At 33.5% G+C, this 115,343-nt stretch carries 102 protein-coding genes and 1 tRNA gene (2 of these 103 cut by a window edge); 38 read left to right on the top strand and 65 right to left on the bottom strand.

The window, feature by feature from the left end:
- Window positions 1–221 carry the beginning of an L-threonine 3-dehydrogenase gene (locus BSF42_RS14070; RefSeq protein ID WP_095953719.1) on the bottom strand. It extends 718 nt beyond the left edge of the window, so the window shows 221 of its 939 coding nt (coding positions 1–221); the start codon lies at window positions 219–221; the stop codon falls past the left edge of the window.
- 657 nt (window positions 222–878) lie between these two features.
- On the opposite strand from BSF42_RS14070, the gene BSF42_RS14060 reads away from it, so the two are divergent.
- From BSF42_RS14060 to BSF42_RS14050, 3 genes are all read left to right on the top strand, one after another.
- The gene (locus tag BSF42_RS14060; RefSeq protein WP_095953717.1) at window positions 879–1,487 is read left to right on the top strand and encodes a hypothetical protein; all 609 of its coding nucleotides are present in this window, start codon (window positions 879–881) and stop codon (window positions 1,485–1,487) included.
- Complete coding sequence (mfd, locus tag BSF42_RS14055) at window positions 1,480–4,845, top strand: transcription-repair coupling factor (protein ID WP_095953716.1); 3,366 nt, start codon at window positions 1,480–1,482, stop codon at window positions 4,843–4,845. The genes BSF42_RS14060 and mfd overlap by 8 nt, the downstream gene beginning before the upstream one ends.
- A 266-nt stretch (window positions 4,846–5,111) precedes the next feature.
- The gene (locus BSF42_RS14050) at window positions 5,112–5,666 is read left to right on the top strand and encodes a DUF5683 domain-containing protein (protein ID WP_095953715.1); all 555 of its coding nucleotides are present in this window, start codon (window positions 5,112–5,114) and stop codon (window positions 5,664–5,666) included.
- A gap of 65 nt (window positions 5,667–5,731) precedes the next feature.
- Here the strand turns inward: BSF42_RS14050 and BSF42_RS14045 are convergent, their stop codons facing one another.
- The 11 genes from BSF42_RS14045 to BSF42_RS13995 all read right to left on the bottom strand — a co-directional run bounded on the left by BSF42_RS14045 (window position 5,732) and on the right by BSF42_RS13995 (window position 21,628).
- Window positions 5,732–7,912, bottom strand: coding sequence for a glycoside hydrolase family 97 protein (locus BSF42_RS14045; protein WP_253251065.1), 2,181 nt, complete (start codon window positions 7,910–7,912; stop codon window positions 5,732–5,734).
- A gap of 45 nt (window positions 7,913–7,957) precedes the next feature.
- Window positions 7,958–9,343 carry an alpha-amylase family glycosyl hydrolase gene (locus BSF42_RS14040; protein WP_095953714.1) on the bottom strand — a complete coding sequence of 462 codons (1,386 nt, stop codon included), beginning with the start codon at window positions 9,341–9,343 and terminating at the stop codon, window positions 7,958–7,960.
- A gap of 97 nt (window positions 9,344–9,440) precedes the next feature.
- Window positions 9,441–10,523 carry a SusE domain-containing protein gene (locus BSF42_RS14035; RefSeq protein ID WP_095953713.1) on the bottom strand — a complete coding sequence of 361 codons (1,083 nt, stop codon included), beginning with the start codon at window positions 10,521–10,523 and terminating at the stop codon, window positions 9,441–9,443.
- Window positions 10,524–10,537: 14 nt separating this feature from the next.
- Window positions 10,538–12,046: a RagB/SusD family nutrient uptake outer membrane protein gene (locus tag BSF42_RS14030; RefSeq protein WP_095953712.1), complete on the bottom strand. Its 1,509-nt coding sequence runs from the start codon at window positions 12,044–12,046 to the stop codon at window positions 10,538–10,540.
- 9 nt (window positions 12,047–12,055) lie between these two features.
- The gene (locus BSF42_RS14025) at window positions 12,056–15,259 is read right to left on the bottom strand and encodes a TonB-dependent receptor (RefSeq protein ID WP_253251064.1); all 3,204 of its coding nucleotides are present in this window, start codon (window positions 15,257–15,259) and stop codon (window positions 12,056–12,058) included.
- A gap of 191 nt (window positions 15,260–15,450) precedes the next feature.
- Complete coding sequence (locus BSF42_RS14020) at window positions 15,451–16,629, bottom strand: FecR family protein (RefSeq protein WP_095953805.1); 1,179 nt, start codon at window positions 16,627–16,629, stop codon at window positions 15,451–15,453.
- Between the two features lie 399 nt (window positions 16,630–17,028).
- A complete protein-coding gene (locus tag BSF42_RS14015) occupies window positions 17,029–17,592 on the bottom strand; it encodes an RNA polymerase sigma factor (protein WP_095953710.1) in 564 nt (187 codons plus the stop codon).
- A gap of 614 nt (window positions 17,593–18,206) precedes the next feature.
- Window positions 18,207–18,863 (bottom strand): aspartate kinase, encoded by a 657-nt coding sequence (locus BSF42_RS14010; protein WP_095953709.1) that lies wholly within the window; start codon window positions 18,861–18,863, stop codon window positions 18,207–18,209.
- Window positions 18,864–18,981: 118 nt separating this feature from the next.
- Complete coding sequence (locus BSF42_RS14005; protein ID WP_095953708.1) at window positions 18,982–19,353, bottom strand: YraN family protein; 372 nt, start codon at window positions 19,351–19,353, stop codon at window positions 18,982–18,984.
- A gap of 145 nt (window positions 19,354–19,498) precedes the next feature.
- Window positions 19,499–20,398 (bottom strand): LD-carboxypeptidase, encoded by a 900-nt coding sequence (locus BSF42_RS14000; RefSeq protein WP_095953707.1) that lies wholly within the window; start codon window positions 20,396–20,398, stop codon window positions 19,499–19,501.
- A gap of 141 nt (window positions 20,399–20,539) precedes the next feature.
- The gene (locus BSF42_RS13995) at window positions 20,540–21,628 is read right to left on the bottom strand and encodes a serine hydrolase (RefSeq protein WP_095953706.1); all 1,089 of its coding nucleotides are present in this window, start codon (window positions 21,626–21,628) and stop codon (window positions 20,540–20,542) included.
- A gap of 135 nt (window positions 21,629–21,763) precedes the next feature.
- On the opposite strand from BSF42_RS13995, the gene BSF42_RS13990 reads away from it, so the two are divergent.
- The 3 genes from BSF42_RS13990 (at window position 21,764) to BSF42_RS13980 (ending at window position 23,955) form a co-directional block, all read left to right on the top strand.
- Window positions 21,764–22,861, top strand: a complete 1,098-nt coding sequence (locus BSF42_RS13990; RefSeq protein ID WP_095953705.1) for an endonuclease — start codon at window positions 21,764–21,766, stop codon at window positions 22,859–22,861.
- Window positions 22,862–22,975: 114 nt separating this feature from the next.
- Window positions 22,976–23,515 (top strand): 3-hydroxyanthranilate 3,4-dioxygenase, encoded by a 540-nt coding sequence (locus tag BSF42_RS13985; RefSeq protein WP_095953704.1) that lies wholly within the window; start codon window positions 22,976–22,978, stop codon window positions 23,513–23,515.
- A gap of 128 nt (window positions 23,516–23,643) precedes the next feature.
- Window positions 23,644–23,955: a hypothetical protein gene (locus BSF42_RS13980; protein WP_095953703.1), complete on the top strand. Its 312-nt coding sequence runs from the start codon at window positions 23,644–23,646 to the stop codon at window positions 23,953–23,955.
- Here the strand turns inward: BSF42_RS13980 and BSF42_RS22635 are convergent.
- Window positions 23,952–24,242, bottom strand: coding sequence for a hypothetical protein (locus tag BSF42_RS22635; protein WP_095953702.1), 291 nt, complete (start codon window positions 24,240–24,242; stop codon window positions 23,952–23,954). The two genes, BSF42_RS13980 and BSF42_RS22635, sit on opposite strands and share 4 nt — an antisense overlap.
- A 52-nt stretch (window positions 24,243–24,294) precedes the next feature.
- On the bottom strand, window positions 24,295–25,281 hold the full coding sequence (locus BSF42_RS13970; protein WP_371615841.1) for an MBL fold metallo-hydrolase: 987 nt from the start codon (window positions 25,279–25,281) through the stop codon (window positions 24,295–24,297).
- 152 nt (window positions 25,282–25,433) lie between these two features.
- On the opposite strand from BSF42_RS13970, the gene BSF42_RS13965 reads away from it, so the two are divergent.
- The 5 genes from BSF42_RS13965 to BSF42_RS13945 all read left to right on the top strand — a co-directional run bounded on the left by BSF42_RS13965 (window position 25,434) and on the right by BSF42_RS13945 (window position 29,963).
- A complete protein-coding gene (locus BSF42_RS13965; RefSeq protein ID WP_095953700.1) occupies window positions 25,434–26,987 on the top strand; it encodes an aldehyde dehydrogenase family protein in 1,554 nt (517 codons plus the stop codon).
- A 137-nt stretch (window positions 26,988–27,124) separates the two neighbouring features.
- Window positions 27,125–27,937, top strand: coding sequence for a leucine-rich repeat domain-containing protein (locus BSF42_RS13960; RefSeq protein WP_095953699.1), 813 nt, complete (start codon window positions 27,125–27,127; stop codon window positions 27,935–27,937).
- A 28-nt stretch (window positions 27,938–27,965) separates the two neighbouring features.
- Window positions 27,966–29,009, top strand: coding sequence for a hypothetical protein (locus BSF42_RS13955; protein ID WP_095953698.1), 1,044 nt, complete (start codon window positions 27,966–27,968; stop codon window positions 29,007–29,009).
- A gap of 5 nt (window positions 29,010–29,014) precedes the next feature.
- Window positions 29,015–29,578 (top strand): LemA family protein, encoded by a 564-nt coding sequence (locus tag BSF42_RS13950; protein ID WP_095953697.1) that lies wholly within the window; start codon window positions 29,015–29,017, stop codon window positions 29,576–29,578.
- Window positions 29,562–29,963: a hypothetical protein gene (locus tag BSF42_RS13945; protein WP_095953696.1), complete on the top strand. Its 402-nt coding sequence runs from the start codon at window positions 29,562–29,564 to the stop codon at window positions 29,961–29,963. Before BSF42_RS13950 ends, BSF42_RS13945 begins: the two co-directional genes overlap by 17 nt.
- A gap of 63 nt (window positions 29,964–30,026) precedes the next feature.
- Here BSF42_RS13945 and BSF42_RS13940 read toward each other — a convergent pair whose 3' ends face one another.
- From BSF42_RS13940 to aspS, 18 genes are all read right to left on the bottom strand, one after another.
- On the bottom strand, window positions 30,027–32,873 hold the full coding sequence (locus BSF42_RS13940) for a T9SS type A sorting domain-containing protein (protein WP_095953695.1): 2,847 nt from the start codon (window positions 32,871–32,873) through the stop codon (window positions 30,027–30,029).
- A gap of 485 nt (window positions 32,874–33,358) precedes the next feature.
- Window positions 33,359–34,129: a Bax inhibitor-1/YccA family protein gene (locus tag BSF42_RS13935; protein WP_095953694.1), complete on the bottom strand. Its 771-nt coding sequence runs from the start codon at window positions 34,127–34,129 to the stop codon at window positions 33,359–33,361.
- A gap of 166 nt (window positions 34,130–34,295) precedes the next feature.
- Window positions 34,296–35,687: an NADH-quinone oxidoreductase subunit N gene (locus tag BSF42_RS13930; RefSeq protein ID WP_095953693.1), complete on the bottom strand. Its 1,392-nt coding sequence runs from the start codon at window positions 35,685–35,687 to the stop codon at window positions 34,296–34,298.
- Window positions 35,688–35,752: 65 nt separating this feature from the next.
- Window positions 35,753–37,192 carry a NuoM family protein gene (locus BSF42_RS13925; protein WP_095953692.1) on the bottom strand — a complete coding sequence of 480 codons (1,440 nt, stop codon included), beginning with the start codon at window positions 37,190–37,192 and terminating at the stop codon, window positions 35,753–35,755.
- Between the two features lie 10 nt (window positions 37,193–37,202).
- Window positions 37,203–39,086, bottom strand: coding sequence for an NADH-quinone oxidoreductase subunit L (gene nuoL / locus BSF42_RS13920; protein ID WP_095953691.1), 1,884 nt, complete (start codon window positions 39,084–39,086; stop codon window positions 37,203–37,205).
- A 6-nt stretch (window positions 39,087–39,092) separates the two neighbouring features.
- A complete protein-coding gene (nuoK, locus tag BSF42_RS13915) occupies window positions 39,093–39,413 on the bottom strand; it encodes an NADH-quinone oxidoreductase subunit NuoK (RefSeq protein ID WP_008466103.1) in 321 nt (106 codons plus the stop codon).
- Window positions 39,413–39,952: an NADH-quinone oxidoreductase subunit J gene (locus tag BSF42_RS13910; protein ID WP_095953690.1), complete on the bottom strand. Its 540-nt coding sequence runs from the start codon at window positions 39,950–39,952 to the stop codon at window positions 39,413–39,415. Before BSF42_RS13910 ends, nuoK begins: the two co-directional genes overlap by 1 nt.
- A gap of 2 nt (window positions 39,953–39,954) precedes the next feature.
- Entirely contained in the window at window positions 39,955–40,500 is a 546-nt protein-coding gene (locus BSF42_RS13905) for an NADH-quinone oxidoreductase subunit I (RefSeq protein WP_113677152.1), read from the bottom strand.
- 164 nt (window positions 40,501–40,664) lie between these two features.
- A complete protein-coding gene (nuoH, locus tag BSF42_RS13900; RefSeq protein WP_172426691.1) occupies window positions 40,665–41,723 on the bottom strand; it encodes an NADH-quinone oxidoreductase subunit NuoH in 1,059 nt (352 codons plus the stop codon).
- Complete coding sequence (locus BSF42_RS13895; RefSeq protein ID WP_095953688.1) at window positions 41,723–42,754, bottom strand: 2Fe-2S iron-sulfur cluster-binding protein; 1,032 nt, start codon at window positions 42,752–42,754, stop codon at window positions 41,723–41,725. The genes nuoH and BSF42_RS13895 overlap by 1 nt, the downstream gene beginning before the upstream one ends.
- 89 nt (window positions 42,755–42,843) lie before the next feature.
- Window positions 42,844–44,214, bottom strand: a complete 1,371-nt coding sequence (gene nuoF / locus BSF42_RS13890) for an NADH-quinone oxidoreductase subunit NuoF (protein ID WP_095953687.1) — start codon at window positions 44,212–44,214, stop codon at window positions 42,844–42,846.
- A gap of 1 nt (window position 44,215) precedes the next feature.
- Window positions 44,216–44,746: an NAD(P)H-dependent oxidoreductase subunit E gene (nuoE, locus tag BSF42_RS13885; RefSeq protein WP_095953686.1), complete on the bottom strand. Its 531-nt coding sequence runs from the start codon at window positions 44,744–44,746 to the stop codon at window positions 44,216–44,218.
- A 252-nt stretch (window positions 44,747–44,998) separates the two neighbouring features.
- Window positions 44,999–46,237 carry an NADH-quinone oxidoreductase subunit D gene (locus BSF42_RS13880; protein ID WP_095953685.1) on the bottom strand — a complete coding sequence of 413 codons (1,239 nt, stop codon included), beginning with the start codon at window positions 46,235–46,237 and terminating at the stop codon, window positions 44,999–45,001.
- A gap of 102 nt (window positions 46,238–46,339) precedes the next feature.
- Window positions 46,340–46,861: an NADH-quinone oxidoreductase subunit C gene (locus tag BSF42_RS13875; protein ID WP_095953684.1), complete on the bottom strand. Its 522-nt coding sequence runs from the start codon at window positions 46,859–46,861 to the stop codon at window positions 46,340–46,342.
- A 1-nt stretch (window position 46,862) separates the two neighbouring features.
- Window positions 46,863–47,411 (bottom strand): NADH-quinone oxidoreductase subunit B, encoded by a 549-nt coding sequence (locus BSF42_RS13870; RefSeq protein ID WP_035646217.1) that lies wholly within the window; start codon window positions 47,409–47,411, stop codon window positions 46,863–46,865.
- Between the two features lie 156 nt (window positions 47,412–47,567).
- Complete coding sequence (locus BSF42_RS13865) at window positions 47,568–47,933, bottom strand: NADH-quinone oxidoreductase subunit A (protein ID WP_095953683.1); 366 nt, start codon at window positions 47,931–47,933, stop codon at window positions 47,568–47,570.
- A 242-nt stretch (window positions 47,934–48,175) separates the two neighbouring features.
- Window positions 48,176–48,370, bottom strand: a complete 195-nt coding sequence (locus tag BSF42_RS13860) for a cold-shock protein (RefSeq protein WP_007137066.1) — start codon at window positions 48,368–48,370, stop codon at window positions 48,176–48,178.
- A 303-nt stretch (window positions 48,371–48,673) separates the two neighbouring features.
- Complete coding sequence (aspS, locus tag BSF42_RS13855) at window positions 48,674–50,425, bottom strand: aspartate--tRNA ligase (protein WP_095953682.1); 1,752 nt, start codon at window positions 50,423–50,425, stop codon at window positions 48,674–48,676.
- 156 nt (window positions 50,426–50,581) lie between these two features.
- Between aspS and BSF42_RS13850 the strand changes: the two genes are divergently transcribed.
- Both BSF42_RS13850 and BSF42_RS13845 read left to right on the top strand, forming a co-directional pair.
- A complete protein-coding gene (locus BSF42_RS13850; RefSeq protein WP_095953681.1) occupies window positions 50,582–51,577 on the top strand; it encodes a TlpA disulfide reductase family protein in 996 nt (331 codons plus the stop codon).
- A gap of 212 nt (window positions 51,578–51,789) precedes the next feature.
- Window positions 51,790–52,137, top strand: a complete 348-nt coding sequence (locus tag BSF42_RS13845; RefSeq protein ID WP_095953680.1) for a toxin-antitoxin system YwqK family antitoxin — start codon at window positions 51,790–51,792, stop codon at window positions 52,135–52,137.
- Between the two features lie 50 nt (window positions 52,138–52,187).
- On the opposite strand, the gene BSF42_RS13840 is transcribed toward BSF42_RS13845, so the two are convergent.
- The 7 genes from BSF42_RS13840 to BSF42_RS13810 form a co-directional block, all read right to left on the bottom strand.
- Window positions 52,188–53,300 (bottom strand): PepSY domain-containing protein, encoded by a 1,113-nt coding sequence (locus BSF42_RS13840; RefSeq protein WP_095953679.1) that lies wholly within the window; start codon window positions 53,298–53,300, stop codon window positions 52,188–52,190.
- Window positions 53,301–53,577: 277 nt separating this feature from the next.
- Window positions 53,578–55,128 carry a PepSY domain-containing protein gene (locus BSF42_RS13835; RefSeq protein WP_095953678.1) on the bottom strand — a complete coding sequence of 517 codons (1,551 nt, stop codon included), beginning with the start codon at window positions 55,126–55,128 and terminating at the stop codon, window positions 53,578–53,580.
- A gap of 5 nt (window positions 55,129–55,133) precedes the next feature.
- Window positions 55,134–55,436: a hypothetical protein gene (locus BSF42_RS13830; RefSeq protein ID WP_095953677.1), complete on the bottom strand. Its 303-nt coding sequence runs from the start codon at window positions 55,434–55,436 to the stop codon at window positions 55,134–55,136.
- A 14-nt stretch (window positions 55,437–55,450) separates the two neighbouring features.
- Window positions 55,451–55,783 (bottom strand): hypothetical protein, encoded by a 333-nt coding sequence (locus BSF42_RS13825; protein ID WP_095953676.1) that lies wholly within the window; start codon window positions 55,781–55,783, stop codon window positions 55,451–55,453.
- 59 nt (window positions 55,784–55,842) lie between these two features.
- Complete coding sequence (locus tag BSF42_RS13820; RefSeq protein ID WP_095953675.1) at window positions 55,843–58,326, bottom strand: TonB-dependent receptor; 2,484 nt, start codon at window positions 58,324–58,326, stop codon at window positions 55,843–55,845.
- 199 nt (window positions 58,327–58,525) lie between these two features.
- Complete coding sequence (gene odhB, locus BSF42_RS13815) at window positions 58,526–59,788, bottom strand: 2-oxoglutarate dehydrogenase complex dihydrolipoyllysine-residue succinyltransferase (protein WP_095953674.1); 1,263 nt, start codon at window positions 59,786–59,788, stop codon at window positions 58,526–58,528.
- A 73-nt stretch (window positions 59,789–59,861) separates the two neighbouring features.
- A complete protein-coding gene (locus BSF42_RS13810; RefSeq protein WP_095953673.1) occupies window positions 59,862–62,636 on the bottom strand; it encodes a 2-oxoglutarate dehydrogenase E1 component in 2,775 nt (924 codons plus the stop codon).
- A 116-nt stretch (window positions 62,637–62,752) separates the two neighbouring features.
- Here BSF42_RS13810 and BSF42_RS13805 point away from each other — a divergent pair, with 116 nt between their 5' ends.
- Entirely contained in the window at window positions 62,753–63,304 is a 552-nt protein-coding gene (locus tag BSF42_RS13805) for a hypothetical protein (RefSeq protein ID WP_095953672.1), read from the top strand.
- A 131-nt stretch (window positions 63,305–63,435) separates the two neighbouring features.
- Here BSF42_RS13805 and BSF42_RS13800 read toward each other — a convergent pair whose 3' ends face one another.
- From BSF42_RS13800 to BSF42_RS13790, 3 genes are all read right to left on the bottom strand, one after another.
- A complete protein-coding gene (locus BSF42_RS13800; RefSeq protein ID WP_095953671.1) occupies window positions 63,436–64,560 on the bottom strand; it encodes a SprB repeat-containing protein in 1,125 nt (374 codons plus the stop codon).
- A gap of 75 nt (window positions 64,561–64,635) precedes the next feature.
- On the bottom strand, window positions 64,636–64,989 hold the full coding sequence (locus BSF42_RS13795) for a hypothetical protein (RefSeq protein ID WP_095953670.1): 354 nt from the start codon (window positions 64,987–64,989) through the stop codon (window positions 64,636–64,638).
- 64 nt (window positions 64,990–65,053) lie between these two features.
- Window positions 65,054–66,028 (bottom strand): polyprenyl synthetase family protein, encoded by a 975-nt coding sequence (locus tag BSF42_RS13790; protein WP_095953669.1) that lies wholly within the window; start codon window positions 66,026–66,028, stop codon window positions 65,054–65,056.
- Between the two features lie 268 nt (window positions 66,029–66,296).
- Here BSF42_RS13790 and BSF42_RS13785 point away from each other — a divergent pair, with 268 nt between their 5' ends.
- The 6 genes from BSF42_RS13785 (at window position 66,297) to BSF42_RS13760 (ending at window position 74,872) form a co-directional block, all read left to right on the top strand.
- Entirely contained in the window at window positions 66,297–66,818 is a 522-nt protein-coding gene (locus BSF42_RS13785; RefSeq protein ID WP_095953668.1) for a YceI family protein, read from the top strand.
- Window positions 66,819–66,927: 109 nt separating this feature from the next.
- On the top strand, window positions 66,928–67,527 hold the full coding sequence (locus tag BSF42_RS13780) for a TetR/AcrR family transcriptional regulator (RefSeq protein ID WP_095953667.1): 600 nt from the start codon (window positions 66,928–66,930) through the stop codon (window positions 67,525–67,527).
- Between the two features lie 58 nt (window positions 67,528–67,585).
- Entirely contained in the window at window positions 67,586–68,920 is a 1,335-nt protein-coding gene (locus tag BSF42_RS13775; protein ID WP_095953666.1) for a TolC family protein, read from the top strand.
- A gap of 9 nt (window positions 68,921–68,929) precedes the next feature.
- Complete coding sequence (locus BSF42_RS13770; RefSeq protein ID WP_095953665.1) at window positions 68,930–69,997, top strand: efflux RND transporter periplasmic adaptor subunit; 1,068 nt, start codon at window positions 68,930–68,932, stop codon at window positions 69,995–69,997.
- 127 nt (window positions 69,998–70,124) lie between these two features.
- Complete coding sequence (locus BSF42_RS13765; RefSeq protein WP_095953664.1) at window positions 70,125–73,301, top strand: efflux RND transporter permease subunit; 3,177 nt, start codon at window positions 70,125–70,127, stop codon at window positions 73,299–73,301.
- Window positions 73,302–73,621: 320 nt separating this feature from the next.
- Window positions 73,622–74,872 carry a TCR/Tet family MFS transporter gene (locus tag BSF42_RS13760; protein WP_095953663.1) on the top strand — a complete coding sequence of 417 codons (1,251 nt, stop codon included), beginning with the start codon at window positions 73,622–73,624 and terminating at the stop codon, window positions 74,870–74,872.
- A gap of 60 nt (window positions 74,873–74,932) precedes the next feature.
- Here BSF42_RS13760 and BSF42_RS13755 read toward each other — a convergent pair whose 3' ends face one another.
- On the bottom strand, window positions 74,933–75,370 hold the full coding sequence (locus BSF42_RS13755) for a retropepsin-like aspartic protease (protein ID WP_095953662.1): 438 nt from the start codon (window positions 75,368–75,370) through the stop codon (window positions 74,933–74,935).
- A gap of 232 nt (window positions 75,371–75,602) precedes the next feature.
- On the opposite strand from BSF42_RS13755, the gene BSF42_RS13750 reads away from it, so the two are divergent.
- The 4 genes from BSF42_RS13750 (at window position 75,603) to BSF42_RS13735 (ending at window position 80,485) form a co-directional block, all read left to right on the top strand.
- Window positions 75,603–77,237: a S41 family peptidase gene (locus BSF42_RS13750; protein WP_095953803.1), complete on the top strand. Its 1,635-nt coding sequence runs from the start codon at window positions 75,603–75,605 to the stop codon at window positions 77,235–77,237.
- 249 nt (window positions 77,238–77,486) lie between these two features.
- Complete coding sequence (locus BSF42_RS13745; protein ID WP_095953661.1) at window positions 77,487–78,266, top strand: TatD family hydrolase; 780 nt, start codon at window positions 77,487–77,489, stop codon at window positions 78,264–78,266.
- Between the two features lie 64 nt (window positions 78,267–78,330).
- The gene (locus tag BSF42_RS13740; protein ID WP_095953660.1) at window positions 78,331–79,467 is read left to right on the top strand and encodes a 1-acyl-sn-glycerol-3-phosphate acyltransferase; all 1,137 of its coding nucleotides are present in this window, start codon (window positions 78,331–78,333) and stop codon (window positions 79,465–79,467) included.
- Window positions 79,457–80,485, top strand: coding sequence for an asparaginase (locus tag BSF42_RS13735; RefSeq protein WP_095953659.1), 1,029 nt, complete (start codon window positions 79,457–79,459; stop codon window positions 80,483–80,485). Before BSF42_RS13740 ends, BSF42_RS13735 begins: the two co-directional genes overlap by 11 nt.
- Before the next feature lie 260 nt (window positions 80,486–80,745).
- Here BSF42_RS13735 and BSF42_RS13730 read toward each other — a convergent pair whose 3' ends face one another.
- On the bottom strand, window positions 80,746–81,987 hold the full coding sequence (locus tag BSF42_RS13730) for an MFS transporter (protein WP_095953658.1): 1,242 nt from the start codon (window positions 81,985–81,987) through the stop codon (window positions 80,746–80,748).
- 90 nt (window positions 81,988–82,077) lie between these two features.
- Between BSF42_RS13730 and BSF42_RS13725 the strand changes: the two genes are divergently transcribed.
- Both BSF42_RS13725 and BSF42_RS13720 read left to right on the top strand, forming a co-directional pair.
- Complete coding sequence (locus BSF42_RS13725) at window positions 82,078–82,953, top strand: LysR substrate-binding domain-containing protein (protein WP_095953657.1); 876 nt, start codon at window positions 82,078–82,080, stop codon at window positions 82,951–82,953.
- A gap of 143 nt (window positions 82,954–83,096) precedes the next feature.
- A tRNA-Ser gene (locus tag BSF42_RS13720) sits at window positions 83,097–83,183 on the top strand.
- A gap of 51 nt (window positions 83,184–83,234) precedes the next feature.
- Here BSF42_RS13720 and BSF42_RS13715 read toward each other — a convergent pair.
- Window positions 83,235–83,945: a hypothetical protein gene (locus BSF42_RS13715; RefSeq protein WP_095953656.1), complete on the bottom strand. Its 711-nt coding sequence runs from the start codon at window positions 83,943–83,945 to the stop codon at window positions 83,235–83,237.
- Between the two features lie 208 nt (window positions 83,946–84,153).
- Here BSF42_RS13715 and BSF42_RS13710 point away from each other — a divergent pair, with 208 nt between their 5' ends.
- From BSF42_RS13710 to BSF42_RS13700, 3 genes are all read left to right on the top strand, one after another.
- On the top strand, window positions 84,154–84,735 hold the full coding sequence (locus tag BSF42_RS13710; protein WP_141248456.1) for a hypothetical protein: 582 nt from the start codon (window positions 84,154–84,156) through the stop codon (window positions 84,733–84,735).
- Window positions 84,735–85,076: a hypothetical protein gene (locus tag BSF42_RS13705; protein WP_095953654.1), complete on the top strand. Its 342-nt coding sequence runs from the start codon at window positions 84,735–84,737 to the stop codon at window positions 85,074–85,076. Before BSF42_RS13710 ends, BSF42_RS13705 begins: the two co-directional genes overlap by 1 nt.
- A 249-nt stretch (window positions 85,077–85,325) precedes the next feature.
- The gene (locus BSF42_RS13700; protein ID WP_095953653.1) at window positions 85,326–85,688 is read left to right on the top strand and encodes an S-adenosylmethionine decarboxylase; all 363 of its coding nucleotides are present in this window, start codon (window positions 85,326–85,328) and stop codon (window positions 85,686–85,688) included.
- Window positions 85,689–85,715: 27 nt separating this feature from the next.
- Here the strand turns inward: BSF42_RS13700 and BSF42_RS13695 are convergent, their stop codons facing one another.
- The 4 genes from BSF42_RS13695 to BSF42_RS13680 form a co-directional block, all read right to left on the bottom strand.
- On the bottom strand, window positions 85,716–86,222 hold the full coding sequence (locus BSF42_RS13695; protein ID WP_095953652.1) for a GNAT family N-acetyltransferase: 507 nt from the start codon (window positions 86,220–86,222) through the stop codon (window positions 85,716–85,718).
- A gap of 122 nt (window positions 86,223–86,344) precedes the next feature.
- Window positions 86,345–87,106, bottom strand: a complete 762-nt coding sequence (locus BSF42_RS13690; protein ID WP_095953651.1) for an SGNH/GDSL hydrolase family protein — start codon at window positions 87,104–87,106, stop codon at window positions 86,345–86,347.
- Between the two features lie 68 nt (window positions 87,107–87,174).
- Window positions 87,175–87,957, bottom strand: coding sequence for a DUF3050 domain-containing protein (locus tag BSF42_RS13685; RefSeq protein WP_095953650.1), 783 nt, complete (start codon window positions 87,955–87,957; stop codon window positions 87,175–87,177).
- Window positions 87,958–88,050: 93 nt separating this feature from the next.
- Window positions 88,051–89,229 (bottom strand): acyl-CoA dehydrogenase family protein, encoded by a 1,179-nt coding sequence (locus BSF42_RS13680; protein WP_095953649.1) that lies wholly within the window; start codon window positions 89,227–89,229, stop codon window positions 88,051–88,053.
- A 165-nt stretch (window positions 89,230–89,394) separates the two neighbouring features.
- On the opposite strand from BSF42_RS13680, the gene BSF42_RS13675 reads away from it, so the two are divergent.
- Window positions 89,395–91,170 carry an AraC family transcriptional regulator gene (locus BSF42_RS13675; RefSeq protein WP_095953648.1) on the top strand — a complete coding sequence of 592 codons (1,776 nt, stop codon included), beginning with the start codon at window positions 89,395–89,397 and terminating at the stop codon, window positions 91,168–91,170.
- Between the two features lie 10 nt (window positions 91,171–91,180).
- Here the strand turns inward: BSF42_RS13675 and BSF42_RS22450 are convergent, their stop codons facing one another.
- The 5 genes from BSF42_RS22450 to BSF42_RS22440 are packed head-to-tail and all read right to left on the bottom strand — an operon-like array spanning window position 91,181 to window position 92,108.
- The gene (locus BSF42_RS22450) at window positions 91,181–91,330 is read right to left on the bottom strand and encodes a hypothetical protein (RefSeq protein ID WP_172426690.1); all 150 of its coding nucleotides are present in this window, start codon (window positions 91,328–91,330) and stop codon (window positions 91,181–91,183) included.
- A 45-nt stretch (window positions 91,331–91,375) separates the two neighbouring features.
- A complete protein-coding gene (locus BSF42_RS13670) occupies window positions 91,376–91,528 on the bottom strand; it encodes an rSAM-modified peptide (RefSeq protein WP_095953647.1) in 153 nt (50 codons plus the stop codon).
- 36 nt (window positions 91,529–91,564) lie between these two features.
- On the bottom strand, window positions 91,565–91,714 hold the full coding sequence (locus tag BSF42_RS22445; protein ID WP_172426689.1) for a hypothetical protein: 150 nt from the start codon (window positions 91,712–91,714) through the stop codon (window positions 91,565–91,567).
- Between the two features lie 43 nt (window positions 91,715–91,757).
- A complete protein-coding gene (locus tag BSF42_RS22335) occupies window positions 91,758–91,904 on the bottom strand; it encodes an rSAM-modified peptide (protein WP_141248455.1) in 147 nt (48 codons plus the stop codon).
- A gap of 57 nt (window positions 91,905–91,961) precedes the next feature.
- Window positions 91,962–92,108 (bottom strand): hypothetical protein, encoded by a 147-nt coding sequence (locus BSF42_RS22440; protein ID WP_172426688.1) that lies wholly within the window; start codon window positions 92,106–92,108, stop codon window positions 91,962–91,964.
- A gap of 659 nt (window positions 92,109–92,767) precedes the next feature.
- Between BSF42_RS22440 and BSF42_RS13665 the strand changes: the two genes are divergently transcribed.
- From BSF42_RS13665 to BSF42_RS13640, 5 genes are all read left to right on the top strand, one after another.
- Window positions 92,768–94,249, top strand: coding sequence for a vitamin K epoxide reductase family protein (locus BSF42_RS13665; protein ID WP_253251063.1), 1,482 nt, complete (start codon window positions 92,768–92,770; stop codon window positions 94,247–94,249).
- Window positions 94,250–94,536: 287 nt separating this feature from the next.
- A complete protein-coding gene (locus tag BSF42_RS22760) occupies window positions 94,537–94,668 on the top strand; it encodes a hypothetical protein (RefSeq protein WP_256385378.1) in 132 nt (43 codons plus the stop codon).
- Window positions 94,669–95,236: 568 nt separating this feature from the next.
- A complete protein-coding gene (locus BSF42_RS13650) occupies window positions 95,237–97,429 on the top strand; it encodes a peptidase domain-containing ABC transporter (protein WP_095953643.1) in 2,193 nt (730 codons plus the stop codon).
- Window positions 97,430–97,431: 2 nt separating this feature from the next.
- On the top strand, window positions 97,432–98,721 hold the full coding sequence (locus BSF42_RS13645; protein WP_095953642.1) for an HlyD family secretion protein: 1,290 nt from the start codon (window positions 97,432–97,434) through the stop codon (window positions 98,719–98,721).
- A gap of 43 nt (window positions 98,722–98,764) precedes the next feature.
- A complete protein-coding gene (locus BSF42_RS13640) occupies window positions 98,765–100,417 on the top strand; it encodes a S41 family peptidase (protein ID WP_095953641.1) in 1,653 nt (550 codons plus the stop codon).
- A 48-nt stretch (window positions 100,418–100,465) separates the two neighbouring features.
- Here BSF42_RS13640 and BSF42_RS13635 read toward each other — a convergent pair whose 3' ends face one another.
- From BSF42_RS13635 to BSF42_RS13620, 4 genes are all read right to left on the bottom strand, one after another.
- Window positions 100,466–101,173, bottom strand: coding sequence for a tRNA1(Val) (adenine(37)-N6)-methyltransferase (locus BSF42_RS13635; protein WP_095953802.1), 708 nt, complete (start codon window positions 101,171–101,173; stop codon window positions 100,466–100,468).
- A gap of 134 nt (window positions 101,174–101,307) precedes the next feature.
- Entirely contained in the window at window positions 101,308–101,622 is a 315-nt protein-coding gene (locus tag BSF42_RS13630; RefSeq protein WP_253251061.1) for a four helix bundle protein, read from the bottom strand.
- Window positions 101,623–101,902: 280 nt separating this feature from the next.
- Window positions 101,903–102,427 (bottom strand): ribosome maturation factor RimM, encoded by a 525-nt coding sequence (rimM, locus tag BSF42_RS13625; RefSeq protein ID WP_095953639.1) that lies wholly within the window; start codon window positions 102,425–102,427, stop codon window positions 101,903–101,905.
- Between the two features lie 15 nt (window positions 102,428–102,442).
- On the bottom strand, window positions 102,443–103,015 hold the full coding sequence (locus tag BSF42_RS13620; protein WP_095953638.1) for a 30S ribosomal protein S16: 573 nt from the start codon (window positions 103,013–103,015) through the stop codon (window positions 102,443–102,445).
- A 201-nt stretch (window positions 103,016–103,216) separates the two neighbouring features.
- Between BSF42_RS13620 and BSF42_RS13615 the strand changes: the two genes are divergently transcribed.
- Together BSF42_RS13615 and BSF42_RS13610 are read left to right on the top strand one after the other, a co-directional pair.
- Window positions 103,217–103,705 carry a DUF6252 family protein gene (locus BSF42_RS13615; RefSeq protein WP_095953637.1) on the top strand — a complete coding sequence of 163 codons (489 nt, stop codon included), beginning with the start codon at window positions 103,217–103,219 and terminating at the stop codon, window positions 103,703–103,705.
- A 113-nt stretch (window positions 103,706–103,818) separates the two neighbouring features.
- The gene (locus tag BSF42_RS13610) at window positions 103,819–104,166 is read left to right on the top strand and encodes an RNA-binding protein (protein ID WP_095953636.1); all 348 of its coding nucleotides are present in this window, start codon (window positions 103,819–103,821) and stop codon (window positions 104,164–104,166) included.
- A gap of 144 nt (window positions 104,167–104,310) precedes the next feature.
- Here BSF42_RS13610 and leuB read toward each other — a convergent pair whose 3' ends face one another.
- From leuB to BSF42_RS13575, 7 genes are all read right to left on the bottom strand, one after another.
- Complete coding sequence (gene leuB / locus BSF42_RS13605) at window positions 104,311–105,366, bottom strand: 3-isopropylmalate dehydrogenase (RefSeq protein ID WP_095953635.1); 1,056 nt, start codon at window positions 105,364–105,366, stop codon at window positions 104,311–104,313.
- Between the two features lie 115 nt (window positions 105,367–105,481).
- Window positions 105,482–107,002, bottom strand: coding sequence for an alpha-isopropylmalate synthase regulatory domain-containing protein (locus tag BSF42_RS13600; protein WP_095953634.1), 1,521 nt, complete (start codon window positions 107,000–107,002; stop codon window positions 105,482–105,484).
- A 118-nt stretch (window positions 107,003–107,120) separates the two neighbouring features.
- Entirely contained in the window at window positions 107,121–107,717 is a 597-nt protein-coding gene (leuD, locus tag BSF42_RS13595) for a 3-isopropylmalate dehydratase small subunit (RefSeq protein ID WP_095953633.1), read from the bottom strand.
- Window positions 107,718–107,886: 169 nt separating this feature from the next.
- A complete protein-coding gene (leuC, locus tag BSF42_RS13590; RefSeq protein ID WP_095953632.1) occupies window positions 107,887–109,281 on the bottom strand; it encodes a 3-isopropylmalate dehydratase large subunit in 1,395 nt (464 codons plus the stop codon).
- Between the two features lie 492 nt (window positions 109,282–109,773).
- Complete coding sequence (locus BSF42_RS13585) at window positions 109,774–112,392, bottom strand: TonB-dependent receptor (protein ID WP_095953631.1); 2,619 nt, start codon at window positions 112,390–112,392, stop codon at window positions 109,774–109,776.
- A gap of 1 nt (window position 112,393) precedes the next feature.
- Window positions 112,394–113,185: a GLPGLI family protein gene (locus BSF42_RS13580; protein ID WP_095953630.1), complete on the bottom strand. Its 792-nt coding sequence runs from the start codon at window positions 113,183–113,185 to the stop codon at window positions 112,394–112,396.
- 72 nt (window positions 113,186–113,257) lie between these two features.
- On the bottom strand, window positions 113,258–113,512 hold the full coding sequence (locus BSF42_RS13575; RefSeq protein WP_095953629.1) for a hypothetical protein: 255 nt from the start codon (window positions 113,510–113,512) through the stop codon (window positions 113,258–113,260).
- A gap of 414 nt (window positions 113,513–113,926) precedes the next feature.
- On the opposite strand from BSF42_RS13575, the gene dnaE reads away from it, so the two are divergent.
- Window positions 113,927–115,343 carry the 5' end (the start) of a DNA polymerase III subunit alpha gene (dnaE, locus tag BSF42_RS13570; RefSeq protein WP_095953628.1) on the top strand. The gene runs 3,119 nt beyond the window's last position, so only the first 1,417 of its 4,536 coding nucleotides appear in the window; its start codon is at window positions 113,927–113,929; its stop codon lies beyond the right edge, outside the window.

Genomic DNA, 115,343 nt, shown 5'->3' with positions numbered 1-115,343 from the left:
AAATACACATCTGTAATTTTGTGAACTTCTACTAAATGTTCAATTTGATTAAAATCTAAAGCATTGACCACTTCAAAAGGTCCTGAGTTAACAACGTCAGTATTTAATTTTCGAATATCAGAAGCGATTACATTTTCGGTTCCGTATAATTTGCGCAGTTTTTGCGTCAGTTCAGTTCCAATCTGACCGCAGGCGCCAATGATCAATATTTTAGGATTCATTTTTAATGATTTTAGAGACACAAATATAACGTTTTCGCAATTACATGCGTTTTTTAGAAGTAAAATTTATAAATTCAATAATGAAAAAGTTTGTTTGTTGGATTATTCTCGAATTAAAAATTTAACCGCAAAGCACACAAAGTTTTTTAAATTAGGCAGTTTTAGAAAAACACAAAGTTCGCAAAGCTAGATGTTGAATAGATTTTTCGAACTTTGTGTTTTTCTAAACCTAATATAAGATAGATTAGCAGCGTTCCTTGCGGTTAAATTCTGTTGCAAAACTTATCAGAATTTTATACGTTTCCTCAAAAAAAAGACCAACTAGATGTTCAACTAGCTTTTCGAACTTTTTTTCTCGAAACTTTCTGTAAATTAAAATTTTTGCGTGCTTTGCGGTAAAAATTCTCATATATAGATTCCAAAAACTTATCAGAATTTTATATGTTTCCTCAAAAAAAAGACCAATTAGATGTTGAACTAGCTTTGCGAACTTTTTTTTCTAAACTTTCTGTAAATTAAAATTTTTGCGTGCTTTGCGGTAAAAATTCTCATATATAGATTCCAAAAACTTATCAGAATTTTATATGTTTTCTAACAAAAATCAGAATTCGTAATTGTAAATTTACTTTGTAACTTTGCAGCTTAATGTTTTACCAGATGAAATATAAGATATCTCTTTTTCTACTTTTGATTACCGCAATGTATTCCTGCCAAAACGCAGATGAAAAACGTCTTGCAGAAAATGCGAAAGAGGCAAAAAAGAAAGAAGCTATTTTTAATAATATTAATAAAGGCTGGACGTTTCTTGAGGAACCGATCAATGAAATTGCAGAACAAAAATTAAACTCATGGACAGAATGGCGTGATTTCAATAAAGAGATTGGCGATAAACCAAGAAAAACAATTGGCGCATTCCAAAAAAAGTCAAGAGCGATTTCTAAGAAAGCAATGGCTTTAAATAACAATATTCCGCCAGAATTTAATGTGCCTCCAATAAAAAGCCGTATTTCTATTTTAATTACTAAAATAAGAATGCTGGATTTATTTATTCATCTAAACCAAGTTCCAGATGATAAAGTGGTTTTTTTAGTTCAGGAAATCAATAAAGAACTGATTTCTTTGGAGCGACAAATGGATAAAGTTGTCGAAAAAGCCAAAATTCCAAAAGAGGAAGGAGAAGCAGATTTCCTTAAAATGTTAGACACAACGCGCGCGATTCCGAGTTCTGCGCCGCCACTAGATCAAAATACACCAAAAGTTGAGTAAAAACGCTTTATATACGATATACGACAATCTGCCAAAAGCACAGGAGATTGCATCAAATTTACTGGAAGAGAATCAGATAAAAATGCATCTCGGCGGTTTGCTGGGTTCTGCAGTTTCATTTGTAATTCGATCTGTTTTTAAGAAAACAGAACTGCCTTTTTTAATTGTTTTAGACAACAAAGAAGAAGCGGCTTATTACCTAAACGATTTGGAGCAGATGATTGGAGAGCAGGATGTTTTATTTTATCCCGCTTCATTTCGTCGTCCATATCAAGTTGATGAAACAGATAATGCCAATGTTTTGCTTCGCGCTGAGGTTTTAAACAGAATCAATTCCAGAAAAAAACCAGCAATAATTGTTACATATCCTGAAGCACTTTTTGAAAAAGTAGTTACGCGTCAGCAATTAGATAAAAACACTTTAAAAGTTTCTTTAAACGATAAAATTTCGATTGACTTTATCAACGAAGTTTTGTTTGAATATGAATTTAAAAGAGTCGATTTTATTACAGAACCCGGTGAATTTTCGGTTCGTGGAGGAATTGTTGATGTTTTTTCTTTTTCAAACGACCATCCATACAGAATAGAGTTTTTTGGAAATGAAGTAGACAGCATTAGAAGTTTTGATGTTGAAACGCAGTTATCGGTAGAAGCACACAAAAAAATTACGATTATCCCGAATGTTGAAAACAAGATATTTCAGGAAAACAGAGAAAGTTTCTTAGATTATATTGCGGAGAAAACCGTGATTTTTATTCAAAATACCGACGGACTTTTTAGTCAGTTAGACAAACAATTTGCAAGGGCAGAAGAAGCTTTTGAGAAGCTTTCGAAAGAAATAAAACATGCCCAGCCAGAGCAATTATTTCTAAATCAAAGTTCATTTATCAAAAGAGCATTGAACTTTTCGATTGTCGAATTGGCTTCAAAACCTATTTTTAAAACCACTAAAAAATTCGAATTTCATATTCAGCCTCAGCCTTCTTTCAATAAACAATTTGATTTATTATTGAATAATCTGAGCGACAATCATTTTAACGGATATAAAAATTATTTATTCTGTTCGAATGAAACGCAGGCCAAACGTTTTCATGATATTTTTGAATCTTTAGACGAAGCTAATTCAGAAAACATCAGAAAGCAGTATAATACTATTGTACTGCCTTTGTATCAAGGTTTTATTGATGAAGAAAATCAGATAACGGCTTATACCGATCATCAGATTTTTGAGCGTTATCATAAATTCAACATCAAAAACGGCTATTCTAAAAAACAGAATATCACTCTAAAAGAATTGACCGCACTTTCTGTTGGCGATTACGTGACGCACATCGATCATGGAATTGGGAAATTCGGTGGATTGCAGAAAATTCAAGTTGAAGGAAAGACGCAGGAAGCCATAAAATTGGTTTATGCCGATAATGATATTGTGTATGTGAGTATTCACTCGCTTCATAAAATATCCAAATACAACGGAAAAGACGGAACACCTCCAAAAATCTACAAATTAGGATCGAACGCCTGGAAGCTTTTAAAACAAAAAACCAAAGCGCGTGTCAAACATATTGCGTTCAACTTGATTCAGTTGTATGCAAAACGTCGTTTAGAAAAAGGATTTCAGTTCGCGCCAGACAGTTATTTGCAGAATGAACTAGAAAGTTCGTTTATTTATGAAGATACGCCGGATCAAACCAAATCAACGCAAGAAGTAAAAGCCGACATGGAAAGCGATCGTCCAATGGATCGTTTGGTTTGTGGTGATGTTGGTTTCGGAAAAACAGAAGTTGCCATTCGTGCGGCCTTTAAAGCGGTTGATAACAGCAAACAGGTTGCGGTTTTAGTGCCAACCACTATTTTGGCGTACCAGCATTTTAGAACTTTCTCAGAACGTTTAAAAGATATGCCAGTTTCTGTGGGTTATTTAAACCGATTTAGAACGGCAAAACAAAAAGCACAAACGCTAAAAGATTTAGCCGAAGGAAAACTCGATATCGTAATTGGAACGCATCAATTAGTCAATAAAAATGTTGTTTTTAAAGACTTAGGTTTGTTGATTGTTGATGAGGAACAAAAGTTTGGCGTTAACGTAAAAGATAAATTAAAAACGATTGCTGCGAATGTAGATACGCTGACATTAACAGCAACGCCAATTCCGAGAACGCTTCAGTTTTCATTGATGGCAGCGCGAGATTTATCAGTTATTACAACACCTCCGCCAAATCGTTATCCGATTGAAACTAATGTTGTTGGTTTTAATGAAGAAGTAATTCGTGATGCGATTTCGTATGAAATTCAAAGAAACGGGCAGGTTTTCTTCATCAATAACCGCATCGAAAATATAAAAGAAGTTGCCGGAATGATTCAGCGTTTGGTTCCAAATGCAAGAGTGGGAATTGGTCACGGACAAATGGACGGCGCCAAACTCGAGGAATTGATGTTAGGTTTCATGAACGGAGATTTTGATGTTTTGGTTGCAACGACAATTATTGAAAGTGGACTTGACGTTCCAAATGCAAACACGATTTTCATCAACAATGCCAATAATTTCGGATTGTCAGATTTGCATCAAATGCGTGGACGTGTTGGACGAAGCAATAAAAAAGCATTCTGTTATTTCATCTGTCCACCGTATTCATCCATGACCGAAGATGCCAGAAAACGTATTCAGGCTTTGGAACAATTCAGCGAATTGGGAAGCGGTTTCAATATCGCGATGAAAGATCTTGAAATTCGTGGAGCGGGAGATTTATTAGGTGGCGAGCAAAGTGGTTTCATTAATGAAATTGGTTTTGATACGTACCAAAAAATCATGAACGAAGCCATTGAGGAATTGAAAGAAAACGAATTCAAAGATTTATATCCGGAAGAAAATGATATTGAAACGAAGGAATACGTAAAAGATTTACAGATTGATACGGATTTTGAGTTGTTGTTTTCTGATGAATATATCAATAACGTCACCGAGCGTTTGAGTTTATATAACGAATTAGGTTCTGTGAAAAATGAAGAAGAATTAGTTATTTTCCAAAACAAATTAATTGACCGTTTTGGACCAATGCCTCCGCGCGCGAATGCCCTGATGAATAGTATTCGTATCAAGTGGATTGCGACAAACGTAGGTATTGAAAAACTGGTTATGAAGAAAGGGAAAATGATTGGTTATTTCGTTTCCGATCAACAATCTGATTATTACCAATCTTCTAAGTTTAGAAAGGTTTTACAATTTGTACAAAAATATAGTAATCTTTGCCAAATGAAAGAGAAACAAACGCCAAACGGCTTACGTCTTTTATTGACTTTTGAGAACGTAAAATCGACCAAAAGAGCTTTGGAGTTGATGGAATTGTTGGGAGAATAAAGTTTGCTACAGATTAAAAAGATTCTCACAAATAAATCAATTTTTAATCCTTTAATCTGTGGCAAAAAATAATTTTATAAGCTATGTGGAGTTTGTCGCAAATCACACAAATTTGCACTAATTTTTTATATCGCATACTTAAATTTTATTCGTGATAATTTGTGAAATTCGTGGCGAAAAAACATTAAGCTTTTTTTATATTTTATTTAAGAATAATCTTAAAACAAAAAGTTTTCTTTGACCCAAATTTTCAAAGCCAATTTTATATGAAGAGTAAGTTCATTCTTTTACTTTTATTTTTCGGATTAACTTCAATTTTCGCTCAGCAAAAAACTGAAATCATTTCAAAAGATTCTATTCAATCAGTTGAAATTGATCCGCTTCGTCCTTCAAAAGCAGCTTTTTATTCGGCTGTTTTACCAGGTTTAGGACAGATTTATAATAAAAAATATTGGAAAGTTCCTTTAGTTTATGGCGCAATCGGTACAAGTACCTATTTGTATTTTGATAATCAAAAAAAATACAATTTGTACAGAGATGAATATAAAAATAGATTAGGAGGTACTCAAAGTGGTTCTGAATTTTTGGCTGGATTAAGTGAAAGCCAATTGATTTCTGCTCAAAAGCAATTTCAACGAAACAGAGATTTATCTGCCCTGTTTATGGTAGGGTTTTATATTTTAAATATTATTGATGCTAACATCGATGCTTCTTTATCACAATTTAATGTTGACGAAAAATTGGCATTTAAGCCTGCAATCATAAAAAACGAAATTACATCACAAAATGATTTTGGGTTTGCCCTGAATTATTCCTTCTAAAAAATAGAAAAAGGAACTCTTTTTGAAAATAGAGTTCCTTTTTTAATTATTATTTGTTGTGAATTTTACAACTTTTTCAATCCTTTTAATTCTGAAGTATTTCCTTCTTTGATACTAATTGCAGTACCTCCGCCTGGGGCTAAATACTGTTTCAATTTGCTTTTTGAGTTTACAACAACTTTGGTAACCGTATACTTCTGTGGATTTTTATTCCAGTTTGCTTCTTTGGCATCAGCATAAATGGTGGCGATGAAGTTTTTTCCTGCTGGTAAATAATCAAATGAAATGTTTGCAATTCTTGCATTTTCATCTGTAATTCCTCCAATAAACCATTCGTTTTTGCCTTTTGCTTTACGCGCAATTGTAATGTAATCTCCAGGTTCAGCTTCTAAAATATAACTTTTATCCCAATCTACAGCAACGTCTTTAATAAACTGAAATGCATCTGGAAAACGCTCGTAGTTCCCGGGAATATCGGCTGCCATCTGCAACGGACTGTACATCGTAACATAATATGCCAATTGTTTTACCAAAGTAGTATTAACTCGTTGTGAACTTCCTGTTCCGTAATACGAAAGATCAGTTTGGAAAATTCCTGGCGTATAATCCATTGGACCTCCCATTAATCTTGTAAAAGGTAAAATCGTAGTATGATCTGGCGCTAAGCCTCCCATAGATTCGAATTCAGTTCCGCGAGCCGATTCCTGAGCAATCCAGTTTGGGAAAGTTCGGTTTAAACCAGTTGGACGAACCGCTTCATGGCTGTTGACCATAATTTTATAATCGGCTGCACGTTTGGCAACATTAATATAATGATTGACCATCCATTGCCCGTCATGGTGTTCACCACGCGGAATAATCTGTCCAACATAACCCGTTTTTACAGCGTCATAACCGTTGTCATTCATAAATTGAAATGCACGATCTAATCGACGCTCATAATTTGTTGCAGATCCTGAAGTTTCGTGGTGCATGATAATTTTTACACCTTTAGAAGCCGCATAAGCATGAACTGCTTTTACATCAAAATCTGGATAAGCCGTTACATAGTCAAAAACATCTTCTTTCCAATTGCCAATCCAGTCTTCCCAGCCAATGTTCCAGCCTTCGATAAGAATGGCATCAAAACCATTTTTAGAAGCAAAATCAATGTATTCTTTAGCACGTTCTGTTGTAGCACCGTGTTTTCCGTTTGGCGTAAGTTTCGTAAAATCATCCGTCATTTTTACATTGTTTTCTTTTCCAAAGGCCCATGTACTTTTTCCTGCTACGAAATATTCCCACCAAATCCCGATATATTTTACCGGTTTAATCCAAGAAACATCTTTGTAAGTTGTTGGGTCATTAAGATTCAGGATTAATTTTGATGCCAAAATATCGGTTGCTTTATCGCTTACTACAATAGTTCTCCAAGGCGACTGCGCATCTGTCTGCATATAGCCTTTTGCGCCAACTGCATCTGGTGCTAAATGACTAATCATTTTGTTGTTTACAGCATCAACTTCAAGGTACATTGCTGGATAATTAATTAATCCCGCTTCGTGAATGTTGATGTATAAACCATTATCAGATTTCATCATTGACGGCGTTTGTACAGACAATTCTTTGATTGGCTGCTGTGCATTGATTTCAATCGTTGCTTTTTTCATCAATGAAGGAATCTCTGAAATTTTTGAAGTCGTATAGGCGTATTCGTTGGTATCATAATCTCCTGGAATCCAGAAAATTTTGTGATTTCCAGCCAAATTAAATTGAGAACGCTCTTCTTTAATTACGAAATAACTCAAATCATTTTGTTTTGGAAATTCATATCTAAATCCCAATCCGTCGTTGAATAAACGGAAACGAATACGAATAAATCTATTATTGTTTTTTGCCTGAGCTAAAGTGACAACCAATTCGTTGTACTGATTGCGAATTGTTTTTTCTTCACCTAAAACTGGATTCCAATTTTCATCAACAGAAGATTGAGCAGTATTTGTAACGGTAAAACCATCTAAAAACGAAGGCATATTTTGCAATTCTAAACCTAAAGTACTTGGTTTAATAACTGCTTTTTGTTTGTATGATAATTGGTAAGACGGAATACCGCCTTCTTTTAATTCAAATTTTAAAGAAAGATTTTTGTCTGGCGAAGTTATTTCTTGTGCCTGAAGCCAAAAGGTACTTAGGAATACGAAAAATAAAAGCGCTGTTTTTTTGCTCAAACAAATTTGAAGCAAGGATTTTTGATATTGAAAATTCATTTTATATATTTTTGTGCAAATTTAAGTTTTAAAGCTGCATTGACATTAGTTTTTCAATATTAAATATTGATAAGGCTGCAATGTTACATCGGAGCCAACTGTTACTGCTGCTCCTGTAAAAGCATCTTTCCAGCTTCCTTTTAATGTTGAAGGAATTAGATGTTTTACTGTTGAATCTGTTAAATTAGAAAGCACAAAAACTTTTTCAGTATCTTTTATCATGGTAAATGCACTAACGGCATCACTGCTGTAACCTGTAAATTCTCCTGTTTTAACAGCTGCGCTTGTGTTTCTGAAAGCAATGATTTTTTTGTATTCTGCCAGCATTTCATTATCTGCAGTCGACCAGTCAATTGGTGTTCTCGCGAAATAATTTAATCTTTTGTTGTATCCAATTTCCTGTCCGTTGTAAATCATTGGAACCGATTTTAAATAAGCCGCTACAACAAACATGGCAAGCGATCCTTTTTTACCTCCAAAAAGTTCTAAAGGCGTTCCGTCAGAAAGATTCACATCATGGTTGCTGGTATATCGAACAACTCTGTTTTCTGGATTGTAATTGTTAGCATATTCTGTTGCATTTGAATCCTGAAGGGTAGTGGCCGATTTGTTTTCTTTGAAAAGCTGTTCTATAGTATAAAAGAAATTGAAACCAAAAGTATAATCAAAACCAGAGGCGAAATGATTTACTTTAGAACCTTCAGCAAGCATTAAAATAGTTTGGTTCTTCTTGATTTTTCTCAATTTAGTAATTGCATCCGACCAGAAATTGTTTGGGACAAAATCAGCATAATCGCATCTGAAACCGTCTATGTTTGCATTGTAAACCCAATAGGACATAGCATCGATCATGGCATCTTTCATTTCAGTATTATTGAAATTTAACTGCGCGACATCATTATAATTAGTTCCAGGTGGAATTATAATTTTACCATCTGCATCTTTTTGATACCAGTCTGGATGTTGCGTAATCCAAGCGTTATCCCAAGCGGTGTGATTGGCAACCCAGTCTAAAACAACTGCCATATTTTTTTTATGCGCTTCTTCGACTAAAGTTTGAAGATCTTGCAGCGTTCCAAAATCTGGATTTACCGCTTTATAATCTTTAACGGCATAAGGAGATCCTAATTCGCCGGTTGCTCTTTCTTTTCCAACAGGATAAACAGGCATTAAATAAATGACATTTGCACCCAGTTCCTGAATTTGTGCCAATCTATCCTGTACTCCTTTTAGTGTTCCAGCCTGACTAAATGCTCGAATATTAACCTGATAAATAATGGCATCTTCTTTTTTGGGCATTTTATCAAAAGGAGCTCCATATTGTGTATAAGGAGAGTCTGGCTCTGAATTGTTATCGTTATCAGAAGAACTGCACGAAACAAATGCCAATGTGAGCAGGAATGCGTAAACGATTTTTATATTAAATTTCATGATTTTAATTTTTATGTTTTTAAGCGGTTGAGAAGTAACCTGCCTTTCGAAGTAAAAAGACAGGTAAACTCAAACCAAACTTAACTTAAATTTTTATCTATTTTTTTGTTACAGTGTATGCTGCAGTTGCTGGATATCCAAGAGCCGCAGGATCAACATCATTTATTTTGAATGTAATTTCATAAGTGCCGCCTTCGCCCACATAGTAAGAACCTTGATCGTCCAGATAAACCAATCCCTCTGTGGTGTTTTTAGGTCCATAATTGACTGTCCAGCTGTTATTCAATCTGAATTTGACATTCCCAGGAACCAGATCAACAGTAATTTTCCATGTTTTTGTTTGATAATCATAGTTCATTGGTGTGCTGTTGTCCCAGCTTCCAGCTGTTGCATCACCTACAATTCCCCATGAATACGGAGCAGCGGTCCATTTTAAAGTATTGAGATTCACTTTTACTTGGTACGAACCTGTTCCGGGAAGGCTGAAATCGGCAGTGCTCATGTTTTGTAAATCGTTGTTTGTAGCTCCAGCACCGTAGTATTGCTCCCAGTTTCTGCCCTGATTTAATTTAAATACAGTTCCATAACCTGGAAGAACAGTTACATAGCCTTGATAAATACCTTTTGCGATAGCAGGTAAAGCAAGTGCTGTATCTACATTCCATTCTCCCTGATACGCTCCCGGCATATAAATTTCTCCAAAAACAACACTTTTTTCGTAAGGAGTAATGGTCAAAGTAATAGGGTTTGAATACACTTTACGATCCATTGCTGCTTCTACACGGACAACTAATTTTCCTTCAACATCAATTGGAAGTCCTAAATCGACTGCAATTTTATTTAAATCCTGACCAATTAGGGTTTTGCTTAAAACATCTGTTCCAACTTCAATTCTTTTTGCTTTTTGCCAGGCAGCAGCGCCGCTTGTATCTCCCACCAAATCAAATTGAAGTGCATACTTTACAGGAGCTTCAACAGGAAAAGTAACTTCTGGCCATGAAACAAGTAATACCTGATCTTCTGCAATGTTTTCTGTCAATACGATTGAATTGGATGAAACTGTAATTTCTGAAGGGAAACTAACAGCTTTTAATGTTGTTAATTCGGCATCGCTTTCGCAGGATGAACCCAAGAAAAGCAAACTGCCTAATATGAATAATTTATTGATATATTTTTTCATGATAGTTTTTGTTTTTAGTAACCTGGGTTTTGTTTTAATCCGCGATTAGCATCTAAAGCTGCCGTTGGAATTGGGAACAATTTTCTGAAAGCAGGAGATGCAGGTCTGAATTCATTTGCCAATAAAAATTTGTCGAAACGAATCATGTCTTGTCTTCTGTGTCCTTCCCAGTTTAATTCAAATCCTCTCTCATTGTAAATGTCATCAAGAGTTGGGGCATGATCTAATGCATTTAAACCTGCACGTTGTCTAATTTGATCAATAAAAGGTTTTGCCGCTCCAGAATTTCCTAAACGAGCATTACATTCTGCCATCATTAAAATAACATCAGCGTATCTAAAAATTGGAAAATCGTTTGAAGCCCCGCCGCCGGTTCTTGGAGCAACAGGATAAAATTTCACATTACGCACACCCGCCTGCGGATCTGCACCAGGATTATCTAATGAAGCAACATTAAGCGTATAATTATAACCGCCTGGCTGTTCTCCAAATAAAAATTGTTTTCGACGAATATCATTCGCATCATATTTTAAGAAAAATTCTTTCGGAACAATTGTACCATTCCAGCCACTGAAACCAAATAATGCTTGGGCATGCGGACCAAATAAACTGCGAACGGCATAGATGTTACGAGAGACAACATCCAGTGTTGCGTAAATTGGTAAAATCGTTTCATCTTCTGGAAGTACATCTCCAAATAATTCATAATACTTACTTCCTAATGGATTTGCTGTATCCACAGCGCCTGAATGAAGTGAAAATCCGCCTTCGGCTACTTTGTTACAAGCTGCTAAACATTCATTCCATTTTGGAGTTCCTGTGTAAACTTGAGCATTCAAATATACTTTTGCTAATAAAGTATAGCCCGCCCATTTGTTGAATCTTCCGTAGTAGTTTCCGCCTCTTGTTCCAGATAATAATTCAACATTATCAGTTAGTTCTTTTACAATAAAATTGAAAACTTCTGCACGGCTCGATTGCGGTATTTTATCAACGGTAATATTATTATCGGTGAAAAATGGAACATCTCCAAAATCATCAATTAATAAATAATAAAAGAAAGCTCTTAGCACTTTCGCTTCGGCAATTTTAGAAGCCTCGGCATTAGATTTTTCTAATAAACTCACCGCTAAATTGGCATTGAAAATAGATTTGTAAAGCCAGTTCCAAGTATTGTTGATGATAAAATCTGTTGGTAACCATTCGTGTTTATGCAAACGGGCAAAATCCTGCTGCCAGTCTCCTGTATTTCTGTGCGGAATAACCTGTTCGTCTGATGACATACAGTTCATGTCGTACCAGCCGTTATCTGCGCCGGCATAACCAACACCAGAAGCATTATCTCTAATGAAATCACCAGGTACTTGAGCATAAACACTTGCAAGAGCAATGTCTGCTCCTTCTGGTGTTCCGTAAAATTCTTCTGCAGGGTATTTATCGTACACATTTTCGTCTATATCTGTACAGCTAAAAAGTGTCAGGAAACACAAGCTTCCTAATATCAATATATTTTTAATTTTCATGTCTTTTTACTATTTAAATTTTACAGTCAAACCAAACGCCACACTTCTGGTACGAGGATAAATTCCTCTGTCACCTCCAAAGTTATCTCCACCGCCGCTTACATTTAATTCTGGATCAATACCCGAATAATCTGTTATTAGGAATAAGTTGCTTCCTGTAAGTGAAAGTCTAATAGTATCAATATATTTATCTGTAAAACGGAAACTGTATCCCGCAGTAAGATTTTCTAAACGAATGAATGAACCGTCTTCTAACCATAAATCAGAACTATAAGGAGAAGTGTAAATTCCTTGGTCTACAGCACTTGCCAATACATTCGATTTACCAATGTTTTCCATTCTGCTTAAGTTAGAGCGTAAACCGTTGTAGATTTTATTTCCTCCTGAACCTCTTAACAATAAAGAAGCATCAAAGTTTTTATATCTGTAAGATGGATTAAATGCAAAAGTATAAGTTGGTAAAGCTGATCCTGCGTAATAACGATCTGGACTTTTTACACCTTGATCGATTATACCGTTTCCATCACGATCCAAAACGGTTTCAACATTGTTTTCATTTTTCCCAGTATGTTCCAAAATATAAAACGCTCCAATTGGTTTTCCTTGTACTAAATAAGAATTGGCAGCTCCCCATGGAACATAATCAGTATTTAAAGGAACGCCGTTAATGCTTCCATCTAAATTAAGAACTTCATTTTTCATGAACGAAACGTTTCCTCCCAAGGTAAGTGTACTGTTTTGAGATTTAATTACATCGTAGGCAAGTGATACCTCAATACCTTTGTTCGAAATACTACCAACATTTGCTTTAATAGTCGGATAAGGATATGGAGGCTGAGGTACTGTGTAATCAAACAATAAATCTTCTGTTTTAGAAGTATAAATATCTACAGTTCCTCTTAATCTATGATTTAAAAGAGCGAAATCAAGACCTAAATTGGTTTGTTTTTTAGTTTCCCATTTCAAATCGGCATTTGAATTTTGCGTGATTATATAGTTTGTGATTGGAGCTCCTCCAAAATAAGTTGTTCCGGAACTGCCAACTAACGAAATAGATTGCTGCGGAAGTAAGCCTTGCTGGTTACCTGTTTCTCCATAACCTGCGCGAAGTTTTAACTCATCAAATAAGTTTTGTTTCTGCATGAAAGGTTCTTTTTCGATTTGCCACGCAACAGATGCAGAAGGGAAATTCCCCCATTTATTATTTACTCCAAAAACAGAAGAACCGTCACGACGAATACTCGCTGTAACCAAATAACGGTCTAGTAAAGAATAATTTACTCTTCCTAAAAATGAAGCTAATGTTCTGTCGTTTTTATAAGTCTCAATATCGCCGGGACGAATTTTTGTCAAATCTCCTAACTGAAGCGCATTGTAAGTTGCGTTGTCATTGATAAAACCTCTCACTTGTGCAAAACTTCCCTGGTAAGCTTGATTTTGCCATTCGTATAAACCTAATACGTTTATATTGTGGATGCCAAATGTTCTTTTGTAGTTCAAACTAAAGTTGGTTAATTTCTCATTTTGTCTTCTGTTTCTAACATTTCCATAACCATTTTGATCAATTGCATACGCACTTGTTGAGACTACAGGAAGATAATATCCTTCGGTTGTATTGGTTTTTCTCCAGCTTCCAAACCAGTTTGCAGTTAAACCTCTTGCTAAAGTTAAATCGGCTTTTAAACTTGCAAATAAGTTGTCATTTTCAGATTCATTTGAAACCGTTTGTGCAGTTGCATATGGATTTAAATATTGAAATACATTTGGATCTGTAAAATATGTTCCATCCGTATTAAAAACAGGATCTGTTGGTCGAACTAGATAAGCATTTGTTATTAAGTTTGAAGTATAAGCAGCAGTTCCAATACTTTGAATGATGCTCGTCATATTGTTAATTCCTGTGTTTAAATTAAAAGTCAAACTTAATTTGTCATCAAGCGCTAATTGAGTAGCTTGAATACGCCCGATGTATTTTTGGTTGCTCGAATTAATTACAACTCCATCTTGCAAAATAGCCGTTAACGAAGCTCTATAATTAAATTTATCTGTTCCTCCTCCAAAAGAGAGCGTATGTGTTTGTGTAAAACCAGTTTGTGTTAAAAGGCCATACCAATCTGTATTAGAACCGTGGTTTGCAGAGGCAGGAACGCCTACATTTTGCGCAGCAGCCCACCATTCATCAGCATTTAACATGTCAAGTTTTTTAGGAATAAAATCTAAAGACGATGAACCGATATATTCCATTGTAGTTTTACCCGCTTTATTCTTTTTTGTGGTAATGATAAGTACTCCCGGCGCCCCGCGAGAACCGTAAATTGCAGTTGCAGAGGCATCTTTTAGAATATCGTAACTTTCAATTTCACTTGGAGGTATTTGGTTTAATAAATCCATATTTCCTTGGATACCATCTACAACTACCAAAGGATCGCTTCCTCCAATTAAAGAGGAAATTCCACGAATACGTACACTTGGTCCAGAACCGGGCTCGCTTCCTAGCTGCGTGATATTAACTCCAGCAGCTTTTCCAGCAATTAATTGTAACGGATTTACAATTGCACCCTGATTCATGTCTTTTGCAGCAATAGATGAAACTGCACCTGTTACATCTCTTTTTGATGCTGTGCCGTAACCTACCACTACGATTTCCTGTAAATCTGTCGCGTCTGGAAGAAGTTGAATGTTTATTACACTTTGGCTGGCAACAACTTTTTTCTCTTTATATCCAACAAAAGATACAACGATTACAGATTGACTGCTTTCGACTGTAAGTTTGTATTTTCCATCAAAGTCGGTTATTATCCCGTTTTTCGTTCCTTCTTCTGTAACAGAAGCTCCAGGCAGAGGCATACCGTTTTCATCTGTGATAATACCAGAAACGGTTTGCTTTTGAAACTCAATTACCTGTGTTTTAAGTTCTGGTTTTTTTAGGATAATCTGCGTGTCACGAATCTTAAATTCGGTTGGCGTTCCTTTAAAAAGTTTATCTAAAACAACATATATAGATTGATCTTTTACAGAAATTGAAACCGTTCGATCTAAGTCGATATCGTTCAATTTGTAAATAAATCTGAAATCTGTTTTTTGTTCAATGGTCTCAATAACCTTCTCGATTGTTGAATTGTTTAGTTCAAGAGTAACTTTTGTCTTTTGGGCATAAGTATTCCCTCTAATATTAAACATGGCGACCAAAATAAGTAGTGTAGTTAGTTTCAATTTTAGGTCATTTTGGAACAATGAGTATAGAAACCCATTATTCTTAGATTTTTTTTTCATAATTTTGTTAATTGATTGTAGTTAATTCGTTATATTCAATCACTTAGTTAATCGGAAATTGTTCGCAGCTCTTTCCGATTTTTTTATTCTAATACTCCTTTTGTCTCATAAATTTTCATTGGTTTTAGTGGTTATTTAATTAGTATTTGATCGTTTTTTATGGTGTAATTAATGCCATGAATGTCATTAAAATAACTCATCACATTTTCTATAGATTCTTCTTTAAAACTTGCATTGAATTTCTCGTTTGCCAGTTTTTCATTTTTATTAATGATGGTTACATTATAGCGTCTTTCCAGTTTTGTAATGATGTTTTTAAACGCCATGTTTCTAAAAGTCAATCCGCCATCGATCCAGGAAGTGTAGATTTCTGTAATAACAGGCTTGGATAAGATTGACGCGTTTTCTTTGTTGAAGCTTCCTTTATAGCCAGGTTTTAAAATAGTGTTTTTAGCGGCATCAAAGTCTTCGTTAGAACGATACATTCCAACAGAACCTTCCACCAAAACAACATCTGTAACGGCATCTTCTGGATAGTTAGAAACGTTAAAGTGCGTTCCTAAAACACGAACATTCAATTCGTCGGCATTTACGATAAAGGGATGTTTTTTGTCTTTGGCTACATCAAAAAAAGCTTCTCCGTCAAGATATACCTGACGATTTTCGCCAGCAATAAATTTCACAGGATATCTCAAAGTTGTTCCCGAGTTTAAATGAACCATCGTCCCGTCTGACAATTCTAAACGGAATTTTTTACCGTACGGAATTTTAAGAGTGTTGTAGGTTAGTTTCTCATAATCCGCTTCTTTTTCGTAAACCAATTTATCGCCATTTTGATTTCCAATCACATTTCCATTTTTATCATGGACCTGAACTTTCCCGTTTTCTGATATAACCTGAACAGTTCCATCTTCCATTTGTAAAACAATATCAGTGCTTTTAAAATCGAAAGGAACTTCGGCAGGCTTAGTAAAAACATTTTGTTTGTAGAAAAAACCAATTCCAAGCAGCACAATAATCGATGCCGCAATTGAAATATATTTTCTAAGATTTGATTTTCTAGGCTGTAATTCGATTACTGTTTCCTGCTCTTTTGCAGAAGCTAAAATGCTGTTGAAAATAGAATCTGCTTTTTGCTCCTCCATTTTTGGCATTTCGTTTACTAACTTTTGAACATCTTTAACAGTCGGAAAATCATCGGTAAGATTATTATTTCGGCAGTAGGCAATTACTTGCTCCGTTTCTTCGGCAGTGCATTGATTTAAAATAAACTTTTGTAAAAGCGTTTTTATTTCAGAATTAGAATTCATTAAGAATGTTTTTAGGTTCTGTGTTTCTATAATACAGTTGAATTGAAATGAAGTACTACTCAAACGTTGTAAATTTTTAAAATTTAACATTTGTAGTTTTTTATCATGTTGATTTTTAATGAAATAGTAAAATTTATTTTTTAAAAGAAATAGCCATGTAAACTCATTTTTTGTCATTTTGAAGAAAGATTTTCAAAATTATTGGTATACGAATATTAAACTTGGAACGCTTCTGAATTGCCTCCAGCTAAAGCTGGAGACAATTGATTTTAATCTTTTTTCATAGAAAAAAGAATTTTAATATGTGGAAATCCTTTAAACCTGTCTAAAAAACATCAAAAGTTTAATCAAAAAAAAATCACTCCGAAGAGTGATTTAATGGCATTATTGTGGTTTTGGTTAGATAATTTCATCGTGAAGTTGAAAAAAACCGCGCATCGATTCGAGCGCTTTACTCATCTGATTTCGGACTGTACTTATTGAAATTCCGAGTTCCTGACTTATTTCTTCATAGCTCATTCCTTTTTTCCGAGACATCTTAAAAATCTGCCGTCGTTTGGGCGGTAACTGTTTGATGGCTTGCTTTCGGAGTTTTTTGCAATCGGCTTCCCGAACGGTATAATCTCCGTATTCGTGCGTTTTCTGACTTTCATAGAAAACGGCTTCTTTCAATATAATTTCGTTTGCGGCTTTATTCAAAACATTAAAAGCCTGATTACGTGCAATTGTAAAAATATAAGCTTTAAACGATTGTTCTATGTTTAAACTCTCGCGGTTGAGCCAGACTTTCATAAAAACATCCTGCACATTTTCTTCCGCAGCTTCTTTTGATTTAAGAAGACTGATACTGTAACCATAAATATCTTGGTGGTATAAATCAAAAAGTTGGCGAAAAGCTTTTTCGTTTCCGTTTTTGAGTTCACTTACCAATAATTTTTCACTATGGCTGGCAGTTTCTAACAATTTAATTCGCTTTATTTAATTCTAATGGTATTAAACTATCAAAATGTGAGGTCTGAATCTGATTACATCGCAAATATATAAAAATATTATTCTCAACAAATCATATATAAAAAAACTTAATTCTTATTTTTTGTTAGTTTTTTGAAGTAAAGAGGTAAAAAGTGCTGTTAGTAGCTTTCGTACAAGTAAGTGTCAGATTGACGCTTCTTTAAAATAAAATTTCTTTTTTTGATTTGAGCGTTGAGAATATTCTTATTTGCGAAAAATGAAATTTGGGTTTTGAAAAGGAAGGCAGGTCTAAATGCTGTAGGGAAACAATAAAATAGTCCTAAGTGTTTTTACCGCAGAGAACACAAAGGTTTTTCGCAGAGTTCACTAAGAGTTGATTTGTTTTTATACAATCTAAGTGCACAAAGCTTTGTGAACTTTGTGTTTTTTACTAAAATAATTAAAAACTTTGCGTTCTCAGTGGTTTTTTCTTTTTCTCAGGTTTTGTATTACTCATGAAAAAGTTAATTTAATTTCAAAAAAAATCCTTTTATCTTTATAATTGAAAGACAAAAGGATTGTATCAGAAGAATCAAAAAAGTGATTCTTTAAATAGGTATGTTTAATTAGTTTTTCAAATCTTTGATTACTTTAAAAGCTACATCAACTTGATCTTCTCCAACTAAAATGGTAAACTCATTTGAAGTCGAAATTACTTCATTAATAATAATTCCTTCCCAAGCTAAACGCTGGAAGATGAAGTAATAAATACCAGGAACAACAATATTTTCCTTTGGTAATTTTACAGTAATTGAAGCTAAATTATCTAGTTTCTGAATCAATTTTTCTCTCAAAAAGTGTTTCTCCACCAAGTGATTTACACTACTGCTGACAACGATATTGGTTTCATTTACACCACGAGATGAGGTATAGAAAATATCAGATAAAGCATTAATATCAGAAATTAAATCTGCCTGTTTGTTTAAAACAGTTTCAGAAGCAGCAAAAGTGTAATCTGTAAGTTCAGAGCGAACAGTGATTTCACCAATATTTTTAATTACTTTATTGATTTTGTGGTTCAATTTAAAATCTAATTCTTCAGTAAGTCGTTTTAAAGACATTACAACAGCACCTTGTTTTACTTCTTTCCCAAATTCACTTTCTAATTCGGTCATAATATTTCGTGAAAGAGAAGTTAGGTTGATAATTCCCAGCGATAGTGCATTTAATAAAAATGGTTTTGTTTTAATGTAGTTTTCTACAATAGAAGAAACAGTTTTCATAATCTTTTTTTTTTTGTAACAGGTTTGTTGGTTGTTAATTTAACATTGCGATGTTATAAATCTCTGCAAATATAAATAAAAAAACAAATTGTTACAATTATAACAATAAAAAATTATGTTAAAAGTGATAAAAAGCGTCTGTAAGATGTTCAATTGCAAATGATTCGCCGTTTTTATGGATGGCAACGATGTCAAATCTGACTTCTAGATCTTCATTAAAATCCTTTTCCCTATCGTTTATGTAGGCATTTACTGCTTTAATGAGTAATTGAATCTTTTTTGACTTGACAAAATCCTGCGGAGAACCAAAGTCTAAACTCGAACGCGTTTTAACTTCAATAATTGCTAAAACGGAACCTTTTTGTGCAATTATATCTATTTCTGCTTTTTGATTAACGTAGTTTCGTTCAATAATTTCATAACCGTTTTCCTCGAGATGTGATGCTGCTAGATCTTCTCCTAATTTTCCTAAATCATTATGTTCTGCCATGTTCTTTTTTGTTTCAAGTTTCAGGTTTCAGGTTATTTGCACGCAAAGACGCGAAGTCGCTACGAGTATTTAACTTTGCGGCTTCGCGTCTTTGCGAGATTTTTTATGTGGTATTCTTGAGTTTTCTTACTAGGTTTCGGTGGTATTATTTTTTAAAAGTAACAGTACTTCCAGAAGCAGTAACTTCCATAGTAACGGTATTTCCCATAATTAAAGCTCGATTATCTCTAATATGACCGGCTGGGAAATTGAAAATAACTGGAATGTTATATTTTTTTGTTACATCATCAATAATTTCCAAGGCATTTTTTCCCCAAGGAACTTCATTGTCTTTCATGCTTGTCATGCCTCCAATTATAATTCCTTTCAAATTTTCGATACAGCCATTGCGTTTCAAATTCATCATCATGCGATCAATATGATATAAGTATTCATCTAAATCCTCAATAAATAAAATTTTATCACGACAATCAATTGCAGACGGGGATCCTAACAAGCTATATAAAATCGATAAATTCCCACCAACTAATTCTCCCGTTGCGCTTCCTAAACGATTCATTGGAGTTGGACTAACAGAATAGGAAAGCGGCTCGCCAAACAAACTTGATTTTAAAGAACTAACCGCGTCTGGAGTTGCTCTTGGAACCGTTACAGGCATAATGCCATGAATAGATTTGTAGCCCATTGTATTCAAATGGTTGTGCAAAACCGTAACGTCGCTAAAACCAATAACCCATTTTGGATGTTGTTTGAATTTGGTAAAATCTAATAAATCCAACATTCTAACAGTTCCGTATCCGCCGCGGACACACCAAATAGCTTTTATATTCGGATTGTCTAATTGTTTTTGAAAATCGGCCGCTCTTTGCTCGTCAGTTCCTGCCAATTGATGATAATCTAATCCGATTGTACTTCCCACTACGGCTTCTAATCCCCAGCTGTGTAGTAAATCTATAGTCGGTTTTAAATTGTCGTCGATATTTTTTCTGGCTGTTGCCAAAAGAGCTACAGTATCTCCTTTTTGTAAATAAGGTGGTGTTATCATGTTTTGTTGAGATTGACAAGTGAATGATTGAAAAGCAAAAGTAAGAAATGCTATTTTATAAAGAACAAAGTGTTTTTTGAGGTATTGTAAGCTTTTCATCTTCATATTTCTTTTTGCTTAAAATTATAAATTATTTTATTTTTAATTAGACGGCTTTGCTCCATATTTTATTTCTAATTCTTTTAAAATTAAAATTAATCCTTTGTCGGCTTCTTCAGATTGGACATTCGCAAATAGAATAAAAGCTTTATCGATTGTTTTACAAATATACACTTTGGTTAAAAATGTTCCTGGACTTCCGTTGTGAAATGAATACTGAATTTCATCATTTTTGTTTATTTCCGAATTCCATCCAAAAGAAAATTCGGGTAATCCAAAATGCATATAATCGAATTCTTCTGCAGTAAAAAGTTTTGATTCCCCTTTTAAACCTTGAAGCTGCATTTGAATGAACTTGCAATAATCGGGTAAATTTACATTTATATTTCCAGCAGATGAAAGCCAGTTTAATTTGTAATTTAAGACGGGTTTTTCTGGATTCATATTTTCGTCATGGCCCCAAGTTTGATTTTCGTCTTTTAAATTTGGCTGACCAAATTGGAAATCAATATTGAGATTTTTCCCTAATTCTGCTACCAATGTTTCATAACTTTTCCCAGTTGCTTTTTCCAGCATTAGTCCAGCGGCAACATAACTTGGATTGGACCAATAAACATCTTGCTTTTCAGAAATGATGGTATTTTGTTTAAAAAACCACGAAATAAATTCATAACGTTGTTCTTGGATATTTCCTTTAATTTGTTTTTGGGTCGGAGTTGTATTTCCGTACGACCAAATAGGAAGATGAGCTCGCAATGTTATAAAATCTCTTAAAGTAAAATTGTAATAAGCAGGATTGCTTTTGGCTTTTAATTCTGGATACAAAACGAAAAATTTAGTTTCCCATTTTATTTTTCCTTCTTTAACCAATACCGCTGCTAAATAACTTGTGATTGTTTTGGTGAGAGAACCTAAACGGAATCGATCTGATAAAGCAGCTTCTGATTTACTATTGATTTTTTTGTATCCTAAAGCTTTAATTTCTAAAACAAAATCAGAAGAAACTACTGCGTAGGCGATTTCTGGAATATTATGTTTTACTCTAATGCTATCGATAAATTGACGGTTTTGTTGAGAATAACAGAAACTGCTGCATAAAAGCAAAGCAAAGGATATCAGGATTTTTTTCATTTTATAAAATAGCAAATTGAGACAGCAAGGTACAGGAGAATTTGGATATAAAAAAGTAAATTAAAAAAATAATTTAGAAATTTCTTACAAATTAATTTATTTTTATAATTTGGTTTTTTAAAATTATTCAGATTTATGCGTTTCATTATTTTAAATTTTTATTTCCTTTTTTTCTGTTGTACTATTTCAAATGCACAAGCCAAAAAATACAAAATACACACTGTCGCATTTTACAATTTGGAGAATTTATATGACACGGTCGATGATGCTTTTACAAATGACGACGAATGGACACCAACCGGAGCACAGCATTGGACAGTAGAAAAATACCAGCAAAAACTAAAAAATCTGGCAAGGGTAATTGCTGAAATTGGAACTCCCGAAAATTCAAATGGACCGACTTTAATTGGAGGATCTGAAATTGAAAATCGTGGTGTTTTAGAAGATTTAATAAAAGAACCAAAATTGCAGCAGCTGGATTTAGGAATTATTCATTTTGATTCTCCTGATAAGCGGGGTATTGACGTTGCTTTACTTTATCAGAAAAAATATTTTCGACCAACTTCATTTTCAAATATTCCTTTGCTTATTTATAAAAAGAATATCGAAAAGAAAGAAGAAGAGGCGGAAGTTATAGATGATGAAATCGAAGTTAAAAAAGAAAACAACAACCGTATTTTTACGAGAGATCAGCTTTTGGTTTCAGGTTTTTTGGAAGATGAAGAAATCCATATTATTGTGAATCACTGGCCTTCAAGATCTGGCGGAGAAAAAGCAACAAGTTTATTTCGTGAAGCTGCGGGTAAGTTAAACCGTAAAATTATCGACTCGCTGCAACAGATTAATCCGAAGGCAAAAGTTTTGACCATGGGCGATTTGAATGATGGTCCTTTAAACAATAGTATTAAAATAGGTCTGGGAGCAAAAGGTAAAAAGGCTGAAGTTGTAGAATTTGGTGTTTTTAATCCGTTTGAGGAAATGGCAAATAAAGGAATGGGAACAATTGCGTTTCGAGATTCCTGGAATATTTTTGACCAGATTATAATGACCGAATCTCTTCTTAAAACTGATTTTTCGACTTTTAGTTTTTGGAAAGCAGGTATTTTTAACCGGCCTTATTTAGTTCAAACTTCTGGACAATATAAGGGTTATCCGCTTCGAAATACATTAGCAGAAGCTGGTTTCAGCGATCATTTTCCAGTTTATATTTATTTGATAAAAGAGTTTAAATAAGCTTTCAGTTTTCAGTCGCAGTTTTCATCTGTACTGCGACTTAAAACTCTTACGGAATACTAAAGCTGAAAAAGTTTTCACTACCTTAGCTATTCATAATTTAGTACTAAAAAAATGGCTATAGCAAAACCTTTTAACCTGACCCAATGGATTGACGAAAACCGTCATTTACTAAAACCGCCTGTTGGGAATAAAAATCTATATGTTGATTCTGGAGATTATATTGTAATGATTGTTGCAGGACCAAATGCTAGAAAAGATTACCATTATAATGAAACAGAAGAACTTTTTTATCAATTAGAAGGAAGTATAAAAGTAGTAATTCAAGAAGATGGGCAGCGTAAAGAAATGGAATTAAATGCCGGTGATATGTATTTACATCCTGCCAAAGTACCGCATTCTCCCGTTCGTTCAGAGGGTTCTATCGGATTAGTGATTGAGCGTAAACGTGCCGGAAAAGGATATACAGATGGTTTGCTTTGGCATTGTGATAATTGTAACCATAAACTTTATGAAGTGTATTTTGAACTTCATAATATTGAGAAAGATTTTCTTCCTCATTTCGAACATTTCTACAATTCAGAAGAATTGCGAACTTGTGATGAGTGTGGAACCGTAATGGAGACTGATCCTAGGTTTACAGCTAAGAAATAGTTATACTACCTAACAGGTTTCCAAAACCTGTTAGGTATTTTTTTAGGATATTTTGTAAGTAAAAACAATGTTTTTATATCATTTTTGATATATATTTGCATTATAAATGATATAGAAAAAGATCAATTATGATACAAGAAGTTATTGCATATAAGAATATAGTTGATAATATGGAGGATTTAATGGATAAGTCTCCTTATAAAAAAAATTATATTATTGAGAAAGTTGGTATTCCTAGCCCAACATTTTATCGAAAATTAAAGAATCAGACTTTTACTCCTGATGAAGTATTGTCGATAGCGAAAATACTTTCTCCAGAAGAGAATTTTAGATTACAGTTAAAGGCTGAAATAGAAAATGCTAAGCGTGAATATGAAGAAGGAAATTTTATGACTCATGAAGAAATGTTACTTGAGTTAAAAAGCAAAAATATAATCTAAAAATTTAAAATTGTTAGAGGTTTTTGACGATTGTCATAAAATTCAATTAGGTGGATAAAATCCTTATTTAAAATGTAATAAAGAGAAATATATTTTGTGACTAATATTTCATTACATTCTAAGTCATTTCTAAATTTTCCTAAATGAGGATTTATTGAAACTAAATTAACAATATGTAAAACCTCATTTACAAATTTTTGTGCAATTTCATTACTTCGAAATTGTATTAGATAATTTCTAGTTGTATAAAAAGTATAAGTAGCTCTTGAAGACCAAACAATTTCCATAAATAAAATTTATTTGGTAAAAATATAAAAAATAACTTACAAATTAATTTGTTTATAAGTCAAACTTTTTCCCCTGCTTAGGATAAATGATCTTCAATCCTAAGTCATTTTGACTCTTTAATTGTTCCTTGATTTTAGCAATATTCTTTGCTGGAGGTTTTAAATGAGTAATGATAACTTTAAAACTATTTAAAGAACCTTTTCCAGCTAAATCCTCTAGAACGTGAAGTTCTTTCATTAAATAATTTGGAGTTAAATGACCAAATAGAAATTGATCTGGCTGTTCATTCGGGAAAGAAACTTCGATAAAAATTCCCTTTAGTTGTTTGGCTTTTACCAAAGGCGCAATCGCAGTCCATAAATCACGAAGATTATTACTTTTTTCTACTTCGTCAGGTCCCGTATCTCCTAAATAAAGTACATAATCATTTTCATTTTTAATTAAAAAAGCGGTGCTTTCAAACGGATTAACATGACTTAAAGGAAATGCTTTTACGGTCATATTTGTATTGGTAAGCGAAATTTCTTCTGCTAATTTTAAAGTTTGAAAATGATATTTTTTTAAAGGAAATCCAGGTCCTTCATCACCAAAATTGGCCCAAGTCTGATCGTTGAAATAATGGTTTTCCATCATTTCCATACATTTATTAGTAGCGTAAACAGTTTTAGAAGAATCAGCAGGAGAATTGATTATTAAACCCGAAACATGATCTAGATGCGCGTGAGAAATTAAATATCCTTTGATGTATTGTCGCAAAACTTCGCTTGTAGAAACTTTAAAAACTTTATTTTCAATAGCTTTTTCAATTCCTGCATTTACAGTTCCAGCATCTAAACAGATAAAATCTTTTGTGTTAGCTGGCGCTATTAAATAAGCCGAAAGATTTTTTTCATCAATACCGCCTTTTACTCCTAAAGGAACGACTTGAAAAGATTTTTGTTCTTTCTGTGAAAATATATGCGATGAAATTAAAAGGAAACAAAGTAAAAGCCGACTGAAAAGTGTCATATTTTTTATTTTAGATACTGCAAATTTCATTAAATAAATTCAATTAATGCCTTTTCATTTCTGTTAATACTACTAAATAATCTTAAATTTACTGTTATTTATAAATTAACTTCAATCCGAAATTAATTCTAAAACAATATCTTTACATAAAAAATATAACATTTTTAACTAAAAAAGTTACAATGACAACAATAGCATCACAATTTGGTATCAATGAAGCTTTGGAAAAGCTGGGAATAAAACTAGTAAACGAAGGAACTTCAACAGGAATAGAAAGCTTTTCGACAGGTCCAGTTTTAGACAGTTTTTCTCCTGTAGACGGAAAATTAATTGCTTCTGTAAAAACTTCAAGTCTTGAAGATTACGAAAAAGTAATGCGTTCAGCAACCGAAGCTTTTAAAACTTTTAAGTTGATTCCTGCGCCGCAGCGTGGTGAAATTGTACGTCAGTTTGGAGAAAAATTGCGTCAAAATAAAGAAGCGCTTGGTAAATTGGTTTCCTATGAAATGGGAAAATCATTGCAGGAAGGTTATGGAGAGGTTCAGGAAATGATAGATATCTGCGATTTTGCCGTAGGTTTATCGCGCCAGCTGCACGGATTAACCATGCATTCTGAAAGACCTGGACATCGTATGTACGAGCAATATCATCCTCTGGGAATTGTTGGTATTATTTCTGCTTTTAACTTTCCAGTTGCGGTTTGGTCTTGGAATACAGCGCTAGCATGGATTTCTGGAGATGTCTGCGTTTGGAAACCTTCTGAAAAAACACCTCTTTGCGGTATTGCCTGCCAAAATATAATTGCTCAGGTTATTAAAGAAAACAATCTTCCAGAAGGAATTTCGTGTTTAATAAACGGAGATTATACAATTGGAGAGTTGCTGACAAAAGATACACGTATTCCGTTAATTTCTGCGACTGGTTCTACAAGGATGGGAAAAATTGTAGCACAAGCTGTTGCAGGAAGACTTGGTAAATCATTGTTAGAATTAGGCGGGAATAATGCTATAATCGTTACTCCGGATGCAGATATAAAAATGACGGTTATTGGTGCTGTTTTTGGCGCTGTTGGAACTGCTGGACAACGCTGTACTTCAACCCGAAGGTTAATTATTCACGAAAGCATTTATGATAAAGTAAAAGATGCTTTGGTGACAGCGTACAAACAATTGCGAATCGGAAATCCGCTTGACGAAAACAATCATGTTGGTCCTTTAATTGATATACATGCTGTCGAAATGTACGCTACGGCTTTAAATAGAGTAGTAGCCGAAGGCGGAAAAGTTCTTGTAGAAGGAGGAGTACTTTCTGGCGAAGGTTATGAAAGCGGCTGTTATGTAAAACCTGCAATTGCAGAGGCAGAAAATTCATTTGCAATTGTACAGCACGAAACATTCGCTCCGGTTCTGTATTTAATTAAATATTCTGGTGAAGTAGACAATGCGATTGAAATTCAAAATGGTGTTGCTCAAGGATTATCTTCTGCAATTATGACTAATAATCTGCGTGAAGCAGAAAGATTTTTATCTGTCGTTGGTTCTGACTGCGGGATCGCAAATGTCAATATCGGAACTTCTGGAGCTGAAATTGGCGGCGCTTTTGGAGGCGAAAAAGAAACTGGAGGCGGACGCGAATCTGGTTCTGATGCTTGGAAAATTTATATGAGACGCCAGACGAATACGATTAATTATACCACAAATCTTCCTTTAGCGCAGGGAATTAAATTTGATTTGTAATAGAAAGGATTTAAAAAATATAAAACCGCTTTTTTCATTATTTGGAGAAAGCGGTTTTTTTAATGCGGCAATTTGTAGTATTTTTATTTTTATTATCCATACCCCGAAACATCTTTTATAATATTTAAGCAACCAAAATGACTTTATTTTTTTTAGCCGGACTTACTCCTTTTGGATACGCATTTATTGGAGTAATTCTTTTGTCTATTTTACTCGCTTATTTTTGGCTTAAATCTTCTAAAAAAGACGGCAAAATGGGTTGTGCTTCTGTTGGTCTAACTGCTGTAATTATTTGGTTTGTTTTGATGTTTCCTACATTCATAACTTTTTCAGTTATCGAAAACGGAAATGAAACTGCGATAATTGGACTCGTTTTTTTTTGGGTTTTAATTTTGGCTTTGATTGTTTATTTCATGGCTGCAAAAAACACAACAAGAGTCAAGAATATCATTTTTACATTCTTTAAATATATTCTATATCTCATATTTCTGGGTTTATTTTTGGTTTTGTTTTTCGGAATGGTTTACTATGTTTACCTGAGACTTTTTACGACAGAGAAAAATCAAGATCCTGTTTGGGTTTCTTTTTTATGTATCTTTTTTGTGGCGTCACTTATTCTTGCTGGTTTTGGTCTTTTAAGCAAAAATAAAGAAGAAAAGAAAAAGGAAAAATCAACTTTTTACGATTTAGAAGAAGCAAAAATCAAACCCGAATTAGTTGTTGAACTTGATTTATCCCAAACAAATCTGAAGGAGTTTCCGCCAGAGATTTTGAAATTCAAAAACCTCAAATTTCTTACTTTAAGTAAAAATGAGATTGCCGAAATTCCAAATGAAATCAATAAATTGCAATTACTTATTGGAATTGATTTAAGTAATAATCCAATTTCTGACATAGAAAAAAATAGAATTCGAAAACTGCTTTCGAAAGAAGTTGAAATTATATTTTAAAGCCATAATTAGTTTTGCATTTTAAGTTATGAATGAAATTTTAGAATTTTTAAATCAGAATAAAGCAGATGGCGCAGAGGTAATCTTTTTGATGCTTTTTAGTCTCGGAGTTGCCCTATTTCATACTATCATTTTTTCAGGATTATTCAATTTAAAATTTCCAAATTGGTTGTTTTTTGTTTTGTGTCCTGCGATTATTGGCGTGAGTTTTTTAATTGATGACCGGCTTCCGTTTGCAGTTATTCTTCTTTTATTCCCTTCTGTTTTTATTTTTGCCTTTATCGGAATGATTTATTCGGGTATTAAAAGCAGTAAACAAGAAAGAATTGAAAGAGAAAATTTCAATAAAAAACACAATATTCAGAAAACGCCATTATTCGAAAAACTCTTAGGATTATTTGTTTTGGGATGTATAATTGGAGCGATATATTTTCTGGCTGAAACCGAAAATTTAAAACTTCTCTTTTTAATTATTCCAGGATTTATTCTGCTAAAAAATATATTTTTCCCAAGTAGTAAAAGTAAATTTTTAAGATTGCAAGCTATTTTACCAACCTCAAAAACAAATGCAATTGCGATGGGGCAGGTTGAAATAGAAGGCGATTTAGAAGAAATCGAGCCTATTATTTCGCCTTATTTCAGTAAGCCGTGTATTGGATATTTCTATAAAATCGAAAAAGAAAGTCCGCGTGATAAAGATGGAAAAACCACTTACACAACCATTTTTACTGAAACGAAAACGGGTAAATTCAAAATTAAAGATGAGAACGGATCTGTTACAGTTGACGGCGACGGAATGGAATTTTATTTTGATAGAATAGATAATCAGGCTGGTGGTAAAACGAGATACACAGAGACTTATCTGCGTACCAACGATTATATGCTGCTTATAGGTTATGCGGGTTCGGACAATGGAAATGTTTTAATTCAAAAAGGCAGTTCTGATACAGTTTTTGGTGTTGCAGTTCCAAGAAGTATTTCATTTAGAAATAAATATAAACCTTTATTAGATTCTTTTTTAGCGGCTTTGTTTTTCATTTCGCTTATTCTCCTTTATATCATTTTAAATTAAAAAGTATGACTATTCAAAACATTGCATTGATTGCCGGACTAATCCTGATTATTATATTTTTTAATTTCTTTATTAGAATTTACAATAAGCTGGTTATGCTTAAGAATAACTACGAAAAAGCATTTAGAAATATTGATGTCATCTTAATGCAGCGAGCTGATGAAGTTCCCGAATTGGTAAAAGTTGCCTCTAAGTTTATGGAACACGAAACATCGATTCTTACAAATCTAACGAAGTTAAGAACTGATTTTTTGAATGCTAAAACGGTTGAAGAAAAGATTGACAATGCAAACGAATTTTCAAAAACGATGAAAAACTTATTCGCGGTTTCAGAGAATTATCCAACTCTTTCTTCAAACAGTAATTTTCTCGAATTGCAAAAGAGGGTTTCTCAAATGGAAGATAAAATTGCAGACAGAAGAGAGTTTTTTAATGATAGCGTAAATCTGTACAATGTTGGCATACAAGAATTCCCAAATTTTATTTTAGCGAATTTAATAGGATATAAAACGCAGCATTTATTTGATGTAACACCGCAAGATAAAAAATACGATGGGATTCAGTTTTAATACTTTTTTTGGTTACGAAAACGAAATTAACGGACTGAAAGATCAAGTGCTTATTTACGGTTTTGCAGGCATAATTTTTAGTCTTCTGGGCTTGATATTTATTGCTGTATTGCTGAGAAAAACAGGGTTGAATTCGGTTAATAGTTTTTTTATTAATCCGTTGATGCTGGCACTGGGTTTAACACTTTTTATAGCAATACTGCCTACGATTATTTTTTATGTGGCCGATGCTGAAATATCCTCTGTCAAAATTTTGTACAGCTGGATTACCATTTTTCTCGGAATGCTTTTGTTTGTGATGTTCAATCTGGAAACGATAAAAAGCTTTTTTAGAGAATTTGGTAAAATGACCGAACAAGAAGAATTTAGAAATAGAAAACGATGATGGTATAAACAGTGAAAGGCTTCCAAATCAGGAAGCCTTTTACTTTATAAACCTTTTAGATCTTTATTTCTTAATGATAGTCTGGTTAGTAGAACCATCTGTGGTATAAATTTTCGCTAAATAAGTTCCAGATGTAAGTTGACTTAAATCAGTACTTTCATTTCCTTTATTAATGGTTTTTAGAAGTATTCCAGAGATATTATAAATCAATACTTTTTCTACTTTTTGATCTAAATCAGATACAAATAAAGTTCCAGATACAGGATTTGGGTATAAAAAGGGTTTCGGATTAGTGGTTTCAAGACTCATTTCTTGTTGTGCAACCCTGAGTGTAGATGCACTGTATACCGTGCTCATATAGAATAAATTGGCAGTATCTTTTTTGGCAATTGTGTGACTTCCTGCGGGTAAACTTACCGTTACAATTCCTCCAGAGGCGGTTCTGTCTACATTATCTACTTTAATAGTAGCCGCACTTTCAACAAAAACCAGCGTTAATGTACTGCTTTGTGTAGTGGTAAAAGTTATGCTTGTTGATGATTCTATTTTTAAACATTGTGTCAAGGTTAAACCATTGTAGTTCACAGTTCCTTTTGTTGTTGAAAGATTTCCTGTTATCGAATAAAAATCACTTGTTTTTCCTGATGTTGTAAAGTTATGAATTTCGTCTCCAGATGAACTTGTAGAAACACTAATCGTTCCTGATACTGTTACAGGAGATCCAGCTGTTCCTGAAGTGGTAACTGAATAAGAAACATTTGCTGTTGGTGTTCCTGTGATAGTAATTGTTTTTGCAGATGTATTCTTCGTAAAACTTAATCCCGAAGCTGGTAATCCAGTTACAGTCGCATCTGTGGCATTTCCTCCCCATGTAAGTACTATAGAGCTGATTGCAGTTCCAGATGAAACAGTTTGATTACTGTTTCCAGAAGAAGTTAAAGTCTGAGTTCCAGCTGCAGTTACGGTGATCGTCCCAGAACCAGTTGCAGGTGAACCGCTAGTTCCAGAAGTAGCAATTGAATAAGAAACTGTTGCTGTTGGCGTACCTGTAATAGTAATCGTTTTTGCAGTTGTATTTTTTACAAAAGTTAATCCAGAAGCTGGTAATCCTGTTACAGTTGTATCTGTTGCATCACCGCCCCATGTAAACACTATTGAGCTTATCGCTGTGCCACTTGCAACTGTCTGATTATTGTTTGCAGATGAAGTTAGAGTTAAGGTCTGAGCTCCTGCCGGCGGATTTCCTTCTCCTTGTACAGCAACTAAAGTTCCTGAGTAATTTGTAAGTGCCGTTTTCAGTGCAGTAATTACTAAGGAAGATGTATCGTCAGTTGCATTATTAAATGTCCATTGTAAGTCTCCTCCAGAAATACGTCCTGCATATTGTGTCGTTTTAGTTTTAGCTGTTGCGGGCTGATCGATTACTAGATTTTTTACATAAAGAGCTGCGTCTGTATCAAAATTATTATAAGTATTCGCTCCTGATTTTGATTTTACGGAACTGCTGACAACTTCTCCCCTTGTTGAAGCAACGTAGGCATCGAAATCTGTTGTAGAACTAATCTTTCCTGCGATATTGTATAAAGGATTTGGATCATTGTAAGCGACAAAACGCATACTATTTGTTCCGTTTGAGGCATCGAAAGTGTTGTTAAAAGCTTTGATACTTCCTCCGGCTTCACCAGAAAATGTTCCCATTGTTCCAGCGTTATTTACTTGATTCGCTTGGTCCCAAATATCAGTTCCCTGAAGAGAAGTCAGCATTGGATGTTTACTGTTTCTAAAATAATTTCCTTCCACAAATAAAGAAGATCCCAGTGTAGAACCTGAGCCATATTTTGCAACACCATCAAAATAATTATTATAAATGTGTGCCGAATAATAACGAACTCTAGGATGGCGAGAATCTGAATGATCGAACCAATTGTGATGATAAGTAATATACAACCCAGAAGTAGTTCCTTCGCTTAATCCTAAAAGACTTGCTTTTCCATTATCCCAAAAGTGATTGTAAGATAAAGTTATATAGGTTGAAGTTTTATTGTCTAATGCGCCATCTCCTTTTATTTGATCGGCATCGCTTCCTGCATTTCCGTAGAATAAATCACAGTTATGAACCCAAACGTGATCATTGTCCTGCTGCATTCCGATATTGTCTCCTGCAGTACTGTTACAATTCATAAATCCAAGATTGTTTACTTCTATATTGGAAGCCGATTTCAAACGAACTCCCCATCCATTTGCAACAGCATCATTTCCAATACCTTCAAAAGTCACATAACTTGCAGCATTATTAGAATTTTCAATAACTACATCGCCGCCTTCCATAACCGTCATATCAGTAATATTTCCGATTAAACGAAAGATAAAAGGGCGCGTATCTTTTCCTTTTTTAATAGCATACAGAATATTTTGTAATCCGATGCAAGGATTAGAACTTGCGCCGGTAATATTCGTAGAAATGGTGTTTTTAGTATTTTGTGTTATATAAAGAATAACAGCATTATCTTTCGGAGTTCCATCTGCTTTATAACCGCCGGGAACGCGTCCGCCTTCAAAAGCAAATCCATTTCTGTCGTGAGCTGCAACAGTTAAGCTGCTAGTAACAGCACCAGTTCCTTCCGTTCCATTTACTACTGGTTTTACTTTTAGAGTATAGCTTCCTGCCTTAAGGCCTGGAATATCAGCACGGAAATAAGATCCATAACTTCTAATAAGCTGATCGTCTATTTTTTTGTCTGTAAATCCGTTTCCTGTATAGTAAACGTTGTAAGTCTGTGCACCGCTGACCGGCTGCCATTTAACAAATGCTGATTCTAGCCAGCCTGAAGCTTCGTTAATTGTTACTGATTGCGCCCATAACTGAACTGTCATGAGGAAGACAGTCAATAAGAGTAAGTTTTTTTTCATAATTGTTTGGTTTAAGATTGTTAATAATTAGTAAGTGGTTTTACTATCGACACTAGTGGTTAATTGTAATCGATTACACAAAAATATATATTAATTCTTAAATCCATAAATGTTTTGCTTTAAAAAAGAATAAAACAAAATGTAATAACAGTTATGTTGTTAAAAATGTAATAAATTGCATGAATTGTAATTTATTGCACATTTCTATTTTGATGAAAAGGCTTGGTTTTATTAGCTTTTTGTGAATTTGATTTTTAGAAGCATATAAATTTGCTAAAAGCATAATTTTTTTTATTACAAAAATTACAATTTAAATTTTTGTAAGAAATTGGTTTCTTTGATCGTTTTCTATAAAAGAATAAGCTTAAAAAAATATAGAAGATTAAATTTTTTCTTCCGAAGCTAAGTGATTATTTTGATCATAAACATAAAAAAAGCCTTTTTGATTTTACTCAAAAAGGCTTCAATATCGAAATATGTGTATGTTAATCTTTACTAGATAATTTTGCTAGAAGTCTTAAGAATTCGATATACAACCAAACCAATGTAATCATTAGTCCCATTGCACCATACCATTCCATAAACTTTGGCATTCTTTCTTTTGCTCCTTTTTCAATTAAATCAAAATCTAAGAACAGATTAAGAGCTGCAATAATGATTACAAAAACACTGATACCAATACTCATCATTGAATTTCCATGATGAACAGGAGTAAAGCTTGTAAACATGGATACAATCCATGAAATTAAATAATAAGTCGCAATTGCCAATGTAGCTGCAATAACAACAGATTTAAATTGTTCTGTAACTTTAACGATTTTAAATTTATATAAACCAAGGCAAACTAAGAAAGTTACTAAAGTCGCTCCCACGGCATTAATAACAATTCCTGGAAATTTTAGTTCAAATATTGCAGAAATTCCTCCAATAAACAAACCTTCAAATAAAGCATATCCTGGAGCTAAATATGGTGAAGCTTGAGGTTTAAAAGCAGAAACTATTACAAGAATAAAAGCGACAATTGCACCTCCAATAGTTGGCAGCATTGGGTTCATTCCATTAAAAGCCATCCACCAGGTTACCATAGCGGCTCCGCATAAAATTAAAAACAAGATTGCTGTTTTGTTCATTGTTCCAGACACCGTCATTTCTTGATTGTAATCAATAATTTGAGCTTGGTGTACTTCTTCTGCTTTTGAAGTAGCACTAGAAAAACGTTTGCTGTTTAAAAATGGATTTTTAGAATTAAAGTTCATAATTTATATACATTTAATTGAACCCAAATATATGGAGATTTTTTGAAGTGCGATGAAGTGAGAGAATTTTTTAACATGAATTTCTCTTCTGTAATTATCGTATATAAAAAAAATCCACCAAAACTAAATTTGATGGATTTTACTATATTTTAATTAAGTGTATTTCTTATTTCAAAAGGTCTAATACTAATGAAGGGAATAAACCTAATACGATATTTAATGTAATTGATATAACCGCAGCGGCATAAATAAGAAATGGTTTCCCAGTTCTTTCTTGATTTGGCTCTTTAGAATACATGGCAATAATTAGTTTGAAATAGTATCCCACACTAATGATAGAATTGATTACAGCAACAATTACCAAACCAATATATCCTGCTTGAATTGTTTGGTTGAATAAAAATAACTTAGCAAAAAATCCTGAAAAAATCGGAATTCCGGCCATTGATAATAATGAAGCTGTAAGGATAGCGGCTAATAACGGATTTGTTTTTCCTAAACCATGAAAGTTTGTAATGTCTTCATTATCATGATCTCTGCACACATATAAGATTACGCTGAAAGCAGCGATTCCCGCTAATGCATAAGCAGCAGTGTAATATAATAAAACGCCAGCCGAAGCAGAAACCGATAACAATATCATTAACATGAAACCAGCATGAGAAATACCAGAGAACGCAAGCATACGTTTTACATTTACTTGTCTCAATGCCATAATATTACCAACAGACATTGAAGCGATTGAAATAATAACAACAATAACTTCAAACGTATGTAAAAGATCTTGATTTTCTAATGAAGCAATGAAGTTCATACCAGCAATTAGTTTAAATAAAGTAGCGATAGCAACTACTTTTGCCAATGTACTCATTAAAGCTGTTGTTAAAGCTGGGGAACCTTCGTAAACGTCTGGAGCCCAGAAGTGAAAAGGAACTGCAGCAACTTTGAATAACATTCCAACTACCATTAAAATCATTCCGATTGGAAACCAGATTGGCAATTCAGCAGAAAGAGCACTTTCGTGAATTTCGCTGATATCAAAACTTCCCATTGCACCGTAAATCAAACAAATTCCGAATAAGATAATTCCTGATGCGAAAGATCCCATTAAGAAATATTTCATACCTGCTTCGTTACTTTTTAGATTCAATCGGTCGCTGGCCGCTAAAACGTATAATGCAATTGATAAAATTTCAATTCCTAAAAAGAACATTGCTAAGTTTCCAAAAGAAACCATTGCAACAGCTCCAGCTAATAAGAACACTTTAATTGCAATAAAATCAGAGATTTTTGTTGGATGCTTGTGATAAAAATTATGGCTTAATGCTACAAGGAAAATCGTCAAAACGATAAACAATGATGAAAATGCAGTTGAGAACTTACTCACTGCTATCATATTGTTGTAATAACTTTGTTCAGTTCCAAATTCGCAGAAATTAAGTGCCAATACTCCTAGTAAACCTAAAATGGTAAAAGGAATGATGGCTTTTCTTAAATTAAGAATTTCAAACAATAGGCAGAAAATACCCAATCCTGTTATAGCTATTAATGTATTCATTTTTGTCTTTTTGAGTTAGGATTTCAAATTATGATTGTAATCCTAATTTATTTTTGTTTAAAATATTAGTTCTTATTGATAACTTGTAAAATAGTCTCCAAGCTTGGTGTAATCAAATCTGTAATTGGTTTTGGATAAAATCCGAAAAACAATAGAACAGCAATTATTACAGCAAATGAAATGCCTTCGTTTAAAGAAACATCTGCAAAGGTTTTAGCATTGGTTTCACCTAACATTACATGCTGGAACATTCTTAACATATAGTAAGCTCCTAAAATGATTGTTGTTCCTCCAAGAATAGCAAACCAAATATTGATTTGAGATAAACTATATAATACTGTAAATTCTCCAACGAAGTTAAATGTACTTGGCAGCGCAACAGAAGCCAGTACTAAGATTAAAAACATTGATGTGAATTTTGGAGACTGTGTACGAATACCGCCCATTCCGTCAATTTCTCTAGTTTCAAATCTTCTGAAAATTACTTCGGCAGCAAAGAACAATCCAACTACCACAAAACCGTGAGCGATCATTTGCAATACAGCACCTCTTAAACCATCAAGAGTTAAAGTATATGATCCTGCAGCAATTAATCCAACGTGAGCAAGAGAAGAATAAGCTAATAATTTCTTTAAATCTTTTTGTCTCAAAGCAACAATTGAACCGTAAATTACACCAGCAATTCCTAATCCGATAAAGATATACATGTATTCTTTAGCAGCAAGTGGTGTAATTGGCAATTGCCAGCGAATTACACTATACAATCCCATTTTTAGCATAATACCAGATAAAAGCATTGTTCCAACAGTTGGTGCTTTTTGGTATACATTTGCCTGCCATGTGTGAAAAGGAATAATTGGAATTTTGATAGCATAAGCTAAAAAGAAAGCCAAGAATATCCAAAATTGTTCACAAGCAGATAATTCTACTTTATATAAATCTTCAATTAAGAAAGAACCTGCTTTTTGGTATAAATAAATAAATGCAGTTAACATGAATAAAGAACCCGCAAGTGTGTAAATAAAGAATTTAATCACCGCTTTTCTGCGTTCTTCAGCATCACCATTGCCCCAGATTAAAGCAATAAAGTAAATTGGAATAAGAGCCAGCTCCCAGAAAATATAATATAAAAGACCATCAGCAGCTAAGAAAGTTCCTGTCATCGCAAAAGCCATAAACAAGATCAGACCATAAAAAGCTTTAGCATTTTTGTATTCATTTCCGAAAGAAGAGAATATAATAATCGGAGTTAAAGCTGTAGTTAATAGAACCATTGCAAGACCAAGTCCGTCAGCATTTAAAGCAAAAGAAATGTTTGGTTGTGTAATCCAGCTGTTGATAAAGCTGATATTTTCACCTGCAGAAAAATTATTCAATAATACAATTGAACATCCTAAAGCGGCTAGACTAAAAAGTAAAGCAACTTTCGAAGCCAGTTTGTCACCAGAAAAATAAGTGGCAAATGCACCAATTAAAAGTATAATTAATATAGTAGAAACGTTCATAGTAATAATATTATTGAGCTAAAAATATATAGGAAACAATTGCACAAAGTCCTAAAACAAAAGCAAATAGATATAAACCTATACTTCCGGTTTGTAATTTTCTTCCTTGAAAAGCAATTTCATTTGCTATTTTACCTAATCCAAAAACAAGAGCAGATAGTCCTGTCTCGATATAATCTCTAAAAAATTTAGACAAACTATTAACAGGTGCTACAAATACTGTATCGTAGATTTCGTCTACATAATATTTGTTGTATAAAACTTTGCTTAAACCAGTAATGTTTTCATCAGATTCTGGAACATTATCTTGTTTAAAGTATTTCACATAAGCAATTAAAATTCCAATTAATCCGCCTAAAACAGCTACACCCATTAAAGTGTATTCTGTGGCGCCTAAATGATGTTCTTCACCCACTGTCTTTGCTAAAAGAGGCGCTAAATATGCATTTAACCAGCTGTTTCCTGGTAAGCTTATTAATCCTCCGAAAGTTGCCAAAATAGCTAAAATGATAAGTGGAATAGTAATTAGAGAACCGCTCTCGTGTAAATGATGTTTTTGCTCTTCAGTTCCTCTAAATTGTTTGAAGAAAGTTAAAAACATTAATCTAAACATATAAAAAGCTGTCATGATTGAAGCAATAGATCCAATAACATATAATGGAATACTGTGGTGGAAAGCTGTCATTAAAATTTCATCTTTAGAAAAGAATCCAGAGAAAAACGGAACTCCTGAGATTGCCAATGAAGAAATTAACATAGTCCAGAAAGTAATAGGCATTGCTTTACGCAATCCACCCATTTTACGCATATCTTGTTCTCCATGTAATCCGTGAATAACAGATCCAGAACCTAAGAATAAACAAGCTTTAAAGAAAGCGTGTGTGATTACGTGAAAAACAGCTACTTCATAAGCTCCAAATCCTAATGCCAAAAACATTAATCCTAATTGAGAAACTGTAGAATAAGCTAATACTTTTTTAATATCTGTTTGCACTAAACCAATTGTTGCTGCCACTAATGAAGTTACAGCTCCAATAATTGCAATTACAGTTTGTACATCAGTCGCAAGATCGAAAACAAAGTTTAATCTGGTTACCATAAAAATACCAGCTGTTACCATTGTTGCAGCGTGGATTAATGCAGACACAGGAGTTGGTCCAGCCATCGCATCAGGCAGCCAAGTGTATAACGGAATTTGAGCAGATTTACCACAAGCTCCAATAAACAAACATAAGGCAGCTAAAGATAGTAGTGGTAAGTTTAAATTTGAAGCTCCGGCAATTGCAGTTTTTAAAGTTGCATAATCTAATGTAGAAAACATCGAACCGATAATGAACATTCCGATCAAAAGACCTAAATCTCCAATTCTGTTCATGATGAAAGCTTTTTTAGCAGCATCATTGTAATCTTGGTTTTTATGCCAGAATCCAATTAACAGGTAAGAACAAAGTCCAACACCTTCCCATCCGATGAAAAGAACTAATAAGTTACTTCCAATTACAAGTGTAATCATGAAGAAAATGAACAAGTTTAAGTAAGCAAAAAACTTGTGCATGTTTTCGTCATCATGCATGTAACTGATAGAGTATAAGTGAATCAAAGATCCAATTCCCGTTACAAAAAGCAGCCAAAGAACAGATAATTGATCAAGTAAAAATCCAAGATTGATTTTTAAGTTACTAATTTGAATCCAATCAAATAAAGTAACTTGAATTCCCTGTCCTGTTTGGGTAATCTGATTAAATAAGACAAGGGTAACTACGAAAGAAATTGCTACAGCAACAGTTCCGATTGCTCCAGAAGCTGTTTTTCCTAAGCTTTTTCCAAAAAAGACATTTACTAGAAAACCTAGTAAAGGAGTTAAAACTAAAATTAAAGCTAAATTAGTATCCATTTCTGATTATCCTTTTAAATTTTTTAAATTATCGATACTAATTGAGCCGATATTTCTGAAAATAGAAACTAAAATGGCCAATCCTACCGCAACTTCGGCTGCAGCAACCGCCATCGAGAAGAACACAAAAACTTGTCCTTGCGCATCTTGATGATAAGTTGAAAAAGCAACAAATAAAAGGTTTACCGCATTCAACATAATTTCGATAGACATGAAAACGATAATAGCATTTCGTCTGTACAATACACCAAAAATACCAATACAGAAAAGTACAACACTTAAAAAGATGTAGTTTTCAATACCTATTTGATTTAATATATTACCCATTATTTATTTAATTTTTCTTTTTTAGACAATAGAACCGTTCCAATCATTGCAACCAAAAGTAAGATCGAAGCAAATTCAAACGGAACCATGTATTCGTTCAATAATATTTTACCTAAAACTTTAATCGATTGGAAATCTTCTCCTGTAGAATCGTATTCACCAACAATTGGTTTCGAATTGATGAAAATTGTAATCAAAACAATTAGTATCAAACAGAAAGATACAATAGCTCCCAAACGTGTAATTCTAGGGCGGTGTACTTCTCGCTGTTCATTTAAGTTCATCAACATAATGGTAAACAGGAATAAAATCATAATAGCTCCGGAGTAGACTATTATGTGTACAACTGCTAAGAACTGAGAATTTAATAATAAATAATGACCAGCAATCGAGAAGAAACAAATCACCAAGTAAATAGCCGAGTGAATTGGGTTTCTGCTGAAAATTGTCAAGAAAGCTGTAATAACAGTAATAAACGCTAAAAAGCAAAAGATAACTTGAACAGTAGTTGCGTGCGCAAAATCAGGAATATGTATCATTTTTAGTTAGCGTTTTTAAGTTGAGCATTTTTCATAGCCATTTCTAAAGGCATAACTAATTTGTCTTTCCCGAAAATGAAATCTTCTCTTTCGTAACTTGCAGGAACTAAAACTTTAGAAGTAGTTAAGTAAATAGCGTCTTTTGGACAAGCTTCTTCACATAAACCGCAGAAAATACAACGAAGCATATTTATTTCATAAATTTCAGCATATTTCTCTTCTCTATACAAATGTTTTTCATCAGCCTTACGTTCAGCAGCTTTCATAGTAATGGCTTCTGCTGGACATGATAAAGCGCATAACCCGCAGGCAGTACAGTTCTCACGACCTTGCTCATCACGTTTCAACATATGCTGCCCGCGATAAACCGGACTCATTGTACGCACTTGCTCAGGATAGTGAATTGTCACTTTTTTTCTGAATAAATGTTTAAGGGTAATAAACAATCCTTTTACAATCGCCACAAGATACATTCGCTCTAAAAAAGTCATCTCTTTATTAGAGACCATCTTTTTTCTACCCGATAATGATATAGTTTCTATTGACATTTTTATTATTATAGTTTATGATTTACAATTTGAGTGTAATCAAATTCAAAATCTATTTTATTTTTATTTGAAGCTTAATCCCGTTATCCGCTGTATCTTTTATCTCGTTTAAAAATGAGACCATAAAAGGATGCGCTTCTATCAGGGCTAGGGCATTACGGTTCTTAGAATCCTAAAGCTGCTGCGATATCGTGTCTTAAAATAACAGCACCCGTAATCATAATATTAATAATCGAAAGTGGAATCAAAATTCTCCACCCTAAATTCATTAATTGGTCATATCTAAATCTTGGAATTGTCCAACGAACCCACATGTAGAAAAAGATGAAGAAACATATTTTTGCAAACAATACTGCAATTCCTAATAAGTTACCTGCATTAACTCCAACATTTTCAACCATCCACTGCATTCCTGGATAGTTATATCCTCCAAAGAATAATACAGAAATAATAGTTGCAGAAGTAAACATACTCGCATACTCAGCAAACAAATAGAATCCCATTTTCATTGACGAATATTCTGTATGGTAACCTCCAATTAATTCACTCTCACATTCCGCTAAGTCAAAAGGAGTTCTGTTTGTTTCTGCAAATGAACAGATTAAGAAAATTAAAAACGATAAAGGCTGATAGAATACATTCCAGTTCATACCTTGTTGTTGTAATGACATTTCTTTTAAACTCATTGTTCCAGTCATCATCAATAAAGCAATCATTGATAATCCCATTGCAACCTCGTAAGAAACCATTTGAGAAGCTGCACGAACAGCTCCCATTAAGGAGAATTTATTGTTAGAAGCCCATCCACCAATCATGATCCCGTAAACTCCAACTGAAAGAACTCCAAAAATGTATAATAAAGCAATATTAATATCAGTTGCCTGAAGAATTACTTCTCTTCCAAAAACATGAAGTCTATCTCCCCACGGAATAACAGCACTTGTCATTAAGGCTGTACTCATGGCAATTGCAGGACCTACAACAAATAAAAATCTATTTGGCGTGTTTGGGAAAAATTCTTCTTTAGAGAATAATTTCATACCATCAGCAAGCGGCTGTAATAAACCTCCCCATCCAGCACGGTTTGGTCCAACACGGTCTTGTAAGAAAGCTGCAACTTTACGTTCAGCCCAAGTAGAATACATTGCCATAATCATTGTTATAGCAAAAACCACAACAATTACAACACTCTTTTCTATAATAAACGCACCATCTACCATCATTAAGAATTTTTGTTGTTAGTGTTTAATGGAATTTCAGCCATACTAATTTTTTTACGGTCAATATCTCTACCCATAAGAATATTCTTTTCAGTATCGATTTGTACTTTCTCTAATTTTTGAGTGTAGTTATTTTGGTTGATAACAGAATCTTTTTCAAATTCTCTTGGTCCTTCAATAACCCAGTCATTCACATTTTTGTGCTCAAAACGACAGCTGTTGCAAATGAATTCTTCAACTTCATGGTACTCGTCTTTACGACCAGTTACACGTTGAATTTCTCCACCAAACATCCAAACTGTAGTTTTACCGCAGCATCCTGGAGTTGTACACTCTCTGTGTGCGTTATAAGGTTTATTAAACCAAACTCTTGATTTAAAACGGAAAGTTTTGTCTGTTAAAGCTCCAACCGGACAAACGTCAATCATGTTTCCAGAAAACTCATTGTCGATTGCTTTAGAAATTCCAGTTGAAATATTAGCATGATCTCCACGATCTAATACTCCGTGAACTCTGTTGTCTGTCAATTGATCTGCAACTTGTACACATCTTTGGCATAAAATACAACGGTTCATATGCAGTTGAATATTTGGGCCAATATCTTCTGGTTCAAATGTTCTTTTTTCTTCAATAAAACGTGATTTCGGATTTCCGTGCTCAAAACTTAAGTTTTGAAGATCACATTCACCAGCCTGATCGCAAATTGGGCAGTCTAATGGGTGGTTGATCAATAAAAATTCTGTTACAGATTTACGGGCTTCCGTAACTCTGGCAGAAGATTTACTGTTTACTTCCATTCCGTCCATACATCCTGTTACACAAGATGCCATCAATTTTGGCATTGGTCTTGGGTCAGCTTCACTACCTTTAGAAACTTCAACTAAACAACAACGACATTTTCCGCCGCTGCCTTTTAATTTTGAGTAATAGCACATGGCTGGCGGTACCAAATCTCCACCAATCATACGTGCAGCCTGCAGGATCGTTGTTCCTGGCTCTACGTCTATACTTTGACCGTCTATGGTTACTTTCATTTCTTTATGTCTTAATGTCTAAAGTCTAAAGTCTAAAGTCAATTTACATAACTTTTAAACTTTCCAACTTTCGACTTTTTAACTTTTGACTATATTATTACTTTACCGCCCACTAAATGTTTCACTTGTGAGAAAGGCTCGGTAACAAAGTGATCTCTATTTTTTATTTTTTCAGGGAAACGAACGTGATATTCGAATTCATCTCTAAAGTGACGAATTGCAGCTGCTACTGGCCAAGAAGCTGCGTCACCAAGCGGACAAATTGTGTTTCCTTCAATTTTGCTTTGAATGCTCCACAATAATTCGATATCTTCTTCACGGCCTTGACCGTTTTCAATTCTCCATAATATTTTTTCCAACCATCCAGTTCCTTCACGACAAGGTGTACATTGTCCACAAGATTCGTGGTGGTAGAAACGAGCAAAGTTCCAAGTGTTTCTTACCACACAAGCAGTGTCATTGTAAACGATAAATCCTCCAGAACCTAACATAGATCCGGTAGCAAAACCACCATCACTTAAAGATTCGTAAGTCATTAATCTGTCTTCGCCGTTTGCTGTTTTGAAAATCAATTCAGCTGGTAAAATTGGCACAGAAGAACCTCCAGGTACAAATGCTTTTAACGGACGGCTTGAAGACATTCCTCCTAAATATTCATCAGAATTCATGAATTCGTCAACACTTAAACCTAATTCAATTTCGTAAACCCCAGGATTTTTAATGTGTCCAGAAGCAGAAATTAATTTAGTTCCTGTAGAACGACCAATTCCAATTTTAGCATAATCATCACCAGAATTGTTAATGATCCACGGCACCGTTGCAATAGTTTCAACATTGTTTACCACGGTTGGATTTGCCCAAAGTCCTGAAACTGCTGGGAAAGGCGGTTTAATACGAGGATTTCCTCTTTTACCTTCCAATGACTCGATAAGTGCAGTTTCTTCTCCGCAGATATAAGCTCCGGCTCCGCAGTGAACGTGAAGTTCAAGATCGTAACCTGTACCTAATATATTTTTTCCTAACCAGCCTGCAGCTTTTGCCTCGGCGATTGCTCTTTCTAAAATTTTGAAAACCCACATATATTCTCCACGAATGTAGATATATGAAAGGTTAGCGCCTAAAGCGAAACTAGAAGTAATCATTCCTTCAATCAATAAGTGAGGAATGTATTCCATCAAATAACGATCTTTGAAAGTTCCCGGTTCAGATTCGTCGGCGTTGCAAACTAAATGTCTTGGTTTTCCTGATTTTTTATCAATAAAGCTCCATTTCATTCCAGCAGGAAAACCTGCACCACCACGGCCTCTAAGACCTGATTTTTTTACTTCTTCAGTAACTTCGTCTGGTGTTAATGTTTTTAAAGCTTTTTCTACAGAGGCGTAACCACCATTTTGGCGATATACTTCGTAGGTTTTAATTCCAGGAATATTGATTTTATCTAATAATATTTTTTGTGACATCTTATTTATCGTGTAATATTATTTTATCCTCTTTACAATCAGCTATTATCTGATCGATTTTTTCTTCTGTCAATTTTTCTTTGTAGAAATCGCCTAACTGCATCATCGGAGCGTATCCGCATGCACCTAAACACTCTACTCCGGCAATGGTAAACATTCCGTCTGGAGTTGTCTCGCCCATTTTAATGCCTAATTTTTCAGAAGTATAATCCATTAAATTTTCGGCACCGTTTAAACAACAACAAGAAGTCTGGCAAAACTCAAACATGTATTTACCAATTGGCTTTTGGTTGAACATGGTGTAAAAAGTAACTACTTCATAAACCTCGATTGGTTTTATCTGAAGAATTTCAGCAACTTTATCTTGTAGTTCAGTACTAAGCCAGTTGTTATGTGCATCCTGAACTTCATGTAAAACAGGCAGTAAAGCCGATTTTTGTTTGCCTTCCGGATAATGACTGATCAATTCATTGATACGAGCGATCAATGCTTCAGTCATATTTATTTCTTGCGTGTAATGTTTACGTTCCATTTTTATTTTAGATTTTAGATTCTAGATTTTAGATTTTTCAATCTTTGTCCATAATCCATATTCTGCAATCTTATAATTTTAGATTTTAGATTTTTTCAATCTTTGTCTACAATCTATAATTCTTCAAGCATTGTTTAAGTTTTAGATTCTTCAATCTGAATTTCAGTTCCTAATTATAATTTTTAAATCTAAATTCTAAATCTTCATTTTCAATCAGCAATCTAAAATCTACAATCTAAAATCTACAATCTGCTAGGCGTCTAATTCTCCTGCAATTACATTTAAACTTGATAAAATAACAATTGCATCAGAAAGTAAAGCACCTTTAATCATTTCTGGATATGCTTGATAATAAATAAAGCAAGGTCTTCTGAAATGTAATCTATATGGAGTTCTGCTTCCGTCAGTAACTAAATAAAATCCTAATTCTCCATTTCCTCCTTCTACAGGGTGGTAAATTTCTGCAACTGGCACAGGAACTTCTCCCATTACAATCTTAAAGTGGTAAATTAGAGATTCCATGTTGTTATAAACATCTTCTTTAGGAGGCAGATAATAATCTGGAACTTCAGCATGATATTCGTTTCCTGGAGGCATTTTATCTAATGCTTGACGAATAATGCTTAAACTTTCCCAAACTTCAGCATTACGAACACAAAAACGATCATAAGTGTCGCCTGATTTTCCAACAGGAACAATAAAATCAAAATCCTCGTAAGATGAATAAGGCTGTGCAACACGAACGTCGTAATCAACTCCGGCAGCACGTAAGTTTGGACCTGTAAATCCGTATGCCATTGCCTGCTCTGCAGTAATTGCGCCTACGTTTACGGTTCTATCAAGGAAAATTCTATTTCTTTCGAATAAGTTTTCGAATTCTTTCCAAACAGCTGGAAATTCTTCAAGGAAAGCGTCTAGTTTTTTGAAAGCTTCTGGAGACCAGTCTCTTTCAAAACCACCAATTCTTCCCATATTTGTAGTCAAACGAGCTCCACAAATTTCTTCGTAGATTTCGTAGATTTTTTCTCTAAATTGAAATACGTATAAGAAACCAGTATACGCACCAGTATCTACACCTAAAATCGAGTTACAGATTAAGTGATCTGTAATACGAGCAAGCTCCATAATGATAACTCTAAGATATTGCGCTCTTTTTGGAACTTCGATACCTAATAGTTTTTCTAATGTCATCCACCACCCCATATTGTTAATAGGAGAGGAGCAATAGTTCATACGGTCAGTTAGAGGAGTAATTTGATAAAAAGGACGATTTTCGGCGATTTTTTCGAAAGCTCTGTGGATGTAACCAATAGTTGGTTCAGCCTCAAGAATTCTCTCACCATCCATCAACAGTATGTTTTGAAAAATACCGTGTGTTGCAGGGTGTGTCGGACCTAAATTCAGTACCGAAAGTTCGCTTCCGTCTTCGTTTAGTTTCTCCTTAATTATTTTAGCATAACGATGCTCTGGTGGTAATAATAGTTCTGACATTTGTAATTAAAAATTGATAATTGATAATTGATAATTTTCAATTAACCATTAATACTTTTGTTCCTTTTTATATAGTGCTAATTTTCAATTGTAAATTGTTAATTATGCATTAGTCGTTGTTCTTCCAAAGAATCTATCGTCTTTATCAGTTCTTCCACTGTCTTCCATTGGGAATTCTTTTCTCATAGGGAAAGACACCATCTCATCCATATTCAAAATACGTTTCAATTGCGGGTGGCCAATAAAATTGACTCCGAAGAAATCGTATGTCTCTCTTTCCATCCAGTTTGAACTTAAGAAGATATTTGAAATTGATTTGATTTCTGGTTTTTCACCGTTTAGAAAAACTTTGATCTTTATTCTTTTGTTTTCGTACCAGTTGTGCAAATGATATACAACTGCAAACTGACGTTCTGTTTCATTGTCTGGATAATGAATACCGCACAAATCTGTTAAGAAATGAAAACGTAATTCTGGATCGTTTTTAAGAAATAGAATCAATGCAGTAATTTTATCAGCCGAAGCTTCTAAAGAAAAAATATCTCTTTCTTGTTGAAAGTTAAAAACATCGTTGTTAAATGTTTCTGTAAGTTTATCTTGAATCTGGGTATTTTCTAAAGCCATCTTATGAGATATTATATGAAGCTAATAATTCTTGGTATTCTGGTGAACTTCTGCGTCTCACAGATTCGCTTTTTACCAATTCTTGAAGTCTCATAACTCCATCAACGATTTGTTCTGGTCTCGGAGGACATCCTGGTACATAAACATCAACAGGAATTACTTTGTCAATTCCTTGAAGAACAGAGTAAGTATCAAATATTCCTCCTGATGAAGCACATGCTCCAACAGCAATTACCCAGCGAGGTTCTGACATTTGCTCGTATACTTGTCTTAAAATAGGCGCCATTTTTTTTGAAATAGTTCCCATTACTAATAACATATCTGCTTGTCGCGGAGAGAAACTCACACGCTCTGAACCAAATCGAGCTAAATCATAATGAGATGCCATTGTTGCCATAAACTCAATTCCGCAGCAAGATGTTGCAAAAGGTAAAGGCCAAAGAGAATTCGCACGTGCCAAACCTACAACGTCATTTAGTTTTGTAGCGAAGAAACCTTCTCCTACAACCCCTTCAGGTGGCGCAACCATATTTACTTTTGAATCGCTCATTTTTATTTTAGATTTCTGATTTTACATTTTAGATTTTTTGAATCGTAAAAGAAAAATCAATTTTTTAAATCAAATTTTATTCGAGGGATATTAAATCTTAAATCTTAATTTTAAAAGGTTAAATCTAAAATCAGAAATAAAATCTAAAATCTCAATTTATTCCCACTCTAATGCTTTCTTTTTGATGATGTAAAAGAAACCAACTAAAAGCAATGACATGAAAACTAACATTTTCAACATCCCTTCAATTCCTAAGTCTTTAAAGTTTACTGCCCATGGATAAAGGAAAATTACCTCTACGTCAAACAATACAAACAAAATGGCGACTAGGAAATATTTTACAGAAAAAGGAATACGGGCATTACCAACAGATTCTATACCGCATTCGAAGTTTTTATCTTTAACTTCTGAGGTTCTTTTTGGTCCTAATTTTCCAGAAATAATGATTGTTCCTACCACAAAACCAACAGCTAGAATAAACTGCATTAAAATAGGAATGTAACTGTATTGATCAGATTGCATAGCTTCGATTTTTTACTTAAAAAATGAGCCACAAAGATAACTTTCAACTCTGTAAAACACAAGTTAAAAAAGGTTTTAAGTTGGGTGCGAAACGGCGTTTATGCCTAATTTTTATTGATTATAAATAATAAGAGCGTATTTTAATATTATTTTAAGAAATGGGCAAAAAAAAACGTTTCGAAATTAATCGAAACGTTTCTGAGACCATTCAGAGGCAAAAAAAATAAATTGCTATATTTTTCTTAGATTACTGCTACTTTAGCAGCAACTTTCCCTTTTCTTCCTTCTTCTTCTTCGTAGCTTACACGGTCACCTTCGCGTAATTCTTCCGCGTTAATTCCTGAAGCGTGAACGAAGATATCCTTTCCTGTTTCTTCGTCTGTAATGAATCCATAACCTTTAGATTCATTGAAAAATTTTACTGTACCTGTACGCATTGTAATTGTAATAATAATTTATAATAAAGCAAATGTAACATATAAATTCATACAAAAGACACTAAGGTGTTAATTTTTTGTAAAAATTATTGATTTCCAGTGTTTTTACGTAGTTTATTGCATCAAATTTTATATGGAATACCATAATTTAAGAATCATTTATTGTAGGAATATAAAAACAATGCGTTTGTAGGAATTTGATATTTTGAAAAACACTTATTTTAAGTTTATTTCGATGTTTTTTAATGTAAAAAAAGCGTCTGAAAATTTTCAGACGCTTTCGATATTTAATTTCTATAAATTTTAGATAGATGCGATTTTTATATGTAATTCTTTCAATTGTGCATCATCAATTGCAGCAGGTGCATCGATCATTACATCACGTCCAGAATTGTTTTTTGGGAAAGCGATAAAATCTCTAATGGTTTCTTGTCCTCCTAAAATAGCGACCAATCTATCCAATCCGAAAGCTAATCCTCCATGAGGCGGCGCTCCAAATTGGAAAGCGTCCATTAAGAAGCCAAATTGTGCTTTTGCTTCTTCTTCTGTAAATCCTAAATATTTGAACATTAATTGCTGTGTCGCTTTATCGTGAATACGAATAGAGCCGCCGCCAATTTCGTTTCCGTTTAAAACCATATCATACGCATTTGCACGAACTTTTCCTGGTTCTGTTTCTAACAAAGCCATATCTTCTGGTTTTGGAGAGGTAAAAGGATGGTGCATAGCGTGGTAACGACCGCTTTCTTCATCTAATTCTAATAATGGGAAGTCTACAACCCATAAAGGAGCAAATTCTGCTGGATTACGCAATCCTAAACGAGTTGCTAATTCCATACGAAGAGCAGAAAGCTGCGCACGTGTTTTATTTGCTGGACCAGAAAGTACAAAAATCATGTCTCCTGGCTGTGCTTCTGTTGTTTTTGCCCAGTTTGTCAAATCATCTTGATCGTAGAATTTATCTACAGATGATTTAAATGTACCGTCTTCATTACATTTTACATAAACCATTCCAGACGCACCAACTTGTGGACGCTTTACCCAGTCAATTAATCCGTCAATTTCTTTACGAGTATAATTTCCTGCTCCAGGAACAGCAATTCCGACAACCAATTCAGCTGCATTAAATACAGGGAATTCTTTGTGTTGCGCAAATTCGTTTAATTCGCCAAACTTCATTCCGAAACGAATGTCCGGTTTGTCATTTCCGTATGTTTTCATGGCATAGTCGTAGGTAATTCTTGGGAATTTATCTACTTCAATACCTTTAATTTCTTTTAATAAATGTCTTGTCAAGCCTTCAAAAACATTTAAAATGTCTTCTTGTTCTACAAACGCCATTTCGCAGTCGATTTGTGTAAACTCAGGCTGACGGTCTGCACGTAAATCTTCGTCACGGAAACATTTTACAATTTGGAAATATTTATCCATTCCACCAACCATCAATAATTGTTTGAAAGTCTGAGGAGATTGTGGCAAAGCGTAAAATTGTCCTTCGTTCATACGGCTTGGTACGACGAAATCTCTTGCTCCTTCTGGAGTAGATTTGATTAAATACGGAGTTTCAACTTCGCAGAAATCTAAATCAGATAAATATTTACGAACTTCCATTGCCACTTTGTGACGGAATAATAAACTGTTTTTTACTGGATTTCTACGAATATCTAAATAACGATATTTCATTCTGATGTCTTCTCCGCCGTCAGTTTCATCTTCAATTGTAAATGGAGGAGTAAGAGCAGTGTTTAAAATCGTTAATTCAGAAACTAAAATTTCGATTTCACCAGTTGGAATGTTTTTGTTTTTAGCTTCACGCTCAATTACAGTTCCTTTTACTTGAATCACAAATTCTCTTCCTAGAGTTTTAGCCAATTCAAAAACTGTTTTATCGGTACGGCTTTCATCAAAAATAAGTTGTGTAATTCCGTAACGGTCACGTAAGTCAACCCAATTCATAAATCCTTTATCGCGTGACTTTTGTACCCAGCCCGCTAGAGTAACTTCCGTATTAATATTTGAGGCATTTAACTCGCCGCAATTATGACTTCTATACATGATGCAAATTTTAGACTGCAAAAGTAAACACAAAATTCAAATTAATATAGTAAAGTGATAAGTTGATGCAGAATAATTTCAAATATTTTGTTAATTCTTAAATTACGAAGCTTTAAATTCTTTAGATTTGGATCACTAAAAACTAATTTAATACCTATGAAAAAACTTTTTGTTGCAGGTTTGGTAATTTTTAATGCTTTGAATGTTATTGGTCAAAGCAAGAGCTCTATTAAATTCACTGCTAAAATCGCAAATAGAAACAGTGACACTTTAGTAATAAAAGGAAAAGATAATTTCACACAAGTAATTCCGATCAACAAAAAAGAGGTTTTTTCTGCTGCATTTGATGCGCCGCAAGGATTTTATATGTTTTCGGACGGAACAGAATCTTCAAGTCTTTATTTAAAACCAAATTCAGAAGTTAACTTGACTATGAATGCTAAAGAATTTGATGAGACTATAATATATAAAGGTAAAGGTGTAAACGAAAGTAACTTTTTAGCGCAGCAAGCCTTAAAAGATGAAAACTTTCAGAAAGATGCTTTTGCTAAAGAATCAGGAGAATTTACTGCTTTACTTGACGCGAAATTGAAAGCGGATACAGAAAGTCTTGAAAAAGGTGATTTTGATCCAGAATTTAAAACGGCACTAAAGCGTAGTTTTGACGGTTTCCACCAATATGCTGCTGCAGAATATGATAGAGCAGCAAAAGCAAATAAAATGGTTGGAAAAGTTTCTCCAGATTTTGATTACGAAAACTTTAAAGGAGGCAAAACAAAATTGTCTGACTTAAAAGGAAAGTATGTATACATCGATCTTTGGGCAACTTGGTGTGCGCCTTGTAGAGCTGAAATTCCTTATTTACAAAAGATTGAAGAAAAGTACCACGGAAAAAATATTGAGTTTGTGAGTATTTCGATTGATAAGTTGAAAGACAATGAAAAATGGAAAAAGTTTGTAACAGATAAACATCTTGGAGGTGTACAGCTTTTTGCAGATAAAGATTGGGAATCTGAGTTTGTAGTTAACTATGGTGTAACTGGAATTCCGAGATTTATTTTAATTGATCCAAGTGGAAATGTGGTAAAATCAGAAGCTCCTAGACCATCTGATCCTGAGCTTGATAAACAACTAAGTTCGTTATTGAACTAAATTATTTACAGAATTTACAACGTTATCGTAAAACATAGTTTTTTTCTAAAATACCAGTAAAACCAGTGCGTGAGCGCTGGTTTTTTTGTTTTCATAACTTTTCCAATGTTAAGTTTTTATTCAATGTTACCAAATTGTTAACTAAAAGTTTTTTTAATGTAAACAATTAACTATATTTGATTACAATTTGATAACATTTAATACCTAAAGATATGAAAAAGTGTGTGATTTTAGCGGCTGTGTTATTCTCTGGAATTCTAACAGCACAAGAAAGTAAACCTGAATTAGAAACTGTTGGAAATAAAGTAAAAGCTACTTATTATTTTGACAATGGCAGAATACAGCAGGAAGGCTTTTTTAAAGATGGAAAATTGGACGGTGTTTGGGTATCTTATGATGAAAACGGAAATAAAACTGTTGAAGGAGAATATGCTGAAGGATTGAAAACAGGAAAATGGGTATATTTTAATGAAAAAAATATTTCAGAAGTAGCTTATGTAGACAGTAAAGTTAGTTCCGTTAAGAATCTGCAGAAAAACGCTGTAGCCAATAGAAATTAATTAAACGAAGATTTCTTATAGTATTAAACCGTTCTTTTAGGACGGTTTTTTTATGCTTTTGTTTTTTTGCTTTTGTAATTTCTTCCATACCAAATTATAAATCCAGTCACGGGCAGAGCAGCAGCAAATAGACTTACTATGAAAGCAATAATTTTTCCAGGTAAATCTAATATTTGCCCAGTATGAATTCCGTAATTCATTTCGACTACCTGCAGACCGAGAGTTTTATTTTCAAAAGGCTGTTTTCCAATCAATTTTCCATCATTGGGATGAAAGTAGTAATTGCTTTGATGATTGTATCGCAACGTACGCGGATAAGCACCTGTACTTATAATATCTCCTTTTTGCTGTGGAATTGATATGAAAAACATTTCTGCATTTGGCTGCAGCTTTGCAGTTTCCATAAAAGCACGATCAATAGCAGTAATAGAATTTGTTTTGAATTGAGTTGTATCAATCACTGGTAATTTTGTTTCTATTGCTTTGTCACCTCCAAAATTAAATGTCTTATAAATTCCGTCGCCAACCCATTCGTATGTAAAAGTAAGTCCGGTAATGGCTAAAATCAAAGCGATAATCGAAATGTAAAAACCAGAAGTATTATGCCAGTCGTAATTAACACGACGCCATTTGGCAGACCATTTTACAGTAAAGCTTCTTTTAATATCAGATCTTTTCTTTGGCCACCATTGTATAATTCCGGAAATCAATAAAAGAATAAATATAATAGTCGCACCGCCAATAATATGTTTTCCAATATAATCTGGAAGCAGTAAATACAAATGAATATATTCTACAATAATAAAGAAATCAGTTTCTGGATTTTCGGTTTTTAAGTATTTACCTGTATAAGGATTAAAATAGAGATAAAGATTTTCAGTATCAGAAAAAGTATAAACAATTGCCGATCGGTTTTTTCCATAATAAGCAACCATACTTGCGTTATTCTTTGGAACAATTTCTTTCGCTTTAGCTGCTAAAACAGAGGGTGGAATAAATGACTTATTTTGAGGTTCGACCAAACGCCATTCTTTTCGGGTAATGTCTTTTATTTCATCATGAAAACAGAAAATACAACCCGTAATACTGATTATAAAAACAATTAGCCCAGAAATTAATCCGAGCCATTTATGTAGAAAACGTATTTGCGTTTTGAATCCCATTTTTGATTAAAAGCGTAAAAGTATGCTCAAAATTTATATGGGACAAATAATTCTGGGTTATTTTGTTTGTCAGTTATGTGATGCAAAGAGTAAATCTCGCAAAAACGCAAAGTCGCAAAGTTTTTACTCGCATTTTTTTACAGATTTCAGCAGATTTATTTTCAAGTAATAATACTATCTACTATTTCCATTTGAAAAAGTTCTTTCCAATTCTTTTAAGCTGTGGCTTTAAAATAAAACTTTGTGCCTTAGTGCCTTCGCGGCAAAAACAACGTTTTTAAGAAACGACTTTTTTGGGTTTTAAATGATAAGCAACATATAGTGAAATTGAAGCAAGAAAAATCCAGAAAACATCAATAAAGAAAATCTGAATTTTGTTGTGCATAAATGATGTCCAGAACCAATCTCCAGAAACAATTCCGTTAGTAATTGGAATTAAAAACCCTAAAATACTTCCTGAAATCAAACAGAATTTATTGGTAAATGTATCATTCTTTTTAATGATAAAGAAAATGGCAAGTACTAACCAGCCTCCAAAATAAAGCGTAAACAAGTTAGACTGACTTAAAGGGTAGAAAATTTTACTTCCAATAAAAGCGAGCGCTGTAATTGGATACATACTCAAGCAAATGGCCAGATAAATACGAACAACTGCTGCGTTGAAACGTCTTTTCTTTTCAGGCATATTATTTTTCTGTCTCGCAACCAGCCAAATCATAACTCCTGAAATAATTACAAAACAAGTTATGATTCCCAGAATAAAACTTACGATTTTTAGAGCGTATCCGCCGTAATCACCAAAGTGAATTCGGTACAAAACATTTTTGACCACATCTAAATAGCTCGTTTGAGAGATCGGGTCTTTTTTGGCAATTTCTTTTCCGTCAGCAATTCGGTAAACAACCTTTCCAATTCCAGTAAATTTTTTGTGGCTTAAAAGTTCACCTTCAACTAAAACATGCATATTCGCATCACCATAGTTTTGAATAAAGACACGGGTAATTTCAAAATCTGACCAGTTCTTTTTTGTTTTAGCAACGAGATCGTCAATAGTAAAAGGAGCTGCCAGTTTCTTGTTTTCAAATTTAAAATCTGGATCTGTGTATTCTAATTCTTTATATAATTTACTTTGATCGCCATTGTATAAAGCCATTACTGCCGGTGCCACGATTAAAAGCTTAATCATAAAAAAGGCTCCTGTAACTGCATATACAAATTGAAAAGGTAAACCAATCATTCCTAATGCTGTGTGCGCATCGGTCCAAAGTGTTTTTAATTTCTCTTTCGGACGGAAAATATAAAAGTTTGAAACAATTTTTTTCCAGTGAAGTAATACTCCTGTTACGATTGCAAATAAGAAAAACAAAGCTGTAAAACCAGAAAGATAATATCCAACAGGATATGGAATTTGAGCTAAAAAATGTAAACGATATAAAAGTTCACCTAGAGAATACGATTCTTCGTAAGTAAAAGATTTAAAATTTTTGGTGTTTAAATAGAAAAACTGACCTTCTTTTTGTTTGGCTGGAGCCAAAGTATCTTTGGTTCCTTCCATGTAAATGGCAACCCTTTCTTCTGTAGAAGGTTTAGAAATTGTAATGTTTCGGCCATGCAAAATATATTTCTTATCCAAATGCTGCAGGGCTTTATCGTAGTCTAACTGAATTTCTTTTGTGATTGCTGTAGATTCACTTCTTTCCCAATTGATGATTTCATCTCGAAAAAATGAAAAAGATCCAGCAAAGAAAATTACAAAAAGAACTACACTGATAACGATTCCGCTGACAGTGTGTGTATGAAAATAGATATTATAATGACGGTTGTTCATAAAAATTATTTCGCCGGATGATTATAAGTTTGACCCAAATAGATAAAAAGACAAAAAAGCAAAGTCAGCAGAATGTAAATTCCCCAAATTTTCCAGCCGCTTTTGGCTAAGAAAGCAATGACCATTAGTGCAACCCAAAGAATGAAACCGGTAAAAGCCATTGTTATTAAAACATCTGCACGGCTAAACCAAGAAGCTAAAGCCAAATGAAAAGTAACAGAAACAAAGTATCCTCCTAAAATAGCAGCAGTAATTTTGGTAAAACGAGGCCAAAAGGATGGGTTTAAATATTTTGAATTTGCTGGCATTGGTCAAATTTATTTTAATTGTAATAAAGTTCTACTAAGGCAACGATAATCAAAAGAGCCAAAAGTGCTTTGCTGTTTACTTTTTTTAATGGTGTAAGGATGATGATCAAACTTCCAACTGTCATTAGCTGAATAAAAAACATCAAAGTACCGCAGCCTAAAGATTGTGTAAACAACCACATTATATAAGCTGAAACTAAAAGCCCTAATCCGATGATTTTTGTTGGTTTTGGATTTTTCTGCATCCATTTCTCAAAACCTAAATCATACGACAAAACCGCTCTTTTTGAAGTATAGTAAAGCGTATAAAAAGCTAAAAAAACAATAAGACTGGCAATAGTAATCATAATCTTAAATTTAAAAAACACCTTTCTAATGATAGAAAGGTGTTTTAATTATTCTTTTATTAAAATCTATAAGAGAAACTTGCCGAAACAGTTCTCATGTTTCTTGGATGAATTGTAGACCAACCATCGTAAGTATCAACATTAGCAATATTGTCTAATTTTAATGTTAATGTGTATTTTTCTGTTCCGTAGAATAATGATGAATTTAAAACAGCGTAAGATGGCAATGCAAATTGACCAACCACATTTCTGTTCATAATTAAGTTTTTATCAGCATAATTACCTCCAAAACCTAAACCAAAACCTTGTAAATCGCCTTCTGGGAATTTATAACTAGCCCAAAGATTTGCTAAGTTTCTTGGTCCAGAACTTTCTGGTCTGTGTCCTATGAAAGATGGATCTCCAGCATTTAAAACTGCATCAACATAGCTGTAACCTGCTACAATGTTTAATCCTGCAACTGGATTTGCAACAAATTCTGCTTCAAAACCTTTGTTTCTTTGTGCTCCATCTTGGTAAGCAGTTTGAGTTGTTGCACCGTAAACTACGTAAACCTGATCTTTAACTTGAATATCGTAGTAGCTGAATGTAGCGTAAAGTTTATCTTTAAATACATTTAATTTTGTTCCAATTTCAAATTGGTTAGCGTGCTCTGGTCTAAAAGTTCTAGGGCGACTAGTTCCGTCAGCTAAAATTTCTGTCACAGGAGCAGAATTAGCAAAACCATCCATGTAGTTTGCAAAAATCGAAACTTTATCAAGAATTGGCTGGTACACTAAACCAAATTTAGGAGAAAAAGCAGTTTGATTAAAATCGTCTGATTTTACTGCTACATTTCCAGCAGTTATAAAACGATCCACACGTAAACTCGCCATTGCAGACAAAGCAGGAGTAAAGTTAAATACATCAGAAACGTAAGCACTGTAAACTTCTTGTTTTGTTCTGTTCATGCTAATTCCAGCATCAGCTATAAGTGCGTCAGTTCCTGCTTTAGTTAGATTTCCATTATCTCCGTTTGTAATATATTTAGTTGGGTCAGTTATTTGATAAAGGTATTGGTTTACAGTTGCTACATCTAGATTACCAATATAAATAGTACCATTTGTTACATAATTTGAACTGTTGTCAATCAATCCTCTATTAAAGTAATCTAAACCAGCAACGATTCTGTTTCTCATGTTTCCGATTTTGAAATCGCCAATGAAGTTTTGCTGAATGTCAGTTGTAAGCGTTGTTGAATTTTGGTAATTCATGTAACGTGCTAAAACAATCCCTTCAGATATCTCATCTGGAGCAAATTGTGTGCCCTCATATATATAAGAATAGTATCCGTCAGATGAAGATGAGCCTCTTGAAACAACAGTTTGAGAAGACCACTGATCATTAAATTTATAATTCATCTGAGCTTGTAAGTTGTACGAAGGAGTTTCGATTGCCAACTCGTTACTAGTATAAGAACGTTTGTTATCATAACCTAATTCATTAATATTATGAACTCTTAACGGTGCGCCTCTATCTAAAAATAACATAGTAGCATTAGTTTGTCTGTTGTTCATGAATTCCGTATTAATGAAAAACGAAAGTTTGTCATTTACTTGGTAAGATAATGATGGAGCAAAAAAGAATGATTTTTTGAATCCTGCATCTTGAAAACTGTTTTCAGTGTGGTAAGCTGTATTTACACGGAAGTTAATTTTGTGTTCTTCATCTACAGGAGTATTAACATCAGCAGTTACTCTGTTTAAACCGTTACTTCCTGCAATGTAACTCACTTCGCCTCCAAAACGATCGTAAGGTTTTTTTGTAGTTAAGTTAATTAAACCTCCGTAAGAAATAAGGCTGCTTCCAAATAAAGTTCCAGATGGTCCTTTGATTACTTCAATCTTGTCAATATTAGCAGGATCTAAACCTCCGTTTGATAATCCTGGTAATCCGTTGATCATAGTTGGCTGTACTGCAAATCCTCTTAGTGAGAAATAACCTGCTCCATCGCCTCCACGTCCTGTAGAAGCCCAAAGCGGTGTTAATCCTGGAGCATTTTTTAAAGCGTCATCAATATTTGTAACAACTTGCTCTTTTAAAAGTTCGCTTGTAATTGTAGTGTAAACTTGTGGGTTTTCAAGATTCTTAAGAGGTAATCTTGAAACTTGTTGTGTTTCTTTACGTGCAAAAGTATTTTTCTTTGCATTTCCGTTAATTACAATTTCACTTAATTGTTCAGAATTTGAAGAAATAGTAAAATTTTCAATTATTTCGTCTCCACTATTTAGTGTAATACTTTTTTCTTTTGATGTAAATCCAACGGCAGAAACTCTCAGAATATAATTACCTGGTTTAAGATTTTTAATTTCATAGTTTCCATTGGCATCAGTATTTGTACCAATTTTTGTTCCTTTTAAAACTACAGAAACATTATCAACAGTTTCATTTTCATTAGAACTAATTTGACCTTTTACGGCTGCTTTCTGCTGTGCCCAAACAGATGTTCCAGTTAACAGAATAAAGCATAAAGTCAAAAGCGAAATTGTAAATTTAAATTTCATTTTTATTTAGAATTGATTTTAATAGCGCAAATGTAATAGTTGATTGCTAATTATACAAGTTATTCTTATTTATTCTAAATAATTTTTTAAAGAAGAAATTTTTAGTCAGAAAAAGTGGTTTGAAATAATTGCTTGAAGCAAAAAAAACCTGCTCAAATAAATGAACAGGTCTTATTATACTATTGAAAATTATTTTTGATTACAATTCTAAAGCACGTTTAGCATCGCCATTCATTAATAATTCTACTGGATTTTCTAAAGCTTCTTTTACAGCAACCAAGAAACCAACAGACTCACGTCCGTCGATAATTCTGTGGTCATAAGAAAGTGCCACGTACATCATTGGGTGAATTTCAACTTTTCCGTTTACAGCAATTGGACGCTCAATAATATTGTGCATTCCTAAAATCCCTGATTGAGGAGGGTTGATAATTGGAGTAGATAACATAGATCCAAAAACACCACCGTTAGTGATTGTAAAAGTTCCACCAGTCATATCGTCAACAGTGATTTGACCGTCACGAGCTCTTAAAGCCAATCTTTTAATTTCAGCTTCAATACCGCGGAAAGTCAAAAGTTCAGCATTACGAACTACAGGAACCATTAATCCTTTTGGTCCAGAAACAGCGATTGAGATGTCTGCAAAATCATAAGCGATTTTATAATCACCATCCATCATAGAGTTAACATCTGGATATAATTCTAAAGCTCTTGTAACTGCTTTTGTAAAGAATGACATAAAACCTAAACCAAGACCACCATGTTTTGCTTTGAAAGCATCTTTGTATTCGTTACGAATTTGGTTAATTGGTGTCATGTTTACTTCGTTAAAAGTAGTAAGCATAGCAGTTTCATTTTTAGCTGAAACTAGTCTTTCTGCTACTTTACGACGTAGCATAGATAATTTTGTACGCTCAGATCCACGGCTTCCACCAGTTGGAGTTCCCATAGAAGGTACTGCATTTACAGCATCATCTTTAGTAATTCTGCCGCCTTTTCCAGTTCCTGAAACTGTTGCTGGAGCTATATTTTTTTCGTCTAATATTTTTCTTGCTGCTGGAGATGGAGTTCCCGCTGCGTAACTTGTTGCTGCTGGAGCTGCTTTTGGAGCTTCAGCTTTTACTTCTGCCTTTGGAGCTTCTGCTTTCGGAGCCTCTGCTTTCGGAGCCTCTGCTTTCGGAGCTTCAGCTGCTGGAGCTGCTGGTGCATCACCTGCAGGTTTTGCAGCATCTGTATCAATTAAACAAACTACAGCACCTACTGCAACTGTATCACCTTCTTCTGCTTTTAGTGTAATTACACCGCTCATTTCAGCAGGCAATTCAAGAGTAGCTTTGTCTGAATCAACTTCAGCAATAGCCTGATCTTTCTCTACATAATCTCCGTCTTTTACTAACCAAGTTGCAATTTCAACTTCTTTTATTGACTCCCCTGGTGATGGGACTTTCATTTCTAAAATCATCTTTGTTTTTGTTTAAGGTTTTTATGGTTTCAATCCCGATAGTTATCGGGACTGAAACTTGAAACATTTCTTTTTATCTGAATAAATTTTTATCGAATACCATTCTAATTGCATCTGCATGACGACGTTTTGCACGTGTGTAACTTCCTGATGCCGGTGCAGCGTATGCTTTTAATGAAGCCAATCTCCATTTTACAAGATCAAAGTTCATTAACATAAAGCTGTATGCTCCCATATTTTTAGGTTCTTCTTGGGCCCAAACATAATCATCTGCATTTGGATATTGTGAGATAATTGCTTTTAACTGTTCAACTGGTAAAGGGAATAATTGCTCGATACGAACAACCGCAACGTCATTTCTTCCGTTGTTTTCTCTTTCTGCAGTAATGTCATAATAGAATTTACCAGTAACAAATACTAAAGTTTTTACGCCTTTTTTGTCCACTGTATTATCGTCAATTGTTTCTTGGAAACTTCCTGTAGCTAATTCTTCTGCTGTAGAAACACATCTAGGATCTCTTAATAAACTTTTTGGAGAGAAAACTACCAATGGTTTACGGAAATTCGTTTTCATTTGTCTTCTTAACAAGTGGAAAAAGTTGGCTGGCGTTGTACAATCGGCAACATACATGTTTTGTCTTGCACAAAGTTGTAAGTAACGCTCCATTCTTGCAGAAGAGTGTTCTGCACCTTGTCCTTCATATCCGTGAGGTAATAATAAAACAATTCCGTTTTGGTTGTTCCATTTATCTTCACCACATGAAATATATTGGTCAATCATGATTTGAGCTCCGTTAGAGAAATCTCCAAATTGTGCTTCCCAAATTGTTAATGCATTTGGATTTGCCAATGCATATCCATAATCAAAACCAAGAACTCCGTACTCAGATAAAAGAGAATTGAATACGCCGAATTTTCCTTTTTTGTTTTCGATTGCATCTAAAAGAATTACTTCTTCTTCAGAATCTTCAACTTTAACTACTGCATGACGGTGAGAGAATGTACCACGCTCAACATCCTGACCAGAAATACGAACGTCAAATCCTTCTGTTAAAAGTGAACCGTAAGCTAGAGCTTCTGCAGTTCCCCAATCAATAGTGTTATTGTCGTATCCTGTTTTTCTGTCAGTAACAATTTTAGTTATTTTATTGATGAATTTCTTGTCTTCTGGTAACGTCGAGATTGTATTGATGATAGAATCTAATCCTTCTTTATTAAAAGTAGTATCTACTTTTTGAAGCATTTGTGTATCAGTTACCTGAACAAAACCATCCCATTCGTTTTTCATGAATGGAGTTATAATTGTCAAATCTTTTTTACGAGAAGCTTCTAAGTTTTCTTCTAAAGCAGATTTGTATTGTTTTTCCAAAGCATTTACATAAGAAGCATCGATTACGCCGTCAGACAATAATTTTTCAGCGTAAATATCTCTTGGATTTTTATGTTTTGCGATGATTTTATATAAAACCGGCTGTGTAAAACGAGGCTCATCACCTTCGTTATGACCGTATTTTCTGTATCCTAATAAATCGATAAATACGTCACGTCCAAACTGCATTCTATAATCTAATGCAAAAGATACTGCGTGTACAACAGCTTCAGCATCATCAGCATTTACGTGTAAAACTGGTGAAAGCGTTACTTTGGCAACGTCTGTACAATAAGTAGATGAACGAGCGTCTAAATAGTTTGTAGTAAAACCAACTTGATTGTTGATTACAATATGGATTGTTCCTCCAGTTTTGTAACCGTCAAGCTGTGCCATTTGAATGATTTCATACAAGATCCCTTGTCCTGCAATTGCAGCGTCTCCGTGTAAGGCGATAGGTAATACTTTTGAAAAATCTTCTGGGAAATATTTATCTTGTTTTGCTCTTGTAATTCCTTCAATTACAGCTCCAACAGTTTCTAAGTGAGAAGGGTTTGGTGCTAAATTGATGTTGATGCTTTTTCCAGATCTTGTTTTTTTGTCGGCAGTAAGACCTAAGTGGTATTTTACGTCACCGTCAAAATATTCCTGATCGTAATCTTTACCGTCAAACTCACCAAAAATATCCTGAGTAGATTTTCCGAAGATGTTTGCCAAAACGTTCAAACGGCCACGGTGAGCCATTCCCATTACGAATTGTTCAACACCTTGTTCTGCAGCTTTTTCGATTAAAGCATCTAAAGCCGGGATAATAGATTCTCCACCTTCTAATGAGAAACGTTTTTGTCCTACATATTTAGTATGTAAAAAGTTCTCAAAAGAAACAGCTTCGTTTAATTTATTTAAGATCGATTTTTTTTCTTCTGTAGAGAAATTTGGCTGATTAACATTTACAGCCAATTTATCCTGAATCCATTTTACAACGCCAGGATTTCTGATATACATATATTCAATACCGATATGCTGGCAGTAAATCGCTTTAAGACGATTTACAATATCTTGTAAAGAAGATGGTGCAAGTCCGATAGTTTGTGCCGCATCAAAAACAGTTGAAAGATCAGCTGTAGATAATCCGAAGTTTTCGATATCCAATGTTGGAGACGAAGTTCTACGGTCACGAACAGGATTCGTTTTCGTGAATAAATGCCCGCGCGTACGGTATCCGTCAATTAATTTAAGAACGTTGAATTCTTTCTTTAGTTTTTCTGAAATCTGACTGTAATCTGTGTTGTCGTTAGTCACATACTCAACGATAGTCTGCACAGGATTTTCGTCGTTATAAGTAGTCATTCCAAAGTCAAAACCTTGAAAGAAACTTCTCCAGCTAGGCTCAACGCTGTCTGGGTTTACTAAATATTGATCGTATAATTGTGCAAAAAACTCGGTATGCGCTGCGTTTAAAAATGAAAACCTATCCATAATATGAGTGAATATACTTTTTGTTATATAGAAAGGCAAAAGTACAACAATCACATTTATTTAAATCTTTTTTTTACGTACTTTTACGTAAAAATTTGTTAAAATAAACGTTAACTATGAATAAAATTCAAATTTCAATCGATTGCAAATATTATTTTGTGATTTTGACAGTCTTATTCTCAAGTTATTCTATCGCACAACAAAAATATGTCATAGACAACAGTAATCATTTCTGGGAAAAAGTTCAATTTGGCGGCGGATTAGGTTTAGGAATTGGTTCTGGTTACACAGACATTTCTGTTATGCCAAGTGCTATTTACAATGTTAACGAAATTGTTGCCGTTGGTGTTGGTTTACAATTTGGTTACTTAAACTCAAGAGATTATTATGAATCGTATGTTTATGGAGGTAGTTTAATTGGACTTGTAAATCCTATTCCTGAACTTCAATTGTCTGCAGAATTGGAGCAGGTGAGAGTAGATACAAGATACGATTCTAATATTAACAGACCTGCTTTCTCTGATAGTTATTGGAATACTGCTTTGTATCTTGGTGCAGGTTACAGAACTGGAAATGTAACTATTGGTGCTCGTTATGATGTTTTATACAATCCCAATAAAAGCCTTTACGGATCTGGATTTATGCCTTTTGTGAGGGTTTATTTCTAAGTTCCTGAGGTTCTAAGATTCGAAGGTTAAAATTATTTGAAGTTTATATTTACTTATTTAAACAAATGGAATCGAATTGCACAATGAAATAAATAAGTTTTAGGAGTAAATAATTTTCAATTTGTTGGCTATTATTCGTAAGTATAAATTGTTACATACATGCCATCATCAACTTTTATAAGATATCCGTCAGTGTCATAAAAATATTTATACGATTGTGATTTTTGTACTACATCATTATCTATCATAGTTTGATTAATTATATGCAAATATGGATTTGGTAATGTTTGTCCAAGGATAGATGAAAATGTAGTGGCAATTTTATAATATGGTTCGTTATTATAAATTCCAGCTTTTGTACTGTCGTATTTTGTTACGATAATCCTTCCAGTTGGTACTTCTCCAGTGGCAGGAATGACATCAAATCTGGTTTCCTTTACTACCTGATCTGTATATTCGAAAGAGGATGCATTAAGATTCCCTTTTCGGCTAATAACTCTGCCTTGAGCGTCGTAAGTATACAGAGTTAGATAGCCATCCATTAACACACTTGTAATTAATCCGTTTTCATACGTGTAAGGTGTATTTTTATTAACAACATTGCCATCACTATCATATTCATACGAAAATTCTATTCCAGACGAGCCCAGTGAATTTGGTCCTTTTTGGATGTAAATCTGTATTAGTTGACCTGCATCATTATAGGTATAGGTTCTAATATCTCCCTTCGGAGTATTTGTATTAAGCTGGTCTTCAACTGTAGAATATAAATTGTCTGTTAATGAATAATCAGAAGCTTCATCAATTTTATATTTGTCCTTATCAAATTGAATGGATTTAATTACGCGTTTGGCGGTCGCAGTAGTTTTTCCTGTAGTTGAATTTTTATTGATATTTTTTATTGCAGGTCTAAGCAAAGCAGATTGAGGAATTGTTGCTTTTGGTTGTGCGATTTGCGTAGTTATTGTAATAGTTTGTCCTTTACTGTCTGTAATGGTAAATGTATGATCTCCCGCACCTAAAGCAGTTTGGGAAGGTGTTATAGTATATGGAGGTGTTCCTCCTGTTGGAGTTATTGTAACGGCACCATCACTGCTACCATAAATTGTTACGTCAACTTTTGTGGCTGTTACAGTTAGTGGAGGCGTTTCAGTTGGCGTTTCAGGATTTTCTGGAGTTAGAGGTGTTTCTTCTGATGAACAAGCAGATGAAATTAGTAAAATCGTTAAAGAAATAAATAGTAGAATTTTTTTCATAGGATTTGGAGTTTGTCCTACAAATATTATAATTATTTCTGGAATAAATAATAAACTATTTTAAATTTAGAGTCTTTATCTATAATAATTCCGAAACCAAACCTTTTGCCATTCTCTTTTTAAAATTAAAAAGGCAACTTGTTCAGCCAGAATGACTAAATCTGAGCCATCGAGTTTTTTAATGTCATTTTCGGGAACATCAATAATGTAAAGGAGATTCAGGTATTCAGCAAATTTGTACTGAATCATGCGGTAGATTTTTTCGTGAAGCTGAATCTTCAATTCGTCGGGAGAAATGCTTAATGGAAAATCAATTCCTTCATTCGCCAGATTAAAATCTTTATTCATCTGCTCAATCAGGCTTAAATATAAAGTCTCTGCCTGCGCTTGATCTAAAAGTGCTTCTGTACTAATTGGTGCTACAAACATGAGATTTTAGATATTAGATTGTTGATTTTAGATTTTACTGAAAACTGACACTGAAAACTGATTACTAAACCTTACGTCCCATTAAATTTTCGCCGAAAGTTCTTAGGACTTTTTTCTTTTCAGCATTGATTTCCATTTTTTCTAAAGTTTCAAAAGCTCTAAAAGTATACATTTCGATTGCTTCTTGTGTTGCTTTTGAAGCTCCAGATTTGTTAAAAATAGACTTCGCAGTTTCGATTTTTTCTAAATTATCTTCTAATTGTAAACTGAATAATTGTTCTAATGCTGCGGCTTTTTCGTCAGCAGAAAATTCTAAAGCTTTTAGGTATAAATAGGTTTTTTTGTTTTCAATAATATCACCTCCAACTTGTTTTCCGAAGGTTTCAGGATCACCAAAAGCATCTAGATAATCATCTTGTAATTGGAAAGCGAGTCCTAAATTCAATCCGAAATCGTAGATTAAATCGGCTTCTTTTTCAGAAGTTTTAGCAACAATAGCACCCATTTTCATGGCGGCGGCAACTAAAACAGCTGTTTTGTATTCGATCATTTTTAGATATTCGGGAATCGTTACGTCTTTGCGGGTTTCAAAATCTACGTCCCATTGTTGTCCTTCACAGACTTCAAGAGCAGTTTTGCTGAATAACTTGGCTAAATTTCTAAAAATAATGGGTTCATATTGCTCAAAATATTGATAAGCCAAGATCAGCATGGCATCGCCAGAAAGTATTCCAGTGTTTAAATTCCATTTTTCATGCACGGTAATTTGTCCTCTTCGCAAAGGCGCATCATCCATAATGTCGTCATGTACCAATGAAAAGTTATGAAAAACTTCAACGGCCATTGCAGCAGGAAGTGCAGCAGTATAATCAGTATCAAAAACTTCCGCAGCCATCAAAGTTAAAACAGGACGAATGCGTTTTCCGCCAAGCCCTAATATATATTCAATAGGTTCGTAAAGATTTATAGGTTCTTTATGTATGTCTTGTTTCTTTAGATAATCAATAAAAAAATCCTGGTACTGACTTATATCGTGCATAAAATGAAATTCTGATTTATGAGCTTCAAAGATACAATTCCATTATGAATTTTTGCTTTCTAAATTTTAATTGCTGCGAAAACATTAAAAATCAAATTAAAAAAGGCTTAAAATGAATTTGTTAAAATTTTTTAGAAAAAACTTGGAAACTTTTTTGGTATTTACAGTTTCCTGTCTATATTTGCAGCGTTAAGCGGAAACTCAAAACACTATAAAAGTTTCCATTCGAGTTTTGAAAAATTAATAAACTCATTTAAATCAGTTATTTATGAAAACAACATGGACTTTAGATTCTACTCAATCAGATGTTTTAATTAAAATGAGACATTCGATAATCGCTTATTTGGGAGGAACAACAAACAAATTTGGTGGTTATGTGAGTCTTGAAGATAATGAAATAGAAGATGCGTCGGTTGAATTTTCACTGGATATTAATAATAAAACAGAAAGCTTTCAGCAAATTGATACCAATTTACAGCTGCAAGACTTTTTTGATGTAGACGAACATCCAATAATAAGTTTTAAATCAACTTCATTTCAAAAAATAAATAACAACATTAATTTCTTTAAAGGAGATTTAACCATAAAAGATGTGACTCGAGTTGTAGAACTTGATGCAGAGTTTATTGGAGTGAACACTTATAACGGAGAAAGAAAAGTTGCTTTTGAAATTAAAGGTGATATTAAACGTCAGGATTTTGGTTTAGATTATAATTCTTTTCACCACAATGGCGGTTTAGCTCTTGGAAAAGATATTAAGCTAATCGCAAATCTTGAATTTAGCATATAAATCTTACATAAAAAATAATTTAATGTAAAATTATTACAAAAATAATGGAAACTATTTTTTTAGATTTTAGTTTCCGAGTTATATTTGTAAGGCAATTGAGAAAATTAAAATGAAAGAGAAAATTATAGCAAAAGCAAGTGAGCTTTTTTTAAAGCTTGGTTTTAAGAGTGTTACAATGGACGATATTGCAGGTGAAATGTGTATTTCAAAAAAAACGATCTATAAATATTTCTGTAATAAAGAAGTTTTGGTTGAAGAAAGCACTTCGATGGTCCACAGACAAGTTCATGAAATTATGGATACCATTGTAGCTAAAGATTATAATGCGATCCATGAGAATTTTGAAATTAGAGAGATGTTTCGTGATATGTTTAAAAACAATATGGATACATCACCTCTTTACCAGTTGAAAAAACACTACCCTGAAATTTATCAAAACATATTGTCGCACGAAGTAGATCAATGCACACAATGTTTCAGGGATAATATTGAAAAGGGAATCCAAGAAGGACTTTACAGAGCCGATCTGAATATAGAGACTTATGTAAAATTTTATTACACATTGATTTTTCACATTAATGAAAATACAGTCTCTGAAAGTGAAGCACAACGAATAGAATTAGAAGCATTAGAATACCACACTCGTGCAATGGCAACAGAAAAAGGAGTGGAAGAACTAGAGAAACAACTTAAGAAAATTACAGCATAATCATCAATCCATAATAAAGGTGATTTTTAATCATCAATAAATAAATATTTAACTACATATGAAACGAATAGTTCTTATAGTTTTGTGCACAATTGGCTTGTCTGTCAACGCACAAGTAACCACTTTAACCTTAAAAGACGCCGTTAGCTATGCGCTTGTAAACAAAGCCGATGCTAAAAAAGCAAAACTTCAGGTTGAAAACAGCGAATACAAAATTCAGGAAGTGCGTTCGAGAGCGTTACCTCAGATTTCTGCAAATGGAAACCTAACATACAATCCAATTATTCAGACTACTGTTATTGATGGAGCAGGATTTGGTGCGCCGGGAACTACAATTCAGGCGGCATTTGGACAAACATGGACTTCTACTGCAGGACTTTCTTTAACTCAGGCGATTTTTGATCAATCTGTTTTTACAGGTTTAAAAGCGGCAAAATCTACTCGTGAATTTTATCAAATAAACGACCAGTTAACAGAAGAACAGGTTATTGAAAGAGTTGCAAATAACTACTATTCAGTTTATGTACAAAAAGAAAGACTTACTTTATTAGACAGCAATTACGTAAACACAACAAAAGTTCGTGATATCGTACAAGGTCAGTTTGATAATGGTTTGGCTAAAAAAATTGACTTAGATCGTATTATCGTAAAAATGTCAAACATTGATACGGAACGTCAGCAGATTAAAAACCAAATTACATTACAAGAAAATGCTTTGAAGTTTTACATGGGAATGCCTATTGAAACTCAAATCGACATGCCAAAAGAAGAATTTGAAGTTGTTCCAGCTTCTTTAACAGAGGAACCAAATATCGAAAACAGAACAGAATATCTGCTTTTGAAAAAACAAGAAGAGCTTTTGGTATATAACAAGAAAGCGATTGCAGCAGCATATTATCCAACACTTTCATTAACTGCAGGATATAATTATATTGGTCAAGGCCCTGAATTCCCTTGGTTCGCAAAACCTTCTTCGGGAGTTTATTGGTCAGATTACTCAGGAATTGGATTGAATTTACATGTGCCAATTTTTACAGGTTTCGGAACTCGTGCAAGAGTAAGACAGGCTGATGTAGAAATCAGATCACTTCAGGAAGATATTAAAGACACCAAACTTTCTCTTGATTTAGATTACAGAAATGCAATGGCACAAATCGAGAATAACTTGGTGACTATCGAGAACCAAAAAGAAAACATGCGTCTGGCAACTGAAATTCTGAGCAATACCAAAAACAATTACCTTCAAGGTTTAGCATCTTTAACCGATTTATTAGACGCTGAAAACGCATCACTTGAAGCTCAAAACAATTATACAAGAGCAGTTTTAAATTATAAAATTGCCGAAATATCTCTAATTAAATCGAAAGGCCAACTTAAATCTCTTATTAAATAACTAATTACAATGAAGAAAATTATTATAACAATCGTAATCATAGCCGTAGCATTTGCTGGGATTAGCTACATCTTAAATAAAAATAAGGCTGAAAACGAAGGTAAAACTGCTGTCGTAGCCGAAAAAAATGCTGCAATATCTGTAAAAGTGGCAACAGTTAAAACAGAAGATGTAAATCTTGCTTTTACTGCAAATGGAAACTTTGTGCCAATTCAAGAACTTACTTTCTCTGCAGAAAAATCTGGAAAAGTAATTAGTGTTTTAGCTAAAGAAGGAGATTATGTAAGAGTAGGTCAAACATTATTAACAGTAAGAGGAGATGTTATTAATGTAAATGCACAACAAGCTCAGGCAGTTTACCAAAATGCAAAATCTGATTACAGCAGATACGAAAATGCTTTTAAAACCGGCGGTGTTACAAAACAACAATTAGATCAGGCAAAATTAGCTTTGACAAACGCTCAGTCTAGTTTGACTCAAGCCAATATTAATGTTGGAGATACTAAAGTAAAAGCTCCAATTAACGGATATATTAATAAAAAATATATTGAGCCGGGATCTATTTTAGCTGGAATGCCTGCAACTGCTTTGTTTGATATTGTAAATGTTTCTAAATTAAAATTAACAGTTACAGTAAACGAAAGCCAAGTAGCAAGTTTAAAATTAGGAAGTACAGTAGATATTGCTGCAAGTGTTTATCCTGATAAAAATTTCACAGGAAAAATTACGTTCATCGCTGCAAAAGCAGATGCTTCTTTAAACTTCCCAGTTGAAATTGAAATCACAAACAATGCTAACAACGACCTAAAAGCAGGTATGTACGGAACTGCAACTTTTGGTTCAAACAATCAAAAACAAAGTTTAAAAGTTGTTCCTAGAAATGCATTTGTTGGAAGTGTGAGCACTAACGAAATTTTCGTAGTTGAAAATAACGTAGCAAAATTGAAAAAAGTGGTTGCTGGAAGAATCTTAGGGGATAAAGTTGAAATTATCAATGGATTGAATGACGGAGATACTGTAATCATTACAGGACAAATCAACTTACAAGACGGAAATACAGTAGAAATTATTAAGTAAGCTTTAAGCTATAGGCAATAAGCAATAAGCTTTTTAAAAGCCTAAAGCCTAGAGCCTAAAAACAAAATATGAAATTAAACCTTAAAGCTTAAAGCCTACAGCCTAAAGCCTATAGCATTAAAAAAATATGAAATTAGCCGAAATATCCATAAAACGTCCGTCGTTAGTAATTGTATTGTTTACAATTCTGATTCTAGGTGGATTGTTCAGTTACAGCCAGTTAGGTTACGAGCTGATCCCAAAATTTGAAACCAACGTTATTACGGTTTCAACTGTTTATCCAGGAGCTTCTCCAAGTGAGGTTGAAAATACCGTTACAAAGAAAATTGAGGATGCGATTGCATCTTTGGAAAATATCAAGAAAATTGACTCGAAATCTTATGAGAGTTTATCTGTAGTATCGATCACATTACTTTCTACTGCCAATGTAGATATTTCGATGAACGATGCGCAGCGTAAAATCAACGCGATTTTGAGTGATTTGCCAGATGATGCTGATCCGCCGTCTTTGACTAAATTCTCTTTGAGTGATTTACCAATTATGACGCTTGGTGCGAATGGTAGAATGGACGAAGCTGAATTTTACGATTTGATCGATAAAAAGATTGCTCCAGTTTTATCTCGTGTACAAGGTGTGGCACAGGTAAATATTATCGGTGGTCAGGAACGTGAGATTCAGGTAAATCTTGACGCTGTTAAAATGCAGGGTTACGGACTTTCTGTTCCTCAGGTACAACAGACTATTTTGACTTCGAATCTGGATTTCCCAACGGGTAACATCCAAACTCGTAACCAAAAAATATTAATTCGTTTAGCGGGTAAATATAAAAATGTTAATGAATTAAGAAACTTAGTAGTTTCTTCTCAAGACGGAATTCAAGTTCGTTTAGGAGATATTGCTGATGTTCAGGATACACAAAAAATCGCGGAGAAAATTGCGCGTGTTGACCAAAAAAGTGCAATTGTACTTCAAATTGTAAAACAATCAGATGCAAATGCCGTTGCGGTAAGTGAGCAGTTGATTAAAACAATTAAAACATTAGAGAGTGATTACAAATCTTCTCAATTGAAATTAGATGTTGCAAAAGACAGTACCGTATTTACCCTTGAAGCAGCAGATTCTGTTGTACACGATTTATTAATTGCTGTAGTTTTGGTAGCATTTGTAATGTTGTTTTTCTTGCACAGCATTAGAAACTCATTGATCGTAATGGTATCTATTCCTGCCTCTTTGATTGCTACATTTATCGGAATCTATTTATTAGGTTACACGCTTAACTTAATGAGTTTACTTGGTTTATCTCTTGTTGTTGGTATTCTTGTGGATGATGCCATTGTTGTATTGGAGAATATTTACCGACACATGGAGATGGGTAAGAGCAAAATTCGTGCTTCTTATGATGGAACTGCCGAAATTGGTGGTACAGTAACTTCGATTACTTTAGTAATTGTGGTGGTGTTCTTACCGATTGCAATGAGTACCGGATTGGTATCAAACATTATTACACAATTCTGTGTTACGGTAATTATATCAACATTGTTCTCATTATTAGCTTCATTTACTATTATTCCATGGTTGTCTTCACGTTTTGGAAAATTAGAACATCTGGAAGGTAAAAATGCTTTCGAAAAAGTGATCCTTGGATTTGAAAGCTATTTAACTCGTTTCACAGACTGGATTTCAAACTTATTAAACTGGTGTTTAGATCACTATATTAAAACTATTGTAGTTGTATTAGTTATGTTCTTTGGATCGATCTTCTGGTTAATGGGAGGTGGTTATATTGGAGGAGAGTTCTTCGCATCATCTGATAGTGGTGAATTCTTAGTACAAATTGAGATGCCAAAAGATGCTTCATTAGAGCAGACTAACTTTATGACGCAAAAAGCAGAAGCTTTCTTAAAAGGAGAGAAATATGTTTTCAGCCAAATTACAACTGTAGGACAAACGAGTGAAGGTTTAGGTGCGGCGCAGGCAACTGCTTACAAAGCAGAGATCGACGTTAAAATGATCGAACAAAAAGATCGTACAGACGATGCCAACGTTTACGCAGCTAAAACAAAACGTAAACTGGAAAAAATATTAGTTGGTGCAAAAGTTAAAACGGTTCCTGTAGGTATCTTAGGAACAGCAGAAGATGCAACTTTAGGTTTGATTGTAACAGGTCCAAACGTAGAAAGTGCCATGAAATTTGCAAAATTAGCTGAAGCTGAATTACGTACAATTCCTGGAACAACTGAGATTAAATTAACAGTTGAAGACGGAAACCCAGAGATTAACGTTCAAGTTGACAGAGATAAAATGGCTGCTTTAGGATTAACACTTCAAACGGTTGGTTTAACAATGCAGACAGCTTATAGTGGTAATACTGACGGTAAATTTAGAGCTGGTGAATACGAATACGACATCAACATCAAATACAATGAATTTGATAGAAAAAACATTACCGATGTTAGTAATTTGATTTTTGTAAATAACTCAGGTCAGCAAATTAAATTAAATCAATTCGCAACAATTACAGAAGGTTCTGGACCAAGTAAATTAGAGCGTAGAGATAAAACAGCTTCTGTAACTGTGCAAGGTCAGAACGTTGGGGTGCCAGCAGGAACAATTGTTACACAATGGCAGGAAAAATTAGATAAACTACAAAAACCAGTTGGAGTTAACTACATCTGGGGTGGTGACCAAGAAAACCAATCAGAAGGATTTGGTACATTAGGAATCGCATTATTAGCCGCTATTATCTTGGTTTACCTTGTAATGGTAGGTCTATATGACAGTTTCGTTCACCCGTTTGTAGTTTTATTTGCTATTCCGCTTTCGTTCATTGGGGTTTTATTTGCACTAGCATTGACAAACAATACTTTAAACATCTTTACCATTTTAGGGGTCATCATGTTGATTGGTCTGGTGTGTAAGAATGCGATTATGCTTGTCGATTATACGAATCAGCGAAGAGCTGCCGGAGAATCGATCAGAACAGCATTAATTCAGGCAAACCACGCACGTTTACGTCCGATCTTGATGACCACAATTGCGATGGTATTTGGTATGTTCCCAATTGCATTAGCAGCAGGAGCAGGAGCAGAATGGAAAAACGGATTGGCTTGGGTAATTATTGGAGGTTTGATTTCGTCATTATTCCTAACCTTGATCGTAGTTCCTGTAATCTATGATATTATGGAGAAAATTATCCGTAAGTTCTCTAAAGGAGAAAAAATCGATTACGAAGCTGAAATGGTTGCTGATTATGAGCACAAAGAATTAAGCGAAGACGGTTTCAATCCGAAACATAACCACTAAGAGTTTTAATTTTCAATAGTGAAGTTCCAAAGTCCGAATTTGGAATTTCAAAATAAAAAATCCCAGATTCCTTTCAATTGGAATTTGGGATTTTTTTATTGATTCTTTATAATTAAGCAAAAATATTTCACGCAGATTTAGAAGATTAAATTAAAAAAATCTGCGTTTATCTGCTTAAATCTATATTAAATCTGCGTGCAAAAACTTCAGGCAATTTTAATTTTTCAATAAAAAACTCCAGATTCCTTTCAATTCGAATTTGGGATTTTTTTATTGTTAGTTTAAAAATATGTTTATTTGCATCATCTTACTAAACTACTATGCTACAAAAAGATAAATCTGCTGCAATTGGTTTTATTTTCATAACCATGTTAATTGATATAACGGGATGGGGAATTATTATTCCGGTAATTCCGAAATTAATCGAAGAATTAATTCACGGTGATATCAGCGAGGCAGCAAAAATTGGCGGCTGGCTGACTTTCGCGTATGCGATAACCCAGTTTGTTTTTGCTCCTGTAATTGGAAATTTGAGTGATAAATTCGGAAGAAGACCGATAATCTTGATTTCGCTTTTTGGATTTTCATTGGATTATATTTTATTAGCTTTTTCACCAACAATTGTCTGGCTTTTTATAGGAAGAATTATTGCTGGAGTTACCGGTGCTAGTATTACAACTGCTTCTGCTTATATTGCCGATGTAAGTACAGCTGAAAACAGAGCTAAAAACTTCGGATTAATTGGCGCTGCTTTCGGACTAGGATTTATTATCGGACCCGTTATTGGAGGTTTGTTAGGACAATACGGATCTAGAGTTCCTTTCTATGCGGCAGCTGTTTTATGTATGGTAAATTTCCTTTACGGATTTTTTATTTTACCTGAATCCCTTAAAAAAGAAAACAGAAGAGATTTTAACTGGAAACGAGCCAATCCGATTGGAGCAATTATCGGATTAAAAAAATATCCCACTTTGATTGGATTAATTGCTGCTATATTTTTCTTATATGTTGGTTCTCATGCCGTGCAAAGCAATTGGAGTTTTTTCACGATTTACCAATTTAATTGGGACGAAAGAATGATCGGGATTTCGTTAGGAATTATTGGTTTATTAGTTGGAGTTGTACAAGGTGGATTAGTTCGATTCATTAATCCAAAAATAGGAAACGAAAAAAGCATTTATATAGGTCTGGCTTTATACACAATCGGAATGCTCTTGTTTGCTTTTGCAACAGAAAGCTGGATGATGTTTGTGTTTTTAATTCCCTACTGCCTTGGCGGAATAGCCGGCCCAGCCTTACAATCTGTTGTGGCTAGTAAAGTAGAACCAAGCGAGCAGGGAGAAATTCAGGGAACTTTAACCAGTTTAATGAGTGCTTCATCAATTATTGGCCCGCCTATGATGGCAAATACATTTTACTTTTTCACACACAGCGATGCGCCGTTTAAATTTGCTGGAGCACCGTTTGTTTTGGGAGGATTATTAATGTTGTTGAGTACAGTTGTTGCTTATTTTTCGTTGAAAAAACATACGGTTTCAAAAGCAGAAATGGATAAACCAAAAATAGAATAATAAAAAGTCTTCCATATGAAGACTTTTTTGTTGAATTGGAATTTTTAAAAGTGGAATTTTCTATTTAAGATACAAATAGTGATTAAAATAATCAATTATAGCTTTTCCTTCCAACAAAACATCAGCTCCAATAATTCCATGAACAGGCTTTGATTTAAAAGATTCTAAGGCTTCATTCACATGTGAAAGATCAAAAATTACGATGCTGAAATCTTTGTTTTTCCAAGAACCTAACTGCAATTTATTTTGAGACGAAATCTGCGTTTTCATTCCAGTTCCGCCGGCTCCAGATGCTTTGGTTTTTGAGTTTTTCGCCGCCAACTCAAAACGTTCAATACTTTCAAAACCTACACACGTATTGGATGCACCAGTGTCTAAAATAAAATTTCCAGAAATACCGTTTATTTTGGCTTTTATCTGTAAATGCTGCGTTTTAGTGATTTTGAATTTTATTTTTTTGTAATTCTCTGTTTTGAGAATTTCGTGAAGATTTTCCATTCCAAATATGATTGAAAATCAAAAATAAGCCAATTATAACCAAAAAACTAACGATGTAGAAGATATAATTTGTTGCTTTTTTTATCTTTTCAAATGCTTTCAATAATAAATAAAATAAAAAATTCCCTGCTTTTACGGGAAACCACAAGCGAATCCAGATTTTTAATTCTAATTTCGATTTTTCTTTTAAAGAATTAGCCCAAAAACAATCTAACCTAACCGAATGATTTCAATGAAAAAAATTACATTGTTTCTTTTTATCATTTTTTCTCAAACCATTTTTAGTGCTTCCAAGATTACGGAGACAGAAAAACTTACTGCTACTTGTAAAGTCTGGGGATTCTTAAAATATTATCATCCCAAAGCCGCTATTGCAGGAATCAATTGGGATAATCAACTTTTAGAAAAATTACCAAAAATAGAAAAAGCCCAAACCAAAGAAGAGTTTTCCTTAATTCTGGAAAATTGGATTGATAATCTTGGACCAATAAAAGAAATAGCACCAATTCCTGCACCAAAAGATGTAGTGTTTTTTGATAAAAATTTCGATTTAAGCTGGTTCAATAATAAGTTGTTTTCTAAAAAACTTTCGAAGAAATTAAAATTTATTGAAGAGAATAGATTTCAAACTGAAGAAGAATTTGGACAAGGTTTTGATAGTTTTAAAAGCATAAAGAATTATTTTGATCTTGATTACACAAATAAACATTACAGAATCTTAATGTTGTTTGCTTACTGGAATTTGATAGAATATTATTTTCCGTATAAATATGTAATGGATCAGAAATGGGATCTGAGTTTGGAACAGTCATTACCATCTATAGCTGATGCTAAAAATGAAGGCGATTTTTATATTGCATTAAAAAAACTGACTTCTAAACTTAATGATAGTCATGTCGAAAGTCCAATTTATGGTACTAAAGCATCAAATTATTTTCCGGCGACAGGTAAAATAATAGATGATAAATTAGTTATCACAGAGATTTTGGGTGATAGTCTGGCTGTGGCAGATAATATTAAAATCGGTGCAGTAATTACTAAAGTAAATGGTAAAACGATAAAAGAATTTGCAGCAGAAAATCGAGATTTGATTTGTGCTTCAAACGAAGCGAAGTATTTAGATAAATTGGTTTCTCTGATTTTAAGCAGCAATTCTGAAACTGTTACAGTAGAATTTTTAAAAGATGGAAAGTACGAAACAAAATCAATGATCTGGTCTGACTATCATGATTCCCATCGAAATGAATTTAAAAAAGGAGCTATAAAACCTAAGGAAAAGTTTAAACTTTTAAACGATAATATTGGCTATGTCGATATGGGCGCTATAAAACCCAGAAATATTCCAGACATGATTGAAGCTTTAAAATCTACTAAAGCAATTGTTTTTGATATGAGAAATTATCCTAATCAAACCTATAATTTAATTTCAGATTTTTTAAATGCTCATAACGAAAAATTTGCCATTTACACATACCCTTATCCAAATTATCCTGGAAAATATATATGGAAAGAAGGAACATCATCTGGAATTGAAAATAAAGATAATTACAAAGGCAAAGTAATTGTTTTACTCAATGAAGATTCTATGAGTCAGGCAGAATGGACAGCGATGTGTTTTCAAACAGCAGGAAATACAACAATCGTAGGAAGTCAGACAGCAGGAACAGACGGAAATGCAATTGATATTGATTTCAAAAAATTTCATACTAGATATACCGGAATGGGCGTTTATTATCCTGACGGACGAGAAACGCAAAGAATTGGCATCATTCCTGATATTGAAATAAAACCAACCATAAAAGGAATTCAGGAAGGAAAAGATGAGGTATTAGAACGTGCTTTATTATTTGTTGAAACTGGAAAATAAATAAATTATGTCGCCTGAGCGATCCCGAAACTTCGGGAGAACGACACAAAAGCAAATCGAAAAGAATTGGGGGCTTTTCTTTGCTGGACTTCTCCCGAAAACTCGGGATCGCTCAGTCTGACAAAATATAGATTTAGTATAACCTTTGTTAAAGTTTGAAACTTTGACAAAGGTTTTTTTCGTTCTGTTAGAAGCCAATTGCTATTCTTTTAATATTGTCGTAATTTTGACAACTTTAAAATTATAGCCTTGAATTTGAAACCTATTATAACAGATACACACACACATTTATATTCTGAAGAATTTGATCAGGATCGTGACGACATGATACAGCGCGCTATTGATGCCGGAGTAACGCGTTTTTTTATTCCTGCAATCGATGCAGCGGCGACACAGTCAATGTACGATTTAGAAAAAAATTATCCTGAAAATGTATTCCTGATGATGGGGCTGCATCCCACTTACGTGAAAGATAATTATCGGGAAGAGTTGGCGCATGTTGAAACCGAATTATCCAAAAGAAAATTCTACGCTGTCGGCGAAATCGGTATCGATTTATATTGGGATAAAACACATTTAAAAGAACAGCAGATCGCTTTTAAAAGACAAATTCAGCTGGCAAAACAATACAAATTACCAATTGTAATTCATTGTCGTGAAGCTTTTGATGAGATCTTTGCAGTTCTCGAAGAAGAAAAATCTGAAGATTTGTTTGGGATTTTTCATTGTTTTTCCGGAACTTTAATACAAGCACAGCAGGCCATTTCCTATAATATGAAATTAGGAATTGGAGGCGTGGTAACATTTAAGAACGGAAAAATCGATCAGTTTTTAAATCAGATTGATTTAAAACATATTGTTTTGGAGACAGATTCGCCTTATTTAGCGCCAATTCCGTACAGAGGAAAACGAAATGAAAGCAGTTATTTGGTCAATGTAATTTCTAAACTGGCAGGGCTATATGATGTTTCTGAAGAAGAGATCGCAGCAGTCACAACTCAAAACTCCAAAGACGTTTTTGGGATTTAATGTATTCGTTACTTTAATGTAATTTTTTTTTTGTTCTTTTGCCCACTTAAAATCAATATAAATAATGCAGAAATTTGATGCCATTCGACCGTTTTATGATTCCGAAATAAATGAAGCACTTCATGATGTTGTAAATCATCCGATGATGAAAACAATGATGAACTTTACTTTTCCGGAAGTAGAAGATGAGGTTTGGAAGGATCAATTAAGAAAAACACATTCGATTCGTGATTTTCAATGCAACTTTATTTACAATACTATACAAAAGGTTTTGGAGAAAAGCTCTGAAGGTTTAACAACTTCAGGTTTTGAGAAACTAGAAAAAAACACTTCTTATTTGTTTATCTCCAATCATAGAGATATTCTTTTAGATACAACACTATTAAACGTTTGTCTTTTCGAACATGGTTTGGTAATGACAGCATCTGCAATTGGTGATAATTTGGTTAAAAAAGCTTTCTTGGCAACTTTAGCAAAATTGAATAGAAACTTTTTGGTTTTAAGAGGATTAACACCTCGAGAAATGCTTCAAAGTTCAAAATTATTAGCCGAATATATGGGGCAGTTACTGCTTCGCGAAAATCGTTCGGTTTGGATTGCACAAAGAGAAGGAAGGACAAAAGACGGAAACGACGAAACCAATCCAGGAGTTTTAAAAATGATTGGAATGGGATCTGATGAGAAAAATCTAATGGATTATTTTAAGAAATTAAAAATTGTTCCAGTTTCGATTTCGTACGAATATGATCCGACTGATGTTTTGAAAATGCCGCAATTAATGGCAGAAGCAAATAACGAAGTTTACGTAAAAGATAAAAACGAAGATTTCATGACCATTTTAAGTGGTATCATGGGAACTAAAAAAAGAATCCATATTTCTGTTGGAGATGTTTTGGATACAGAAATCGATCAGATTGTGGCTGAAAATGACAATGGGAATAAACAAGTTCTGGCTCTGGCACAAACTATTGACGATGTTATTTTGAAAAACTACCAATTATGGCCGACTAATTTTATTGCGTACGATATTTTGAACGGAACAGATAAATTTGCGCACAAATACAAAGAGAGCGAAAAATCACTTTTTGAGCGTCGTTTAGAAATGCGTATCGGAAGCGATAATCCTGTTACAAGACAAGGGTTTTTAGCGATGTATGCTAATCCAGTTGTGAATAAATTGAAATACCAAGATGTCATCTAAAGCTAAAATACTGTTGATTTATACCGGAGGAACCATCGGTATGAGCAAAGACTTTGAAACTGGAGCGCTTAAAGCATTCAATTTTGGTAAATTAATACAGAAGATTCCAGAAATTAAACAATTGGACTGTGAAATCGAATCTATTTCATTCGAACATCCAATTGATTCTTCTAATATGAATCCCGAAATGTGGACAAAAATTGCCACAATTATCGAGGAAAATTATACTGCTTATGACGGATTTGTAGTGCTTCACGGCTCAGATACGATGTCATATTCAGCTTCCGCATTGAGCTTTATGCTCGAGAATTTGTCTAAACCAGTTGTATTTACAGGTTCTCAGCTTCCAATTGGGGATTTGCGTACCGATGCAAAAGAAAACCTGATTACAGCGATTCAGATTGCTTCACTTCAAGAAAATGGAAAGCCGGTTATTACAGAAGTTTGTTTGTATTTTGAATACAAATTATATCGTGGCAACCGAACATCGAAAGTAAATGCAGAACATTTTAGAGCTTTTACAGCACCAAATTATCCTGAACTTGTAGAATCTGGTGTTCATTTAAAATTAAACAGACATTTATTTCTTCCCATAAATAAAAACGCTGATTTGATCGTTCACAAAAACCTGAACAATCACGTAGCCATAATAAAAATGTTTCCTGGAATGAGTGAAGTGGTATTGGCATCAATTCTTTCTATTCCAGATTTACGAGGCATTGTTTTAGAAACGTACGGTTCTGGAAATGCACCAACTGAGGATTGGTTTTTAAGTTTAATCAAAAAAGCAATTGACTCGGGTTTGTATATTGTAAACGTAACACAATGCTCCGGCGGAAGCGTAAACATGGGACAATACGAAACGAGTACGGCCTTGAAATCTCTTGGAGTTATATCAGGAAAAGACATTACTACAGAAGCAGCTATTACAAAACTAATGTATCTGCTTGGACATAATATTCCACAAAACGAGTTTAAAGCTATTTTTGAGACTGCTTTGCGCGGGGAGATATCTTAAAATTAAATTACAATATTTTAAATTCCAAATTCCAATTTTTGCGCTTTGCTTAGTTTGGAATTTGGAATTTTTATTTTTGAAACTTTCCTTCAAACATTCCCCCATTTTTGTCATTTCGACGTAAGGAGAAATCTCCGCAAGAAACTCGACAAAGATTGGCTCTTTTGAATACGGAATTACTAGTGTGATCCTTCCTTCGTCAGGATGACAAGAATAATTGGAATTTGGAATTTTTAAATTGGAATTTCCATTCCTAAAATTTAATTTTTAGAATTCTGATAAGGAACAGGACAAGTTTCCAAATCTTCTGAAACTTTATGGTTTTTGTAATACACATACACAATTACAGAAATAATACAGATAATTCCTTGAAGGGCAACGGTATGACGAGTTCCGATAAAGTGAGAAACATAACCAATAATCAAACTTCCCACAGGAATCATTCCCTGATACGCCATCATGTAATAGCTGATACTTCTAGAACGCATATTCACTGTGCTTTGAGTCTGAATGTATATGTTTATAGAAGAAGTTTGTCCCATCATTCCAACGCCGCTCAACGTCATACAGATTAAAGCAATGGTTAAATTACTTGAAAGAGCTAAAATTATAATGCTGAAACCAAGAAGTAAACTTGCTGCGATCATCAATTTATTCATATTCTCAGCCGATTTTAAATTAGCCAGATAAATGGCAGAAAGAACAGAGCCAATTCCCGCAGCACTTTCAAACCAGCTGAAAGTCTGCGCGTTTCCGCTGAAAATATCTTTTGCAAAAACCGGCATTAAAGTATTAAAAGAAATTACAAATAAACTACTGCAAGTAAGCATAAGAAGCATTCTTGCCATTTCGGTTTCTTTTTTTACATAATCCAGACCTTCTACAAGATCGTCCAGCATATTTAGTTTGTTTTCGGCTTTAATGTGTGGCGTAATTTTCATCATTAACAATGAAATTAGAACGGGAACGTAACTAACGAAATTTCCAATAAAACAAATGTCTTCTCCATATTGATGCAGAATAATTCCCGCAAGCGCTGGACCTGCAATACGCGCAAAGTTGTTCATTGTAGAATTAAGCGCAACTGCATTTGGAAGATCTTCTCTTTTGTCAACAATATCAATCATCATGGTTTGACGGCAAGTCATATCAAAAGCATTGATAATTCCTTGAATCAGACTCAATGCCAGAATAAAGTTGATATTGTAAATTTTAAGATAAATAAGCAAAGCTAAACTTCCTGCCTGAAGCATTGCAAGAGACTGCAGTACGATCATGGCGCGGTGTCTGTCGTAACGCCCAATAATACTTCCTGCCAAAGGAGCTAAAAACAGGGACGGAATCATACTTAAGAAGGTTGCTAATCCCAAAAGGAAAACAGATCCTGTTATGCTGTAAACCATCCAGCTTACGGCTGTTTTCTGCATCCAGGTCCCAATAACAGATACGGACTGTCCGTAAAAGAATAACTTGAAATTTTTTGATTTTAACGCTTTAAACATAATCTTAAATATTTAATACAAAGGTCGGGATTATGATTTCATTAGAAAAATTAATAATTTTACTGATAATAAGTAGTTAAACTTATCGATATGGAAATTTATCAACTCGAATATTTTATTAAAACAGCTGAAATTTTGCACTTTACAAAAGCTGCCGAATTGTGCTTTGTAACGCAGTCGGGTCTGTCGCAGCAAATAAAAAAATTAGAAGAAGAACTCGGAATGCCTTTGTTTGTGAGACTTGGGAAAAAAGTCCAGCTTACAGAAGCTGGCTCTGTCTTTTTAATCCACGCCAAGCAAGTCATCGAAAATGTGCAAAGCGGTAAACAAGCCATAGATGATTTGAACCAAATGATTGGCGGTGAATTACGAATTGGTGTAACCTATATTTTTGGGCTTTTGGTTTTACCTATCGTTGATTTATTTGCCAAAACGTATCCGCATTTGAAAATTGTTATCGAATATGGAACAACCGAACCTTTAGAACAAAAACTACTGAATAACGAATTAGATCTGGTTTTGGTTATTTCTTCAAACGAAATAGAACACCCTTTTCAAAAGGTGCCTTTATTTACATCAAAGCTAGTTTTGGCAGTTTCAAAAAATCATTCATTAGCGGCCTTAGACAAAATTGCTTTTAAAAAGATAGAAGATATGCCGCTTATTTTGCCCGTTAAAGGATTCAATTCAAGGGAATTTCTGGATGAATTGTTTTTAAAAAACAATATGAAACCCAAAGTTTCGATTGAGTTAAATGCTGTTCACGCCTTATTACGTTTGGTTGGCGACAGCGATTATTGGGCTACAATTGTTACAGGGAAAGCATTAAAGGGCTGGGATAATATTAAAGCAATTGATATTACAGGTGTTACCACCAAACGAGATTCGTTTATGTTAACGATAGAAGGAGCTTACCAAAAAAAGGCTGTAAAATTGTTTATGGAAGAATTTAGAAAAAGTATGTAAAAAGAAGTTTTCTACAATTTGCACGAATTCATTCGAATTGTAGCTAATTTTTTGAGAATAAGAAAATTAGTGAAGATTAGTGAAATTCGTGGCAAAAATATTTTCTAACTCAGTTTTTTTTTGTGTTCTTTGCAGACCAAAATAGAGAGGTGTCCGAGTGGTTGAAGGAGCTAGCCTGGAAAGCTAGTATATGGGTAACTGTATCGAGGGTTCGAATCCCTTCCTCTCTGCAAGAGAAAAAATGCTCCCGTACAAGGGAGCATTTTTGTTTTCTATTTATTTTAATTAAGATACTTTCCCAAAACAGGATCTTTATCTGGAGCATGATATCCCATTATTATTTTGTCTTTGAATGCTTTTTTTGAAATCACAACAAGCTGACTGCTGATGTAATTTCCGGTTGGGGAAAATGTTAATTGATAAATGACATCGTTCTTGTCCCAAATAAAATTCTCGGGATAGGTAAGAGTGTAATCATCCAGAACATCATCTTTTACCTTTTTGGTTTCGTTGGGAAGTTTCTCAAGCAGAAGTTTTTGCGATTTGTCCGTTTCATCATACGGATTATCTTCACTTTTAACTATTTCGGTTGGCGTGCCCAGCTTTTTTTTCAGTACATCTAAAAGTGCTATGCTTTGATCGTTTTTGACATTTATTCTCATAAATGCAATTTTGTTTTCATAAACAGTTAATGCTGTACCCATAACATCATTTATCGGGATTCCGCCATAGTTAAGCTGTGCTGTATTCTTTTCGCCCATAAACACATAACTTGTAGAGAGTTCTCCTTTGTCTACTAATTTCAAACTGGCATCTTCTCCGTTAACTACTGCCTCATAATGCCCTTTTTGTTCTGTTTTGGAAGAAAAAGAAAGGCCGTCAAGATAGGTTTCTGCATTTTGGCTAAAGTCTATAGTAGATAAATCTTGTGATTTTGAAGAACAGCTCATCAGTAGTATTAAATTTAATGAAATTAAAATTTTGTTTTTCATAGTTAAAGTTCTTAATTCAGGATAAAATTTTACTGCTATTGGAAACGTGATTTGTAGGTCTGCGTTTTACACACTAAGCAAGATAAAAAATTGTTTGCAATAAAAAAACTACAAAGTTTAAAACTATAATTGTTGATTCTCTTATTTAAAACACGTAATAATTAAAAAAATAAACTCTAAATTAGTATAACAATCTTATCTAAAGAGTATGAAATCAATATTATGCGCCTTTGTTTTGACTTTATTATTGTCTTCTTGTGCTTCATTTTCGAATAGAATGGTAAACAAAAACAAATCATCATTATCAGAAAATGATTTAGTAAAGCTGGAGGGAACTTATGTGCTTTTTCCTGATGCGAAATATGATAATAAAGGGAATCTGCAAACAATAGATTCAGAAAAGCCTGAAACAACACACAGCCTGAATTATTTTGTAAAATCGGATAGGTTAAGATATGATTATTCAGATTCTTATCGTGTTGAGGTTAAGTTGTTGGATAAAAACCGACTCCAATTTGTTACCAAAAAAGAGGATTCAATAATTGAGAATGTTGAACTGGGAGGAAAATTGAAAAATGGACTCTTTTATCTGGATAATACATACTTGAAACGTCATGGTGTTCCTTATCTTGCTGGCGGCTATGACAATTATAAAACCAGAATTGGACTTTCTAAAGACAATGGACTTTTAGTAAATTATGCTTTTGATAATTCTGGTGCTTTATTATTTATGTTTTGGGCTGGATCTACTTATAATTTAGGCTATCATTATAAACGTATTGAAAAATAATGAGTCAATATAAATACCATTTTCGTCCGGGCTATCAATCGACAGAACTTTTGATAGATATTTTCAGCGGTGCTGAAAGTGAAAATTTCAATTCAGATTTTTTAAATACAATTCGAGAGCTGAAACCTAAAATGATCGATATTTTGGATTTATGGATGAATGATGAAGTTTTGATGACTTATGATTCTGAAATAGGGAAATTTACGCTTTCGAAAGATATCTGGGGTTTTGCTTTTGTAATGGCTGAGAATAATCAAGAAGGTCTGGTTCAGATTAATTCGATTTTAGAAAAAGCAGCGTTGTTTGAGAAAGTTGAGGTTGATTTTGAAAAGTATAAATAAAACGAAAAGTTCTAATCTAGCCCCGATAGAAGCGATATCCTTTTGTGGCGGTCCCGAGACTTCGGGAGCCATAAAAGATATAGCGGATAGCGGGACTAAAGTTGTAATGAAAATCAACACTTCTGCTTCTCAAAACAGAAAAATTATAAATGTATAGTTCTGAAAAGTGGTGTTAAAAATGCTTTTGTTTAGATTATTTTATTACAGAAATTATTATATATTTGGCTCTTGTGTAATACAAATAATTTGATGGATTTACCTCCTTACTCGCCAGGACTGCATAAACTGGTTACTTTACATGTCGACCAAATTTCGAAGCTTACAGATAGCGGCGGTTTTGTTGCGGTTACTAATTCGATTTTAGAAAAATATGGATTGGAGAAGGTTGGCGTTGTAGTGCATGATTTTGAAAATGACAGTTTTACAATTTCATTCTGCCTCAAGGGATCTCATATTTTTATAAACACGCAACCAGAATATAAGCAGCTTACATTGGATATTTATTTGAGTAATTATTTTCAAGATAATTCAGAAAAAATACGCGATGTCATGACTGATTATATTACTTATTTTGATGCCGAAATAATTAAAGATTTTGAAATTAACCGATAAAATTTGATGCATTATCTGCTGGATGGTTTACAGCTTAATCTCAAACAAACTAAACGAACCTTCTTTGTAATGTTCTGGTAATTCATTTGTCCATTCGATAGTACTGATTCCTTTATAAGTAAAACCACAACTGGTGTAATACGTATTTATTCTTTCGTTTCCGCTGTGTGTGTCCAATCGAATGTAATCTTTTCCATTTTCTTTGGCGTATTCTTTAGTCCATTCTATGATTTTTTTGACGTAAGACTGCCCTCTGAATTTTGGGTTTGTAGCAATTCTATGCAGATAAACTGCAGGGTCTTTACTGGCTTCTTTCCAGATAATTAAATCATTAAAAGTAAGTACAAATGTACAAGCGACTTCATCTCCTTCTTTGATTATAAAGTGGCGATCTTCGGCAATTTCTTTTTCAATTAAGGCTCTTTCAAATCCTCTCCAGCTTTTGTTGTTTACTGTTTTTTGATACGATGTTGCTTGGTTGTAAATATCGAAAACAGCATCGATATCTGTATTTGTAGTTTTAAAAAATTCCATTGTAAAAGGTATTCTGTAAATTAATGAACCTACAAAAGTAAGACTTTAAAATCCTAAATTCTTGAAAAACGAAAATTTCTAAAGTTGTTTTGAAAACGAATCTTCTGCTGCAAATGAAAATATTAATTCTGCAAAGCTTTTTTTATCTGAGGCATCATTTTGTCGACAAACATTTTATATGCTGTTTCTGAAGGGTGTAAGCCGTCTGAAGCGACAAGATTGGGACTGTTAAGTCCTTGTCGTGTAATTTCTGTAATGGAGACAAAAGCGATCTGGTTGTTGATGCAGTATTTCTCTGCAAAAGAATTGTATTTATCTATTTCGGCAGAAATTGTGCTGCTTTGATCGCCGGCAAGACTTTTTCCATAAGGAGTATAGGCGTAATCTGGAATCGAAATAACGACAACATTTTTTGGGTCGCCTTTGGCCAGCTTAATTGCTTTGGTTACCAATTCTGGAAATTCGTTTTCGTAAACCGAAAAATTGCGGTGCTGATACTGATTATTAACACCTATTAAAAGTGTTACAAGATCGTAATTGGGTTCTGGATTTTGTGTGTTTATCGCAGAAAGTAAATTGGATGTTGTCCATCCTGTTGTAGCGATTATTTTTAAGGAAACCGTACTGGAAAACATGGCATTTAAACTTGCCTTTAACTGCTCTGGGAAACGACAGGTTGCACAAACGCTTTGACCAATAGTGTAACTATCACCTAATGCTAAATAATTTACAGAACTCGAAATTGGAGGATTTGGTGTTGTGGGCGGCGTTACTACCGGAGGTGTGGTTGTAGTAGGAGGGGATTCTGGTTCTTCTGAAGAGCTGCAGCTCAAAAGAAATACCGAAAGTATAATAGTAACTATTTGTTTAAAATGGGATTTCATAATTTGTTTAAATTAGATTGGAGTCGTTTTAAACAAATAGTTACGCTAAATATGCAGGTTTGGATTTATTAAGCCATTTCGGTTTTCATCGAAATTTCTTCTTCAATAGCATTCCAAAGTCCGATGCGTTTTTCTAGGGCAAGAATCGAAACTTCTTCTACTTCTTTCCACTTTTGAGCATCATTTTCGCATAATTCTGTAATCATCTGCATGGCCATTGGTCCGTGTTCGTCGGCATCCAATTCGATATGTCTTTCAAAATAATAAAGCAATTTTGTTAAATCGACTTCTGGTAGATTCTTTTGAAAGTTTTTCAGGATTTCGGTAAACATACTCGGAATCAAATCTTCTCTTCCAAAAGTAAATGCGGCAGCAATTTCGTGCGGTTTTCCTTCTTCGATTACTCTAAAAGTAAAATCTAGAAATGCTTTTGTATTTGGATGAAGTGAACTTTGTTTGATTGCAACAAATATATTTTGAAGTGAATGTACTTCTGATAAGAAATTTAAAACTCCCGTTGTATCAGCGCCACAAGCTTCCATTGCTTCCAGATACATTTCGTAATGACTTTGTCTTCTTCCGTCAAGTGTTAAATCTGTTTCTTCTGCCAAAACAATTTCATTAATCAAATAACGAGTTTCTGGGTTTTTAGTAGCAAACCAAGGTGTTGTTGTGCAGGTAAGTTTGGCTTGTAATGCTTTTAATAACGACATAAAATCCCAAACAGCAAAAACGTGCGTTTCTAGGAAACGGTGCAAATCGTCAATGTTTTGAATCTTGTTATATAAAGAATGTTTTAAAAGTTGGTCTTTTTGTGGTTGTATGCTTTTGTTTACTGCTTCAATATTCATTTTTGGGAAAAATTTTGATGCAAAGATAAAAAAAGCTTCTTTGTTAGAAGAAGCTTTTTAGATCGATTTTGTATATATATTAATAGTTGTCTGCTATTTAAATGCTGGAATTCCAGTCACATCCATTCCTGTTATTAGTAAATGTATGTCGTGAGTTCCTTCATAAGTAATTACGCTTTCAAGGTTCATCATGTGGCGCATAATGGAGTATTCGCCAGTGATTCCCATACCTCCCAGCATTTGTCTTGCTTCGCGTGCAATGGTAATTGCCATATTTACATTGTTACGTTTTGCCATCGAAATTTGAGCCGTTGTTGCTTTTCCTTCGTTTCTCAAAACGCCTAAACGCCAGGTTAATAATTGTGCTTTTGTGATTTCTGTAATCATTTCGGCTAGCTTTTTTTGCTGTAATTGCGTTCCCCCGATAGGTTTTCCAAACTGAATTCTCTCTTTTGCATATCGCAAGGCAGTATCGTAACAGTCCATTGCCGCGCCGATTGCTCCCCAAGCGATTCCATAACGAGCTGAATCCAAACAACCAAGCGGAGCGCCTAATCCAGATTTATTCGGCAAAAGATTTTCTTTAGGAACTTTTACATTATCAAAAATTAACTCGCCAGTTGCAGAAGCACGAAGCGACCATTTGTTGTGCGTTTCTGGAGTTGTAAAACCTTCCATACCTCGTTCTACAATTAGACCGTGAATTCTTCCTTCTTCATTTTTAGCCCAAACAACTGCAATATCAGCAAAAGGAGCATTTGAAATCCACATTTTGGCACCATTTAAAAGATAATGATCTCCCACATCTTTAAAATTAGTAATCATACTTCCAGGGTCAGAACCGTGATCAGGTTCAGTTAAACCGAAACATCCTATAAATTCACCTGTTGCCAGTTTTGGCAGGTATTTCATTCGTTGTTCTTCGTTTCCATATTTCCAAATAGGATACATCACTAATGAAGATTGAACAGATGAGGTAGATCGTACACCAGAATCGCCTCTTTCAATTTCCTGCATAATCAAGCCGTAAGAGATTTGATCTAATCCAGCGCCGCCATATTCTACAGGAATATAAGGTCCGAAACCACCAATTTCTCCAAGTCCTTTAATAATTTGTTTAGGGAATTCTGCTTTTTGTGCATATTCTTCTATTATAGGAGAAACTTCTCTTTTAACCCACGCACGAGCAGATTCACGAACCAATTTATGTTCCTCGGTCAGTAAATCATCTAAGTTATAGTAATCTGGAGATTGAAATAGGTCTGGTTTCATGTTTTTTAATTTTTATTAAACAAATTTACGTAATAAAAATATAACAAATGACAGCTAAATTGTTATATTTTTTTATCGCAAAAATAAAATTAATAGGAATTTGGCAAATTAATTGTAGTTTATTGATAATTTATAGACTATTTTTGAATACCAAAAACTAATTAAATGAGGCTGATAATCTCTTTTTTATTTTTCTTGATACTTAATACCACTGTGGCTCAGCCTACAAAAGAGTTTACTGAACAAGAGTATTTAGAATTGCAGGATAAAATTCGTTTCAGCATGAATGGTAATTTTGACCAAGGCCTTGCTTATGCGGCTGAACTGCAAAAATCTGACAATAATGAACATTTAGCATTCGCCTATGGATCTGGTTCTTATTTATATCAACTAAAGAATAATAGAGCCAAAAGCGATGAATGGTACAATAAATCATTGTTGTATTACAATAAACTTTCTGAATCTGTTCAAAAAATAAATCTTAGAGCCTACCTATATAATTATAAAGGATTAATAGAGTGGAAACGAAGAAATTTTAGTAACGCCTTGAGCAATTATCAAGAAGGAATTAAACTCTCTATTAAAACTAATGATGTTATTCAAATTGTAAAATTTAAAAGTAACATTGCTTTAGTTAATGAAGAAGTTGGCAACTATGAACTTGCTATTAGAAATCTACGACAAAACAGCGATTTTCTAGATAAGAATGAAAGTCTGTATGAAAAAGACCAATTTCAAAACAGCAAAAGTAATATATATGTCAACTTAGGAAATGTATATGAAGGCTACTTCATGAAGGATCGTGAAAAATTATTTTTATTGGATTCTGCCGAATACTTTTATAAAAGAGCCATTACATATTCTCAAAATTATGTTGATAATAAAATTACATCTACTCTCAGCTTAGGAAACATCTATCTCTACAAAAAAGATTTTACTAATGCAGAACGAACCTATTTTGATATTGCCATGTATGCAAAGCAAAATAATGACGAATATTATTCTAGAATTGCGCATTATAATTTAGGAGATCTTTATTATTCCCTAAAAAAGTATGATAAAGCTTTAGTGTTTTTAAAAAAGGTAGATTCTATATCTAATAAAGAAAAAAAAACAGACAGAATTTCTTTTCAGTCCAATTATCTTCAAGCTAAAATTTACAGTGTAAAAAACGAACCTGAATTAGCTTTCAAATATTCTAAAATGTATCTTGATTCTTATGAAAAATATGAAGGAGATTTGAGAGAAGAAGCTTTAGAAGTTAATTACAAACTTGGTACGGCTAATCTTAGTGATGAGATGGTTTCTATCCAGGAAAAGTATAAGTATGAGGTTTTGTGGAATAAAGCGCTAAAAGTTTTCTACGTTATTTTAGTGGTTGGAATTGTATTTTTCCTAATTAAAAATATTCGCGACAAAAATAAAGCTCAGAAAAAAATGAATGCTTTAATTGAGGAATTTAAAGCTAATCTCGAGAAAAAAGAAATTGAAAAAGCTGAAATCGAAAAAGCATCAATTGAAAAAACTGTTGTAGAAGAAATTCCAGAATTAGAAGATACACTTCTGAAAAAGGAAAATGCCAACCTTAGTATTGATGAGGCAAAAGAAAATAAAATTGTAGAAAAATTATTGGCACTGGAAGAAAAATTAGAATACTTAAATGCTGATTTTACCTTGTCGTATGTTGCCAAGAAAATAAAAACCAATACAACTTATTTATCGTATGTTGTTAATAAAAGGTTTGGTAAATCTTTTGGTGAATATTCTAACGAATTAAAGATTAATTATGTTATTAATCAAATGATTACAAATCATTTGTATCGTAAATATTCTACTCAGGCAATTGCAGAAAGTGTTGGTTTTAAGAATGCGGTTTCATTTGCAAAATCGTTTCGCAAAAGAACTGGAGTGTCTCCAGCTCAATTTGCGAACAATATTTAAAGCCGGATTATTAACCATTTCCATTCCCTCCGCCTTTTACAGGATTGTTTGGAGGAGTAATAGGATCTGGTTCACCGTCACCGCCTCTAATTGCTTTTTGAGCTTGTTTATTAATTTTTTCTAATTCGAAATCTTTGAATGTGAATGTTTTACTTTTCATGTTTTAAATTTTTTAGTTACTTTTTACACTATTTATAAATGAGGATTAACCGTTTCCATTCCCGCCGCCTTTTTCAGGATTGTTTGGTGGCGTAATAGGAGGAGCTGCTTCTCCATCACCGCCTCTAATTGCTTTTTGAGATTGTTTATTAATTGTTTCTAATTCGAAATCTTTGAATGACAATATGTTATTTTTCATGTTTTAATTTTTTTAGTTACTTGTTATAAATGAGGATTAACCGTTTCCATTTCCTCCGCCTTTTTCAGGATTGTTTGGTGGCGTAATAGGAGCTGCTTCACCGTCACCGCCTCGAATTGCTTTTTGAGCTTGTTTATTAATTGTTTCTAATTCGAAATCTTTGAATGACAATATGTTATTTTTCATGTTTTAAATTTTTTTAGTTACTTATTATATTTATAAATGAGGATTAACCGTTTCCGTTTCCTCCGCCTTTTACTGGATTATTAGGTGGTGTAATAGGATCTGGTTCTGCGTCACCGCCTCTAACTGATTTCTGAGCATTTTTGCTTATTTTTTCTATTTCGAAATCTGTGATTTTCAATGAATTTTTCATGACTTTTTTTTTGGATTGCTTTTATATTATTATTTACGTTTTAATTTGAGAAAACAATTAACCGTTTCCGTTTCCTCCGCCTTTCACAGGATTGTTTGTTTCTTCCGGTGGTACTGGCGGATCTCCTCCCATAATAGATTTTTGAGCATTTTTGCTTATTCTTTCTACTTCGAAATCTCTTAATGTGAATGTTTTAGTTTTCATGTTTGTAATTTTAAAATTATTTTTTAGTACTATAAATCTTTCATATTTATTTTTAAGCGATCAGGTAAAATGCGCTAAAAAATGCGTTAAAAAGTTGGTTTATGTTTTGAAATTTTAGATTTGTTTATGATTAAAAAAGCAGTAAAAGTCGATTTTTAATTATGGGTTTAAACCTTCCAATAAGGGCGTGCTTTTTATTTTTTTTCTAGGAGTTTTTTGCTTTCATTAGAGACTTTTTTGATTTTATTGTAATCGTTTTTTATCTCTATTTTTTTGATTTTATTTCTTCAAAATCATTACTTTTTCAGGGCTTGTTTTTCATGTTTTTAGATGTATAGGTTATTACTATTCCAAAACTAGATAAAAAGAGTAGCCGTTAATCGAAAATGAGCTTTCTGCGGTTTTTATTAGAAAAATAATAATATAAATATTTGTTTAACAATAACTTAAGCCCTGTAGTATACTTGGTATAATTTATAAATTGTATGTGGTATAATTAATAAAATGTATGTATACATGCGATTTTAATCAAGAAAAACTTCAATCTTTGCACTGTAATCATGATTTAAAAACGATTGAAGACGATGCTTAAACTGGTCCAAAAATTTCTACAAATTAATCGATACTCAGATATAAAAAATGAGTTCAAGGACCTCTTTTTGTCTCATCCAAATTATCCTAGTTTATTCGCGATCACAGATTCGTTCGATTTGCTTTCTGTAGAGAATGCAGCAGTCAGAGTTTCGAAAGAACAAATAGTAGATCTGCCATCGAATTTTTTGGCCTATTTTAAAGATGAATTAATTTTAGTTGAAAAAATAAAAAACGGTGTTCGAATCGCCACATCAAAAAAAGGAAACCAAAAATTATCTTATGATAAGTTTCTTTTAGATTGGAATGGAGTTATTGTTGCAATTGAGCCAAATAATGTAGTAGCGAGAGATAATTTAAAAGTGGAATATAATTGGCTGAAATATTTTCTGCCTTTAGCACTTGTTATAGGATTATCATTTTTCTATAATGGTTTTAATTTATTTAGCACCACATTTTTAGCAACCTCTATATTAGGTTTAATAGTAAGCATATTTATTGTTCAGGAAAAATGGGGTGTTAAAAATACCGTAATTTCAAAATTTTGTAATTTAAGTTCTAACACATCTTGTCATTCAGTTATTAGTTTCAATGATGATATTGCAAATAGATGGATAAGTTTTTCAGATTTACCATTGTTATTCTTTAGTGCAAGTATTATTGCAATTTTGGTACAGCCATTAAGTTCTGCAGTATTTGTTGGATTTTTAAGTCTGCTGGCAATTCCTATTGTGGTTTGCTCTATTTGGATCCAAAAATTTGAAGTTCAAAAATGGTGCGTAATGTGTTTGGCGGTCTCATTTTTAATTTTGGTTCAAAGCATTGTATGGTTTTCATCAAACCTATTTACACTAAGTTTTAGTTTAAATACTGTTTTTCCTTATGTTTTTTCATTGTTGCTTTTAATTCCAATTTGGGCATCAGTAAAAGTCATGATTAAAAAGATGCTTGATAACGGAAACTCACTTAAAGAGCTTAAAAAATTTAAAAGAAATTATTCGCTGTTGAACTTTTTATCTAAAAAAGTAAAATACACAAAAGGATTTGAAGATTTAAGAGGTTTGAATTTTGGAAATAAAAATGCTGGAGTAAAACTTTCTATTATAATCAGCCCAAGCTGCGGGCATTGTTATAAAACTTTTCAGGAAGCTTTTGATTTGGTTTTGAAATTTCCAGATAAGATATATTTAAATGTTCTTTTTAATATCAATCCAGAAAACAACGATAATCCTTATAAAGCTGTTGTAGAACGTCTTTTAACGATTAATAGAACAACGCCTGGAAAAACAGTTGAAGCAATCTCTGATTGGTACATAAAGAGAATGGTTCATAAAAAATGGCTTAAAAAATGGCATGTTGATTCAGTAAGTATGATGATTAGCCAAGAGATTCAAAAACAATACGATTGGTGTTCGATGAACAATTTTAATTACACACCAGTTAAAATTGTAAACGAAAGACTATTTCCAAATGAATATGAGCTGAATGAACTAAAATATTTCTTGAATGATTTTGTAGATGAAGTTCAAGTTTTAGATAGAACAGCATAAAAAGAAGAAAATAGTAACCCCAAAAACCTGCAGTTATGTTAAAGAGTATTTTGAAGTTGAAAGGTGCAGTGCAGTTAACTGCGAATGAGCAAAAAACAATAAATAGAAGTAGTACGCCTATTTGTGAGGATGGATTTAAGGCTAAAAGATGTACAGAATTTGGAACAGTGCCTGCATATTGGAACTGTATACCAAATAATTATGTTGGAAGCTGTTAGAAAGAATTTTTCAAGCATCAAGTTTTTTACAGATTTGAGGCTTAAAACCAAAAACGTAAATAACCAGTTATGTTAGAAAAGATTTTAAAGAGTGAAGAAACGAAGAAGCTGACAAAAAAAGAGCAGCAAAACATTTTGGGAGGTGATTTTACACAAGAACCAAATTGTGACGGTGAAGCTGAAAAATATTATGCTTGCTAATTTGAATATATAGTAGCAGAGCTGTAAAAAACTCTGTTACTATAAAAAAAGGTATTAAATATGTTAAAGAAAATTTTAAGTCTTAATGGAGCTCAACGATTAAATAAAAATGAGCAGAAAACCATGAGAGGAGGAATTCCAGAATGTTGGATTTATGCCATTGAGGCAGGATGCATTTTAATACCATCGGGCGAAACTTGTCCGCTAAATACCGAATCAGGTATTTGTGATACAAGTCGTCTTTGTTGTTGATTTTTTAACTTTTTAAAGTAATACAATATAGCCTTATTTAGAATTTAGTCATGTTTTTTTTAAATGTTATAGGCGCTCGATCGTGGAACATTGAGCAAATTCTCAGTATTGATGATTGGTACTGGGATTCTTAGGAGTTGGCCGCTGCGTTAATTTTATTTGGTTAGGGTAAACCGCGGCCATGTCCTAAAGAAATTGTGTTACTGCTAATATTGTTTATAAATACCCAAACAGAGAAGATTTATATCTTCTCTGTTTTTTTATGGATTAACAAGAATTTTTTTTCCTAAATTCGTCTGGAATAAATCAAAATAAATTGAAAAAATTCACTCATTATAGACAAGCAGACCATAAAGATTGTGGGCCGACATGTTTAAAGATCATAGCTAAATACTACGGTAAAACAATCAACATTCAAGAGTTGAGAGATTTTAGCGAAACAACTCGCGAGGGAAGTAATTTGCTTTTTTTGAGTGATGCGGCCGAAAAAATCGGATTCAGGACTTTAGGCGTAAAACTTTCTGTACAGCGAATTGAAGAGGCTCCTCTGCCGTGTATTCTTCATTGGAATAAAGATCATTATGTAGTACTTTATAAAATAAAAAAAGGCAGATATTACATCTCAGATCCTGCTTTTGGACTTTTAGACTACAGCAAGGAAGAGTTTACAAAATTCTGGATAGGCAATAATGCTGATGATTTAACCAAAGAAGGAATTGCACTGCTGATAGAGGCAACGCCAAAATTTTTTCAATCTGATTTTGATAAAGAAGAAAATTCAGGATTAGGGTTTAAATTTCTTTTTAAATATTTATTTCAATACAAAGCATTTCTCATTCAGCTTGCCATTGGACTTCTGGCAAGCAGTTTACTCAATTTAATTTTTCCATTTTTAACCCAAAGTATAGTCGACGTCGGGATTCAGAATCAGAATATTCATTTCATCTATTTAATTCTGTTTGCAATGCTTTTTATTTTTGCCGGAAGAACTGGTCTGGAATTAATCAGGAGTTGGATTTTACTTCATTTATCAACCAGAATCAATATTTCGCTTATTTCAGATTTCTTTATTAAATTAATGAATCTGCCTATTTCCTTTTTTGATGTCCGCATGACGGGAGATATTATGCAGCGAATAAATGACCATCGGCGTATCGAAAAAATCCTAACCACATCATCTCTTAACGTACTGTTTTCTGTTATTAACATGTTTGTAATGGGTGCCGTTTTGGCGTATTTTAATCTCCAGATATTTTTGGTATTCTTTTTAGGAAGTCTGCTTTATTTTGGATGGATAACATTGTTTTTAAAAAGAAGAGAAGTTTTAGATTACAAACGTTTTGCCGAGGTTTCAAACGAGCAGAGTAAAGTAATGGAGCTTATAAACGGAATGCAGGAAATAAAGCTTCATAACGCCGAAAAACAAAAACGATGGGGCTGGGAATATGTGCAGGCAAGACTTTTTAGAGTTTCAATAAAAGGTTTGGTTCTGGAACAATCGCAAACAATAGGTTCTTCCGTTATTAACGAACTTAAAAATATTTTTATTATACTTCTTTCGGCCAAATTGGTAATCGAAGGTTCTATTACACTGGGTATGATGCTCGCTATAAGTGCTATCGTTGGAAGTTTAAACGGCCCGATTACACAGCTTATAGAGTTCGTAAGAGAATTACAGGATGCTAAAATTTCACTGGCAAGATTGTCAGAAATTCATGAAAAAGAAGATGAGTTGCAGCAGGAAGTTCACCAGACAAATGAAGTCCCTCAAGATGTGGATATTGAAATTAAAAATCTCTCTTACCGTTATTTAGGTTCAGATATTCCCGTATTAGATACATTAAATTTAATAATTCCAGCCAATAAAGTAACAGCAATTGTCGGCGTCAGCGGAAGCGGGAAAACAACTTTGATGAAACTGCTTCTTAAATTCTATGAACCCGAAAAAGGAGAAATTAATATTGGAAATGCACAGCTTAAAAATATATCGCAGAAGGCATGGCGATCGAATGTTGGAGCAGTAATGCAGGAAGGTTTTATTTTCAGCGATACGATTGCTAATAATATTGCATTTGGAGCTGATAGAATTGATAAAGAAAGATTATTATATGCTGCAGATGTAGGTAATATTAAAGAATATATAAGCGGTCTTCCTTTGGGTTTTAACACTAAGATAGGCGCAGAAGGTTTAGGAATGAGCACAGGGCAAAAACAGCGTCTATTAATTGCAAGGGCCGTTTATAAAAACCCTGAAATTCTGTTTTTTGATGAAGCTACATCTGCATTAGATGCCAATAATGAGAAAGAAATTATGCAGAAACTCGATATTTTTTTCAAAGACAAAACAGTCGTTGTAATTGCACATCGATTAAGTACGGTAATGAATGCAGATCAGATTGTGGTTTTAGACAAGGGAAAAATCATCGAGATTGGAAACCATTCGGCGTTAGTGGCACAAAAAGGAAATTATTTTGAATTGGTTAAAAATCAACTGCAATTAGGAAATTAAGCATGGCTGAAGATAAATTTGAATTAAGAAGCGAAGAAGTTCAGGACATTCTGACCAAAGTGCCGCATTGGATGATACGATGGGGAACCGTTTTGATATTTGCCATTATTATAATGTTGTTTTTCGTTTCCTGGTTTGTAAAATATCCAGATGTTGTAAGAGCCGAAATTGTAATTACGACCAATATTCCGCCGGAGAAAATTGTATCAAAATCATCTGGACGTATTGAGGCTATTTTGGTGAAAAATAAAACCGAAGTTCGTAAAAACGGCGTACTGGCAATTATAGAAAATACAGCCAATTACAAAGATGTTTTTCTGCTGAAAGATATTGTAGACGGTTACGATATCAATAACGCCAAAAAAGCATTTCCATTCGAATTATTAAGAAATACACAGTTAGGAGAAATAGAAAGTGCTTATGCTATTTTCCAAAAAGATTATCAGGCGCAGGAATTAAACAAAGACCTGCATCCTTTTCAGGTAGAAAGAAGAGCACAGCAATCTGAAAAAGTTCAAATAACAGAAAGATTAGAAATTCTGCAGCAGCAAAAAGGAATTAACGAAAGAGAGCTGGAGCTCCAAAAAAATGAAGTTGCCCGTTTTGAAACGTTATTCAATAAAGGAATTATCTCTGCTCAGGAAATGGAAATTAAAAAGCTGAGTTTTCTTCAGGCACAGAAGAATTATAGAAGTCTTCTTTCGTCGATTTCTCAGTTAAGATCTTCATTGATTGACAATACAAAATCGAGTCAGAATTCGCAGATAAACAGTACCAAAGAGGAAGTTAATCTGGGGCGAAGTGTTTCGCAGTCCTTTTATCAATTGAAAAAAGTAATAAGAGACTGGGAACTGGCATATACCTTAAAATCGTCGATTAGCGGAAAAGTGACTTTTTTGCAGGTTTGGAACGAAAATCAAACGATCAATGTTGGAGACAATGTTTTCTCTATAATTCCCGATGCTGAAAATAGTTTTGTTGGAAAAGTGAAAGCCCCGGCTCTGAACTCTGGAAAAATAAAAGTAGGACAGCGTGTAAACATTCGTCTTGCAAATTACCCAGACAGAGAGTTTGGTGTGCTAAAAGGGGAAATAAAAAACATCTCGTTAGTGCCGGACAAAGATGGAAATCTGCTTTTAGATGTCGCACTGCCAAACGGATTAAAAACTTCTTATGATAAGCAAATTCTTTTTCAGCAGGAAATGAAAGGAAGTGCAGAAATAATAACAGAAGATTTAAGATTAATTGAAAGAATTTTATATCAATTTAAAAGTATATTTGAACAAGTTTAAAATTAACCCAAAACCATAAACAAACCTAAAACCACACTGTTAAATGAAAAAAATAGTACTAATTGCCTTTTTTTTATTATTTCAAATCTCATTCTCAAAACCAATAACCGAAACTCAAAAATTTGCGGCAACTTGCAAAATTTGGGGTTTCTTAAAGTATTATCATCCTAATGTTGCGGATGGAAGTAAAAACTGGGATGACCAGTTATTTCAAATTCTTCCAAAAGTTGAAGAAGCTCAAACTCCTGAAGCGTTTTCTTTGGTGCTAGAAAACTGGATTACTTCTTTAGGGGAAATAAAAAAACAGGACGCTTCAAAAACAGTTTTAAAAAAGGAATATTTTGATAAAAATTTCGATTTATCATGGTTCTCTAAAAACGAATTGTTTTCTAAATCGCTTTCAAAAAAGCTCAAATTCATTGAAGAAAATAGAATTCAAGGAAAACAGTTTTATGTTGATTTTGAATTGAATACAGGAAAAGTGCCTTTGCAGTTTAACAACGAAGTAAAGTACGCCGATTTTAAATGGACAGATAAAAATTTACGTCTTCTGGCATTATTTAGATATTGGAATTACATAGAATATTTTTTTCCGTACAAATATCAAATGGATGAAAATTGGGACAAAGTCTTAATTAAGATGCTTCCAAGATTTTATGCTCCAGAATCAGAGAAAGATTTTGTTTTGGCAATGCGTGAGATTTCCATAAAATTGAATGATACGCATGCGTCAACTCAAATGGGGCAGTTGTTTGATTATTTTGGAGATAAATTTATTCCTGCAGAAGTGAGTATCATAGAACAAAAAGCGATTATTGTTGGTCTGAAAAATGATTCGTTGGCAGCAATTAACGACATTAAAATTGGTGATGTAATTATAAAAGTAGAAGGAAAGATAATAGCAGAAATTCTGAAAGAAAACCTAAAATATATAGAAGGATCTAATGAACCTTCTGTTTTAAAAAATGCATATTGGGCAATTTTTAATGGAAAAACACCTTCGTTTGAAATTGAATTTATACGAAATGGGGAAACAAAAGTAAAGTCCATAAATAGATATGAATATCAAAATTTAAAAATTCAGTTTTCAGATAAAGAAAAATGGAAAATTTTAGAAGGCAACATCGGTTATGTTGATTTTGATGCACTGGATCAAGAAGATATTCCGGCGCTGATTTCTGCATTAAATAATACAAATGCAATAATTTTTGATAATAGAACACGACCACATGAAATTATGTATCCAATTTTAGACTGGCTTAATTCTGAGGAAAAAGAATTTGCCAGATTTCTTGATCCTGATGTCAATTATCCAGGACGTTATTATTGGAGAGAAGGAATTCATAAATGCGGAAAAACCAATCCAGATCATTACAAAGGAAAAGTAATTGTTTTGGCAAATGAAAAAGCTATAAGTCATGGTGAATTTACCATAATGAGCCTGCAGACAGTTCCGAATAGTGTAGTTATTGGAAGTCAAACTGGCGGAGCCGATGGAGCAAATTATGGATTTCCACTCATTAAAGGATTTTACACTTCGTTTACTTGTTATGGCGTTTTTTATCCAAATAAAAAAGAAACACAAAGAATCGGTATTGTTCCTGATATTGAAGTTAAGCCAACTATTTTAGGGATTCAGCAAGGAAGGGATGAAGTTCTGGAAAGAGCTGTTCTTTTTGCTAAAAATGGAAAATAATAAATATCTAAATCTTTGTCAAAGTTTCAAACTTTGACAAAGATGTTTTTACATCTTCAAATAAAAATCCTTAGTTAATTCAATATATTCAGTAGTATAAACGTGTCTCTCTATTTCGATAATCAGTTCGTCGATTTCAATTTCAGAAACTTCATTACGGCTGAAAGCTAATAAACTGCGTTTAATTTCTGATTTAGGAGTTCCTTTTACGCGAGTAATTTTTATTGGATACAATTCGAATTCTTTTGCCAAAGTAATAAACTTTTCTTCTTCTTTAAAAGGGATAATTATGGCAAGTATTCCATTTTCCGAAAGTAATAAATCGGCAGCTTCGACAATTTCCTCAAAAGGCATTGCATCTTGAAAACGGGCTAAATCACGTTGTTCATTCTCAGTTTTGTAATCTTCTGCATAAAACGGCGGATTGGAAACAATCAAATCATATTCGTCTTCTGGTTCTTCAATAAATTCATCTAAACCAGCATGAAAACAAAATAATCTATCCCCCCACGGAGAGTTTTCGAAATTTTCAACGGCTTGTTCATAAGCATCTTCGTCAATTTCAAGAGCATCGATTTGTTCAGCATGAGTACGCTGCGCCAGCATCAAAGCGATAATTCCAGTTCCAGCACCAATATCTAAAACACTAAACGGATTATGGTTTGTTGGAGCCCAAGCGCCCAATAAAACACCATCGGTTCCAACTTTCATAGCAGTTTTGTCTTGTTGAATATTAAATTGCTTGAATGAAAACATAAAGAGTAAATTCCAATTTTTTAAATTCCAAATTCCAAACTGAAAGGAGATAATTCCAAAAAATGAAATTCCAAATTCCAAAGGTAAAACGGAGTAATTTTGAATTGCAAAAGTAAGACTAAAATCTTTATTAATTATTTAGATGTTTTAGTAATTATTGCCGATAGAATTTTTCTTAATTCTTCTACCTCGAATAATAAAGAACCCGAAAATGTTTTTTGATCAGGATTTAATTCGTGTAATAAACGCAGCCAGAATTTAGATTCTTTAGCTTCTTTTCTAGCAATTTTAAGTCTGAATAATAAATCTTTGTCGCCCAATTTTTCATTCGCTTCAATATAATTTGCTCCAACGGATCCAGAAGATCTTACAAGTTGTTTGCCGTCTTCGATATTGGATGTTGTTTTAGGTAAAGTTCGAATGTAAATTCTATACTCCTTCGCAAACAAGAAAGTCCTCTCCTCTAAATCATAAGGTTTATTCCTAAATAAAATTCCTGTTTTTCAAATTCAAAGATAGAAATATTTTACAAAAATAAGTTTTTTCTTACTTAAATTAAGCTTGAAATTTTTCCCAAGTTGGAATTTGGAATTTATTTTTTGGAATTTCTTCAGTAAGATTAGAATTTGGAATTTCCCCTAATTGTTTGGAATTTGGAATTTATTTTTTGGAATTTCCTCCAGTAAGGTTGGAATTTGGAATTTAAAAAATTTGGAATTTCTTAAACTTTTAAAGGTACATCTCAATAAGACCTTCAGGAAGATCCATGATAACTTTTTTGTTTTCGCGGTCAATTTTAACCAAGAAATGGTCAATCATGGGAACTAAAATTTCCACTTCACCATTTAAAACTTCAAAAAGCGGTTGAGCAGTCGAGTCATTAATCGAAGATATTTTTCCGAAAACGCCTAAACGTTTGTCTTCTATTTCAAATCCGATAACTTCGTGGAAATAAAATTTGTTGCCAGTAAGTTTTGGCAGCATTGTTAAAGGAAGATAAACAGCATTTCCAAGTAGGGCATCTGCTTCTTCTTCGGTATTTACATCTTCAAAACGAACTCGTAAAAAGTCATTTTTGTGTAAAGAACTTGTTTCAATAAAAAAAGGAACCAAGTGTTTGTTGTGTTCAACAAACACTGATTCCAGATTTTCGTATAACTCAGGTTCATCCGTATCTAAATAGATTAGAACTTCACCTTTGAAACTAAATTTTTTAGCGATTTTACCTAAATAAAAACATTCTTCTTTACGCATTCTCGCTAAATAAAATTATGCTTCAGTTGTTTCGTTATTCTCTTCAGCAGCAGGAGCTTCTTCAGTAGCAGCTTCTGCTTCTACTTCAGCAACTTCTTCTTCAACTGCAGGAGTTGCAGCGGCGATAGCATCAGCTTCAGCCTGAGCTGCAGCAGCTAAACGTTTAGCATTAACTTCTTGTTCAGCTTTTAAAGCTTTAGCTTTAACATCAGCTTGTGCTTTTGATAAACCATCTTTTTTAGCATCAACTTTTCCTGCTTTAGACTCTAACCAAGCCGCTAATTTAGCGTCTGCTTGCTCTTGAGTTAAAGCTCCTTTACGGATACCTCCATCAAGGTGGTGTTTCAATAAAGCACCTTTGTAAGAAAGGATTGCTCTAGCAGTATCAGTTGGTTGTGCACCATTGTGTAACCATTTAACTGCGCTGTCAAGGTTTAACTCAACAGTTGCTGGGTTTGTGTTTGGATTGTAAGTACCGATTTTCTCTAAGTATTTACCATCTCTTTTTGAGCGTGCATCTGCAGCTACAACCCAGTAAAAAGGTTTTCCTTTTTTACCGTGTCTTTGTAATCTAATTTTTACTGACATAATCTTGTGATTAAATTTTGAGGTACTCGACCTCTATTAATTAAGGGCGCAAAGATATAATTTTTTTACAAATAAAGCGTTTGAAAATGGTATTAAATATGTTGGAGATAGATTTTTATCATTTTTTTGGCTGTATTTAGTTTTATTTTAAAACATTTATTACTCTTAATGCGGTATTTTTGCGCAAAATTCATCCTAAACATGAAAAAATACTTTTACTTTTTATCATTTTTACTTTTACTCACATCCTGTACAGAGGATGTAAGATTCAATAATCCAGCTTTCCAAACCTTAAAAGATAATACCTTTTGGAGAGCTCAAATCTATAAGGCTGGAACAGAAACAAGCGGCGTTTTTATTATTGAAGGCTCCTTAGGTTATGAAAAAATCAGTTTTCAGCTTCCTGAGCCATCTCAAAAGACCTATATATTAGGTATTGATGAGGTTGCTAAAGCAGTTTATAAAGATACTTTTTCTGGACAAGAAGTTGAATTTTCAACAGGTGAAGGCAAAGGCAGTGGACAAATTATAGTTACGGAATATAATACAGTAGAAAACACAATTTCGGGAACATTTAAATTTACAGCAATTAATGTTGATCCTGCCGCAGAAAAACAGGCAGCGTATTTTACCGAAGGTGTTTTTCATAAAATCCCAGTTTCTTCAGTGTCTAATTTTAACACAAATTAAGCTGTAGGGTGTTTTTTCATTTGGAAAATCAAAATAAAAACATAAATAAACTAATATATAGTAGATTACAAAATAATAAGACTACATTTGCTTATTATTATAAATAAATATCTATGAATATTTTTGTTGGAAGCCTTCCATTCAGTATTGAGGAAGCAGATTTAAGAGAGTCTTTTGAGGCTTATGGAGCAGTTGACTCTGTTAAAATTATTACTGATAAATTTACTGGAAGAAGTAAAGGATTTGGTTTTGTTGAAATGCCAAATGATAGCGAAGCTCAGAAAGCTATTGACGAATTGAACGGTGCTGTTGTTTCAGGACGTACAATCGTTGTAAACAAGTCTGAGCCGAAACCAGAAGGCGAAAGAAGAAGTTTTAATAACAACCGTGGAGGTGATTCTCGTGGAAGTTATGGAAACAACCGTGGAGGAAATGACCGCGGAAACAGAGGAGGATATTAATATTTTTTTTCTAAAATATAAAAGGGATCAACGAAAGTTGATCCCTTTTTTTATGCGGTGAATTTTGTTTCAGGTTTTATTTGTTTCAGGTTTCAAGTTACAAGTATAACTTGAAACTTGAAACCTGAAACAAATAATGAACTATTACAAATTAGCTGCCAGCCAGTCGCCTACTTCTTTAGTACCGTATGCTTTGCCTCCGTCTGCTAAATCTTCTGTAACTACTCCAGCTTCTAAAGCTTTATTTACAACATCTCTCATTGCTTTTCCTTCTTCCATCAATCCGAAGTTTTCGAACATCATAGCAGCAGATAAAACAGTTGCCATTGGGTTTGCAATATTTAATCCTGTAGCTTGTGGATAAGAACCATGAATAGGTTCGAATAAAGATACTTCAGCTCCCATAGATGCAGAAGGCATTAATCCCATTGAACCAGAAATTACAGAAGCTTCGTCAGTTAAAATATCTCCGAATAAGTTTTCAGTAATTAATACATCATAAGAGTTTGGCCATTGAACCAAACGCATTGCTACGGCGTCAACAAATTCGTAGCTGACTTCAACCTCTGGATAATCTTTTTCCATTGCCTGAACTGTTTCTCTCCATAAACGTGAAGTTTCCAAAACGTTTGCTTTATCAACACAGCATAATTTTTTAGAACGTGTCATTGCTAATTCGAAACCTTTTTTAGCTAAACGCTGCACTTCTGCCCTTGTGTAAACACAGTTGTCAAAAGCAGTATCTCCGTTATCTTTTCTTCCTTTTTCACCAAAGTAAATTCCGCCAGTCAATTCTCTTAAGAAAACTAAATCAGTTCCTTCGATTCTTTCTCTTTTTAAAGGAGATTTGTCTAATAAAGATGGGAATGTAAAAGTTGGTCTTACATTTGCAAACAAACCTAATGCTTTACGCATTTTTAACAAACCTTGTTCTGGGCGAACTGGTGCAGAAGGATCATTATCGTATTTAGGATGGCCAATCGCTCCAAAAAGAACGGCATCAGCATTTTTACAAATTTCATGTGTTGAATCTGGATAAGGTTCACCAACTGCATCAATTGCTGCTGCACCGGTTAAAGCTGGTTTCCAAGTAATTTCATGTCCAAATTTTTGTGCAACAGCATCTGATACTTTTACAGCTTGCTCAATTACTTCTGGTCCGATTCCGTCTCCTGCTAAAAGGGCTATGTTAAATTTCATTTTTTTGTTATTTATTATTTTAAGATTCAAAGTGACAAAGTAGCAAAGGTTCAGAGTTTTAAAAGCAGGTTAAAAACCTTTGTGCCTTTGTATCTCTAAACCTTTGTACCTAATATTAAGTAATTACATTAAGCATTTTCTGTGTTGCAATAATAGCTGCAACGGTTTGATCAGAATCTAATCCTCTTGTTTTAAATTCTTTTCCGTTGTTTACCCAGGTAATAATGGTTTCACACAAAGCATCTGAACTACTTCCTGGCGGGATTCTCACGGCATAATCAATCAATTTTGGAAGCGTTAGTTTTTTGCTTTTGTAAATTTTAGATAAAGCATTCATAAAAGCATCAAACTGACCGTCGCCCTGCGCACTTTCTTCAATAATTTCATCATCAATTTTGAGAAGCAAGGTCGTGGACGGACGCATTCCTTTTGAGTGCATTAGCACATAAGATTCAATGGTAATTTTATCCTGATACGTATGACTGTCCAAAACATCTGAAATAATGTATGGAAGATCTTCTTTTGTAACGGTTTCTTTTTTATCGCCCAATTCAATAATTCTTTGGGTAACCAATTTTAAATCTTCCTGATTTAGTTTTAAACCCAATTCTTGAAGGTTTTTTTCGATATTAGCTTTTCCTGAAGTTTTTCCTAAGGCATATTTTCTTTTTCTTCCAAAACGTTCCGGAAGCAAATCATTAAAATATAAATTATTTTTATTGTCTCCATCCGCATGGATTCCAGCTGTTTGTGTAAAAACATTGTCACCAACAATTGGTTTGTTGGCAGGGATTCTATATCCTGTAAATGTTTCAACTAATTTGCTGACAGTATATAAAGAAGTCTCTTTAATATTGATGCTTACTTCTGGCAGATAATCATTTATTACGGCAACAGTACTTTCAAGCGGTGCGTTTCCAGCGCGTTCTCCCATTCCGTTTACCGTTACGTGAAGTCCGTTTATGCCGGCTTTTATAGCTTCCATCACATTCGCGATACTTAAATCGTAATCGTTGTGAGCGTGAAAATCAAAATGAATGTTTGGATATTTGACTCTGATTTTAGAAATAAATTCAAAAGTTAAAGACGGAATTAAAACGCCTAAAGTATCTGGAAGTAAAATTCTTTTGACAGGCTGGGTTGAAAGGAAATCCAAAAATTGAAAAACATATTCAGGAGAATTTCGCATTCCGTTGCTCCAATCTTCCAAATAAACATTTGTTTCAATATTGTTTTCTTTTGCTAAAGCGATAATTTGTGCAATTTCAGAAAAGTGTTGTTCTGGAGTTTTTTTTAATTGATGCGTTAAGTGGTTCATTGAACCTTTGGTCAACAAATTCTGCACTTTTGCACCAGCTTTTTTCATCCAATCAATAGAAACGCCGCCATCAACAAATGATAATACTTCGATTCTGTCAATATATCCGCGCTCTTCAGCCCAAGAAGTAATGCCTTTTACGGCTTGAAATTCTCCTTCGCTCACGCGTGCCGAAGCAATTTCGATTCTATCAATATTTAGTTCTTCCAGCAATAATTGCGCAATGGTTAGTTTTTCTGCAGCAGAAAAAGACACTCCTGAGGTTTGTTCACCATCACGAAGCGTCGTATCCATTATTTCAATTTTTCTTTTTTCCATATTGATATTCTAAATTTCTTTAGAAGTAAATTTTAGTTGTGTTGTTTTGGTTTAACTTATAAAGACCCGACAGATTTGAAAAAAACCTGTCGGGTCTCATAGGACTGAACCTGATTTTTTAGTAAGGAAGTTTATCGGCGAAAGCCTTAATATCTTCTTTAATATTTTGTAGATAATCAATGTCATCAAAACCATTGATCATGTTGTTCTTTTTGTATCCGTTAATAGCAAAAGATTCAGATTGACCAGTTGCCAATAAAGTAATCGTTTGGTTTGGCAAGTTGATTTCTAATTCTGTTTTAGGATCAGCTTCGATTGCCTTAAAAATAATGTCAGCGAATTCTGGGCTAACCTGAACTGGAAGAACACCAATATTTAAACAGTTTCCTTTGAAGATATCTGCGAAGAAACTAGAAACTACCGCTCTAAAACCATAATCGTAAACTGCCCACGCAGCGTGTTCTCTAGAAGATCCTGAACCGAAGTTTTTTCCTCCTACCAAGATTTTTCCGCTGTAAGTTGAATCGTTTAAAACGAAATCAGCTTTTGGAGTATCATCTCCGTTGTATCTCCAGTCTCTAAAAAGATTGTCTCCAAAACCTTCACGTTTTGTAGCTTTTAAGAAACGAGCTGGAATAATTTGATCTGTATCTACGTTCTCAATTGGCAGTGGCACTGCACTGCTGGTAAGTATATTAAATTTATCGTATGCCATTTTTTTTGCTTTAGGCTGTTTATTTGCTTTAGGCTATAAGCTATATGCTTTAAGCTTTTTGCACAGCGTTTTTATTTTTTTGCTTTAGGCATTAAGCTATAAGAGCTGTACGCCTTTTTAAGAATCTGTTAAAAGCTTAAAGCTTATTGCTTAAAGCTTACAGCGGGAATTAAAATAATTCCCTCGGGTCTGTTAGTTTTCCTGTAACAGCAGCTGCAGCAGCCATAATCGGACTTGCTAATAGTGTTCTTGAACCAGGACCTTGACGACCTTCAAAGTTTCTGTTTGAAGTACTTACCGCATATTTTCCGGCAGGAACTTTATCATCGTTCATTGCTAAACAAGCAGAACAACCCGGCTGACGTAATACAAAACCAGCTTCAGTTAAAATATCTAAAATACCTTCTTCTTTAATCTGCGCTTCAACAACGTGAGAACCCGGAACTAACCAAGCGGTAACATTATCGGCTTTTTGTCTTCCTTTTACAATTTCGGCGAAAGCCCTAAAATCTTCAATACGTCCGTTTGTACAACTTCCTAAGAAAACATAATCAATTGGTTTTCCAATCATAACGTCATCTTCATGGAAGCCCATGTAAGCAAGCGATTTTTTGTAAGTTTCCTCACCGCCTTCAACTTGGTTGGCGTTCGGAATATGTTTTGAAATACCAATTCCCATTCCAGGGTTAGTACCGTAAGTAATCATTGGTTCAATGTCTGACGCTTTGATGTTTAATTCCGCATCAAACACAGCATCAGCATCAGTTTTAAGTGTTTTCCAATATTCAACAGCTTTAGTCCAAGCTTCGCCTTTAGGAGCATATAATCTTCCTTCAAGGAAATCGAAAGTAGTTTGGTCAGGAGCGATCATTCCGCCACGAGCACCCATTTCGATACTTAAATTACAAACTGTCATACGACCTTCCATAGTCATGTTTTCAAAAACATCTCCGGCGTATTCAACAAAATAACCTGTACCTCCAGAAGTAGTTAATTGAGCAATAATATAAAGTGCAACGTCTTTTGGACCAACACCTTTGCTTAATTGACCGTTTACGTTAATACGCATTTTCTTTGGTTTAGGCTGCATAATACATTGAGTAGAAAGCACCATCTCAACCTCAGAAGTTCCGATACCAAAAGCAATAGCTCCAAAAGCACCGTGAGTAGAAGTATGAGAATCTCCACAAACAATAGTAGCACCTGGCAAAGTAATTCCATTTTCAGGACCAACTACGTGTACAATTCCATTTTTAATGTGACCTAATCCCCAGTGAGAAATTCCATATTCATTAGCATTATCTTCAAGAGCTTGAAGCTGATTTGCTGACAAAGGATCCTGAACTGGTAAATGTTGGTTTATGGTTGGTGTATTGTGATCTGCAGTTGCAAAAGTACGTTCTGGATATAATACCGAAACGTTTCTTGATTTTAATCCTAAAAAAGCAACAGGACTCGTAACTTCGTGAATGAAATGACGGTCAATAAAAAACACATCTGGTCCATCTTCAATTTTACGCACTACATGTGAATCCCATACTTTGTCAAATAATGTCTTACTCATTTTTTATTTTTTTTAATTGTATTTCTATAACCACAGCAACTTTCCTGTTCATTATAATAGCAAAACAAAAGTAAAAAAAGATAGAAAAGCGTCAATTTCAATATTTCATTATATACGATACCCAAACTAAAATACAAATTGCCAATAGGCTTTTGCATCTTCAATTTTGACAGAAAAATGATAAAGAAACTGATTTAGTTTTTCTTTTTCGGCTTTAATTTCCCTTGATTGTTTTTTGTTTTAATAGTTTGCAAATTTATCGTAAAATCACTATAAAATACAAGGTTTTATTTGAAAAAATGTAACAAATTGGGTAAAAATAGTAATAATTATTAGTTTTCGATTCTTTGCAAAAAGATTGCTTTTTTGATTTTTGAATGCTTTTAAAAGAGATTTTTAGACGTTATTTAGATTCAATAAAAGGTCCAAATACTACGACATCCAAGAGGTGTATTTTTATGAAATTTTATGAAAGAAAAGAAAAAAGAAGTTTTAAAATCGATACTTTACTGTTGCTAATAAATACCTTGGAACAAGTTTTATAGTTGATTTGTAAGAAGTATAATTGTCTAATGTTACCAGTGTAAATTCATTTTGATTTGAAATATTATTAAATAACAATCTATAAGAGAATCTGCTTTTTAGAGGAGTACAATTAACTATAAGATTAATGAAAGTATAATTTTTTGAATTCATTTCATAAAAAGTACTATTAAATTCAGCCAGCCAGGTTTTTGAAATTTTATAATTGCAATTGATGAAAGCATCTTTAGTTTCATTTGTCGTTATAGCACTGTTAAAATTAGTTTGATAATAGTTATAGTTAAAGCCAAAATCAAAATTGACAGGAATGTTATAATAAGTGGTTGCCGAAAAAGTATATTGACTATTATAATTTTTTAAATTTGAAAATTCCTGACTGTTTACTTTGGTTGGATTGTTGCTCCAATTTTGTCGTGTTTCTAATTTTGTTGCCCATTTTAATTTTCGGAAATAATTGATGATGTTAAAAGTACCGTTATAGCTTTCTCCGCCTGTAGTTATAATATAATTATTGAAACTAAAATTCTCCGTAATCAGATCATCCGTATTTACTATTTTTTTTGAGTTTACGTAGTATAAATTGGCATTAATAGAAAATCTTTTTTCATCATTAAATAAGGAGTAAGTTAATGATGCTGTTTTATTTTTCAGAAAATCTATTACATTACTTCCTTTTACAAATGTTTTGTAATCAGATAATTGAAAATTGGTTGTAAGGTAATTAATTTCGGGAAAGGAATTATTTTCTGAATAAGCGATCCTGAAATTTCCAAGACGGGTTTTCTTTAAATTAAAGGATAAAGTGGGGTTCAATACAGAATAATTTTCCTTAAAATCATTTCGCTTAAAGCTGTTTTGAACGTAACTTAAATTAGCTGTAAAATCTATTTTTGAATTGAAATTATAGCGAATTCCGTTTTCTAATGAAAAGAGAATTTGTTTTAAAGAAGTGTTTCCTTCATACATTGCTTGAGGAGTTTCATCAATTAAAAAATCAGAATTGATAGACTCTTTGCTGTTTTCTAATTGCAACGCTAAAATATATTCAAGTTTGCTGTATCTTGTAATCAATTTGGTTTTAATACCGTAATATTGATTTTTATTAAAGCTGTTTTGCTGTATTTGTGCATCAGGATTTGCTTGTAAAAAGGCATTTAAAAATGGAGATTTTAAATTATTTTTTTCATTTAGATCATCATTTCCAAAATAAATATAATTGTTCAAAATCGTGCGATTTGTTACACTATAACTATGATTAAAATGATTGTAAAAAGTCTGATTATTGATTTTAGAATCCTGATTAATCCTGGAATTATTAAATAATAAATAAGAGTTAATATTGTTTGGATTGTTTTTATAAATGAATAAATTCGTTAGGTAATTATCCTCATTGCCTAAATATTTTAATTCAATTTCGCCAGAAGAAAGTGTTTTTTTTCCGTTGTAATTATTGGCTTCTGTATTTATTATTGGGTTTTCATTTATGTTATAAATGGTTTCCGAAAATGAATTTTGTATCTGATTATCATTTGTAAAATATCCAACGCCTCTAATAGTAAACGATGGTTTTATTTTTGAAGTAAAACTTAAAGAATTGAAAAATGCCTTATTAAAAATACTCTGTGATTTACTGAAAGTGCTGTTCTCGTTACTATTAATATTGTATTGCTTCTTAGTTGCTTTTTCAATTCGGTCTTCGCCAAAAAAGTCTGTGCTTATAGTTGCCTCCTTAATTAAAGAAGAAGCTTTTTCGCCCGTATTATTATAATCAGCTAAGTAAAAAAGTTTGAGCTTCTTTTTCAGAAGCCCCAGATTTATGCCCTCTTTCCATCTGTTTTCAGATACTACTCCGGCACCGGCAGTTATATTACCAAACCATACATCTTGTTTATCTTTTTTTAATTTTAAATTTAGCGCAACCTTCTCTGAATTATTCATTTTTTTCAAAATCGGATTATCCTCAAAAGCATCAATAATTTGAACCGCATCAACTACTTTGGCATCAAGGTTTTTTGAAAGAAGCTTATAATTATTGTCCAATAAATCTTCACCTTCAACAAGTAGTTTGTCAATAGGTTTTCCATGTGCTTTTATTGAACCGTCTTTTTGTACTTCAATTCCGGGCAGTTTTTTTAAAATGTCTTCAACAGTCTGTTCGGTCTGATTTAAAAAAGAAGCCACTTTTATAGTCGTGGTATCTCTGTCAATTTTTATTTTTTGATTGGTTTCAATTACTACTTCATTTAGTGATTCTGTTTGTTCTTCTAGAATAAAATACTGTAAGAGGTTAGTTTGTAATTCTAAATCCAATTTAACTTCTTTTTTTTTATATCCTAAGCTGGAAACAGAAATATTAATTTTAGAATCTGCTGGTTTTTCAAATGTCAAGCTATAATTTCCATTTTCATGGCTGTATGTATATGCCAACGTCTTATTAGCTTCGTCAAAAACAACAACAGAAGTACTTTCGATACCTTTTTTTTGAATGTTTTTGATCGTACCTGATATTTTTATTTCTTGTGAAAAAAGGTAAACGGGAAAAATTAAAAAAAATAAAGTTTTATGCATTTTAATCAAATATCTCTATACTAATATCTTTCATTTCTCCAGATTGTACATTTACGCCATATTCCTTTGCCATAAGTATGGCTTTTGTTTTGCCTTTTTCAACAGTTGCCTTCAATAATTCATTATATTCATTTAGTGATATCCATTTTAAGTCTTTATCGTCTTTAGTTTTAGTAAGTGGATGCAAGCCAATATTTTTTTTCACTGGATATTCCACAGATTTAAAATAGATGTATAATTCTTTATTTGTATCATATGCTTCTAAAATTAGTCCAGGCAAACCTTGAAGTTTCCATGGCCCATAGGGAAGCGGAATTTCTGTTGAATACCAAGCCGTATATTCTCTTCCTCTGAATGTTCCGGTTGCTTTTTTACAAAGTAAATTACCAATTTTTTTTGATTCATTAATTAGTTTCCAAGGAATTTCAGTCCTTTTTTCAACTCCGTAAACTGGTCTCTGGTATTTTTTATTCCACCAAATGCTGTCTTTTTCTCGATTGTAATAAACTTGTTTTCCTTGTTCAAGTGTATGTTTTCCAAGATAGATTTCTGTTATTTGACCATCTATTTTTTTAATTTTTTGGTTTTCAATGTTTGTTTCATTTTCTAAAGAATCTTTGGCTGTTACGTAATAAGATTGGCTTTTATCAAACACTAGGTAGGAATTAAAATCTAACCCTACAGGGCCGCCTTTTCCTGGACTTTCAATGTGACCATAATAAACGATTCCTTTATTTTGAGAGGTACTTGTTAAAAAATTTAGAAGAGCTAGAAAGAATAATATTTTTTTCATTTTTTAGAAAGCTTTATGCTGTTTTTTTTAATTTGTTAACAAACTTTTAGTTTCAAGTTTATTAGAATAGTTTTAGTTACAAAGAGCCCATGCTGCATTAGCTAATTGTTGAGATGAACAACTATCACATGACAAAGTATAGGAAGATCCATCTTCGCAATTCACTGTTATTTTAATCATAAAAACTGCTGTTAATTGTGTATTTAGTTCTTGCTTAACTTCTTTTTTTTCTACTAGGTTAATTTTATTAGCTTTTTCTATATTATTACTTGCGTACATTCCTGTAGCCATAAATCCTAGTACTGATAACATAATTAATTTTTTCATAATTTTGGTTTTAATGATTATTTATTAGATATTTTCTATACAGCATAAAGCGTAGTAAAGAAATCTAAAAAAAATCTTACTTAAAGTTTTTTAACATAAAATTAACAAGTTTTTTTGTTCCTTTTATTACTTGTTTGAACCTTTAATTTACTTTTGAATAGATAGCCTTTATAAATGTAAAAAAGAAAATTAAAAAGACATTATTTATTTTAATAAAAATTTAACAGGTATTCCCTTTGGAAATAATGATATAATAATATAATAATACTTGATTTATCCATTTTCTATCTCCAAAAAAAGCGTAAATTTGAACCTCCTCCATTTTCTATAAAACATTTTTTTATCCTCCATTTAATCAAATGTTTACATTGAAAAAATTGGAATTTGGAGCTTTAATTTTTGTTATTTAACTCTATGTATTTAATATTCGATACCGAAACAACCGGATTACCAAAACGCTGGGATGCCCCAATAACTGATTCTGATAACTGGCCTCGCTGTATTCAGATCGCATGGCAGCTCCATGACGAAATGGGACAGCTTATCGAGCATCAGGATTATTTAGTAAAACCAGACGGATTTAATATTCCGTATGATGCCGAACGTATTCACGGAATCTCAACTGAATTGGCCGAAGCCGATGGAATTTCGCTGGCCGAAGTTCTGGAGAAATTCAACATAGTTTTAAGCAAAACCAAATTTATCGTTGGTCAGAATTTAGGATTCGACGTTAATATTATGGGAGCTGAGTTTCATAGAATGGGAGTGGAATCTCAAATGAGTTCAATGCCAGTTTTAGATACTTGTACCGAAGTTACGGCTTCATTATTGCAACTTCCTGGAGGTCGTGGAGGAAGATTTAAACTTCCAACGTTAACAGAATTACATAGCTATCTTTTCGATAAACCTTTCGCGGAAGCGCACAACGCAACTGCCGACGTTGAGGCAACTACGCGTTGTTTCTTAGAATTGGTTAGAAGAGAAGTTTTTACAAAAGAAGAACTAGACGTTCCGAAGGAATATTTTAAAGAATTTCAAGATAGAAATCCACAGGAATTTCCATTAATCGGATTAAAGCATATCAATTTAAAAGCGGCTTCTGATAAAATCAGAGAACAGCTTAAAGCTTTACAATCAGATGATCAGCAGACTGTAGTTTCAGAATCTGATAAAGCAGATTTTAAAGCAGCTAAATTTGCGCATTTGCACAATCATACGCAGTTTTCGGTTCTGCAATCTACTATTGGAATTGGAAATATTGTCGCAGCAGCGGCCAAAAACGGAATGCCGGCTGTGGCAATGACCGATACTGGAAACATGATGGGGGCTTTTCACTTTGTGAGTGCCGTTATGAATCACAATAAAGCGGCATCTGGAAAAAACAAAGCTTTGGTTGAAGCTGGAGAAGAACCAACAGAAACTGAAGTAAAACCTATTGTAGGCTGCGAATTTAATATTTGTGAAAACCATTTGGATAAAAGCAAAAAAGACAACGGATATCAGGTTGTTTTAATGGCTAAAAACAAAGCAGGTTATCATAATCTGGCTAAAATGGCTTCGATTGCTTACACCGAAGGATTTTATTATGTTCCGAGGATTGACAAAAATATTGTCGAAAAATACAAAGGAGATATAATGGTTTTGTCTGGGAATTTATACGGAGAGATTCCGAGTAAAATTCTGAACATCGGTGAAAACCAAGCCGAAGAAGCTTTGATTTGGTGGAAAGAACAATTTGGCGAAGATTTCTATTTAGAAGTAATGCGCCACAATCAGGAAGATGAAAATCGTGTAAACAAAACCCTGATTGAGTTTTCACAAAAACATAGTG

It is taken from the genome of Flavobacterium sp. ACN6 (assembly GCF_002304005.1).
GTDB lineage: Bacteria > Bacteroidota > Bacteroidia > Flavobacteriales > Flavobacteriaceae > Flavobacterium.
The sequence above is the reverse complement of the archived record's forward strand: the minus strand, read 5'-3'. Positions and strand labels throughout refer to the sequence as shown.

Bases quoted from the DNA above. Each gene is read 5' to 3' on its own strand.
- BSF42_RS14060 (WP_095953717.1), top strand. From the start codon at position 879: ATGAAATATAAGATATCTCTTTTTCTACTTTTGATTACCGCAATGTAT.
- BSF42_RS14050 (WP_095953715.1), top strand. From the start codon at position 5,112: ATGAAGAGTAAGTTCATTCTTTTACTTTTATTTTTCGGATTAACTTCA.
- BSF42_RS14045 (WP_253251065.1), bottom strand. From the start codon at position 7,912: ATGAATTTTCAATATCAAAAATCCTTGCTTCAAATTTGTTTGAGCAAA.
- BSF42_RS14040 (WP_095953714.1), bottom strand. From the start codon at position 9,343: ATGAAATTTAATATAAAAATCGTTTACGCATTCCTGCTCACATTGGCA.
- BSF42_RS14035 (WP_095953713.1), bottom strand. From the start codon at position 10,523: ATGAAAAAATATATCAATAAATTATTCATATTAGGCAGTTTGCTTTTC.
- BSF42_RS14030 (WP_095953712.1), bottom strand. From the start codon at position 12,046: ATGAAAATTAAAAATATATTGATATTAGGAAGCTTGTGTTTCCTGACA.
- BSF42_RS14020 (WP_095953805.1), bottom strand. From the start codon at position 16,629: ATGAATTCTAATTCTGAAATAAAAACGCTTTTACAAAAGTTTATTTTA.
- BSF42_RS14010 (WP_095953709.1), bottom strand. From the start codon at position 18,863: ATGAAAACTGTTTCTTCTATTGTAGAAAACTACATTAAAACAAAACCA.
- BSF42_RS14005 (WP_095953708.1), bottom strand. From the start codon at position 19,353: ATGGCAGAACATAATGATTTAGGAAAATTAGGAGAAGATCTAGCAGCA.
- BSF42_RS14000 (WP_095953707.1), bottom strand. From the start codon at position 20,398: ATGATAACACCACCTTATTTACAAAAAGGAGATACTGTAGCTCTTTTG.
- BSF42_RS13995 (WP_095953706.1), bottom strand. From the start codon at position 21,628: ATGAAAAAAATCCTGATATCCTTTGCTTTGCTTTTATGCAGCAGTTTC.
- BSF42_RS13990 (WP_095953705.1), top strand. From the start codon at position 21,764: ATGCGTTTCATTATTTTAAATTTTTATTTCCTTTTTTTCTGTTGTACT.
- BSF42_RS13985 (WP_095953704.1), top strand. From the start codon at position 22,976: ATGGCTATAGCAAAACCTTTTAACCTGACCCAATGGATTGACGAAAAC.
- BSF42_RS13980 (WP_095953703.1), top strand. From the start codon at position 23,644: ATGATACAAGAAGTTATTGCATATAAGAATATAGTTGATAATATGGAG.
- BSF42_RS22635 (WP_095953702.1), bottom strand. From the start codon at position 24,242: ATGGAAATTGTTTGGTCTTCAAGAGCTACTTATACTTTTTATACAACT.
- BSF42_RS13970 (WP_371615841.1), bottom strand. From the start codon at position 25,281: ATGAAATTTGCAGTATCTAAAATAAAAAATATGACACTTTTCAGTCGG.
- BSF42_RS13965 (WP_095953700.1), top strand. From the start codon at position 25,434: ATGACAACAATAGCATCACAATTTGGTATCAATGAAGCTTTGGAAAAG.
- BSF42_RS13960 (WP_095953699.1), top strand. From the start codon at position 27,125: ATGACTTTATTTTTTTTAGCCGGACTTACTCCTTTTGGATACGCATTT.
- BSF42_RS13955 (WP_095953698.1), top strand. From the start codon at position 27,966: ATGAATGAAATTTTAGAATTTTTAAATCAGAATAAAGCAGATGGCGCA.
- BSF42_RS13950 (WP_095953697.1), top strand. From the start codon at position 29,015: ATGACTATTCAAAACATTGCATTGATTGCCGGACTAATCCTGATTATT.
- BSF42_RS13945 (WP_095953696.1), top strand. From the start codon at position 29,562: ATGGGATTCAGTTTTAATACTTTTTTTGGTTACGAAAACGAAATTAAC.
- BSF42_RS13940 (WP_095953695.1), bottom strand. From the start codon at position 32,873: ATGAAAAAAAACTTACTCTTATTGACTGTCTTCCTCATGACAGTTCAG.
- BSF42_RS13935 (WP_095953694.1), bottom strand. From the start codon at position 34,129: ATGAACTTTAATTCTAAAAATCCATTTTTAAACAGCAAACGTTTTTCT.
- BSF42_RS13930 (WP_095953693.1), bottom strand. From the start codon at position 35,687: ATGAATACATTAATAGCTATAACAGGATTGGGTATTTTCTGCCTATTG.
- BSF42_RS13925 (WP_095953692.1), bottom strand. From the start codon at position 37,192: ATGAACGTTTCTACTATATTAATTATACTTTTAATTGGTGCATTTGCC.
- nuoL (WP_095953691.1), bottom strand. From the start codon at position 39,086: ATGGATACTAATTTAGCTTTAATTTTAGTTTTAACTCCTTTACTAGGT.
- nuoK (WP_008466103.1), bottom strand. From the start codon at position 39,413: ATGGGTAATATATTAAATCAAATAGGTATTGAAAACTACATCTTTTTA.
- BSF42_RS13910 (WP_095953690.1), bottom strand. From the start codon at position 39,952: ATGATACATATTCCTGATTTTGCGCACGCAACTACTGTTCAAGTTATC.
- BSF42_RS13905 (WP_113677152.1), bottom strand. From the start codon at position 40,500: ATGTCAATAGAAACTATATCATTATCGGGTAGAAAAAAGATGGTCTCT.
- nuoH (WP_172426691.1), bottom strand. From the start codon at position 41,723: ATGATGGTAGATGGTGCGTTTATTATAGAAAAGAGTGTTGTAATTGTT.
- BSF42_RS13895 (WP_095953688.1), bottom strand. From the start codon at position 42,754: ATGAAAGTAACCATAGACGGTCAAAGTATAGACGTAGAGCCAGGAACA.
- nuoF (WP_095953687.1), bottom strand. From the start codon at position 44,214: ATGTCACAAAAAATATTATTAGATAAAATCAATATTCCTGGAATTAAA.
- nuoE (WP_095953686.1), bottom strand. From the start codon at position 44,746: ATGGAACGTAAACATTACACGCAAGAAATAAATATGACTGAAGCATTG.
- BSF42_RS13880 (WP_095953685.1), bottom strand. From the start codon at position 46,237: ATGTCAGAACTATTATTACCACCAGAGCATCGTTATGCTAAAATAATT.
- BSF42_RS13875 (WP_095953684.1), bottom strand. From the start codon at position 46,861: ATGGCTTTAGAAAATACCCAGATTCAAGATAAACTTACAGAAACATTT.
- BSF42_RS13870 (WP_035646217.1), bottom strand. From the start codon at position 47,411: ATGAGCGATTCAAAAGTAAATATGGTTGCGCCACCTGAAGGGGTTGTA.
- BSF42_RS13865 (WP_095953683.1), bottom strand. From the start codon at position 47,933: ATGCAATCTGATCAATACAGTTACATTCCTATTTTAATGCAGTTTATT.
- BSF42_RS13860 (WP_007137066.1), bottom strand. From the start codon at position 48,370: ATGCGTACAGGTACAGTAAAATTTTTCAATGAATCTAAAGGTTATGGA.
- aspS (WP_095953682.1), bottom strand. From the start codon at position 50,425: ATGTATAGAAGTCATAATTGCGGCGAGTTAAATGCCTCAAATATTAAT.
- BSF42_RS13850 (WP_095953681.1), top strand. From the start codon at position 50,582: ATGAAAAAACTTTTTGTTGCAGGTTTGGTAATTTTTAATGCTTTGAAT.
- BSF42_RS13845 (WP_095953680.1), top strand. From the start codon at position 51,790: ATGAAAAAGTGTGTGATTTTAGCGGCTGTGTTATTCTCTGGAATTCTA.
- BSF42_RS13840 (WP_095953679.1), bottom strand. From the start codon at position 53,300: ATGGGATTCAAAACGCAAATACGTTTTCTACATAAATGGCTCGGATTA.
- BSF42_RS13835 (WP_095953678.1), bottom strand. From the start codon at position 55,128: ATGAACAACCGTCATTATAATATCTATTTTCATACACACACTGTCAGC.
- BSF42_RS13830 (WP_095953677.1), bottom strand. From the start codon at position 55,436: ATGCCAGCAAATTCAAAATATTTAAACCCATCCTTTTGGCCTCGTTTT.
- BSF42_RS13825 (WP_095953676.1), bottom strand. From the start codon at position 55,783: ATGATTACTATTGCCAGTCTTATTGTTTTTTTAGCTTTTTATACGCTT.
- BSF42_RS13820 (WP_095953675.1), bottom strand. From the start codon at position 58,326: ATGAAATTTAAATTTACAATTTCGCTTTTGACTTTATGCTTTATTCTG.
- odhB (WP_095953674.1), bottom strand. From the start codon at position 59,788: ATGATTTTAGAAATGAAAGTCCCATCACCAGGGGAGTCAATAAAAGAA.
- BSF42_RS13810 (WP_095953673.1), bottom strand. From the start codon at position 62,636: ATGGATAGGTTTTCATTTTTAAACGCAGCGCATACCGAGTTTTTTGCA.
- BSF42_RS13805 (WP_095953672.1), top strand. From the start codon at position 62,753: ATGAATAAAATTCAAATTTCAATCGATTGCAAATATTATTTTGTGATT.
- BSF42_RS13800 (WP_095953671.1), bottom strand. From the start codon at position 64,560: ATGAAAAAAATTCTACTATTTATTTCTTTAACGATTTTACTAATTTCA.
- BSF42_RS13795 (WP_095953670.1), bottom strand. From the start codon at position 64,989: ATGTTTGTAGCACCAATTAGTACAGAAGCACTTTTAGATCAAGCGCAG.
- BSF42_RS13790 (WP_095953669.1), bottom strand. From the start codon at position 66,028: ATGCACGATATAAGTCAGTACCAGGATTTTTTTATTGATTATCTAAAG.
- BSF42_RS13785 (WP_095953668.1), top strand. From the start codon at position 66,297: ATGAAAACAACATGGACTTTAGATTCTACTCAATCAGATGTTTTAATT.
- BSF42_RS13780 (WP_095953667.1), top strand. From the start codon at position 66,928: ATGAAAGAGAAAATTATAGCAAAAGCAAGTGAGCTTTTTTTAAAGCTT.
- BSF42_RS13775 (WP_095953666.1), top strand. From the start codon at position 67,586: ATGAAACGAATAGTTCTTATAGTTTTGTGCACAATTGGCTTGTCTGTC.
- BSF42_RS13770 (WP_095953665.1), top strand. From the start codon at position 68,930: ATGAAGAAAATTATTATAACAATCGTAATCATAGCCGTAGCATTTGCT.
- BSF42_RS13765 (WP_095953664.1), top strand. From the start codon at position 70,125: ATGAAATTAGCCGAAATATCCATAAAACGTCCGTCGTTAGTAATTGTA.
- BSF42_RS13760 (WP_095953663.1), top strand. From the start codon at position 73,622: ATGCTACAAAAAGATAAATCTGCTGCAATTGGTTTTATTTTCATAACC.
- BSF42_RS13755 (WP_095953662.1), bottom strand. From the start codon at position 75,370: ATGGAAAATCTTCACGAAATTCTCAAAACAGAGAATTACAAAAAAATA.
- BSF42_RS13750 (WP_095953803.1), top strand. From the start codon at position 75,603: ATGAAAAAAATTACATTGTTTCTTTTTATCATTTTTTCTCAAACCATT.
- BSF42_RS13740 (WP_095953660.1), top strand. From the start codon at position 78,331: ATGCAGAAATTTGATGCCATTCGACCGTTTTATGATTCCGAAATAAAT.
- BSF42_RS13735 (WP_095953659.1), top strand. From the start codon at position 79,457: ATGTCATCTAAAGCTAAAATACTGTTGATTTATACCGGAGGAACCATC.
- BSF42_RS13730 (WP_095953658.1), bottom strand. From the start codon at position 81,987: ATGTTTAAAGCGTTAAAATCAAAAAATTTCAAGTTATTCTTTTACGGA.
- BSF42_RS13725 (WP_095953657.1), top strand. From the start codon at position 82,078: ATGGAAATTTATCAACTCGAATATTTTATTAAAACAGCTGAAATTTTG.
- BSF42_RS13715 (WP_095953656.1), bottom strand. From the start codon at position 83,945: ATGAAAAACAAAATTTTAATTTCATTAAATTTAATACTACTGATGAGC.
- BSF42_RS13710 (WP_141248456.1), top strand. From the start codon at position 84,154: ATGAAATCAATATTATGCGCCTTTGTTTTGACTTTATTATTGTCTTCT.
- BSF42_RS13705 (WP_095953654.1), top strand. From the start codon at position 84,735: ATGAGTCAATATAAATACCATTTTCGTCCGGGCTATCAATCGACAGAA.
- BSF42_RS13700 (WP_095953653.1), top strand. From the start codon at position 85,326: ATGGATTTACCTCCTTACTCGCCAGGACTGCATAAACTGGTTACTTTA.
- BSF42_RS13695 (WP_095953652.1), bottom strand. From the start codon at position 86,222: ATGGAATTTTTTAAAACTACAAATACAGATATCGATGCTGTTTTCGAT.
- BSF42_RS13690 (WP_095953651.1), bottom strand. From the start codon at position 87,106: ATGAAATCCCATTTTAAACAAATAGTTACTATTATACTTTCGGTATTT.
- BSF42_RS13685 (WP_095953650.1), bottom strand. From the start codon at position 87,957: ATGAATATTGAAGCAGTAAACAAAAGCATACAACCACAAAAAGACCAA.
- BSF42_RS13680 (WP_095953649.1), bottom strand. From the start codon at position 89,229: ATGAAACCAGACCTATTTCAATCTCCAGATTACTATAACTTAGATGAT.
- BSF42_RS13675 (WP_095953648.1), top strand. From the start codon at position 89,395: ATGAGGCTGATAATCTCTTTTTTATTTTTCTTGATACTTAATACCACT.
- BSF42_RS22450 (WP_172426690.1), bottom strand. From the start codon at position 91,330: ATGAAAAGTAAAACATTCACATTCAAAGATTTCGAATTAGAAAAAATT.
- BSF42_RS13670 (WP_095953647.1), bottom strand. From the start codon at position 91,528: ATGAAAAATAACATATTGTCATTCAAAGATTTCGAATTAGAAACAATT.
- BSF42_RS22445 (WP_172426689.1), bottom strand. From the start codon at position 91,714: ATGAAAAATAACATATTGTCATTCAAAGATTTCGAATTAGAAACAATT.
- BSF42_RS22335 (WP_141248455.1), bottom strand. From the start codon at position 91,904: ATGAAAAATTCATTGAAAATCACAGATTTCGAAATAGAAAAAATAAGC.
- BSF42_RS22440 (WP_172426688.1), bottom strand. From the start codon at position 92,108: ATGAAAACTAAAACATTCACATTAAGAGATTTCGAAGTAGAAAGAATA.
- BSF42_RS22760 (WP_256385378.1), top strand. From the start codon at position 94,537: ATGTTAGAAAAGATTTTAAAGAGTGAAGAAACGAAGAAGCTGACAAAA.
- BSF42_RS13645 (WP_095953642.1), top strand. From the start codon at position 97,432: ATGGCTGAAGATAAATTTGAATTAAGAAGCGAAGAAGTTCAGGACATT.
- BSF42_RS13640 (WP_095953641.1), top strand. From the start codon at position 98,765: ATGAAAAAAATAGTACTAATTGCCTTTTTTTTATTATTTCAAATCTCA.
- BSF42_RS13635 (WP_095953802.1), bottom strand. From the start codon at position 101,173: ATGTTTTCATTCAAGCAATTTAATATTCAACAAGACAAAACTGCTATG.
- rimM (WP_095953639.1), bottom strand. From the start codon at position 102,427: ATGCGTAAAGAAGAATGTTTTTATTTAGGTAAAATCGCTAAAAAATTT.
- BSF42_RS13620 (WP_095953638.1), bottom strand. From the start codon at position 103,015: ATGTCAGTAAAAATTAGATTACAAAGACACGGTAAAAAAGGAAAACCT.
- BSF42_RS13615 (WP_095953637.1), top strand. From the start codon at position 103,217: ATGAAAAAATACTTTTACTTTTTATCATTTTTACTTTTACTCACATCC.
- BSF42_RS13610 (WP_095953636.1), top strand. From the start codon at position 103,819: ATGAATATTTTTGTTGGAAGCCTTCCATTCAGTATTGAGGAAGCAGAT.
- leuB (WP_095953635.1), bottom strand. From the start codon at position 105,366: ATGAAATTTAACATAGCCCTTTTAGCAGGAGACGGAATCGGACCAGAA.
- BSF42_RS13600 (WP_095953634.1), bottom strand. From the start codon at position 107,002: ATGGAAAAAAGAAAAATTGAAATAATGGATACGACGCTTCGTGATGGT.
- leuD (WP_095953633.1), bottom strand. From the start codon at position 107,717: ATGGCATACGATAAATTTAATATACTTACCAGCAGTGCAGTGCCACTG.
- leuC (WP_095953632.1), bottom strand. From the start codon at position 109,281: ATGAGTAAGACATTATTTGACAAAGTATGGGATTCACATGTAGTGCGT.
- BSF42_RS13585 (WP_095953631.1), bottom strand. From the start codon at position 112,392: ATGCATAAAACTTTATTTTTTTTAATTTTTCCCGTTTACCTTTTTTCA.
- BSF42_RS13580 (WP_095953630.1), bottom strand. From the start codon at position 113,185: ATGAAAAAAATATTATTCTTTCTAGCTCTTCTAAATTTTTTAACAAGT.
- BSF42_RS13575 (WP_095953629.1), bottom strand. From the start codon at position 113,512: ATGAAAAAATTAATTATGTTATCAGTACTAGGATTTATGGCTACAGGA.